The organism is Bradyrhizobium sp. SZCCHNRI3043, assembly GCF_032377735.1.
Taxonomy (GTDB): domain Bacteria; phylum Pseudomonadota; class Alphaproteobacteria; order Rhizobiales; family Xanthobacteraceae; genus Bradyrhizobium.
Genome location: NZ_JAUHID010000004.1, coordinates 1 through 114,639 on the forward strand (window position 1 = coordinate 1; position 114,639 = coordinate 114,639).

The window sequence follows — 114,639 nt, forward strand, 5'->3', positions numbered from 1 at the left end:
GGAGACAACACAGCAGTGATCGAATAGTGTCAGGGATCAGCCCGGTCCAAAATGTCAGGGATCAACCCGGTCGGTCACCACGGATGCTGAATTTGTTGGTTTACTCGGACCGGCAGCTGACAGCCGCCGGCGGTCATGATTGCCGCTGATGGCGAGAGGTCTGCGCTCGTCACTTTGAGTCTCGCCCGGAGACCCCCACCCCGACCCCTCCCCGCAAGGGGGAGGGGAGCGCACCGTCGGTGCCGTGAGAGGGTGCCTCAAGCTACGCCAGCCGGTGGCGGCACATTCGCCGCGTACCAATCGCGTAGCGGCTCCAGCGCCGCGTGCGCCAGCGCGCGGTGGAGATAGTCCCAGATGCGAGGCTGGTGCTTGAGGTAGTGCGGCTTGCCGTCACGGCGGTTGAGGCGGGCGAAGGTGCCGAGCAGGCGGGTGTTGCGCTGGGCCGACATGATCGCGTAGTGCGTGCCGAATTCGTCGGCGTCGAAGTCCGTCGACGCAGCTTGGCGCGCGGCGATGTAGCGCTCTCGGAGCGCCCGCTCGATCTCCGCCGACACGTCGATCCGGGCGTCCTGCGCCAGGGAGACCACGTCGTAAGCCGGCGGTCCCATCAGCGCGTCCTGGAAGTCGATCACGCCCACGCGGGCGATGCCGTCGCGCGCGGGCAGCCAGAGCAGGTTCGGCGAGTGGTAGTCGCGGATCACCCAGGTCGGCTTAGATGCGAGCGGCGCCTCCAGCAACTCGCGCCATATTTCCAGGAATTCGGCGCGCAGCACCTGCGACAGCTCCACGCCACGGTCGGGCAGGTACCATTCGAGCATCAGGCCGATCTCGATCAGCATAGCGTCGACGTCGAAGGTCGGGACCTTGTAGGTCACCTGCGGTGCCAGCGGCAGCACGGCGGGCACGTCCTGCCCATGCAGCGACGCCAGAACATCGACTGCGGCCTCGTAGCGCTCCACGACCGGCCGTGGCGGGTCGCCCTCGATCACGCCCTCGCGTCCGAGATCCTCGGTGATGAGAAAGCCGTGGCCGAGATCGGCGTCGTTGATCTTCGGCGCCGAGATGCCGCGTCCGCGCAAGGCGGCGGCGATCGCGACGAACGGGCGGACGTCCTCGGCGAGATGCACGGCGCCGCTATAGGGCTTGCCGTTGTAGATCGCCGGGCCGTCGGGCCGCTTCGGCGAGTTCATCAGGATGTAGACGCGCTCGCCCTTGTGGAGCCGCGCATAGGAGCGGGTCGAGGCGTCGCCGGCCATGTGCTCGCGGCGCGATCTGGCGTGCCCGGCCTCGGCGAGGAATTCGCGCAAGGCTTTCAGCCGTGCAACCACCGCGGCCGCCTTGCCGCTGCCGGTGATCTCGGCGCTGCGCGCGGTGTCGCCCTGCGATGGATCGTGGCGCAGCGCGATGTCGACGCGGTCCAGCGGGAGAGTGCCGCCGGCGCGCTCCGGCCATTCGATCAGCACGACGGTCGCCTCCGGCAGCGGCGACAGGCCGATCTCCTCGAGCTCCGATGCATCGCTGATGCGATAGAGATCGGCATGCACCAGCGGGAAGCTCGGCAGGTCGTAGCTCTGCGCCAGAGTGAAGGTCGGACTCGGCACCTCCAGCTCGTCGTCGCCGGCGAGGTACCGGATCATCGCCCGCGCCGCCGCGGTCTTGCCGGCGCCGAGATCGCCGGTGAGCGTGATCAGTGCACCCGGGCCGATCAGCAGCGCGAGATCGGCCATCAGGGCGGCGGTGGCGGTCTCGTCCGCCAGCGCGGTGGTGAATGTCAGCTGGTCCGTCATTCCGCGGCGTTGCGTTGCGCGACGTGGTCGGTCGGGAAGTCACAGGTGACCGTGGTGCCCTTGCCGACCACCGAATCCATCCGCACCCTGCCGCCATGCAGCTCGACGAAGGAGCGCACCAGCGACAGTCCGAGGCCGGCGCCGCGATGGCGCGAGCCCTGCGAATGGCTCTCGAACCATTCGAACACCTTGTCCTTCACCTCGGGCGGAATGCCGGGGCCGGAATCGGTGACCGCGAAGATGACGCTGTGGTCGGTGCGGCGGGCGCTGACGACGACGCTCGAATCCGGCGGCGAGAAGCCGACGGCATTGGCGAGCAGATTGTAGAGCACCTGCACGACGCGGCGCTCGTCGCCGACGAAGGAGCCGACGTCGGGGTCCACCGCGATCGTCAATCGGATGCGATCCGTGGCAAGCCGGTCCTGCACGCCCTCGGCGGCGGCCTCGATCGCCTTGGCGGCGTCGACCGGCCCGAGCTCGAGCTTCATGGCGCCGGCATCGATGGTGGCGAGGTCGAGAATGTTGTTGGTCAGCGCCAGCAGCGCGTTGGTGGATTTGGTGACGTAGTCGAGATACTCGGCCTGCTTCGGCGTCAGCGGCCCGGTCGACGGATCGGACAGGAAATGCGCGAAGCCGATGATCGTCGTCAGCGGCGCGCGCAGCTCGTAGGACACGTGGTGGACGAAGTCGATTTTCATCTGGCCGGCGGCTTCGAGCGCCTCATTGCTCTCGCGCAGCGCTCGCTCGACATTCTCGGTGTCGGTGATGTCCTGGAAGGTCAGCATGGTCGCGCCGTCGGGCAGCGGGCGGCTCATGCAGTCGAGCACGCTGCCGTCCTTGCGCTCGAGCTTCAGCGCAACGTCGAGCCGGTTCTCGATCGACGTGATCGCCTCGCGGATGGTGCGCCAGGCGACCGCGTCGTCGTAGAGCTGATGGCACCAGGATTCCACGGTGTCGATATGCGGATGCTCGCGCAACTGATCCGGCGACAGCCGCCACATCTTGGCGAAGGCCGGATTGAACAGCTCGACCCGGCCGTTCGAGCCGAACACCGCGACGCCCTCGGCAAGGCTGTCGAGGGTCTCGCGCTGGACCCGGATCAAGCCGTCGAAGCGGCGGGCAAGCGCGAAGCTCTCGGTGACGTCGTCGAACAGATAGGTGACGCCGCCTTCCGGGTTCGGCGTGGTGACGACCGACAGCGCGCGGCCGTCGGGCAGGAACCAGGTGTCCTTGGCGGCCTCGACGGCGCGATAGGCCTCGTGCAGCTTGGCCTTCCAGGCCCGGAAGTCGGCCTGCTCGGGCAGCTTGCGCGCGGCGCGCAGACGGTCGAGCACCGACGAGTCGTCCGGCTGGCTGTCCAGGAAGGTGGGATCGAGACCCCACAGCCGGCGATAGGAGTCGTTGTAGAAGGCGAGCCGGCGCTGGCCGTCGAACACGGCTACGCCCGAGGACAACTGATCGAGCGTGCGCCGGTGTGCTTCCCGCATCCGCACCACGGCCGCATCCAGCGCCGCCGCCTCGCTGGCGTCGATGGCGACGCCGGCGCTGCCGTGGCCCAGCATGAAGGCGCGCACGTCATACATGCGGCGCTCGCCGCCGGTCACGATCGGCAGCCGGCCCTCGAAACGGCCGTTGGCGCCGAGTGCGCGCTGCAGGTCGGTACGGTCGGCGGAGTCGAGCAGCTCGATGTTGCGGCTGATCGCGTCCGGCACGTCGCGGGCATCGGCGGCACGGGCATAGGCGGCGTTGACGTAAGCGAGGGCGCCATTGGCCTGCCGTGCCCAGATCGGCCACGGCAGCGCCGATGCCAGCGCGCGCAGCGACTCCGTCTCCTCGCCGAGCGCCTTGAAGCGGAGCTGCGTCTCGGCGAGCTCGCGGCGCAGACCGGACAATTCACGGATGCGCACGATGGCCTGGCCGCCGATGGCGCGGCCCATCGCCTCGATCGCATGGCCGTGCGAGGTGGTGAGATTGAGCATGAAGCCCTCGCCCGCCTCGCGCAGCGCGTCGACGGCGCGGTCGAGCTGCAGCGCGGGCTCCGGCGGCAGCCAGGTTCCGAAGGCGAGAATGCGCTGCGGCTGATCCTGCGGGACCAGCATCGCGGTGTCGCCGGAGATCTGCGGGCGGTGGCCGCCGGCCGGCCAGGCGATCAGGATCTGCGGCTCGGCGAACAGCAGCGCGCGGTAGCGATCGGCCTGCAATTGCAGCTCGGCGATGTCGGCGCGCAGCCGCGCTTCCTTCCGGCCGGCCGCCAGACGCGTGCGCACCAGCGCGACCGCGGCGACGACGGAGAAGCCGAGCAGCGCCAGCATCGCCGTCACCTCGGCGACATCAGGACGGCTCAGCTCGAACAGCGTTGTGATCGCATCCGCCGGCACGCCACCGCCTGCGAAGCCCGGTGTCGCCGGCGCAAGCGCAGTCGCAGCGAGACCCATCAGGCCCTTACGCGCGAGTGACGTGCACGACAGCAGCGTCTGACGCATCACCACGATCACGCCCGACATATTTGCCCCAAACCGCACGAAGTTTCGGGCGGCGCCGATCGCGTCGCCCGCGCCGTCTCACGAATCAATCAACCATAACCGCTTCGGGACTCCAGCGGTAAGAGTCCAGACCGTGAACGATGGTTGCGCCTGAGGAAAATGCGTCCGCCGATCGACTCTTTCGAGTCGGAACAGTGGCAAGCCCGTAGTTCAACGGCCCGTCGAGCCGAAGCCGCCGCTGCCGCGCGCGGTGGTCGGCAAGGTTGTCGCGAGGCTGAGCTCGGCGCGTACCACGGAGGCGATCACCATCTGTGCGACGCGCTCGCCGCGGCGAATCGTAAACGGTTCGTTGCCGTGGTTGATCAGCAGCACGCAGATCTCGCCGCGGTAGTCCGCGTCCACCGTGCCCGGTGCGTTCAGCACCGTGACGCCATGCCGCGCAGCGAGCCCCGAACGCGGCCGCACCTGGGCCTCGTAGCCGTCGGGCAGCGCGATCGACAGTCCCGTCGGCACCATCGCGTGGCTGCCTGACCCAAGGACGAGCGGTGCATCGGCCGGAACCGCGGCGAGCAGATCGAGCCCCGCGGCATGTGCAGTCTGATAGGCCGGCAGCGGCAGGCCCTCGCCATGCGGCAGGATCTGCACGTCGATCGCGATGGTCTGTGTCACGCAATGGGTCCCATGGTTCTGGCGATCTCGGCGACGAGCGCCGTCGCGACCTCGTCCTTGGTCATGATCGGCCAGGACGCGACATGGACGCCATCGGCATCCCTCGTCAAGAGATGCACGGTGTTGCGGTCGCCGCCCATCACGCCGGTCGAAGGCGAGACGTCGTTGGCGACGATCCAGTCGCAGCCCTTGCGCGCGAACTTGGCTTTGGCGTTGTCGATCAGATGTTCCGTCTCGGCGGCGAAGCCGATCACGAGTCCCGGCCGCTTCTCCTTCAGCTTCGAGATCGTGGCGAGGATGTCGGGATTCTCGACCAGCGTCAGCGGCGGGATCGCCTTGTCGGTCTTCTTCAGCTTCTGGCCGCCCTCATTGGCGACGCGCCAGTCGGCCACCGCCGCGGCGAAGATCGCGACGTCGGCGGGCAGCTCGGCTTCGACGGCCTCCAGCATCTGCCGCGCCGACTCGACGTGGGTGACGCTGACGCCCTTGGGGTCGGCAAGCTCCACCGGTCCTGCGATCAGCCGCACGTCGGCGCCGGCGGCCTGCGCGGCGGCGGCGATCGCAAAGCCCTGCTTGCCGGAGGAGCGGTTGGCGATGTAGCGCACCGGGTCGATCGGCTCGTGGGTGGGGCCCGCGGTGATCAGCACGCGGCGGCCGGCGAGCGGGCGCGGCGTCGGCGGCTTGAGCATGGCGACGACGGCGTCCGCAATCTCGGTCGGCTCGGCCATGCGGCCGACACCGGCCTCGCCCTTCTCCGCCATCTCGCCGGCGTTGGGGCCGATCATCTGGACGCCGTCGCGCTGCAAGGTCGCGGCGTTGCGGCGCGTCGCCGGGTTGCTCCACATCATCGGGTTCATCGCCGGCGCCAGCAGGATCGGCCGGCTCGCAGCGAGCAGGATGGCGCTGGCGAGGTCGTCGGCGGCGCCGTGCGCCATCTTCGACATCAGGTCGGCGGTCGCCGGTGCCACCACGATGAGATCGCAGTCGCGCGCGAGCCGGATGTGGCCGACGTCGAACTCGCTGCGCGCGTCGAACAGATCGGTGAAGACACGATCTCCCGACAGCGCCGATGCGGCGAGCTCGGTCACGAATTGCGTCGCCGCCTTGGTCAGCACGCAGCGGACTTGGATGTGGCGCTCCTTCAGCCGCCGGATCAGGTCGAGCGATTTGTAGGCGGCGATGCCGCCGCCGATGATCAGGGTGACGCGGGCCTCGCGCGCCTGGCCGGGCTGGGGGACGAGCGGGGCGGAGAGGTTGGCTGGAGCTGGCGGCGCCATTGGCGGCTCGGACGGATCGACAGGCTCGATCAGCGCGCGCAGGATGACCCGGACTTCCTCCTCGACCGAGCGCCCGTTCTGCGCCGAGCGCAGGCGCAGATAAGTTTTGAGAGAGTCGTCCAGCTTGCGGATGGTCAGGCTCGCCATGACCGCCTCCCCAGCATTGTCGTTGTGAGTGCAATGCTAGCAGAAAATGACAGCAGTGCAATCAAGCCGTAGGGTGGGCAAAGCAGCAGCCGCAGGCGGCAGCGTGCCCACCGTCGATGCGCATGCATCGGTGGGACGGTTGGCACGGCGCCACTGCGATCTCGCACGCGGAAACGGTACGGCTGCGCCTTTGCCCACCCTACATCTTCGTCACAACCTGAGCACCGCGAACAGGATGCCGATGAAGGTCAGCGCGATGACCCACAGCGCGATGGCGCGCCAGCGGCTCTTCTTGCCTTCGGTGCGGCCCATGGCGGCGATGGTTTCGGGCGACAAACGGAGGCCGTCGCGGGTCATGCTCTCCATGTGCTCGAGCACGGCGGCGGCGCGGGCGGCGAGCACCGGCAGGGTGGCGGTCAACCGCACCAGCTCGCCGACGCCGGTGACGGCGCCCTCGATCCGGCCGATCGGCCCGAGATTGCGCTCGATCCATTCGCGCACCACGGGGTCGGCGACCTTCCAGATGTCGAGCTTGGGATCGAAGCCGCGCGCGACGCCCTCGACCACCACCATGGTCTTCTGCAGCAGGATCAGCTCGGGCCGGGTGCGCATGTCGAACAGGCCGGTGACCTCGAGCAGCAGGGTCAGCAGCTTGGCCATCGAGATCTCTTCGGCCGTGCGGTTGTGGATCGGCTCGCCGATGGCGCGGATGGCTTGCGCGAAATTCTCCACCGAATGATGCGGCGGCACGTAGCCGGCCTCGAAATGCACTTCGGCGACGCGGCGATAGTCGCGGGTGATGAAGCCGAGCAGGATCTCGGCCAGGAAGCGCCGCTCCTTCATGCCGAGCCGGCCCATGATGCCGAAATCCACCGCGACCAGCCGTCCCTGCTGGTCCAGGAACAGGTTGCCCGGGTGCATGTCGGCGTGGAAGAAGCCGTCGCGCAGCGCGTGGCGGAGAAAGCTCTGGATCACCTTGCGACCGACGTCGGGCAGATCGACATTCGCCTCCGCGAGCCGGGCGTGATCGTTCAGCGCGATGCCGTCGATCCACTCCATCGTCAGCACGGTGTTGGCGGTGCGATCCCAGTCGACCGTGGGTACGCGGAAGTCCGGATCGTCCTTGATGTTCTCCGCCATCTCGGAGAGCGCAGCGGCCTCCAGGCGAAGGTCCATCTCCATCGCGACCGAGCGCGACATCGTGTTGATGACCTCGACCAGCCGCAGCCGCCGCGCCTCCGACGAATGCGCCTCGGCCTTTTCGGCGACGAAGAAGAAGTCGGACAGGTCGCGGCGGAAGCGCGAGGCGACGTTGGGCCGAAGCACCTTCACCGCGACTGGACGACGAATGCCGTCGCGCTCGACCTCGCCGCGATGCACCTGCGCGATCGAGGCGGCGGCGACCGGAGGACCGAGATGCGTGAACAGCTGGCTGATCGGACGTTCGAGGGCGGTGGCGATGACCGCCTCGGCCTCGGCCTGCGGGAATGGCGGCAGCCGGTCCTGCAGCGATTCGAGATCGCGCGCCATGATGACGCCGACGACATCGGGCCGGGTCGCCAGGAACTGGCCGAGCTTGAGATAGGCCGGGCCCATCCGCTCCAGCGCGCGCGACAATCTTGGTCCGGACTTGGCGCCGGGGCGCTCGACCAGCCGCGCCAGCTTGAGCGCGAGCTGACCCGGCGGCGGCGCCAGGCTCGGATCGACAGCGCCGAACACGCCCTCGCGCGCGAACACGAAGGCGGCCCGGGCGAGCCGCGCAATATGAGTGAGTGCGGAGATCACAAACGCCAGCCGGAATGAAGCGCGACGATGCCGCCGGAGAGAGTCTGCCAGGACACGCGGGAGAAGCCGGCGGCCGAGATCATCTCGGCGAAGGCGCTGGGGCGCGGAAACTGGCGGATCGATTCGACGAGGTAGCGGTAGGACTCGGCATCGCCGGTGACGGCGCGGCCGAGCTGCGGGATCACGTTGAAGGAGAACAGGTCGTAGAGCTTGTCGAGCCCGGGCACCTCGACGGTCGAGAACTCCAGGCACAGGAAGCGGCCGCCATGCTTGAGCACGCGATGGGCTTCTGCGAGCGCCAACTCGATCTGCGGCACGTTGCGGATGCCGAACGCGATCGTATAGGCGTCGAAGGAGCGGTCGGGGAAGGCGAGCTTCTCGGCATTGCCCTCGACGAACGAGACCTTGTCCTCGAGAGCCTGCTTCAGCGCGCGCTGGCGGCCGACCTCGAGCATGTCGCCATTGATGTCGCAGACCGTCGCATGGAAGCCTGCGCCGGCCTTCCTGGCGGCGCGGAAGGAGATGTCGCCGGTGCCGCCGGCGACATCGAGCAGCGCGAACGGCGCATCGCTCTTCGGCGGGTTGAGCGTGTTGATCATGATGTCCTTCCAGACGCGGTGCAGTCCGCCCGACATCAGGTCGTTCATCACGTCATAGCGCGAGGCCACGCTGTGAAACACGTCGTTCACCAGCGTCTGCTTCTCGCCCAGAGGCACATCCCTGAAGCCGAAATGAGTGGTTTGGTCCGGCTGATCCATCACCCTTACTCCGATACAGCACCATAGCGCCGATGCGGCCAAGGCGCTATCACGTCAGCCGGACAAGGTGAATGGTCGCGGATGCAAAAGGTGAAATGAACAGGAATGCCTGAGCTGCCCGAAGTCGAGACCGTCCGGCGCGGGCTGCAGCCGGTCATGGAAGGCGCCGTCATCGTCAAGGCCGAGGCCCGGCGTGGTGACCTGCGGTTTCCGTTCCAGCCCGATTTTGCGAAGCGCCTGCAGGGCCAGACCGTCAGGGGTCTCGGCCGGCGCGCCAAATATCTGCTGGCCGATCTCGGCTCCGGCGACGTGCTCCTGATGCATCTCGGCATGTCCGGCTCGTTCCGGGTGATCAAGCCGGAGCATGAGGAGACGCCCGGCGAGTTTCACACTCCGCGCGGCAAGGACAGCGTGCACGACCATGTCGTGTTTCACATGTCGTCAGGCGCCGACATCGTGTTCAACGATCCGCGCCGCTTCGGCTTCATGAAGATCATCGCGCGCGGCGAGCTCGAGGCCGAGCCGCATCTCAAGGGTCTAGGGCCCGAGCCGCTCGGCAACGAATTCGATGCCGCCATGCTGGCGCGCGCCTGCGCCAACAAGAAGACTAGCCTCAAGGCGGCGCTGCTCGACCAGCGCGTCGTCGCCGGGCTCGGCAACATCTATGTCTGCGAGGCGCTGTTCCGTTCGCATCTGTCGCCGCGGCGTCTGGCCGCGACGCTGGCCACGAAGAAGGGTGAGCCCACCGACCACGCCAGGCGTCTGGTTGAAGCGATCCACACCGTGCTCAACGAGGCCATCAGCGCCGGCGGCTCGTCGCTGCGCGATCACCGCCAGACATCAGGCGAGCTCGGCTATTTCCAGCATTCGTTCCAAGTCTATGACCGCGAAGGCGAGTCGTGCCGGACGGATGGCTGCAGCGGCGTGGTGAAGCGTTTCGTGCAAAACGGACGCTCGACCTTCTGGTGTCCGAAGTGCCAGAAGTGATGTCGCAGCCGACGCGCCGGCACGGCCGGCTGCGCGGGTCCGCTTGTGACGGACGAGGGTGGGCGTATACTGCGGCCATGGCTGTCAGCTCGCCCGATCTGAAAGCATTCCTGCTCGCGACGCCGTTCTTTGGCGGCCTGCCCGACGCGAGCCTCGATCTGCTGGTCTCGATGCTGGTGGAGCGCCGCTTCGACAGGGGCGCCGTGGTCGTCGCCGAAGGCGAGGCGGGCCGCTCGATGTTCGTCGTGCACAGCGGCACGCTGGAGGTGAGCGAGCGCTTGGAGACGGGCATTGCGATCCGCATGTCGTCTCTCGCGCCCGGCGATTTCTTTGGCGAGATGACCTTGCTCGAAATGCAGAACAGGTCGGCCACGGTGGTCGCGGAGACGCCGACCATCTTGTATGAGCTGACGGCACAGAATCTCTACGCGTTCTACAAGGCCGACATCCAGGCCTATGTGATCGTGATGCAAAACATCAATCGCGAGCTGTGCCGCCGACTGCGTCGCGCCGATGCGCGGATCAAGGCGCTGGAGACGGGCGCGCGGTCGTCGGGTTTCTGAACCTCTCCCAGCCTTGCGGGGAGAGGGAGCGCACCGCCCGCGCCGTGAAAGCTCAGAGCAAATTCCAACTACAACCCAGCCTTCCAGTTGATGCCGCTGTCGGCCCAGGTCGGATAGGCCCGCGCCACCGGCACCTTGGCCTCCTCGACCTGCGGCGTCAGCATGATCGGGAATTCGACCTCAGCGTGCTCGCTCGCGTCCTTCAGCTCGCCCGCGTCGTGCATGACGTGGTCGCCGGCGAGCTTGCCCGCGGTCCAGCGCCACAGGCTGCGAATCTCCTGCGCCGACTTGCCGGCCGCGTCGAACTCGCTGACGCCGAGACCGGCGGCGAGCGCGTCCTGGTGGTCGTTGCGCATCATGATGAAGGGTTGCGCCAGCACCTCGGCGATGTCGCGCGGCGCGTCGGCGTCGAGTGCGGTCGTCGCGTCGGTGATGCGGTGGCCGCTGCGGATCGGGGCCTGGTTGAGCACGAAGGCGAACGGCTTGCGCCAGGCTTTGACGACGCTGAGCGTCGGCGCGGTGGCCTCGATGTCGGCGACGCTCGGACGCGCCGGGATCAGGCACAGGTCGCAGTGGCGGATCGCGGCGGTCGTGGACGCCGTAATGCCGGCCCCGGTGTCGATCACGCAGAGGGTGACGCCATCGCGCTCCAGCGCTTCGAGCCGCGGCTCGATCGTCTTGGCATCGTAGACGGCTTCGACGATCGGCTCGCCCGCGGCGCGGCGCGCCTGCCATTTCGTGAGCGTGCCCTGACGGTCGGTTTCGATCACGCGCACCTTGTGGCCGGCCTGCTGGGCCGCCACGGCCAGACCAATCGCCAGCGTGCTCTTGCCGCTGCCGCCCTTCTGCGTGGCCAAAACGATCGTGTACATCGGGAGACAGTCCTTCGGATGTTGACGGAACTTATGAGAACGCCAAAGCTGAGTGCATCGCGATCGCGGTGCAGAGCTATTCTCGCTCAGGACAGTCCCGGCCCGATCCAACTCATGAAGAGCGATCGCGGTGGTCCGAATCAGCACGCCGACAAAACTGTTCGAACCATCTCACGCTCGGCCTGTGCCTGCACAGACCGGTTGACTACGGCGGGAGCCGTTCCGAGTTGATAGCAAGGTGCTAGGAAGTTGAGTGGCAGCGAGCCGCGGGCAAGCGATCGGCATCGCCGAGCATCATCCCATGCAGTCGCGATGCTGCACGTCCGATCCCCGCCGGCCGCCGTTGGGCCCTTAATTTTTTCTAAAACGACATGCTTAACATTGCGTAAACGCTGCCGCGCCGCAGTGCGCAGCGGCATGATCGCGATGCCGAACCGGTTTGGCGCAGGCTTTACTTCCGCACGCAGATCACGCGCACCGTCGCCGCCTTGGCGTCGAGCGAGGTTCCGTCGGGCTTGACGCCCTGCGCCGTGAGAAAGGCGCGCGTCGCCTCGGCGTTGACCATCACGACTTGCGTGGACGGGATGAGCGCCGTGCCGGCCATGATTCCTGGCTTGAGCAGGGTGACGCCGGCGAACTTGCCGTCGCCGTCGAGCGCCGCCGCGCCGGAGAAGCCGACGCCCGGCGCCGGAGCCAGCGAGGCGTCCCCCGCGCCGTTGGCGGCGAGCTGGGCCTTGACGGTGCTGATCGCGGCACCGCCGCCCTGGCTCTGCGGATCGGCGATGCCGACGATGTCGACCGACGATTTCGCATGGCCGCCCGACAGCGCCAGCGGCTTCAGGCCGCGCGCGCCGTAGATGCGCAGTAGCGCGAGCCCGCGCTCCTTGTCCTCGGCGACGCGCTCGGCATGGCCGAAGCCGGGAACGGTGATCGCGACGCAGCTGTCGGTGACCTCGCGATCGGCGATGATGGCGCCGTCCTGGCTCGCGATGATGCCGGTGCCGTAATCGACGCTGCGCCGTGGCGCGGGCTGCGCGGCCAATGTCGACGGAAACGCGGTGAACGCGCTCGACATCGCGATCACCACCGGGTCGACCGTGTTCTCGGTGGCCTGATCGTAGAGGATGGTCAGGATACGCACCTCGTCGCCCCGAAAGGTGCCGCGAATGTAGAACTTCTTCAGGTTCTGTAGCCCGGACAGCACGAAGAAGTCGGGCTTCACCACACTGTAATCGACGGTGCGGCCGGGCTCCTTCTTCTCGCGGTCGGCGAGCGTCGCGGTAACCGGGTTGGCCTCCTTGCGGCGTGACAGCGCCACCTGCACGGTGCCGGTGGGCGAGGTCCATTTCGAGCCGGTGCCGTCGCTGGTCTGTTGCGGCACCAGCTTGGTGGGAATGCCGAGCCGTGCGCCGCTGACCGGTTCGGTCACGAGCTTCCAGCCGACGCCTTCCTGCTTGCGGCGCGCGGTGTCGGCGAGGACGGCGCGCTCCTGCGGGTTCAACACGCCAGTCGGCTTGCCGCCGGCGAGCTTCTGGTACTCCTTGATCGCGTTGACCATGCGCTCGCTGACGTCACCGGTGATCGCGCCATTGTACTGGCCGACCCAGGCGAGATCGGATTGCAGCGCGAGCCGCTCGGCCTGGCTCATCGCATTGGCGGTGTCGGCGGGAGCCTGCACGCCCGGGCGCACCGGCTGGGTCGCGACGGGCTTGGGCTTGGCGCCCGGCAACGCGCCCTGCGGCGTCTGTGCCTGCGCCGATGCGCACGCGGCGATGGCGCAGATGAAGGTTGCCGAGGCCAGCCGTCTCATGACAAATCCCGATGCTCTTGCCGCTGACATAAATAAGCACATCTGCTTGGTCGGTCACAATCCGGCGAGGGTTCAGTGCGGAGATCCGCCGTCTTCGCTACGGGCCGACAATGGGCTGACAGCGGTGCGGCAGCGGAAGGACGGTGCAACGATGCTGAGCGACGAAGAACTGGAGCGCTATGCCCGTCACATCGTGCTGCGCGACGTCGGCGGTCCCGGTCAGGCGGCGCTGAAGCGCGCCGCGGTGCTGGTGATCGGCGCAGGCGGCCTCGGCGCACCGGCGCTGATGTATCTCGCCGCTGCCGGCGTCGGCACGATAGGCGTGGTCGACGATGACGTGGTGTCGCTGTCGAATTTGCAGCGCCAGGTCATCCATGCGACCCCCGACATCGGCAGACCCAAAGTCGAGAGCGCCGCCGAGCGCATCAACGCGCTCAATCCGCATGTGAGCGTCATGGCGCATCGGAGCTGGCTCAATGCCGACAACGCCCTCGATCTGATCGGCGCTTATGATCTCGTGCTCGACGGCTCCGACAATTTCGACACCCGCTATCTTGTCTCCGATGCCTGCTTCCTGGCCGAGAAGCCGCTGATCACCGGCGCGCTCGGCACCTTCGATGCGTCGCTGACGACGATCCGGGCGCACGAGCGGAACGAAAAGGGCCAGTTTAATCCGACCTATCGCTGCCTGTTCCCCGAGCCGCCGCCGCCCGGCACGGTGCCCGCCTGCGCCGAGGCTGGCGTGATGGGGGCGCTCGCCGGCATGCTGGGGTCGATGATGGCCCTGGAGGCGATCCGCGAGATCGTCGGCTTCGGCGAGGGCCTGGTCGGCCGGTTGCTGATGCTGGACGCGCGGACGATGCGCTTCGAGACCCTGCGCTATGGCCGCGATCCGACGAATCCGCTGAACGGGGATGGGCCGGTGATTGCGGATTTGGGTGCGCATCAGAAGCCGTAATGCGGTGAGAACCGCGCCAAGTCCTCCGTTGTCGTCCCGGACAAGCCCGGCGACGCGAGAGCGTCGGCGGGCGCCGATCCGGAACCCATAGCCACCGCATTCGGTGATATGCGCGGAACGTGCGGCCTGCCTGTTTCAGATATCACGCGGTATGGGTCCCCGCGTTCGCGGGGACGACACATGTGATGAGGTGCCGGGCTTGACACCCACTCCGCTGCCGTCGTGGACAAGGTGCAGCGCGATCGCGTCGGGGACACCGACTAAGAGGCTGGCGGATCGATCGGCCTACAACATGCTCGGCAGCACGCGGTCCGGCGGGCGGTGGTTGTCGAGGAAGGTCTTGATGTTGATGATGACCTTCTCGCCCATCTCGACGCGGCCCTCGATGGTGGCCGAGCCCATGTGCGGCAGCAGCGTCACCTTGCCGGCCTTGGCGAGGCGGACCAGGCGCGGATTGACCGCGGGCTCGTGCTCGAACACGTCGAGACCGGCGCCGGCGATGTCGCCGGCCTCGATCTGCCGCGTCAGCGTCTCCTCGTCGATCACCTCGCCGCGCGCGGTGTTGACGATGTAGGCGTCCTTGCGGATCAGCTTCAGCCGACGCGCCGATAAGAGATGGAACGTCGCCGGCGTGTGCGGGCAGTTGACCGAGATGATGTCCATCCGCGCCAGCATCTGGTCGAGGCTTTCCCAGTAGGTGGCGCCGAGCTCGTCGGCGATCACGGGAGCGACCGGGCGGCGGTTGTGATAGTGGATCTGCAGGCCGAAGGCGCGGGCGCGCCGTGCCACGGCCTGGCCGATGCGGCCCATGCCGATGATGCCCAAGCGCTTGCCGCCGATGCGGTGGCCGAGCATCCAGGTCGGCGACCAGCCCGCCCAGTTCTTGCCCTCGGTCAGGATCGAGGCGCCCTCGATCAGCCGCCGCGGCACCGCGAGGATCAGCGCCATGGTCATGTCGGCGGTGTCCTCGGTGAGGACCTTCGGCGTGTTGGTGACGGTGATGCCGCGCGCCACCGCCGCCGCAACGTCGATATTGTCGACGCCGTTGCCGAAGTTGGCGATCATGCGCAGCTTGCAATCGGGCTGATTGAGAATGTCGGCGCTGATGTGGTCGGTGACGGTCGGAACCAGCACCTCGGCGGTGCGCACGGCGTCGGCGAGCTGTTCCTGGCTCAACGGCTCGTCGTCGAGATTGAGCCTGGCGTCGAACAGCTCGCGCATGCGGGTCTCGACCGAGTCCGGCAGCTTGCGTGTCACCACGACGAGGGGCTTTTTCCTACCTGACATGTGCTGCTCTCATGAGATCCTTCAGACCTCATTAACCGGGTTCGCCGAAACTACCGTCGTCGCCTGAGAGCGGCGCTTCCCTGGACTGGTCGTGTCGGATCTCGCAGGTGGGCCGATCCGTTCCTGACAGGGCTTCGCGAGCGATTCTCAGGCGCTTCCTGGCCGCTTGTGTTCGGTCCTGTCTAGCAGAAGGCCGGGCCAAGACAAGAAGCCAACGGCGGGTCGGGACTGGCGCTTTCGGCAAGCCCTCTCTGTGCACGAAGGGGGGCAGCCGGGCAGTTCGATGGGGATCGGGCGAAGGATCGCAACGCAATCCGCTTTGATCGGAGCGCGCGTCGGTCCTTTCGAGGGAGAGTGAGTTGAGTAATTTGACGTTGTGGCGTTTCGGTGCAGTCGTGGTGCTGCTGGTCTGTCTGTTCGACGTTGCCGTCGGCAGAGGGGGCGTTGCGGCGAAGGACTCCGTTCTCACCACCAGCGGCCTGCCGGTGCCGCGCTATGTCAGCCTGAAGTCGGATCATGTGAACGTTCGCGCCGGTCCGACCAAGGACAACGACGTGGCCTGGGTCTATACGCGCTCCGGCCTGCCGGTCGAGATCACCGCGGAATATGAGAACTGGCGCCGCGTGCGCGATTCCGAGGGCTCGGAGGGGTGGGTCTATCATTCGTTGCTGTCGGGGCGCCGCACGGCGGTGGTCACGATGAAGAACAAGGACGATCTCGCCCCGATCTATGAGAGCGCCGACGCGGCGAGCGCGGTCACGGCGCGGCTGCAGGCCGGCGTCGTCGCGCAGGTGAAGAAATGCGGCAATGGCTGGTGCCGCGTGCTCGGCAATGGTTTCGAAGGCTGGATCCAGCAGCAGCGGCTGTGGGGCGTCTACGCCGACGAACAGGTCAATTGAAGGCCCAGGTCAGCGCAATGCGCCGACCTCCATCCTGACGCGCTCCCGACACAAAAATGCCCGCAGCGGGTACGGGCATGATGCCTCGATGAAGATGTTCTGGAGGCTCAGCGCTTCTTGCGCAGCCGGACGACCATATCGATCCGGGCGATCTCGTAACCTTCGGGCGCCTCCGGCAGCTTCGACAACGCCAGATGCTGGTCAGGGATATCGACCAGCTCGTGGTTGTTCTCGAGATAGAAGTGATGGTGGGCCGTGACGTTGGTATCGAAATAGGTCTTGGTGCCGTCGACGCTGACCTGACGCAACAGGCCGGCATCGGTCAGCTGGTTCAACGTATTATAGACCGTGGCGAGCGAGACCGGAACCTTGGCCAGCGTCGCTTCCTCGTAGAGCATTTCCGCCGTCAGATGCCGCGCACCCTTGCCGAACAACAGCCAGCCAAGGGCCATGCGCTGGCGGGTCGGACGCAGCCCGGCCGCCTGCAGCATCTCGTTGACGTCGTGCCATGGGCAGCCGTTGAGCGCTGGCTGCCGGCCGTTCCCGAGATCCGGGCTGCCGCGGTCATGACCACTCATCGAGGCGTTGTTGCTGACATCCACTTCAAGCACCGCACAATTCGCTCTCATCTGTAACCGATATAGGAAGAAACCCATTCAGATGCAAGCTTATCGCAACTAACGTATCTAGAACGCCCCTAAACTGCATTTACCGCCCGGTTCGGGCGTGGGCCCCGCGTCGATTTACCTGGATACGCGCATTGACGCCGCAATCCTCTATGTTAGAGAGCGCCCGGACCCGATTTGCCCTGCCATGGTGAGCGCCGGCGGCCGTGATGGCCATGTGCGCGAATCCAGGCGTCGTTAGGCCCGCCGCTGACAGCGGTCATGTTCGCCAGGTGCGATGGCCCAGCCTTCGTGCCGACGCGATGACCGGCCAGCGCGGCGCGGAAGGGGGCGGCGCGCGGGAAGGGTCCATGTCGCGCGGCACAAATTCCACCGGGGATCGTTGAGAAAGGCCACCAAGCATGCTGGATCGGCGCAGCGCATATGAATACGAGGACCTGCTGGCCTGCGGCCGCGGGGAGCTGTTCGGCCCCGGCAATGCGCAACTGCCGTTGCCGCCGATGCTGATGTTCGATCGGATCGTCGAGATCTCCGAGACCGGCGGCGAGTTCGGCAAGGGTGTCGTCCGCGCCGAGCTCGACGTGAAGCCGGATCTCTGGTTCTTCGGCTGCCACTTCAAGAATGATCCGGTGATGCCGGGCTGTCTCGGCCTCGATGCGATGTGGCAGATGGTGGGCTTCTACCTCGGCTGGACCGGCGGCGCCGGGCGCGGCCGTGCGCTGGGCCTCGGCGATCTCAAGTTCTCCGGCCAGGTTCTGCCGACCGCGCGCAAGGTTGTGTACAATGTCGACATCAAGCGCGTGATGCGCTCAAAGCTGGTGCTCGGTATTGCCGACGGGTGGCTTTCGATGGATGGCGAGATTATCTATCGCGCCAAGGACCTGAAGGTCGGCCTGTTCAAGCAGGACGCCGCGCCGACTTGAACCAGCGGGCTGCGACCACAGACAGTGCAGCAGGCACGGCTGCAACAGAACACACGAGCAAAGTGAGGCGGACATCATGAGGCGGGTTGTCATCACGGGCATGGGCATCGTCTCATCGATCGGCAACAACACCCAGGAGGTGCTCGCCAGCCTGTACGAGGCGAAGTCCGGCATCTCCCGTGCTGAGAAATATGCCGAGCTTGGTTTTCGTTCGCAGGTGCAAGGTGCGCCGACGCTGAATCCCGCCGACGTGGTCGACCGCCGCGCCATGCGCTTCCTCGGCGAGGGGGCGGCTTGGAATCATGTCGCCATGGAGCAGGCGATCCTCGATTCCGGGCTGGAGCCGACCGACGTCTCCAACGTCCGCACCGGCATCATCATGGGCTCAGGCGGGCCATCGACGCGCACGCTGGTGGAAGCGGCCGACATCACCCGCACCAAGGGCCCGAAGCGCGTCGGTCCGTTCGCCGTGCCGAAGGCGATGTCGTCGACGGCCTCGGCGACGCTGGCGACCTGGTTCAAGATCAAGGGCGTCAACTACTCGATCTCCTCGGCCTGCGCGACCTCCAATCATTGCATCGGCAATTCCTACGAGATGATCCAGTACGGCAAGCAGGACGTGATGTTCGCCGGCGGCTGCGAGGAGCTCGACTGGACGCTGTCGGTGCTGTTCGACGCGATGGGCGCGATGTCGTCGAAGCACAACGACACGCCCGCGACCGCGTCGCGGCCCTATGACGTGACGCGCGACGGCTTCGTGATCGCAGGCGGCGCCGGCGTCCTCGTGCTGGAAGAGCTCGAGCATGCCAAGGCGCGCGGCGCCAAGATCTACGGCGAGATCGTGGGCTACGGCGCGACGTCCGACGGCTACGACATGGTTGCGCCTTCCGGCGAGGGCGCCGAGCGCTGCATGCAGCTCGCGCTGTCGACCGTCAAGACCAAGATCGACTACATCAATCCGCATGCGACCTCGACACCCGCCGGAGATCCGCCGGAGATCGAGGCGATCCGGAAGGTGTTCGGCCGCGGCGAGAAATGTCCGCCAATCTCGGCGACCAAGGCGCTGACCGGCCACTCGCTCGGCGCCACCGGCGTCCAGGAAGCGATCTATTCGCTGCTGATGATGAAGAACGGCTTCATCTGCGAGAGCGCCAACATCACCGAGCTCGACCCTGCCTTCGCCGACATGCCGATCGTGCGCAAGCGCATCGATAACGCCAAGCTCGGCACCGTGCTGTCGAACTCGTTCGGCTTCGGCGGCACCAACGCGACACTGGTGTTCAAGCAGCTCGACGCTTAAGATTTCCAACAGCACTGGTTTCGTCGGCATCATGGCCGGGCAGCAGCGCGAAGCTCATTCTTCGCACCGATGTCCGGCCATCGGCGTCTCGAAGGCGGAACGATCATCCTGGCTGGGCCGATCCCGGCATGACGAAGGAGAGACATCATGCAGGGTCTGATGGCAGGCAAGCGCGGCCTGGTCATGGGCATCGCCAACGACCATTCGATCGCCTGGGGCATCGCCAAGACGCTGGCGGCGCATGGCGCCGAGATGGCCTTCACCTATCAGGGCGACGCGCTCGGCAAGCGCGTCCGTCCGCTGGCCGACGAACTCGGCGTCAAGCACGTGCTGTCCTGCGACGTCGAGGACATTGCCAGCGTCGACAGTGTATTCACGGCGCTCCGCGAGGCCTGGGGCGGGCTCGACTTCATCGTCCACGCCGTCGCCTTCTCCGACAAGAACGAGCTCAAGGGTCGCTATGCCGACACCTCGCGCGAGAATTTTGCGCGCACGATGCTGATCTCCTGCTTCTCCTTCACCGAGATCGCCAAGCGCGCCGCCGAGCTGATGCCGGAGAGCGGCGGCAGCATGATCACCTTGACCTTCGACGGCTCCAACCGGGTGATGCCGAACTACAACGTGATGGGCGTTGCCAAGGCCGCGTTGGAAGCCTCGGTGCGCTATCTCGCCGCCGACTACGGCCGCCGCAGCATCCGTGTCAACGCGATCTCGGCGGGTCCGGTGCGCACGCTGGCGGGCTCGGGCATCGGCGATGCCCGCTTCATGTTCGCGTTCCAGCAGAAGCACTCGCCGCTCGGTCGCGGCGTGACTCTGGAGGAGCTTGGCGGCTCGGCGCTCTATCTGCTGTCGGAGCTGTCCGGTGGCGTCACCGGCGAGATCCACTACGTCGATTCCGGCTACAACGTGATCTCGATGCCGCGCCCCGAGGATCTCAAGGCGGACTGACCTCCGCGCGCATCGGCGGTATCAGGGGAACGCGAGACTCCGTCCCCCGATCGACCCAAATTTTCCCAGTTGAAGACAATGTTCCTGAACGGCTAATCAGGAAGCATTGGCGCAACTCTTGTTGGTTGTTGCGACGACGCTGCGATGCATCATGACCGGTGCATCGGCCGCGGCCGGCAGCCAGCCGCTCGCGCCGGCAGCAAGACAAGTCGTGGGGGCGATTGATGCTGCGTTCGAAGGCCCGCGTCATCGCTCTCTGCGCGATGACCGGCATTGTGCTTGCGGCGGGGAACGCCGGGCCGGCGCAGGCGCAATCGAGCGTCTGGGACTCCACGATCTCCAACACGAACTGGTATGTGCCGACGGCGCAACTGCTCGCTTACATGTCGCCGAAGACCGGCTTCTCCAATCCGGTCCCGATCGGTGACCAGACGTTGTGGACCTTGGGCACCGCGAGCAACGGCGCCTTCACCGGGACCAGCGTCGCGCAGCTCAGGATCGGCCTGGCGCTGCTGACGGACACCTCGACCATCCAGGGCTTCGTCACCACCAGCGGCCAGATCACCATGCTGTTCACGCCGACCGGCGGCGGCACCGTGACGGTCGGACTTGGCTATATGCGCAACGTCAACGGCGTGACCAGCATGGAAATGCAGATGATCACCGGCGACAGCCTGCTGGTGACGCATTGGGCCTACATGCTGCCCTATGATCCCGCGACCTTCACGCCGCCGCCGTCGGCACCGGTGCCGGCCAATTCCGTGCCGCAATGGGCGTGGACCGCCGGCACGCCCTGGCGGATCGTCAGTCCGACATTGTTCGGCACGCAGGCGCCGGGCCGTTTCGTCATCACGAGCTATCAGAACGGCTATTTCTGGGGTGCGGGCGTCGCACCGCCCGGCAGCGCCGCGGCGGGCTTCACGCTGCTCGGCTCGGTGACGCCCGAGGGCAGCGTGCTGTTCAACACCCTCTCGCGCGGCACCCTGACCAGCCTCTATGGCACGGCGAGCGGCAACGCCGCGGGCGCGCAGATGCTGGTGTCGACCTACGATCTTACCGGGAGTTTGACTGGAGGACTGGCGACGATGTCGCTGATCCAGCCTTACGCGGAAACGCTGCGGTCTGCAGGCGGCCGCGTCGGCCTGGAAGCGGCTGACGTGTTGTACCGGCTGTCGATGACCTCGGCCGGCTGGACTGGATCGATGGTCTCGGGCTTTGCCGCGCTTGATAATCTCAGCGGTCCATCTCTCAGCGCCGCCGTGAAGCAGACGTTGCCGGTGCTGACCGGGGCGGCCTCGCAGGCGACCCATGTCAGCCAGCAGGTGTTCCGGCAGACGATGACCAACAGGCTCGATGATGTCAGCAGCATCGGCTGGGCCGCTGGTCGCAATGTCTGGATGCAGCCCCTCGGCGGCACCGCGCAGCAGGCGGGGCGCGATGGCGTTCCCGGCTATGACGCCTCCGGCGGCGGTCTGGCGTTGGGCGCCGACGTCGCAGTCTCGTCCCGCGCCATCATTGGCGGCGTTCTCGGTTATTCTCATCACACGATCACCGGAAGCGACGCCGCCGTGCCGAATCGTCTCGGTCTCGCTTCCTATCAGCTCGGTCTCTATGGGGCCTACGCGATCACCCGTGATGTCACCTTCGACTATCAGCTCGATGGCGGATTGAGCGATAACGGCGAAAACCGGTCGCTGAGCTTCATGGGTGCATCCGCCGGCGGCAGCTATCGTTCCTACAGCGGCCATGCCGGCGCAGGCATCAAGACGCGCATTCCGCTGCAAGATGGCTTCGCCCTCGTTCCAGCACTGCGCCTGGACTACGGCACGGTTCGCAGCAATTCCTACGGCGAGAACGGTGCCGGCGGTTTCAGCCTCAACGTCGATCCTCAGATCTATCAGGAGCTCGTGACGACGGCGCAGCTGAAAGCTGTCTACGCGCCCACCAGGCAGATTCGTCTGACCAGCGATATCGGCGTCGGCTACAACGCGCTGAATCAGCCGCTGCAGATCAGCGCGGCGTTCTCGGGCGGCGGCGAGAGCTTTGTCACCCATGGCCTCGGCCTGTCGCCATGGATCTATTCGGCGGGCCTTGGTCTTGTGGCCGCCGGCAACGACCGGCTCGACCTCAGCATCCGCTACGGCATCAACGCGACATCGTCGGGTCTCGTCCAGCAGTCGGGCCACGCGGTGCTGAAGATCAGGCTGTGACGCGCCTGAGCTCGTCGTTCTATTCGCGCCCGAAATAGGCCGGCAAGCGCTGGTCGAGCCGGAACTTGAGCATCGAACGCGCCATGTCACGCAGCACATTGTTGTTCGCAGCCTCTGGCGGCGAGGCGGGGAATGCGGAGTTGTCGACGTCTCCGGCGTGAGACGGCGGGCCGACGCCGGAGGTCAGCCGTGAGAGCAGCGACTTCGAGCTCATGCCAGGCTCGCGCGTCTCGAACGTCGCCCCGTCGTAGAGCTGGATATCGAGCATGATGAAGACGTGGCTGATCCGGCCAAATCCCTCGCCCCTGTTGATGACACCGACGCCGGTGACCTCGTCGTTTGTCGACGGTTCGCTGTCGGTCCGGCGCGTGATCACGAGGTAACGAGCACACCCCGCCGAGCCGGCCACCTTCCTGACGATGGGCGTGAGCTTCCCGTTCTCAGCCTTGATTGGGGGCGACTGATAGAACGGATCGAATGCTCCCTTGGGGACGCCGATGCGGCGGATTCCGGCATCACCCGCGGCTGCCTTCACACGGGCGTAGACGACGTCGTCGAAGCCCCAGGGCACCGGCACTTCGGCGTACTCGTTGCCCAGGCGGGTCATGCCGTTCTTCTGCACCGTGAAGACATCGCCGAGCGCGGCGATCACCCCGACCTCGCACGGTCCGCCCTCGCGGTGGGCCGTCGTCGGCTTGGCGGCCTTGGCATTGCTGCCTGCTGGCTTCGCGGGCTTGGCATTCAGCGGCGCCGGGGCCGATTGCGCCAGGGCATTGGTGGAGGACCAGAGCATGGCAATGATGAGCGCAGCAAATCGGCGAGAGATGGTCACTGGGAGAACTCGTCGCAGGGAGGAAAAGGATCAAGCCAAGGGAGCTCGAAGAGAATTCGTTCGAGTCGTCCGAAGTCTGCGCCCGCATCATTCGATCTTCAGATAGCTTGGCAGGTCGCGATCGAGCTTCGCCGCGACCAGGGTGCGCAGCCGCTCGCGCAGGACGGTGCTGGAGGCCGCAGCCGCGAGAGGCTCGGGGAAGTCGCCATTGTCGAGCTTGTTGAGAGGGTCTTCGGTGAGCCTCATGGTCTCGGCAAGCCTGGCGCCGGTGTCGGCCGAGAACGAGCTGATCTTCTCGTAGGACTGGCCGTCGATGAGCGTGATGTTGACGTTCGCAAACAGATGCGAGTGCCTGAGGATCGATCCGACCCCCTGATTGTAGGCGCCGATGCCTCTGAGCCTCAGGGTGGTGTTGGGAATGGTCGTCTCGAACCTGGTGACGACGAGATAGCGCGCGCAGCCCGCATTCGTCGTGACGTTGCGCACGATCGCGGTCAGGCTCTCCTTCGGATCGGGCAGGAAGCGCGATGTCGGGTGGTAGTAGACCTCGAACGCGCCTTTCGGATAGCCGATCCTGCGCACGGTCGGATCGCCGCCGGTAGCCGCGCGCACGCGCGCCATGGCGAGGTCGTCCAGTCCCCATCCCGGCAACGTGACTTCGTCCTCTTCGGTTTCAAACACGGTGAGACCGAACTTGCTGACGGCGAGCTGGTCGCCGAGTGCGGAAATGACGCCAAGACGGCACGGACCGCTTTCGATGGCGCCTGGTTTCGCCATCGCCTTTGTCTTTCCGGAGGGTTTCTTGACCGCGGGCGCGGCCTTGGGCGCCGTTGTTGACGGAGCCTGGGCCCAAGCCCCGGTTGCGAAGGCAGCGGCGAGGGCGACGAGCGCAAGGCGGCGGATCGACAGGAGCGGCACGGACATGGGTACGGTTCGAGAATGCGAGGTCGTCGCGAACTCGAACTTAGTTCGCCTGCGAAGGCGCACGCAATGGTTTCCGGTCGCCACGCGTAAGATCTGCACTTGCACGCCCTGCGATCAGGAGCCCGCCGCCTGACCGTCACGCTTCCATCGATAATATTTCATGATCCGGCCGTGCAGCGGGTCGGCTTCCTCCTTTTCCAGCACGAAGCCCTCGCGCTCATACCAGCGCCAAGCCTTGTCATTGCCCTTTGCGCAGCGCAGCCACACTTCGTCCGGCAGCAGCTCGCGGGTGAAGGTGAGCAGCCGGCGGCCGAGCGAGCGGCCCTGATGGGACGGGGCGATCATCAGCTGGTCGAGATAGAGCGTGGGGACGTTGATCGCGAGCATCGCGGCGAGGCGGCCGCCGTCGTCGGCGACATACAGGCTCCAGCCGCCAGCAATTTCACGCGGCACGCGCTCCCTGAGGAGCGCGAGCAGCCTCTCGCTCGGGGTCTCCAATCCGGTCGAGCACCAGCTCTCCATCCAGAGCCTGGCGACGGCGTCGTATTCGTCCGGGCGGGCAGGGCGGATGATAGGATGGAGCATGTGTGGTGACCTGAAGCGAGGTGACGGCTTGGCCTCTGCATCCGCAGCCGTGACCTGGGACGCGTGCGGGTGCGCGACCAATAGGACAACAAAAAAGGGCGGCCCGAAAGCCGCCCTTTGTATTTCATTCGAAGGGTGCGCCGGCTTTACTCGCCGGCGGCTTCGCGCGCCTCGGCGGGCGCGTCCTTCTGCTTGGCCTCGAGATCCTCGCCGGTGGTCTGGTCGACCGCCTTCATCGACAGCCTGGTCTTGCCGCGGTCGTCGAAGCCGAGCAGCTTGACCTTGACCTTGTCGCCTTCCTTGACGACGTCGGAGGTCTTCTGCACGCGCTTGTCGGCGAGCTGCGAGATGTGCACGAGGCCGTCGCGGGTGCCGAAGAAGTTCACGAAGGCACCGAACTCCATCACCTTGACGACGGTGCCGTCATAGACCTGGCCGACCTCCGGATCGGAGGCGATCGACTTGATCCACTTGATGGCGGCCTTCATCGCCTCGCCGTCGTTGGAGGCGACCTTGACGGTGCCGTCGTCCTCGATGTTGACCTTGGCGCCGGTCTTCTCGACGATCTCGCGGATCACCTTGCCGCCGGTGCCGATCACTTCGCGGATCTTGTCGGTCGGGATCTTGAAGGTCTCGATGCGCGGCGCGTATTCGCCGAGCTCGGCACGCGCGGCGGTCAGCGCCTTGGACATCTCGCCCAGGATGTGGATGCGGCCGTCGCGGGCCTGGCCCAGCGCAACCCGCATGATCTCCTCGGTGATGCCCTCGATCTTGATATCCATCTGCAGCGAGGTGATGCCGCTCTCGGTGCCCGCGACCTTGAAGTCCATGTCGCCGAGATGGTCCTCGTCGCCGAGGATGTCGGAGAGAACCGCATAGCGGCTGCCTTCGAGGATCAGGCCCATCGCGATGCCCGCGGTCGGCCGCTTCAGCGGCACACCGGCATCCATCAGCGCCAGCGACGAGCCGCAGACGGTGGCCATCGACGACGAGCCATTCGACTCCGTCACCTCCGACACCACGCGCGTGGTGTAGGGGAACTCGTGGTGCGGCGGCAGCACCGGGTGGATGGCGCGCCAGGCGAGCTTGCCGTGGCCGATCTCGCGACGCTTGGTGCCGCCGAGACGGCCGGTCTCACCGACGGAGTAGGGAGGGAAGTTGTAGTGCAGCAGGAACGTCTCTTTGTACGTTCCCGACAGCGCGTCGATGTACTGCTCGTCCTCGCCGGTGCCGAGCGTGGTCACGACCAGCGCCTGGGTCTCACCGCGGGTGAACAGCGCCGAGCCGTGAGCGCGCGGCAGCACGCCGACTTCGCAGACGATGTTGCGCACGGTCTTGGCGTCGCGGCCGTCGATGCGCTTGCCGGTGTCCAGGATGTTCCAGCGAACGATCTTGGCTTCCAGCTCCTTGAACACGCCGGAGAGGCGGAGCTTGTCGTATTTCGGCTCCTGCCCTTCCGGGAAGAAGTGCGCCATCACCTTTTCCTTGACGGCGCCGACGGCGGCGTAGCGCTCCTGCTTCACGGGAATCGCATAGGCCTTGCGCAGGTCCTGCTCGGCGATCCCAAGCATCTCCTTCTCGATCGCGCCGTTGTCGATGATCGCGACGTCGCGCGGCTCCTTGGCGGCCTTCTCGGCGAGCTCGATGATCGCATTGATCACCGGCTGGAAGTGACGGTGACCGAACATCACCGCGCCGAGCATGATGTCCTCGTTGAGCTCCTTGGCCTCCGATTCCACCATCAGCACGGCGTCCGAGGTGCCGGCGACGACCAGGTCGAGCTGGGTGTCGGCCATCTCGTCGAGGGTGGGATTGAGGATGTATTCGTCATTGGCGAAGCCGACGCGGGCGGCGCCGATCGGGCCCTTGAACGGCACGCCCGACAGCGTCAGCGCGGCCGACGCGCCGACCAGCGCCACGATGTCCGGATCGTTCTCCATGTCGTGCGACAGCACGGTCACGATGACCTGGGTCTCGTTGCGCCAGGCGTCGACGAACAGCGGGCGGATCGGGCGGTCGATCAGGCGGGAGACCAGCGTCTCCTTCTCGGTCGGACGGCCCTCGCGCTTGAAATAGCCGCCGGGAATGCGCCCCGCAGCGTACGTCTTTTCCTGGTAGTCGACCGTCAGCGGCAGGAAGTCGACGCCTTCGCGCGGCGCCTTGGCGGCGACGACGGTGGCGAGCACGACGGTCTCGCCATAGGTGGCGACGACGGCGCCGTCCGCCTGGCGGGCGATCTTGCCGGTTTCAAGCTTGAGCGGACGCCCGCCCCAGTCGATCTCGACGGAATGCTTGGTAAACATGGGTATCTTCTTTCATGAGATGATCGAAGGCGGACCCCGCAGAAACAAAAAAACCATGCGCAAGATTGCAGGGCGCTGGATTGCGATCAGCGCCCTGCGATCCTGCCATGGTTTTCTTATTTCGGATGGCGTCCATCCTTCTCGTAAGTAACGGGCACCTTGCCCGTCACGCCCAGCGGCCGGATTGCTGCTGAGGCGTACCGCACGGTCCGGGCAGGATCAGTCGAAGAGCGTATCTGCCTCTCTCCAGATCCAGCCAGACCGCATGATCCCGGATTCGCGAACGCCGCGATCGAAGCGGCGTCCTCGGCATCATGCCATCAACGCGCGCAACACCGCGCGCGCTCATTCCCAGTCGAAGCTCAACGGCGAATGTTGTGCTTCTCGAGCAGCGCCTTGTAGCGCGCCTCGTCGTTCTTCTTCAGATAGTCCAGCAGCGAACGGCGGGTCGAGACCAGCTTCAGGAGGCCGCGGCGGGAGTGGTTGTCCTTGCCATGGGTCTTGAAGTGGCTGGTCAGGTTGTTGATGCGTTCCGAGAGGATCGCAACCTGCACCTCGGGAGAACCGGTATCACCGGCCTTGGTGGCATTCGCCTTGATGATTTCCGCCTTGCGCTCTGCGGTCACCGACATCGTCAGTCTCTTTCGTTGCGACCGGAGCTGGCAGTCAGTCCGGTCAGGTTGAACACGCGCTTGGGGATGAGTTCGCCATTGCCAATTTCGGCAAGCGCCAGAAGGCGGCCTGCGACCGTGACATAGACTGTGCCGCTACTATTGGGCGCATCCCGTCCGCGCAACAAGACGGCCTGGCCCCTGTGGAGCCTTGCCGCATCAGCCCGAGTGACGGCCAGTGCCGGGATGTCGTCCAGCGCGGTCTCAACGGGCAAGAGTGCGTCGGCGAGGCTTCCCTCACCGGACGCGGCTCTATTGCACAAAGCCTCCAACTGTTCCAGCGGAATCATGTCGTTCTCGGTAAACGGACCCACCAGGGTCCGCCGGAGCGCGCTGATATGGCCGTAACAGCCGAGGAGGCGGCCCATGTCGCGGGCCAGCGCCCGGACATAGGTTCCCTTGCCGCATTCCGCCTCGAACACCGAATGGTCCGGGTCGGGCTGGTCGACGAGGGTCAGTTCATGGATCTCGACCGGGCGCGGCTGGAGCTCGACGACCTCGCCGTCGCGGGCGAGATCATACGCGCGCTCGCCCTGGACCTTGATCGCGGAATAGCGCGGCGGCGTCTGCTCGATCCGGCCGGTAAATTGCGGCAGCAGCGCCCGGATCGCCGCGGCATCCGGCCGGCTGTGGCTGGTCTCGACGACCCGTCCTTCGGTGTCGTCGGTATCGCGCTCCTCGCCCCAGGTCACGGTGAAGCGGTAGCGCTTGCGGCCGTCCATCACGAACGGGACGGTCTTGGTGGCTTCGCCGAGCGCGATCGGCAGGCCGCCGGAGGCGAGCGGATCGAGCGTGCCGGCATGGCCGGCGCGCTTGGCCTGGAACAGGCGCTTCACCACCGCCACGGCCTGGGTCGAGGTCATGCCGATCGGCTTGTCGAGCACGACCCAGCCATGGACGTCGCGGCGATCGCGGCGTGGCTGGTTGCCCTGACCGTTTCCTTGGCGCTGCTTGTTGCGCGGATCGTTGTTGTCGCGCGGCGGGCGTCCGTCGGCAGAATGGATCGTCTTGGCGGCGGTCGGTTCGGCGCTCGGCGCGTCGACAGTGCCGGTTTCGGGGGGAATGGTCATCAGCTCTCTTCCGAATCCGAATTGAGGTCTCTCTGCACCGCGGGTGTTCGCAGTAATTTCTCGATCCGTTCCGCTTCGTCGAATCGCTCGTCGACGCGGAAGCGGATGTCAGGTGCAAATTTCAGGTTAACGCGCCGCGCGATGTCGCCGCGCAGGAACTTCTTGTTGCGCTCCAGCGCAGCGAGCACGACGTCCGTATCCTGTCCGCCGAGCGGCATGATGTAGATCGTGGCGAGCTTCAGGTCGGGCGACATGCGGACTTCGGGCACCGTAATGATGTGTCCCTCCAGGTCCGGGTCGTGCACGTCACCGTGGCTGAGAATGTCGGCGACAGCGTGACGCACGGTCTCGGCCACGCGCAACTGACGCTGCGAGCCGCCGGAAGCGGCGCTTCCCCTCTGGTGATGGCGAGGCATTTTTCAAAAATCCAATGGATCGTCGCCCGGCGTGAGCACGGGCGAGAGGATCATTCTGATTGAGTTCAACGACGCTTCGTTAAGTTCAAGGGACGCAGCGATTCCGCATGCGCACGGAATCGCTGCTCACTCGAATTGCAGCGCGCTCTGTAGGATTCGGACTTACAGCGAGCGCTGGATGGTCTCCACGCGATAACACTCGATGACGTCGCCGACACGCATGTCGCCGTAGCTCTCGAAGGCCATGCCGCATTCCTGGCCGGCCTGCACTTCCTTCACTTCGTCCTTGAAGCGCTTCAGGGTCGACAGCTTGCCCTCGTGAACCACGACGTTGTCGCGGATCAGGCGGACATTGGCGCCGCGCTCCACGGTGCCGTCGGTGACGCGGCAGCCGGCGACCTTGCCGACCTTGGAGATGTTGAACACCTCCAGGATCTGCGCATTGCCGAGCATGGTTTCCCGAAGCGTGGGGGCCAGGAGACCGCTCATCGCCTTCTTCACGTCATCCACGAGGTCGTAGATGATGTTGTAGTAACGGATCTCGATGCCGTTGCGCTTGGCGAGCGCGGCCGCTTCCTTGTTGGCTCGTACCGAGAAGCCGATGATCGCGGCGTTGAAGCCTTCGGCCAGCGTCACGTCGGACTCGCTGATGCCGCCGACGCCGGCATGCAGGATGCGGGCGGCGACCTCCTCGGTGCCGAGCTTCTCCAGCGAGCCGAGAATGGCTTCCAGCGAGCCCTGCACGTCGGCCTTGATGACCAGCGGGAATTCCTTGCGGCCCGCAGTCTTCAATTGCGACATCATCTGTTCGAGCGAACCGCGCATGCCGGAGATCGAGGCTGCCGCGTTCTCGCGCTTCTGGTGCGCGCGATAGCTGGTGACCTGGCGGGCACGGGCTTCGTTCTCGACGACGGCGAGACGATCGCCGGCTTCCGGCGGACCGTTGAAGCCGAGCACCTCGACCGGCACCGACGGACCGGCCTCCTGCAGGGTCTCGCCCTGGTCGGAGATCAGCGCGCGGACACGGCCCATCTCGGCGCCGGCGACGATGATGTCGCCGACCCGCAATGTGCCGCGCTGAACCAGCACGGTGGCGACCGGGCCGCGGCCGCGATCGAGCTTGGCTTCGATCACGGTGCCTTCGGCCGGACGGTCCGAATTGGTCTTGAGGTCGAGGATGTCGGCCTGCAGCGCGATCATCTCGAGCAGACGATCGAGATTGGTCTTGTTCTTGGCGGACACCTCGACGTCGACGACCTCGCCGCCGAGCGATTCGACCTGCACCTCGTGCTGGAGCAGCTCGGTGCGGACGCGCTCGGGACGGGCGTCGGGCTTGTCGATCTTGTTGATCGCGACGATCATCGGCACCTTCGCCGCCTTGGCGTGGTTGATGGCCTCGATCGTCTGCGGCATCACGCCGTCATCGGCCGCGACCACCAGCACCACGATGTCGGTGACCTTGGCGCCGCGGGCGCGCATCGCGGTGAACGCGGCGTGGCCGGGCGTGTCGATGAAGGTGATCTTCTTGCCGGAATCCGGCGCGGTCACCTGATAGGCGCCGATGTGCTGGGTGATGCCGCCGGCTTCGCCGGAGACCACGTTGGCGTGGCGCAGCGCGTCGAGCAGCGAGGTCTTGCCGTGGTCGACGTGGCCCATCACGGTCACGACCGGCGAGCGCGGCTCGGTGTCGGTCGAATCGTCGACGACGTCGAACAAACCCTCTTCGACGTCGGACGCCGCGACGCGCTTGACGCTGTGGCCGAGCTCCTCGGCGATCAGCTGCGCGGTGTCGGCATCGATCACGTCGGTGATCTTGTGCATCGCGCCCTGGCGCATCAGCAGACGGATCACGTCGACCGCGCGCTCCGACATGCGGTTCGCCAGCTCCTGGATGGTGATGGCTTCCGGAATCGTCACCTCGCGGACGAGCTTCTCCTTCTGCTCGTTGGCGGCATGGCCCTTCAGGCGCTGCGTGCGGCGGCGGAACGAGGCGATCGAGCGCTCGCGCACATCGTCGGCCGTCAGTGCCGTGACCACCGTCAGGCGGCCGCGCTGCTTCTGCGGACCCGGCTTGTGCGTGGTCTTCGGCGGCGGTGCAGGACGTGCGGCTCCGCCGGGACCCCTGCGGATCTGGCGCGGACCCTCATCCTCGTCCGGACCGGCGGCAACTGCCGCCGGCGCGCGGCCGAGCGGACCGCCGGCGGCAGGACGGGCGCCGGCCGGGCGTGCGCCCGCCGGCTGAGCGCCGCCGGGCCGCGAGCTCGGACCACCAATCTGCTGCGGCCGGCTGCCCGGTGCGCCGACGGGCCTGCCGGGGGCGGGCGTCGAGCGGGCCGGTGCGGTCGCCGCGGGCTGCGGCGCGGATGTCGCCGGACGGGGCGCCTCGCCTTCGCCGAACCGCTTCTTGGCCTCGAGCTCGGCCTTGCGCTTGGCTTCCTCTTCGTGGCGGTGCCGCTCTTCCTCGGCCTTGCGGCGCGCCTCGGCAGCCTCGCGCTCGGCGCGTTCGGCGGCTTCGCGCTCGGCACGGCGGCGCGCTTCCTCTTCGGCCTGGCGGCGTTCCTCGATGTCGCGCACGCGGGCATCGGCCAACGCGCTGGCGCGGGCCGACCGCTCGTCCTCCGTCAGGGTGCGCAACACGACCCCGGATCCGCCGCGCTGCGACGAGCCGGATGGGCGCGGTCCGGATGAGCGCGGCGATGGCGGGGGCGGCGGCGCCTTGGCGACGGTCGGCTCCGGCGCATGCGGAGCATCGGGCCCCCCATCGCCGACGCGGCGCTTGCCGCGCTTCTCGACCACCACCTGCTTGCTCCGGCCATGTGGGAAGCTCTGGCGTACCGTGCCGGTCTCGACGCGCGGCTTCAGCGTCAAGGTCTTGCTCGGGACACTCAGTTTCTTGTCGCCCGGAGTGTTGTTGTCGGCCATTCAGTCGTCCTAATCTCGTTACCAGCGTGCGGGCTACCGCACCGTCTCATTCGTGCAATCGTCGCGATGTCTTCGTAGCTATGGCTTCAAAGTGCTATGTCTTCGAAGTCGAAGCAGATTTCGTGGCCGCGGTTCCGGCAATCTTGTCAGCGTCGGCCGACCGGTATCGGACCAGTGTCTGGCTGCGCGACAGGAATGTCCTGCTCGCCGGGCCTGCGAGCACGGCAGCATGTATCACATTTGAGCGCCCAAGTGCCAAATCCAATTCTGCCGAAGTGAGACAGCAGATGATCGGAATTGTCGGGGCTTGACCCTGGTCCCCGTCGTTCGGCCGCACCAGCGCGTCGAGCTTGCGGATCCCGTCGGCTGCGCCATCCGCGGCATGGACGAGGGCAGCCAATGTCGACCGCGATTGCCGCTGCGACAGCGCCGCTTCCACCTTGGAGAAACCGGAGACGACCTGGCCGGCCTTGGCGGCAATCCCCAGCGCTTCGATCGCGCTGCGGGCCAGCAAGGCTTCCAGGTCTTCGGCAAGGGTCGGCGGGACGCGGACGTTGGTCTTGAAGCCTCGGCTGAAATGGTGACGCCGCACCGCCTCCGCAACCGCCTGGCGCGAGGCGGTGATCCACAATCCCCGACCGGGCAGCTTGCGCTTGATGTCGGGCACGACCTCGCCCGACGGGCCGACGACGAAGCGGATCAGCTCGCCGATCGGCCGCACGTCGCGGCTGACCGCGCACATGCGCATGGTCGCGGACTTCTCGGTCCGCGGTCCATTGTCCAGCTCGGGGTCGGCCAAAGCGAGCATGCGGTGATGCGGCTCCTCATCTCAAGCGAGCTGGGTCAGGGTGGGGGTCATCGTGCCGTCCATGGGGCGAGCCAAACGGGTCAGGCGGGCTGTCCTTCGGTTGCTTCGTCCTCATGCTCGGGTTCGGCTTCGGCCTTGGCGAGGTCAGCCTCACTGATCCAGCCGGCCTTGACGCGGGCCTGCATCACCATGGCTTCGGCGTCGTCGCGGGAGACATCGAGACCGTCGAGAATGCCGGCGAATTTGGTGGCTTCGCCGCCCTCCTTGCGCTCGGTCCAGCCGACCAGATCGTCGGTGGCGCAGCCCGCGAGGTCCTCGACCGTCTTGATGTCGTTCTCGCCGAACTTGACCAGCATCTTGGTGGTCACGCCGGGCACGTCCTTCACCGCGTCCTCGACGCCGAGCTCCTTGCGCTTGGCCTCGAGCTCCGCTTCCTGCTGCTCGAGGAATTCGCGGGCGCGGGTCTGCAGCTCGGTCGCGGTCTCCTCGTCGAAGCCCTCGATGCCGGCGAGATCCTTGAGGTCGACCAAAGCGAGCTCCTCGACCGAGGTGAAGCCTTCGGACGCCAGCAGCTGGCCGACGACCTCGTCGACGTTCAGCGATTCCATGAATACGCGCGTGGAATTCTCGAAGTCGGCCTGACGGCGCTCCGATTCCTCCTGCTCGGTCAGAATGTCGATGTCCCAGCCGGTCAGCTGCGAGGCGAGGCGGACGTTCTGGCCGCGGCGGCCGATGGCGAGCGAGAGCTGGTTGTTGGTGTCGGGCACCACGACCTCGATGCGCTCGCGGTCCTCGTCGATGACGACCTTGGCGACTTCAGCCGGCGCCAGCGCGTTGACCACGAAGGTCGCGATGTCGGGCGACCACGGGATGATGTCGATCTTCTCGCCCTGCAGCTCGTTCACCACGGCCTGCACGCGCGAGCCGCGCATGCCGACGCAGGCGCCGACCGGATCGACCGAGGAATCGCGCGACACGACGCCGATCTTGGCGCGCGAGCCGGGGTCGCGAGCGACCGCCTTGATCTCGACGATGCCGTCATAGATTTCCGGCACTTCCTGCGCGAAGAGCTTGGCCATGAACTGCGGATGGGTGCGCGACAGGAAGATCTGCGGGCCGCGGGTCTCGCGGCGGACGTCGAACACATAGGCGCGGACGCGGTCGCCGTTGCGGAACACCTCGCGCGGCAACATCTCGTCGCGGCGGATGATGGCCTCGCCGCGGCCGAGGTCGAGGATCACGCTGCCATATTCGACACGCTTGACGACGCCGTTGACGATGTCGCCGATGCGGTCCTTGAACTCCTGATACTGCCGGTCGCGCTCGGCCTCGCGCACCTTCTGCACGATGACCTGCTTGGCCGACTGCGCGGCGATGCGGCCATATTCCAGTGGCGGCAGGGTGTCGGCGATGGTGTCGCCGATCTGCGCGCCCGGATTGGCGCGGCGGGCATCATCCAGCGAGATCTGGTTGGAGGGGTTCTCGACCTTCTCGACCACCAGCATGTGGCGCGACAGCCGCAGCTCACCCTTCTTCGGATCGATCTCGGCGTGAACGTCGGTCTCGCTGCCATAACGAGCGCGGGCGGCCTTGGCGATCGCGTCTTCCATGGCAGCGATCACGATGCCGCGGTCGATCGACTTCTCGCGTGCGACGGCGTCGGCGATCTGCAGCAGTTCCAACCGGTTGGCGCTGACGGCCATGGCTCAAATCTCCTCTAATCAGGATCGATCTCGCCTCTGCGCGCGCGGTCGGCGGCGAGGCGATGTTTCTTGGTGTTGGTCGGCAGCGGCTTCTTGACCGGCTGCTTGTCCTTGGATTTCGGTTTTGGCTTGGCCTGGGCCGCCGGCTTGGCGTGCGGCGCCAACGGTGGCGCCAGCCCGAGGTCGCGCTTCTTCTCGCGCTCGGCGGCCTTGCCGCGGCGCATGGATTCGGCGATCAGCTCGTCGGTCAGCACCAGCTTGGCGTCGCCGATGTCGGCCATCGGCAGCACGACGTCCGGCTCCTGGTCCTTGGCCACGTCATCGCGGGTGATGCGCACGCCGTCGCCTTCCACGCCGGCGATGATGCCGCGGAAGCGCTTGCGGTTCTGATGCGCCACCGCCATCTCGATCTTGACGAGATGACCGATGTGACGCTCGAAATCGGAACGGCGGACCAGCGGCCGGTCGATGCCCGGCGAGGAGATCTCGAGCCGGTAGGCGCGGTCGATCGGGTCGGCGATGTCGAGCACCGGCGACAGCGCCCGCGACACCGCCTCGCAATCCTCGATCTGCATCGTGCCGTCGGGACGCTCGGCCATCACCTGGACCGTGCAACCACCTTCGCCCGAAATGCGGATCCGCACCAGGCGGTACCCCATTCCCTGCAGCACCGGGTCGGCCACCGCCGCCACGCGCGCCGCAACGCCCGGCTCGACGACGAGACGGGGCTCGGTCAGGAGGTCGGTGTCAGCGGCTGCGAACGTAGGTTCCGTCATCGAGGCGTCGATCGCGTGTCTTGCTTGGATGGGCCGTGGGGCCTGTTCGATCGCGCTCACCGGACCGATCCCGCCCACGGCGGAGCGATCCAGGTAACAAAAAAGAGCGGGTCCGGAAGGGCCCACCCTCACTACGCGATCGTATATGAGATGATGTTTGATGGCGCTCATATAGCCGCTTTGCCGCCTGACGGCAAGGGTCGTGTCGGCTCAAACGGGGCCTGGAACCGGGAATTCACTCCGCGCCGAGACCGCGGATCGGATCGTTTTCCCCGACCGGCAACGGGTGAATGCCGCAGGGTCTAACCCTTCATTCACCAAGATCGCTTAAAAATGAGCTGAGTTCGCGCTTTTCGCCCCGTCGTCATGCCGCAAGGAGCGGAGCGGACGGAAACGTGTCGTGTTGCGTATCGAGTAGACGTCATGACCCCCGCTACCGCGCTGATCCCCGGCCTCGGCGGGATCGTCAGGCATGGCAATGCTGAACGCGGCCTCGAGGCCACGCGCCGCATCGCCGACCTGTTCTTCGAGGATGCGACGAAGCTGCGTCCCGAGCACATCAATCTGTTCGACGGTCTCCTGATCGATCTGGTCCCGTTCGCGGATCTGCCGACGCGGATCGATCTGGCGGAGCGGTTGTCGCGGCTCCTCAGGGCGCCACGTGCCGTCGTCGGCCGGCTCGCGCGCGACGACGAGGTTGCGGTGGCGGGTCCGCTGTTGCGCCGCTCGCTCGTGCTCGACGATCCCGCGCTCATCACTATTGCGCGCGACAAGAGCCAGGGTCATCTGCTCGCGATGGCGGAGCGGCCGCGCCTGTCGGCTGATATGACGGACGTGCTGGTGCGCCGTGGTGATCGCGACGTGGTGCGGCGGACCGCTGCCAATGATGGCGCAGCGTTTTCCCCGCGCGGCTACGCCGCGCTGATCCACCGCGCGAGTTCCGACGGCGTGCTGACCCTCACGGTCGGTCGGCGCGACGATGTTTCCGACGATCATCTGAAACAACTGCTGGTCGGCTCGCTCGATGTCGTCAGGCGGCGGCTGTTCGATGTCGTGCGGCCGGACAAGCAGGCGAGGATCAAGCAGGCTCTCGCCGAGCTTGCCGATGCGGCGCGCGTAACGAACAGCACGCGCAATTTCGTGCCCGCGCAGCGGACCATCCTGTCGCTGTATGAAGCCGACGCCTTGGACCAGTCGGCGCTGTTCCGCTTCGCATCCGAGCACAAATACGAAGAGGTCATCGCGGCGCTCGCCGCAATGACCGGACTTAAGATCGCGACGCTCGACCGGCTGGTGTCGGGCGATCGTCACGATCCGCTTCTGATCCTGGGGCGCACGATCGGGCTCGACTGGCGCACCGTGCATGCACTGATCCTGCTGCGCCTCGGACCGAAACGCGCGCCAGCGCAGCGCGACATCGATGCGATCAGGGTCAACTACGCGCGCCTGCTGCCATCGACCGCCGAGCGTATCGTCGCGTTCTGGAAGACACGACATTGAACGACGTCGCCGGCATAGCGGTCAGCGCCGGCGGAAGATCAGATAGCTGGCGACGCGGCCTTCGCGCGTCGCCTTCCGTCCGTAGCGCGTCATGGTGTAGCCCGGCCAGGGCAGGCGCCAGTCGTCGGCGCGCTCGGCCGTCCAGGCGAAGTCGGGCGAACGCAGCAGATGCCACAGCGTCCAGGCGCAATAGTCGGCGATGTCGCTGACGAAGCGGAACTCGCCGCCGGGCTTCAGGACGCGCGCCATCGCGGCGACCGTTGCATCCTGCACGAAACGCCGCTTCCAGTGCCGCCGCTTCGGCCAGGGATCGGGATGGATCAGGTCGATCCGCTGCAGCGACTGCGGCGGCAGCCAGGCCAGCAGCTCGGCGGCGTCGCCCGCCAGCAGCCTGATATTGCCGATGTTGTCGGCCTCGATGGCCGACAGGATCTTGGCCATGCCGTTGACATAGGGCTCGCAGCCGATGAAGCCGGTGGTCGGAAACGCCTTTGCTTCGGCGGCAAGATGCTCGCCGCCGCCAAACCCGATCTCCAGCCGCAGCGCGTCGACCGGCGGATGGTACAGCGTGGGCAGCACGGCTTCCGCGGGCGCGGCGAGATCGAGCGCGAGGTGCGGCAGCAGGTTGTCGACCAGGCCGGCCTGATGCGCCCGCAGCTTGTGGCCCTTGCGCCGGCCGAAGAACGAGCCCTGACCATGCAAGGCCTCGGTGCTGGCGTGATCGTCGTCGACAGGCATGTTGATCGCGGTGCTCATCGCAGGGTTTGATAGAGACGGTAGAGCAGCCTTGTCCGCGGCTCGATCGAGGAGATGTACATCTGCTCGTAATGCGTATGCGCGCCCTTGCCGTCGACGCCGAGCCCATCGAGCGTCGCCGTGAACGGTGCGGTGAAATTGCCGTCGGAACCGCCGCCCGTGTGGGTGTCGACGAGCTCGAATCCGATCTCTTCGGCCAGTGATTTCGCATGCTCGAACAAGGCCGCGCCGGCGTTGCCCTTGACGTAAGGCGGCCGGTTCACCTCGCCGCTGACTTCAACCGTGACGCCATCGCTGCGCGAGGTCAGCCCCAGGATCTTGGGCAGGATTTCCTCTGCATCGGCTGGCGTCGGTAGCCGCGCATCCACCTCCGCATGGGCTTCCTCTGCGATGACGTTGGGACGTGTGCCGCCGCGCACCACGCCGACATTCACGGTAATGCCGCGCGCGGGGTCGTTGAGCGCTTCGAGCGCATGGATGACGTTGGCGAGTTCGCGGATCGCACTGCGTCCATCCTGTGGACGCGCGCCGGCATGCGCGGGCACGCCGCGGATGGCCACGTCGAACCGCGCCACGCCCTTGCGTCCGGTCACGATCTTGCCGCCGTCACGCGCCGGCTCGGTGACGAGGACGTATTTGGCCTTGCGGCCCTCCTCCTCGATCAGCGCGCGCGAGGTCGGGCTGCCGATCTCTTCATCCGAGACGAACAAATGAGTAATGCCGAGCGGCGATTTTTCACCGCCTGCGCAGAGCTGACGAAAGGCGTGAAAGGCGAGATACGCGCCGCCCTTCATGTCGTAGATCCCCGGACCGTACGCGACGTCACCGTCGACCGAAAACGGCAGCCGCGCGATGAACCCGATCGGGTGCACCGTATCGAGATGGCTGAGGACCAGAATTCCGGGCTCGGCCTGTCCCCATGACGACCGCGCGATGAGATGGTCGCCGCAGCCGTCGCGTCCGGCGATCCGTTCGATCGTGGCATCAAGCCCGCGATAGCCATCCGCGACAAGGGAAGCCAGCTTGTTGACCTGATCAGGCGCCTCGGTTGGGGTCTCGATCTCGACCCATTGGCGGATGCCTTCGAGAATTGTGCGACTATCGAACGGGCTGCTGCTGGTGGTCATAGCTGTAAATCGTTCTCGATGGTTACGAAGTGGTAGCAGGCGGTGGACGCGTTGGCGCGTCGCAGGGCGGGTTGGCGGCTGGGACGCCGGAGTTCCAGGCCACATGTGCATAAAACGATTTAGAGCGCGATAGCGTTTCCCGAAGGGGAGCCATCGCGCTCTATTGGTCGCAATCGAAGTTGTCTATCGGCCCATTCGTCCTGCGAAGCGTTGCATGCCCAGCGCGACGCTCGCAAAACGCGTTCTGCTAATGGCCCCCCGAGGCGCTGACATTCATATGAGAGGAAATCGCGATAGGAATGTCAGCGCCGGCGCATAAGCTAGCCTTCTTCCGGAGCTTCGCGATCAGCGATCTGCTCGACCAGGTCGACGATGCTGCGACGAAGCTTTGAATCGTGGATCCGCGTGAATGCGCGGGTCAACGCCAGTCCTTCTGAGGTTGCCAGGAAATCAGACACATAGGCGGGCGAAGCGCCTTCGCCGAAAGCTTCACCGTTGGTCCCGCCACTCGGGACCCCTTCGAACAGGAAGGAGACCGGGACCTGCAGAACCTCCGAGATCTGCTGAATCCGGCTGGCGCCGACTCGATTGGTGCCTTTTTCGTACTTCTGTATCTGCTGGAACGTGAGTCCGAGAGCCTCACCAAGTTTTTCCTGGCTCATGCCCAACATGATACGGCGCATCCGCACCCGGCTGCCGACATGCTTGTCAACAGGGTTGGGCGCTTTCGTCGACATCTCTCAACTCCTTAGAATGGGCCTCGGAACGAGGCGGTCGCAGTATGCCTCAGGCGCTCACACCGTCAATTTCTGTTCGCATGCGTACTAACGAAGACGGCCGAGCAACGATCTGGACGGCTCATGCTGCCGCGCGAGAATGCGAATTGCAGCAGCTATCTGTCAACACTTGGGGTTTTGCTTGTCAAAAAAAATCTTACGGACCCGGAAAGAATCGAGATCTTGCTGTCGTCAGGGAAGCTTTTGAGCAACACGTCTGCGAACGACGGTGCTCAGGGCGATCACTAACAGAATCGCAACCGGAATGTCGCCGAGCTTTGCATAGACTGTCGGCTGCAACGCAACAGGCAGCGCGGAATCCAGCACGCCCTCTGCACCGAGTGGCAATTGCTTAACGATACGGCCGACAGGATCGATCACTGCAGAGATGCCGGTGTTCGCAGATCGAACTAATGGAAGTCCTTGCTCGATCGCGCGCCACTGCGCCTGCTGCAGATGCTGATGAGGACCGGTCGAAATGCCGAACCAGCCGTCGTTGGTCAAGTTGACGATCCAGCCCGGGCGTTCTTCGCTCGGCACGCTGTCACTCGGAAAGATCGCCTCGTAGCAGATCAAAGGAAGAACACGCGGAGCGTGTGGCACGTCCAGATTGCGTCGCGCCGTGCCCGGGATGAAACCGCCCTGCACCCGCGTCAGCTGCTCGAGCCCGATCCGCTCCAGCAGAGTCTGGAACGGCAGGAACTCGCCGAACGGGACCAGATGGAGCTTGTCGTAGACCGACAGCACGGTGCCGTCGTGGTCGATCACGTAGATCGAATTGTAGGCCCGGGTGATGGGAACGTTCCGAGGCACGTCGGGGGCGCGGACCGAACCGGTGATCAGCACCGCGCCCGGCGACAGCAGGTCGGCGATCTGGCCCATCGCGTCCGCCTCGCGGGTCAGGAAGAACGGGAACGCCGATTCCGGCCAGATCAGGACATTGGTGTCGCGGACACCGGTGGCTGTCGGACCGGAGGCGCGATCCGACAGCGCCAGATAGCGGCGCATGACGTCGGCCTTGGCGCCATAGTTGAATTTGACGTCCTGCTGCAGGTTCGGCTGCATGATCCGCAGCTTGAGATCGGCGACGAAGGCGGTCGGATGCAGGCCGATCCGGATGACGCCGAACACGCCCATCACCACCAGCAAGGCGGCCGCTGCGGCCGGCACCCGCCAGCACTCGCGCCAGGTCTTGCCGTCGATCAGCACCGCAGGGCTGGCAAAGATCGCGATCGCCAGGAACGTCATGCCCCAGATCCCGATCAGCGACGTCGCCTGCGCCAGCGCGAGCGGCTGCGACAGGGCATAGCCGAACGTGTTCCAGGGGAAGCCGGTCAGCGCGTGGCCGCGGAGCCATTCGCTCGCGGTCAGGCAGACGGCGAGCGCCAGGATACGGGTTGCACCACGCGTCCAGATCAACCGCGCCAATGCGAAGCCCAGTGCCGGAAACAGCGCGAGATAGGCCGGCAGGCCCAGCACGGCGAACGGCATCAGCCAGGCGAAGGTGTCGGCATCGACCAGGAACGCGTTGCCGATCCAGTACAGGCCGGGCACGAAATAGCCCATGCCGAAGCAGAAGCCAGTGAAGGCGGCAGCCGGGATGCCGCGCCGCCGTCCCGCCGCCGCACCATCGATCAGCCAGACCAGCACCGGGAAGGTGATCGCAAGCACCGGCCAGGCGTTAAACGGGGCCATCGCAAGCGAGGAGAGCGCGCCGGCGGCGAGCGCGATCCCCGCGCGCTTCCAGCCCCAGGCCAGGACAACGCCGATGGCGAGGCCGCGAATCGTCGATGGGCGGATCACTGTGAGCTGGCTCCGTCGCCGCGTGGCGGGCTGCTATCGTCATGGCCCGGCGCCGGGCCGGCCTCCGCCGGCGGCGGCTCGGCCGGGACGTCCGTGTCCGGCGGGGCCGCTTCCGGCGCCATTTCGCGGCGCCGGCTCTCGCGCGGCGGGCGGGGTGTGGGACGCTCCTTGCGCGGCGCGATGCGCAGCCGCTTGACCCGGCGCGGATCGGCATCGAGCACCTCGACCTCGAAATTGCCGGGGCCGGAGATCAACTCGCCGCGCACCGGCAGCCGGCCGACATGATTGACGAGATATCCGCCAAGGGTCTCGACGCCCTCGCCGGCTTCCCCGGTCACGAACTCCTCGCCGATCACCCGGCGCACGTCGTCGAGGCTGGCGCGGGCGTCCGCGATGAAGGCGTTGTCGGCCTGCCGCACGATCGCCGGCGGCTCGTCGCTGTCGTGCTCGTCGTCGATCTCGCCGACGATCTGCTCGACGATGTCCTCGATCGAGACCAGCCCGTCGGTGCCGCCATATTCGTCGACGACCAGCGCCAGATGGATGCGCGAGGCCTGCATCTGCGCCAGCAGGTCGATCGCGCGCATCGACGGCGGCACGTAGAGCAGCTTGCGGATGATGTTGGCCTCGAACAGCGGCATCGACAGGTCGACGGCCTTCAGGTCGAGACCGGCCGGCAGCGGCTTCTTGCGCCGCGCCTTCACCTCGTCCGAGACGCGCGCCTGCGCGGTGGTGAAGGCGAGCAGGTCGCGGATGTGCACCATGCCCTCGGGATCATCGAGCGTGTCGTTGTAGACCACGAGCCGTGAATGCGAGGCGCTCTCGAACAGGCTCATCAGCTCGCCGAGCGTGATGTCGCGCCTGACCGCGACGATGTCGGCGCGATGCACCATGACGTCGGCGATCCGCCGCTCGTGCAGATCGAGGATGTTGCGCAGGAGCGTGCGCTCGACCGCGGAGAAGCCGATGTCGTCGGGTGTCGAGGCGTCGAGCACGACCTGCAGATCGTCGCGCACCGATCCGCCGCCCTTCCATCCGAACAGATTACGCAGCGCGCGCAGGAGCCAATTCTCGCTCGGCGAGCGGCCGAGCTCGGATGCCGGCACCACGGCCGGAAGATTGCGCGTGTTGCGCGGATTGTCGTGAATGGGTTCGGAGTCGGCCATGATCAATTCGTCCGCTCCCGGTCGGCATAGGGATCGGGGATGCCGAGATGGGCGAGGATCTCGCGCTCGAGCGCTTCCATCTCCTCGGCCTCGTCATCGGTCTCGTGATCGTAGCCGACGAGATGCAGGAATCCGTGTACGGTCAGATGGCTCAAATGGTGCGCGAACGGCTTCTGCTCCTCGTCGGCCTCGCGCCGCATCGTCTCGTAGGCGATGGCGATGTCGCCGAGCATGCGCGGTGCGTCGTCCTCGCCGCGCGGCCCGGTCGGCTGCAGCGCCGGAAACGACAGCACGTTGGTCGGCTTGTCGATGCCGCGCCAATTGCTGTTCAGGGTGCGGATGCCGTCGTCGTCCGTCAGCATCACCGCGATCTCGGCGTCTCCGACGTCCGCGTCGACCGTCTCAGCGGCGGCGACGATGGCGCGATGTATGACCTCCTCGGCGTCGGGCTGGTCCTGCCAGCAGTCGGCTGCGACGATCACCTCGGTGGTTGGAATGGGACTTTGTGGCATCCTGGTCGTTCTGTGCGGATGGCGCTCGGATCATGCGCCGATCGGCGGGCTTGCTCCGGGGGTCAGCGCGCCTTTGGGCTCTCATAGGCGGCGACGATACGCGCCACCAATTCGTGGCGAATGACATCCTCGCCGGTGAACCTGACCTGTGCGATCCCTTCGACGCCGTCGAGCAGCCGCGCGGCCTCGGCAAGGCCCGACGTCTGGCCGTTGGGCAGATCGATCTGGGACGGATCGCCGGTGATGATCATGCGGCTGTTCTCGCCCAGACGCGTGAGGAACATCTTCATCTGCATCGACGTCGTGTTCTGCGCCTCGTCGAGAATGATCGCGGCATTGGTCAAGGTGCGCCCGCGCATGAAGGCGAGCGGCGCGATCTCGATCTCGCCGGCCTGCAGCGCGCGTTCGACGATGCGCGCATCCATCAGATCGTACAGCGCGTCGTAGATCGGACGCAGATAGGGATCGACCTTCTCGCGGAGGTCACCAGGCAGGAAGCCGAGCCGCTCGCCAGCTTCGACCGCCGGGCGCGAGAGGATGATGCGGTCGACTTCCTTGCGCTCGAACAGCTGCGCCGCATGCGCGACCGCAAGCCAGGTCTTGCCGGTGCCGGCCGGGCCGATGCCGAACACGAGCTCGTGGCGCTTCAGCGCGCGGATGTAGGAATCCTGCGCGGCGGTGCGGGCGCGCACCGGGCGCTTGCGCAGGTTGATGCTCTCGAACGCGTTCTTGGCGTTCTTGGCGTCGAACTCGAACAGCGAGCCTTGCGCCACCACGGCGCGGATCGCGCCCTCGACGTCGCCCTGCGCCAGATCCTGGCCCTTGACGGCCTGCGCATAGAGCGATTCGAGCACGCGCCGCGCGGCATCGCAGCCGTCGCGGCTGCCGCCGATGGTGATGTGGTTGCCGCGGGAATCGACGACGACGCCGAGCCTTCGCTCGACCAGGGCCAGATTCTGGCCGTAGGGACCGACCAGGGCGGAAGCGGCGCGGTTGTCGTCGAAATCGATGACGACCTGGGTCTCGGGAGGCATGGACATGTCGCGGTCGAACTTGCGGCTGGGAGCGAGGGAAGACGAATCCGATGCGCTCTTGGGCAAGTGCTCAGCCTCCGATGGATACAAGGGGCGTGGGGGAGATCGCTGCCGGCGCGGCCGTGATGAGCTCGCCGAGCAGGCTGTAGCGTTCGAGGCTGTCGATCCGCACCGGCAGAACCTGACCGATGATGTCGTCGGAGGCCATGACGTGGGCCGGCTGCAGATACGCGGTCCGTCCGACCAGCTGTCCGGGCTTGCGCGCCGCGCGCTCAAACAGCACGTCGACAACCTGGCCGATCGCGGCCTTGTTGAAGGCTGCTTGCTGGCTGTCGATCAAGCTCTGGAGGCGCTCCAATCGCTCGTCCATCTCGGTCGCTGACACCATCTCCTGCATGTCCGCTGCCGGAGTTCCCGGACGCGGCGAATACTTGAATGAATAGGCTGCAGCGTATCCGATTTGATCGATCAGCGCGAGGGTGGCGCGAAAATCTTCCTCGGTCTCGCCCGGGAACCCGACGATGAAATCCGAAGAGAATGCAATGTCGTGACGGGCGGCGCGAAAACGGTCGACGACATCCCGGTAATCGGACGCAGTGTGTTTGCGGTTCATGGCATTCAGGATTCGGTCGGATCCCGACTGAACCGGAAGATGCACGAACGGCATCACCGCTCCGAGATCGCGATGCGCCGCGATCAGGCTGTCGTCGACGTCGTTGGGATGGCTGGTCGAGTAGCGAAGCCGCGCCACGCCCGGAATCTCGGCGATCCTGTAGAGCAGCCGCCCCAGCGTCCAGGGCCGGCCGTCAGGGCCTTCGCCGTGATAGGCGTTGACGTTCTGGCCGATCAGGGTGATCTCGCGAACGCCGTTCTCGGCGAGCTGCGTCACGTCGTCGACAATGCGCGCCACTGCGCGCGACATCTCGCTGCCGCGTGTATACGGCACCACGCAGAAGGTGCAGAACTTGTCGCAGCCCTCCTGCACGGTGACGAAGGCCGAGACGCCGCGGGCGCGGATCGCCTCGCGGCTGGGCTTCGCCAGGAAGCCAAACTTGTCCTGGGCCGGGAATTCGGTCTCGATGGCGCGCTCGCCGCGGCGGGCCTGGGCCAGGAGCTGCGGCAGATGGTGGTAGCTCTGTGGGCCGACCACGACGTCGACGGTGGGGGCGCGGGCGATGATCTCCTCGCCTTCCGCCTGAGCCACGCAGCCGGCCACGGCGATCTGCATCGTCCGGCCAGCCCTTGCGGCGTCCTCCTTCGCGACCCGCAGCCGCCCGAGCTCCGAATAGACCTTCTCGGAGGCCTTCTCGCGGATGTGGCAGGTGTTGAGGATCACGAGATCGGCGTCGCCGGCCTCGGCGGTCTCGACGAAGCCCTCGGAGCCCAGCGTGTCCACCATGCGCTGGGCATCGTAGACATTCATCTGGCAGCCATAGGACTTGATGTGCAGCTTGCGCGGCGGCGTCATGAACCCTTGCATGCAGTCGGAGGCGCGCCAATGCGGCGCCGCGCTCAAATATAGGCTAGGGGGCCGAAAATCCAGCGACCGCGGGCTTTTTCTCGGACAGCCGGCCCAGAATCGCCGGCAGCTGCCGCATGTCGTCGAAAACCAGGGTGGCGCCGGCCGCGCGCAGATTGTCGGCGTGCCCAGGCCGGCAGTGGCTGCCGCCATGGAACCCGAGCACCGTCATGCCGGCGGCGACACCGCCCCGGATGCCGGCCAAGCTATCCTCGACCACCACGCAGGCCCCGGGACGCGCCCTCATCTGCGCTGCGGCGAACAGGAACAGATCGGGCGCGGGCTTGCCGTTCTCGACCTGGGAGGACGAGAAGATGTGCGGGGCGAGGCGATCGTAGAGCCGGGTGGCGCCAAGGCTGACGCGCATGCGTTGGTGCGATCCGGAGGAGGCGACGCAGACCGGCACGTCGATGGTGTCGAGCGCCTCCGTGATCCCGTCGATCGCCGCGAGGTCCTGCTCGAAGGCGCGGAACAGGCGGTCCTGCAGTTTCGGGTTGAAATCGTCGGGCAGGCTGTGGCCGAGCTCGGCCTCGACCTCGAGCTTCGCCTGTTTCAGGGAGCGGCCCAGGAACCGCGCGAACACCTGCTCGGTCGTGATCGGATAGCCGCACAGGCTGAGCACGTCGGCGTGGGTCTGACAGGAGATCACCTCGCTGTCGACCAGCACGCCATCGCAATCGAAAATGACGAGATCGAAGCTGGAAGCCGGCGCTGCGTCAGCCATTCGTCTCTTCGTCGAGGGGCACGCAATACAGCTCCAGCCGGTGGTCGACCAGCTTGTAGCCGAGCTTGCGGGCGATCTCGGCCTGCAGCTTCTCGATTTCCTCGGAGGTGAACTCGATCACCTTGCCGTCGCGCAGATTGATCAGATGATCATGATGGCTGTCGCGCATCTGCTCGTAGCGGGCGCGGCCCTCGCGGAAATCGTGGCGCTCGATGATGCCGGCATCCTCGAACAGCTTCACGGTGCGATAGACCGTGGAGATCGAGATCTTGTCGTCGACGGCGACGCAGCGCCGGTACAACTCCTCGACGTCGGGATGGTCGCAGGCTTCCGCGAGCACGCGGGCAATGACGCGGCGCTGCTCGGTCATGCGCATGCCGGTGGCGGCACAGCGGGCCTCGATTCCCGTGGAATTGAGCGCTGGCGTGGTTTTCAAGGAGGTCATCGTGTCTCGCCTCAAGGATGCGCTTTCTGCCACCAAGCGCAGGTTACGACAAGTCCCGGCGCATCAGAAGCGCATTCAACTGTTCCCCGCCGGGCTGAAGGTAATAGCGTTCCCGACGGCCCACGGTCGCAAATCCGGCGCGTTCATAGAGTCGGCGGGCCGGCTGGTTGTTTTCCTCCACTTCGAGAAAGACCGTCCGGACCCCGCGCCCCGCGAGGTGCCCGAGATGCTGCAGCAGCAGATCACGAGAAAATCCGCGGCCGCGCTGATTTGGGTCAAGTGCAACCGACAATATTTCCGCTTCGTCCGCGCCGATTCGCGAGACGATGAGGCCGACGAGTTTCCGCCCGAGCCGCAGCCGATGGATCATGGTGTTGCGCTCGGCCAGCATGGCCTCGAACTCGCCTTCGCCCCAGCCGCGGTGAAACGAGGCGGCGTGGATCTGGGCGAGCCTGGCGGCGTCGCGCGGCGCGGCCGCTTCGATCAACGGTTTGGGGCTGCCGAGCCAGCGGAAGAACATGTTCATGACGAGAGGGCCGTCCGCGCCGGCGCGCGCGCCGCGCCGGCAGGCGGCTTGACGTCGGGCGCGCGCAGATAGAACGGCCGCGCCGGCGCGTGCGCCGGGTCCGCGGCCGCGCCGAGCCAGGCAACCCAGGCGATGTCGGGTCCGTTTTGCGAGTCGACCGCAACTGGCGCGGCGGCTTCCGGAGGCCACCGTTCGGCCAGCAGCGCCGCGGCGTTGCCGATGAGGTGTGGGGCGCCGAGCCGCGCGACCGCCAAGACGTCGTCGATCGCAGCGACCTGAGGCGCGACCAGCTCTTCGCCGCTGCCGCTCACGACTTGGTAGTAGACATGGTCGTGCCGGGCATCGATCGCCGAGATCACCGGGTTGGTGCGGTCTTCGCTGACGATGGGTGCGGCGTAGGCCGAGAGCGTGGTGACGCCGACGACCGGCTTGTGCGCCGCCAATGCAATGCCGCGCGCGGCGGAGAGGCCGACGCGCAGCCCGGTGAAACTACCAGGACCCGTCGTTACCGCGATGCGGTCGAGCTCGTGGAAGCCGACGCCCGACTGGCGCATTACGCGCGCGATCAGCGGCATCAGCGCCTCGGCGTGGCCGCGCTTCATCGGCAGCGTTTCCTCGGCGCGCATCGCGGCCGAATCAGTGTCCAGAACGGCAGCCGCGCAATGGTCGAGGGCAGTATCGATGGCGAGGATCAACATCCGGTCAGATTCGCATTGAAGGGAGCGCCGAATACCTTTTTGGGGCTTTGAGAAAGTCGGTTGCCGCTTTCTTACATCCTGATCGGGAAAAACGCATCAAGACGCACGACCGAGAACGCAAACTACTGAATTGGCGCTCATTTAAGCAAATCTTTCCGGGCTATTGGAATGATCGTCCCGTTCGACGTTCAGGCCGCCGCGCCATCCGGTCGCAAAGGCCATGCCCGACGGTCCAGGTCGAGGCGATCAATCGCTCGCAAGCCCGTGCTCGGGATCGGCACCGACGGCATGGCGCGCAGAGCGCGGCAACCAGCGAGGTATCGTGGAGCATTCGGCGGGCGGCGGCCGTGGCCGCCACCGTCGGCAACGCAGCGTGAGCAGAGGCAGATGGCGATTGGCGCGCAGATCTATTCGCCAACCCCATTCGCCATTGGCTTGCTACATCGGCCGGACTTCGACCACCTCGGGCACGAAGTGCTTCAGCAGGTTCTGGATGCCGTGCTGCAGGGTCGCGGTCGATGACGGGCAGCCGGAGCAGGCGCCCTTCATGTTGAGATAGACGATGCCGTCCTTGAAGCCGCGGAAGGTGATGTCGCCGCCGTCATTGGCTACGGCCGGGCGGACGCGGCTCTCGATCAGGTCCTTGATCATGCCGACCGTCTCGGTGTCGGCCTCGTCGTAGAACTCGTCGTCCTCGTCGGCGGATTCGTCATTGGCGGCGCTGCCATCGGCGAGCAGCGGCGCTCCCGACATGTAGTGCTCCATGATCGCGCCGAGGATCGCCGGCTTGAGGTGTTGCCACTCACCGTCGCTCTTGGTGACGGTGATGAAATCGGCGCCGTAGAACACGCCGGTGACGCCGTCGACGGCGAACAGGCGCTCGGCCAGCGGGGAGCGCGCGGCGGCGTCGCGGCTGCCGAACTCCATCGTGCCAGCAGGCAGCACGACGCGGCCCGGGATGAACTTCAAGGTGGCGGGATTGGGGGTGGCTTCGGTCTGGATGAACATGGTTTTCTCCGGCAGCGCCGGTTCAAGGTCGGCCTGTGGTGTCCTCATATCAGATGGCGCGAGCGCGCGCACGATCAAGGGGGCATGGCCGGCGTTTCCGATCTAAGCCTATGAAAGAGCGTCGAGATCGGCGTCACCGAGATCGCCCGGCACGATCACCAGCGGGATCGGGAAGGCACCGCTCGTCTTGGTGACATGGGTGACCAGCGGGCCGGGGCCCTCGGGGCCGGAATGGGCGGCGAGCACCAGCAGCGCGATGTCGCTGTCGTGCTCGATCGTCTCCAGGATCTGCGCCGTCGGCTCACCCTCGCGGATCACCCGTTCCGGCGCGGTCACGCCGATCGCCGACAGCAGCGCCGCGGCCTGGTCGAGCTCGGCATGCGCCTGCTCCTGCGCCTCGGCCCGCATCAGGTCGGCGACCCCCAGCCATTGCTGGTTCTGGTCCTCCGTCTCGATGACGTGCAGCATGACGATACGGCCGCCGGAACGGACCGCCCAGCGGCCGGCATAGCGGACCGCGCGGTCCCACTCCTCGCTGTCGTCGACCACGACCAGGCATTTCGGCGCATGGCCGGTCTGGTAGCTCTGCCGCTGCGCCGCCATCGCGTTCCCGCCTGCTGCTGCAAGTCGATCCGGCTGCGATGCTGCCACAGCCCGCCTCCGTTGGGGAGAGGGCTGCGGGTTCCATTGCGCCCGCAATGACAGCGGTGGTGCGGCTCCTAGTAGCCCGGATGAGCGGAGCGACATCCGGGTTCAAGCACCCAGCTCGTGCGATCCCGGATGTCGCTTCGCTCATCCGGGCTACGGCAGCAAGGCCGACTTCGGAGCTCGCGCCGTGCTGCTCCGGTCAGGGCTTGCGGATGAAGCCGACGATGTCCTTGGCGGTCTTCATCGTCTCCGCGGCGATGGCCTGGGCGCGGTCGGCGCCGTCGACCAGGACGGACTCGACGTAGCCGGGATCGGCGGTCAGGCGCTTCATCTCGGCGGCGATCGGCCCGAGCTTGGTGACGCACAGCTCGACCAGCGCGTTCTTGAAGCTGGAGAACTGGCCGCCGCCGAAATCCCTGAGCACGTCGGCCTTGCTGCGGTCCGATAGCGCGGCGTAGATGCCGACGAGGTTGTCGGCCTCGGGACGTGCGTCCAGCCCCTTTTCCTCGGTCGGCAGCGGCTCCGGATCGGTCTTGGCCTTGCGGACCTTCTGCGCGATCGTATCGGCATCGTCGGTCAGGTTGATGCGCGAATAGTCCGAGGCATCGGACTTCGACATCTTCTTGGTCCCATCGCGCAGCGACATCACGCGCGTCGCGGGACCGGTGATGAAGGGTTCCGGAAGCGGGAAGAACAGGCCGTCGCCGAAGCCGTGGCTGCGGATCGAGTCGCCGTAGTCATTGTTGAACTTCTGCGCGATGTCGCGCGAGAGCTCGAGATGCTGCTTCTGGTCCTCGCCGACCGGAACATGGGTGGCGCGGTAGAGCAGGATGTCGGCGGCCATCAGCACCGGATAGTCGTAGAGGCCGACCGATGCGTTCTCGCGATCCTTGCCGGCCTTCTCCTTGAACTGCGTCATGCGGTTCAGCCAGCCGATGCGCGCGACGCAGTTGAAGATCCAGGCGAGCTCGGCATGCCCGGAGACCTGGCTCTGGTTGAACACGATGTGCTTCTTCGGATCGATGCCGGCGGCGATGAAGGCGGCGGTGACCTCGCGGGTGTTGCGCGCGAGCTCGGCCGGGCCGCCCCAGACCTCGATCGGCATGGTGATCGCGTGCATGTCGACGACGCAATAGATGCAGTTGTGCGTCTCCTGCATCTTCACGAAGTTGACGATCGCGCCGAGGTAGTTGCCGAGATGGAGGTTGCCGGTCGGCTGGACGCCCGAGAAAACCCGTTCCACGAAAGCCATGGTCACTGTTCCGGATGATGATTTTGGGGGGTCGTTTGGCACGTGCGCCTCAAAGGTGCAAGTCGCCGGCAGGCTTTTGCCGGATCGCCCGGACGGTTTCGCGCCAGCTTACGGCGCCCAGGGACAATAGAAGCACTCCGTAGAGGATGATGGCGCCGCTGATCAGGGCGGCGAGCAGCACGGCCGCGCCGAGATGGCTGCTGCTCCACGTGCCGGCGAAGCGTCCGGCGACGGTCCAGAGGACGGTGCCCATGATCGCGGCGGCCAGGGTGATGCGCGGCAGCCGGCGCCGCGAGGCGGGAGGAAGCGCGAAGCCGAAGCTCGTGGCGCCACGCCGGATCAGGACCGCCGCATTGGCCCAGGCACCGAGCGCGAGCCCTGCCGCGATGCCACTTGCCGCAAACAATTGTGCGAGCAGGAACGCCAGCGCGATCGCGACACCGCATCCGATCAGCGTCGCGCGCAGCGGTGTCTGCGTGTCCTCGCGCGCGAAGAAGGCAGGCTGCAGCGCCTTGGTCAGTACTTGCGCCGGCAATGCCGCCGCGAGCCATGTCAGCACCTTCGCCGTCGCGGCGGCATCGTCCGAGCTGAACGCGCCATGTTCGAACAGCAAACGAATGATCGGCTCGTTCAGGATCATCAGTCCGAGCGCCGCAGGCAGCGCGAGCCCGATCGTCAGTTCGAGGCCGCGCGATTGCACTTCCGCCAGCGCCTGCTTGTTACCCTCGTGCAGCGCGCGCGTCAGCTCCGGCACCAGCACCGTGCCCATGGCAACGCCGACGAGCCCGAGTGGTAGCTCGATGAGGCGGTTGGCGAAATACAGCCACGAGACCGCGGAAGGCGAGGCGGAGGCGATGATCGCGCCGCCGACCGCGATCAGTTGCGGGCCGGCGCTGGCGACCATGCCGGGCAGCGCTTTGGCGAAGAAGCCGCGCATTTCCGCATGGAAGGTGACGCGCACCGGCGAGGCGAGGGGGCTATCGCGGCCTCGCCGCGCGAGGACGGCGAGCTGCAGCAGCCCGGCGACGCCGATCGTTGCGGCGAGCAGCAGCGCGGCGTTCGCAGGATCCGGATGTTGCATCAGCAGCACGATGGTCACGACGATCAGCGCGACGTTGAAGAGCAGCGGCGCAAACGCGGCCAGCGCGAAGCGGCCTCGTGCACTGGAGAGTGCGAGCAGCACGGTCGCGGGGCCGGCGAAGGCGAGATAGGGCAGCATCAGCCTGGCATCATTGACGGCCAGGGTGAGCGTCTCTTCACCGGCGAAGCCTGGTGCGAGCACCGTCATCGCGAACGGCATCAGCAGCGCCAGCACGAGCGTTGCCGCGAGCAGGCCGGCGCTGACCGTGCCGAGCACGCGCCCGGCAAAGGCTGCCGCCTGCATTGTGCCACCGTGCTGGTATATTCGCAGCCAGGCCGGCACCAAAGCTGCATTGAGCGCGCCCTCCGTCAGCAATCGCCTGATGACGTTGACGAGCTGAAACGCCGCGAGAAATGCGTCCGCGACCGGACCGGCGCCGAGCAGCGCGGCCATCAGCGCATCCCGGACGAAGCCGAGCAGGCGCGAGGCCAGTGTTCCTGACAACACAGTCACGAATGAGCGGATCATCAGGCTTCTATAGCAGCGCCGCTTGTGATAGGCCGCAGCGTTTGCAAAACGCCGTAAACGGGGCCAGTGGATGACTGACGCGAAATACGATGTTCTCGGGATCGGCAACGCGATCTTCGACGTGCTGGTGCATGCCGATGAAGCCTTTCTCACCCGGCACGGCATGACCAAGGGCAGCATGGCGCTGATCGACGAGGCCCGCGCGGCCGCGATCTATGCCGATATGGGCCCGGCCACCGAGATGTCCGGCGGTTCGGGGGCCAACACCATCGCTGGCCTCGCCAGCCTGGGCGCGCGTGCCGCTTACGTGGGCAAGGTCAAGGACGACCAGATCGGCAGGATGTACAGGCATGATATCCGCGCCGCTGGCGTGACCTTCGATACCGCGCCCGCTGCCGACGGCCCGGCGACCGGCTGCTGCTACATCCTGGTGACCCCCGACGGCGAGCGCACCATGAACACCTATCTGGGCGCCGCGCAAAATCTCACCGCCGCGGACATCGATCCCGCGCAGATTGCGGCGGCGCGCTTCATCTATCTCGAAGGTTATCTGTGGGACCCGAAGGACGCCAAGGATGCGTTCGTGAAGGCGGCGGCGATCGCGCATGACGCCGGACGCGAGGTCGCGCTGACCTTGTCGGATTCGTTCTGCGTCGATCGCTATCGCGAGGAGTTTCTCGACCTGATGCGCGGCGGCACCGTCGATCTCGTCTTCGCCAACGAGGCCGAGCTGCATTCGCTGTACCAGACCTCGGATTTCGACGGCGCCCTGAAGCAGCTGCGTGAGGACGCCACGCTCGGCATCGTCACCCGCAGCGAAAAGGGCTGCGTCGTGGTGTCGAACGACGGCGTGATCTCGGTGCCGGCGCATCCGATCGAGAGCCTGGTCGATACCACCGGCGCGGGCGATCTGTTCGCCGCCGGCTTCCTGTTCGGGCTGGTGCGCAAGACCGGCTATGAGATGGCCGGCCGCCTCGGCGGCCTCGCCGCCGCCGAGGTGATCCAGCACATCGGCGCAAGGCCGCAGGTGTCGCTGAAGGAATTGGCGGCCCAGAACGGACTGAAGGTGTAGGTCGAAGCTGTGGTCACGCGTTCTTTTTCACCGGAGACACAACTCTCTCCACCGTCATGGCCGGGCTTGACCCGGCCATCCACGTTTTATTGAGCTGCGGGACCGAAGACGTGGATGCCCGGGCCAAGCCCGGGCATGACGCCAACTAACTCATTCCGAGCTCACTCCAATCAGTTGGCAGTCTGCTCACGCCGCCTTCTGTCCGCCCGCGGCATCGAGTCCGGCATAGACCCCGCGCTCGAAGCCTGCAAACGTCTCCAGGCACAGCCGGTCTGCGAACGGCAGGAGCTGCATCAGGATCACGCCGGTGACGTCGCGCGCGGGATCGATCCAGTAGTAGGTGTTGGCGAGGCCGGCCCAGGCGAGGCTGCCGGCACTGCGGCCTTCCGGCGTCTGCGCCGTCGTGATCATGAAGCTCAAGCCCCATTTCTTGACGATGTCGGGATAGAGATCGACGTCGTTGGTCACACCGGGCACCGCCGCGGCCATCTTCGTCATCTCCAGCTCGCCGATATGGTTGTCGCGCATCGCCGCGACCGTCTCAGGCTTGAGCACCTGGTTGCCGTTGCCGCGGCCGTTGTTGAGGATCATCCGGGTGAAGCGGACGTAGTCGCCGGCGGTGCCGTAGAGCCCGCCGCCACCCATGTGGAATTCCGGCTCCTGCTCGAGCTCGAACGGGATCGGCGCCAGGGTGCCGTCCTCACCGCGGGCATGCATGCCGACCAGGCGGGCGCGCTGCGATGGACCGAGCTTGAAGCCGGTATCGTCCATGCCGAGCGGCGCGAACAGATGGTCGCGCAGATAGGCGTCGAGCGTCTGGCCGCTCGCGGCCTCGATCGCCTTGCCGACGAAATCGATGTTGATGCCGTATTCCCAGCGCGTGCCGGGATCGGAGGCGAGCGGCAATTTGAGAGCGTCGTTCTTGCAGGTGATGATGCCGGGCGTGCCGGCCTTCTGCACATAGGTGGCCATGTCGCCGTTCCACATGTCGTAGCAGAAGCCGGCAGTGTGGGTCATCAGATGGCGCAGCGTGATCGCGGTCTTGGCCGGCCGCAGGATCGGCTCGCCATTGGCGTCGAAACCGTCGAGCACCTTGGGCGCGGCGAGGTCGGGCAGCACCGCGCCGATCGGGGCATCCAGCGACAACCGGCCCTGCTCGACCAGCTGCATCCCGGCCGCGCAGGTGATGGCCTTGGTCATCGAGGCGATCCAGAACACGCTGTCGGCGGTCATCGGATCGTCGCGGCCGAGGTCGCGCTTGCCGAAGGCGCCTTCATAGATGATGCCGTTGCTGTCAGCGGCGACGGCGACGACGCCGGGAATCTCTCCCGCCTCCGCCTTCTGCCGCAGCACGCCGTCGATGTCGGTCTTGTTCTGCATGGTCTCCTCCGTTCCGTTCTTGATGACGGTAGGCGATTGTTCCTCGGGCCGGCCCGGCCAGCAAGGACCGTCGGTCGAACGGCCGGTCGCGATCTCGTGATGATGCGGCGCGGACGAAGCAGGCGGGGACAACAGCGCCACGGCAAGGCCACAGCGCTTCAATTTTTCGCCAGAATCATGATTAGTTCCACCTAGCCGCGAGGCCGACACATGGGGGCCATGTTCCCACCATGGGCTTGCGACTGTTGTGAGTTGCAACCATTTTTGCATTAAAGGGTTGAAGGACCGGCCTTTTCGAGCCGATGACGTGTTTTTGGCGGCAATGTCCGCCGTTGGGGGCGATATGATTTCGACGTGGAGCGAGTGGAAGCGGTATCCCCGCCCGGGGCGCGGTGACAATATCGAGGCACCGATCACGCCCGGCATCTATGAGGTGCGCATCGCTGCGACCGGTGCGCTGTATTCGTTCGGAGCGGTCGACAATGTGGCGCAGGCGCTGGCGCTCTTGCCCGTCGGCCACAAATCGTGGTTCGGGCGCCGCGATCCCGCCTCCTTGCCCGATCTCGAATACCGCACCTGCGCGACCTCGACCAAGGCCGACGCCAAGGCGGCGGCGGAGCGCATGATCGGCCGCCGCGAGACCTACATGAGCGGCGCGGCCTGATCCTGGTCGACTCCTCGTCATTCAGCATTTGGTGCCGTACAGGCACGGATCGCCGGATCGAATGTACCGTTGAGGAGGGGCACGAGCCGTGCGCCTCGGCCGGCGCGTGGCTATATTCGGGGGAAAGCTCGCTCGCTTTCGAGGAGGAACCCGATGACACCGCCCGCCGCCGCCCGCGCCTCCACTGCCGCTCCGAGCCTGCGTGACCGCCTGAAGGATCCGTCGCTGCTGCGCGAGCAGTGCTACATCGATGGTGCCTGGGTCGGCTCGCCGGTGTTCCCCGTCGTCAACCCAGCCACCGGCGCCGAGCTCGCCAAGGTGGCGCAGCTCGGTGCTGAGGAGACGACGCGGGCCGTCGAAGCTGCCGCGCGCGCGTTCCCGGCTTGGGCCAGGCTGACCGCCAAGCAGCGCTCCAATACCTTGCGCAAATGGTTCGAGCTGATCACGGCCAACCGCGAGGATCTCGCGCTGATCCTCACCTCCGAGCAGGGCAAGCCGCTGACGGAGGCGCTCGGCGAGGTCGACATCGGCGCCGCCTATATCGAGTTCTTCGCCGAGGAGGCGCGCCGCGTCTATGGTGAGACCATCCCAACCCAGAAGCCGGATGCGCGCCTGTTGGCGCTGAAGCAGCCGATCGGCGTCTGCGGCGCCATCACGCCGTGGAATTTCCCGAACTCGATGATCACCCGCAAGGTGTCTCCCGCGCTCGCCGCCGGCTGCACCGTGGTGCTGAAGCCGGCCAACGAGACGCCGCTGTCAGCGCTGGCGCTCGCCGTGCTGGCCGAACGCGCCGGCTTGCCGAAGGGCGCGCTCAACATCATCACCGGCGATGCACCTGCGATCGGCAAGGTGCTGTGCGAGCATCCGTCCGTGCGCTTCATAGGCTTCACTGGCTCGACCGAGGTTGGCAAGATCCTGTATCGCCAGTCGGCCGGAACGGTGAAGAAGCTCGGTCTCGAGCTCGGCGGCAACGCGCCGTTCGTGGTGTTCGACGATGCCGACGTCGATGCGGCTGTCGAAGGCGCCATGGTCTCGAAATATCGCAACATGGGCCAGACCTGCGTCTGCGCCAACCGCCTCTATGCGCAGGACGGCATCTACGACCAGTTCGTCGAGAGGCTCGCCGCCAAGGTCGCGGCGATGAAGATCGGCGACGGCACCGAGGCCGGCGTGACGCAGGGCCCGCTGATCAACGAGGAAGCGGTCGAGAAGGTCGAGCGCCACATCGCCGATGCGGTCAAGGGCGGTGCCAGGATCGTCACCGGCGGCAAACGCCATGCGCTCGGCCGCACCTTCTTCGAGCCGACCGTGTTGTCGGACGTGAAGTCGGACGCGCTGGTCGCGCAGGAGGAGACGTTCGGCCCGCTCGCGCCGGTGATCCGGTTCAAGGACGAGGCCGACGTCATCGCGATGTGCAACGCCTCGCCGTTCGGTCTCGCCTCCTACTTCTACGCCCGCGATCTCGGCCGGGTCTGGCGGGTCGCGGAGGCGCTGGAGTCCGGCATGGTCGGCGTCAACACCGGCCTGATCACGACAGAGGTGGCGCCGTTCGGCGGCGTCAAAGAGAGCGGCCTCGGACGCGAGGGCTCGCACCACGGCATCGAGGAATATCTCGAGATCAAATATGTGATGATGGCGGGGGTGTGAACTTTGGACGCCTGCGCTCAGGCCGTCTTGGGCAGCTTGTCCACCGGCACCATGTAGGACTTGTTGCCGACCTGGTAGATGACCTTGCCGGTCTTGCCGTCGTCGGTCGAGATCTGCGTCTGGCCGAACATGATGACGTTCTTGTAGACGATGCCGGTGCCCTGGCGCGTCACGCCATTGGCGGTGACGCTGACCTGCGCCTCCTTGCCGGTGACGGACAGCACGCGAAAGCTCGCGCTCATGCCGTTCTCGCCGGAATAGCCGGCCCAGCTCCCGGTCAGGTTGCTCTGTTCGGCGGGAGGCGCCTGCTTTTCCAGCATCGCCGTGGCCTTGCCGCCGCCGGCCGAGAACAGCAGCACCGCGTTCTTGCCGTTCTTGGTGCCGAGCGTGACGGACCCGAAGTCGATGGTCGAGCCGTTGACCTGGCCGATGCCGCGCTCGGTCCGTCCATTGTGGGTGTATTCCACCGTCGCCGCGGCGCCGCGAATGTTGACGACCTTGAAGCTCACCGCCTGGCCACTGGCCGTCCAGCTGCCTTTCCATTCGCCGAGCAGGTTGCTCTGGTGATAGACCCGCTCCATCGCGGGAGAGATCTGGCTGGTGCTTTGGACGATCGCCATGTGCTCTTCCGAAAAGTCTGAACGCTCTCTTCTCTATGTTTCTGATCGTTGCCGTCTGTTGCAAGAAGACGTAGGTCGATGAGGTTAACGGGTGATTAATGGCGCCTTGCCGGGCCGATGCGCCGCGCGCGACCTATCGCCTCAGTGCGGGATCTCCTTCGGGCTCAGCCGTCGCGCCGTCGTGTCACGGCCGTAGCCGGATGAACGCAAGCGCGCGCCGCCGCGCGCCGTGCCCATCCAGGACAGCCGCTTGCCGAGAGCCGTCTGATCATCGACCATGCCGAATGTTGCCACTGACCTCGAGATTGCGAGCTCAACCATGACCGCGGCACCCGCGCGCACCGGCGTCGGCCGGCTTTCTGAAGCCGATGCGCATCGGCTGGGGGAGGACGGTTATCTGCTGCTGCGCGGTGCGATCCCGGCGGACTGGATCGCGCCACTGCGCGATGCGTTCGAGTCCGGCACGCTGCCCTCGGAGCAATGGCCGGTGCCGCGCGGCCGCGACTGGCGGCACGCCATGGTCGATCTCGATGCGACGGTGCAACAGGTCTGCCGCCTGCCGGTGATGCTTGCCGCCGTGCATCATGTCCTGAAGGCGCCGTTCTTCCTCGGCCAGGTCGAAGGGCGCGAGCCGTGTGCCGATGGCGGCGCGCAGCCGCTGCATCGCGACAGCGTCGAGCGCCGGCGCACCGATTCCGTCTCCGCGCTGGCCTTTCTCGATTCCTTCGGCCCCGACAATGGTGCCACGCAAGTGGCGCCAGGCTCGCATCGCCCCGACACGGACGATGCGCAGGCCGCGTCCTCGGCGTTCGTCACGGCGGGCGAGGCCGGCGACATCCTGCTGTTCGACGTCAACATGCTGCACGGTGCGACGCGCAACCGCAGCGGCGCGCGCCGCCGCTCACTGCTGATCACCTACGCCACATGGGTGCAGCTGGAGGAGTGGCGCCGGACCCGCGCCTTGCGTGCGGTGCGCATGGATCAGGACGAGATCTTCGGCGCCGAGTAGCGGCACCATCCCGCTGCTTCCAGCCAAAATCCCGCAGAGAGGACGCTCATGAGGCTCTACGATTCCGCCACCGCGCCAAGCCCGCGCCGCGTGCGCATCTTCCTTGCGGAGAAGGGCCTCACGATTCCCACCGTCCAGCTCGACCTGCGCGCCGGGGAGCAGTTTCGGCCGGAATTTCGCGCGCTGAACCCGCAATGCACGGTTCCGGTCTTGAAGCTCGACAGCGGCGCTGCGATCACCGACATCATCGCGATTTGCCGCTACATCGAGGAGCAGCATCCCAAGCCGGCTCTGATGGGACGCAATGCGGAGGAGCGCGCCGTGATCGAATGCTGGGTCCGGCGGATCGAGTGGGACGGCATCTATGCCATTCAGGAAGCGTTCCGAAACAGTGCGCCGGGGCTGGAGAGCCGCGCACTGCCCGGCGCGCTGCCGCTCGAGCAGATCCCGGCGCTCGCCGAGCGGGGGCGTCTGCGCGTCGCGCACTACTTCGCCTGGCTCGACGCGCGGCTGGCCGATCACGCCTTCGTCTGCGGGCCGGACTTCACCATTGCCGACATCAGCGCCATGGTGACGGTCGATTTCGCGGCCCGCGCTAAGCTCGACCCGCCGGATCATCTCCGCCATCTCAAGCGATGGTACGGCGAGGTGTCGAGCCGTCCGAGCGCAAAGGCTTAGGCCGGCTGTGCGGCGCGCGAGACCGCAGCGGCAGGTTCGCGCGCCGGGCCTTGAGGTTCCACAGCGCGATGTCGAGCGCCGACAGCGCCAGCACGGTCGGTCCGCCGCGTCCGCCAAAATGCAGGCCCCACCACACCCGGTGCCAGATCGCCTCGGTGTCGTCGGCCTCGTGACGCGTGATCAGATTCGGGAATCTCCCGTCCGAGGATATCGGCGACGGCGCCGCCATTGCGGCCGACCGTGTAGGTGTAGCCCACGCCCTCCGCGCCGTCGGCATCGCGCACACGGCAGGTGTTCAGCTCGAATTCCGTCATCTCGCCATGCGTGCTGTCGGACAGCGTCACGCCGAGCGGAATGCGTTAGAGCCCGGTTTCGATCGTCGCGATCTGCGCCATCGGCGTGGGTCCTTCCCTGGAGTTACCTGACAGGGTAGGCCTGCGGCGGACCGCGGGCAGTTGTTCATGCCATCGGCCTGATGCATCCGTTCGAGCGGCGGAGCCGATGCCTGCGTGAGCGCGGGGCGGAGCGGTCGTTTACGCTTCTCGCGGCCGCCGCTATGATTGGACATGTCTTCGGTTCACTCTGTCCTGCTCGACCTCGACGGCACCCTCATCGACTCCCAGCCCGGCATCGCCGCGAGCACCCTGGCCGCGTTGCGCACGCTCGGGCATGCGCCGGACGAGACGCTCGATATCCGCAGTGTCATCGGGCCGCCGCTGCAGGACATGTTGCGGACGCTGCTGCTGGCCTATGACGACAACCGGGTCGACGAAGCGGTGACCGCCTATCGCCAGCATTACGGCGAGAGCGGGCTGTTCGGCAGCGAACTCTATCCCGGCATTCGCGACGCGCTGCACGAGATGCATGGCGCGGGCTTGCGGCTCTATCTCGCGACATCCAAACGGGAGGTGTTTGCGCGCCGCATCCTCGAGCATCTCGATCTTGCGTCGCTGTTCGACGCCATCCACGGCTCGGTGCCGTCAGGCATGCTGGACCACAAGCCGGAGCTGCTCACGCATATTCTCACTGAGCGGAATATCGCGCCGTCCCAGGGGATCATGGTCGGCGACCGCCGCCATGACATTGCTGGCGCCCACGCTGTCAGGATGCGCAGCCTGGGTGTGCTCTGGGGCTATGGCAGTCGCGACGAGCTCGAGACGGCCGGCGCCGACCGCCTCGTGGAAAGTCCCGCCGATCTCGCGCGCGTGGTTCTGGCGATACTGAAGGGATAGTTCGATCACAACCTCCTGTGTTCGCGACACCCCGATCGGTTCGCGCGTCAACCTTGCACCGGAACCGGAAAGCCGCGAATATTCGCGGCAGATCAGTTGTCATCACGGGACTATCACACACATGCAGTTCGACGACGTCATCCTCGGCCGCCGCAGCATCCGCGGCTACAAGCCAGATCCGGTGCCGCGGGCGCTGATCGAGGAAATCATTGCTCTGGCGATGCGCGCGCCGTCGTCGATGAACACCCAGCCGTGGAATTTCTACGTCATCACCGGCGAGCCGCTCAACCGCATCCGCGCCGGCAACACCGAGCGGATGCTGGCCGGCGTGCCGCAGTCGCGCGAGTTTCGCATCGGCCAGCCGTTCGACGGCGCGCACCGCGAGCGCCAGATCGGCGTCGCCAAGCAATTGTTCTCCGCGATGGGGATCGCGCGGGACGACAAGGAGAAGCGCCAGGACTGGGTGCTGCGCGGCTTCCGCCAGTTCGATGCGCCGGTCTGCATCATCGTCACCTATGACCGCGTGCTCGACGGCAGCGACGACACGCCGTTCGATTGCGGCGCCGTGACCACGGCGCTCGTCAACGCCGCCTGGTCGCGCGGCCTCGGCGCCGTCATCAACAGCCAGGGCATCATGCAATCGCCCGTGGTCCGCGAGCACGCCGGCATCGCCGACGATCAGGTCATCATGAAGAGCGTCGCGCTCGGCTGGCCCGATCATGATTTCCCGGCCAATGCCGTCGTGTCGGAGCGGAAGTCGGTGAAGGACGCGACGGTGTTCGTAGGGTTCGAGGACTAGACGGACATTTCGGGGACCGCAGGGGACAACAGACGCCGTGGCTTCGATAGCTCGAAAAATCACAGATGCCTTATTGGATCAGACGGATACTTCTCAAGTCTGGAGAGCTCGTTACCGAGAAGGAGCTCCGCCGGGATGAAAATTATTGCGAAGGTATCGCGCCGATCGTCGGAGAGGTTCTGACCGTGCACTGTCGCGGGCGGACGTTCCGCGCGGAAGTCGTCTGGGGAAACTGGCCCGGACGAGGTCATTCGGCCGATATGGTCGTGCCGCTCCGCGTCAAAGAGATCTAGCAGAAGAAACTCCGGCCAAAAAAGAACCTAGTCAGGGCGTCATTCGGCGCTGCCGATCGAGGCGAGGAGCACACGTCTTGCGTCAGCTATCGAAAAATTTGACGTCGAATTCCTCTTGCAGGATTTTGTTGTTGCTATTTTTCCGAAGTCGTGCTCTTGTCCGCGCATCCCGTCCTCATGCAGAGGGGCGTACGCGTCGTCACGATACGTAGAGGCGGGGAGCGGTGGCCGCGTGCCTGTCGGGCGCTCTTGCGCTGACGAATGGCAGCTCGCGGACGGTCAAGCCGTGTGGTCCTGGCGCCCCGATGCTGGCGTCAAGCTCGCGATGACGTTCGTGCGGTGACGCTCGTTCGGTCGTTGCGGGCGACGGGGGCAAACAAGCCGGTCCCCGGGGAGAGTACGGAGCAGCCGTTAAACCCATCGCGCAGGGAGGGCCGGGATGTCTCGGCTGAACCTGTGGTACCTGCCGCCTGCATTTTTTTGAGCAGGCGGGCCATGGGGGCAGCCAGCTCCCGGCCTTCCCTGCACCCTCGGCAATTTCGAGGGGCTTGATGCGATCAACTCGGGCGCGATGGCGCCGCGGGACGTGTTGATGCGTCTGTGCGCATCATGATGGTCTCGTCGAGTGGTCCCCCACCCCCGACCCCTCCCTGCAAGGGGGAGGGGAGAAGGAGAGCGAGCCTCTCGCCAAATTCACTCGCAGAAGAGCGGAGAAGTTTCGTGTCAGCGAAGAACGCGGCCGCGGATTGGCCCCTCCCCCTTGCGGGGAGGGGTCGGGGGTGGGGGTCCCCGAAGCACTCTGTTAGTTATGAGCTCCTACGAGATAGCTCAACCCCAAGTGCGAACGTCGACGCGTGAACCTGCGATCCTCAGATCTTCAGCTCACTCCCCGTCACCCGCTTGAACGCTTCGAGATAGCGCTGGCTGGTGGCATCCACCACGCTCTGCGGCAGAGGCGGCGGCGGGGCGTCGCCGTTCCAGCGGCCGGCGCGGCGCTCGGCGTCGAGATAGTCGCGCAGCGGCTGCTTGTCGAAGCTCGGCTGCGGCTGGCCCGGTTGATAGGCGTCGACGGCCCAGAAGCGCGAGCTGTCAGGCGTCATCACCTCGTCGATCAGGATGATGTGGCCGTCCTTGTCGCGGCCGAACTCGAATTTTGTGTCGGCGATGATGATGCCCTGTTCGCGGGCGAGCGCCTCGCCGAGCGTATAGACCGCGCGCGTCATGCTCTCCAGCGTGTAGGCCGTCTCGTCGCCGACCACCTCGCGCATCCGCGCGATCGTGATGTTCTCGTCATGGCCGGTCTCGGCCTTGGTCGCCGGGCTGAAGATCGCGGGCTCCAGCTTCTGACTCTCGACCAGGCCTGCAGGCAGCTGCTCGCCGGCGAGCGTGCCGCTCGCTGCGTATTCCTTCCACGCCGAGCCGGAGAGATAGCCGCGGATCACGCATTCGATCGGGAACACAGTGGTGCGCTTGCACAGCATCGCGCGGCCCAGGATCTCCTGGCGATGCGGCGCGAGTTCCGGAACCTCGGCGATGATCGCGTCGGTGTCGGCCGAGATCATGTGGTGATGCACGACGCCTTCGAGCGCATTGAACCAGTACGCCGAGATCTGCGTCAGCACCGCGCCCTTCATCGGGATGGTTTCGTTCATCACCACGTCGAAGGCGGAGATCCGGTCGGTGGTGAGCAGCAGCACGCGGTCGTCGCCGACGGCATAGATGTCGCGGACCTTGCCGCGGCCGATCTTCGGGAGCGGCAGATTGCTGGTGAGGAGCGTGGTCATCGTGCGGGGCTTTCGAAACGGGAGCGTTGCGCTCTCAATAGCCTATTCCGGCAGCGGAATGAACTCGTGCTCCTGGGGAACGGCGGCGAAGCGGCCGGTTTTCCAATCCTGCTTGGCCTGCTCGATGCGCTCCTTGCTGGAGGAGACGAAATTCCACCACACGTGGCGCGGCCCTTCCAGCGCGTCGCCGCCGAGGAACATCATCCGGGTCGGCTTGACCGTGCGCACGCTGATGGCGTCTCCAGGGCGGAAGACCAGCAGCCGCGGCCCCTCGTGGCGCTCGCGCGCGATCTCGACCTCGCCGTCGACGATATAGATGGCGCGCTCCTCGTGGTCGGGATCGAGCGGCACGACCGTGCCGGCCTGCGCGGTGACCTCGACGTAGAACCAGGGCGAGACCATCGTCACCGGCGAGACCGCGCCGAACGCTCGGCCGGCGATGATGCGCGCGGAGAAGCCGGTGTCGCTGACCGTCGGCAGCGCGTCGGCCGCGTAATGCTGGAAGCTCGGCGCGATCTCTTCGGATTCGACCGGCAGCGCGATCCAGCTCTGCAGGCCCAGCATCTTCTGCCCGTTCTGCCGCTGCAGGTCGGGCGTGCGCTCGGAATGGGCGATGCCGCGGCCCGCCGTCATCAGGTTCATCGCGCCGGGCTGGATCTCCCGCACGTTGCCCTCGCTGTCGCGATGCATGATGGCGCCGTCGAACAGATAGGTGACGGTGGCAAGCCCGATATGCGGATGCGGCCGCACGTCCATGCCCTTACCGGACATGAACTGCACCGGGCCGAAATGATCGAAGAAGATGAACGGCCCGACCATCTGCCGGCGGCCATGCGGCAGCGCGCGACGCACCGCAAAGCCGTCGCCGAGATCGCGGGTGCGCGGCACGATGACGTGCTCCAGCGCATCGCACGAGGTGGGATCGCCGAACTCGGGATCGATCGATGGCTGCCAGCTCATGGGGCGCTCCTGCAATGTGGTCGCGCCAGCTTAGCAGCTTTGCTGAGGCGACGGCAGGGCAGGAGGTCGCCGCGTTTGCTTGATTTGAACGGAGCGAAGCTGCGGCCTAGAGTTCCGCCGCTGACAATGGACTTGTGACGATGACGCTCGAAAGCCTCGATCTCGCGCTTCGCGCCGCCGCTATCGCGCTGCTGGCCGTGCTCGCCGTCGCGCTGGGACGCGATCTCGGCAGGCAATGGCGCGGCCGGCTCGCGATCGCGCTGGCGCTGGGCTCGGCCGCGCATGCGGCGACCTTCAACATCGGCGGCACGGCTGCGCCATCGCTCGCTTCCGCGCCGCTGATTGCGCTGGCGACCGCCGATATCGTCGTGCTCTGGCTGTTCTGCCGCGCGCTGTTCGACGACGGCTTTGCGTTGCGTTGGCTGCACGGCCTGATCTGGCTCGCGGTGTTCGGCTTCAGCCTGCTGAGCTGTCTCGTGCTGGGGCCTGCCGGACATGGACGGCTCGTGATCGTCGCCAATAATGTGCTGGCTCTCGGCTTCCTTGGCCTGACCTTGGCGCAGACCATCCGTTCCTGGGCGGCGGATCTCGTCGAGGGGCGGCGGCGCATCCGCGCCTTCGTCGTCATCGCGGCGATGGCCTACGGCGGCGTCAACGCGCTGCTGCAGATCGCGTCCGCCGGCAGCGGGCCGTCGGAGCTCGCCAATGTCATCAATGCGGCGATGTTCTTGGGCGTGGTCGGCGCCGTTGCGTTGATGCTGCTCAAGGTCGGTGCCGGCGACGTGCTCGCGCCGGAGGCGCCACCGGCTGCGGTGCCCGAAGAGGTGGCTCCGAAAGCCGCCGACCGCAGGCTGGTCGACACGCTGATGCGACTGATGGCGGACGAGCGGATCTATCGCCAGGAGAACGTCACGATCGGCGTGCTGGCGACGAAGCTCTCCATTCCTGAATACCGGCTGCGGCGGCTGATCAATGGCGAGCTCGGCTACCGCAATTTCAATACCTTCCTCAACGCCCACCGCATCGAGGAGGCCAAGGCCGCGCTGGCCGATCCGGCCCAGGCCGAGGTGCCCGTGATCACCATCGCGATGGACGCCGGGTTCCAGTCGCTTGGGCCCTTCAACCGCGCCTTCAAGGCGGTGACCGGGGTGACGCCGACCGAATACCGGCGCATGAGGCTGTCGGCGGCGTGATCTGTTCGGCCTTGAAACTGCAGAGGAATTCCAAAATCGGCGAGATCCCGGCGATTCTCGGCTGGGATGATTTCCGAAATCGGCGAGCGCCTGGGCCGCAGCCGCAGTCTGGTCCGGCAGATCCAACTGCCGGAGCTCCTCATGACTCGCCGCCTGCTGCTCGCTCTCGTCGCCACCACCGCGCTGGCCGCCCTGGCTGTCGGCAGCGCCCGAGCCCGCGACGTGCCGAAAATCGCGACAGGCTTCATCGCCAGCGTGCTGTGCTCGGAGACCTTCGTCTCCGGTCTCGACCCGGACCGCACGCTCTCCGAGACACGGGCCGCGATGCCCGGCGCCGGCCTGCTGAGGCGGGCGATGGACGTCCGCGTCGATCGCGCCGCCAAGGACGTCACCGTGACGCTGCTCGGGCTCGGCCGCAGCCGTGCAGTGTTTCGCGACGGGCTCGGCTGCCATATGGATCATGGCGAGAGCCCGGACTGGCCGGCCATCCGGCCGTCCCAGCCGGCCTTGCTGCCCGGCACCGCTCCGCCGCACGGCGTGGCGCCAGTGACACCGGCGCTGACTGCGGCGCTCGATCGCGCCTTTGCCGAGCCGGAGGTGCCGCCGTTCCGGCGCACCCATGCCGTCGTGGTGATGAAGGACGGCAAGGTCATCGCCGAACGCTACGCGCCGGGCTTTGCGGTCGACACGCCGCTGCTCGGCTTCTCCGCAACCAAGTCGATGACCGCGACCTTGATCGGCATTCTCGTCCGCCAGGGCAAGCTCGCGCTGCGTGCGCCCGCGCCGGTCGCGGCGTGGCAGAACGAGAGCGATCCGCGCCATGCCATCACCGTCGATCACCTCCTGCGCCACACCGCCGGGCTCGCGCTCGGCAGCTCGCTGCAGGCCTCGTTGGTGTCGGCGCTCGAGCCGGTCAACCGCATGAAGTTCGTCGAGCCCGATCGCGCCGCCTATGCCGAGTCCATCCAGCTCGAAACTACGCCGGGCGCGGCCTGGAACTATCACGATGGCAACACCATCATCCTTTCCCATCTCATCCGCGATGCCGCCGGCGGCAGCGCCGCGGACGTGCTGCGCTTTGCGTATCGCGAGCTGTTCGATCCGCTCGGCATGACCAGCGTCACGATCGAGTTCGACGCCGCCGGCACGCCGGACGGATCGAGCCAGATGCTGGCGTCGGCGCGCGACTGGGCGCGGCTCGGCCAGCTCTATCTCGACGACGGCGTCGTTGCCGGCCGCCGTGTTCTGCCTGCGGGCTGGGTCGACTATGTCGGCACGCCCACACCGAACGCCTTCGTCGGCATCGGCGCCGGCTTCTGGACCAACAGCGGCGACAGCTTTGGCGCCAACTACCGCAGCTCCCATGGCTGGCCGCGCGACGCGTTCTTCGCCAAGGGCACGCTCGGCCAATATGTCATCGTCGTCCCGTCGGAGCGTCTCGTCATTGCGCGTTTCGGGCGCACCGTGAACTGGCCGCCGGAGGCCGACGGCGTGGCGCAGCTCGTGAGCGACGTGATCGCGGCGACCCATGGGGAATGACGCATGCGCTACGCTCTCCCCAGCGCGGTGGCCTGCGCGACACGTTCGAACCGCTCCAGCGACAGGATCGCATCGGCGAAGCTCTGCGCGCGGTTGCTCAGCACCGGCCGGGCGAGCGTCAGAAACTTGTCGCTCATCGCCTGCGCCGAGGGGAACGAGGTCGGCTCGCCCGAGGGATCGTCGTGCAGCCGCTCGTGCACGCCGTCTTCCGTGGTGATGGTGACGCGCGCGCCGAACGGATGGCTGCGGCCGACCTCCAGCCTGTCGTCCTGCACCACGTCGAACTTGTCGGCGAGCGCATTGATCGCGATGTCACCCAGCCTGACGTAGTCGTCCCAGCCGAAGCGGCCCTGGTCGAGCGCCAGCGCGCCGGTGAAGAACATCGAGAACTGGCCGCCGACGATCGAGGTCGGATGCCGCTTGGTCGCGGCGTCACCGGTCAGGGTGATGCCGTTGCGATGCAGGCCGACCTCGACGCGCTTGACCTGGTCCGGCGTCAGATTGTGCTCGCGGCGCAAGGCGATGATGGCGTCGATCGCTGCATGGGTATAGCGGCAGCTCGGATACGGCTTCACGCCGATCTTCATCGTCTCATAGGTGGAGCCGAGCCCGGCGACGGCCTTGTCGTGATGCGGCGCGTCGGTGTAGCCGACCAGAAGACCGTGCTTGCCCTCGACGGATTCGATCGCGCCGACGAAGTCGTTCTTGGCGAGCGTCGCCGCGATCACGCCGTTCATTGCCGACGCGCCGACCTGATAGCGCTTGTTCCAGGCGCCGTTGACGAGAAACTGCAGCGAGCCCGCGGCCTGGCTGCCGGACACGCCGAAGGCGTAGATCAACTGCTGCTCCGACAGGCCGAACAGCTTGCCGGCCGCGGCGGCCGCGCCATAGGTGCCGGCGGTCGCCGTCGGGTGGAAGCCGCGGGCATAATGCGAGGTCGGATCGAGCGCGTTGCCGAGCCGGCAGCACACCTCGTAGCCGGCGACGATGGCGGTCAGCACCTCGCGGCCGGACGCGCCGACCAGCTCGCCGACGGCGAACGCGGCCGGCACCACCGGCGCGCTCGGATGCAGCGAGGAATCGGCGTGGGTATCGTCGAAATCGAGCGAATGGCCCATCGTTCCGTTGAGCAGCGCCGCCACCGCCGGCGTCCAGGTTCTGTCGTCGCCGAATACGGTCGCCTCGCCCGCCGCATCGAGCTTCAGCGCCGCCAGCATCTTGACGATGGACGGCGTCGATTCCGCCTCGCGCCGGGCCCGGATGGCGCTGCCGAGGAAGTCGAGCGTCAGCACCTTGGCGCGGTCGAGCACCTCGGGCGGGATATCGTCATATTTCAGCTCCGCGACATAGGCGGCGAGCGTTGCGGTTTCCTGGGCCATCGTGTTTCCTCGCATCGTTGCAATGACCGTAGGCAAGCCGATTCCGCCTTTCAAGCCGGTTCGGCCGGGTGGGGAGCTGCCATGCCGGGATCGCGCTGGTGCTGTTCGAGGTGAGCGACTGATGATGTCCTTGAAGCGGCTGTTTGGCCGGTTGCGCGCCCGCAAGGCGCCGATGTCGCTGGCGGTTCGCGGCACGGTGGCGGCGACGCTTGCCTTCGCCATCGCCACGGCTTTTCAATTGAAGCTGCCGCTGTGGGCGGTGCTGACGTCGTTGATCGTGACGCAAGGCAGCGTGGGGCGCTCGCTGAAGGCAACGCGCGACTACATGTTCGGTACCATCGGCGGTGCCATCTATGGCGGCGCCATCACGGTCTTCATCCCGCATTCGGGCGAGCTGCAACTGCTCGGCATGCTGATCCTGGCGGTGACGCCGCTCGCTTTCGTCGCCGCGATCAATCCCAGCCTCAACGCCGCCACCGTGACGGCGGTCATCGTGCTGCTGGTGCCGACGATGGGCCATCTCGATCCGCTCGGCTCGGCGATCGACCGCGTGTTCGAGGTCGCGGTCGGCGCGCTGACCGGCCTCGCCGTATCGTTCATCGTGTTGCCGTCGCGCGCGCATGTGCAGATGCGTGCCGCGGCGGGGCGTCTGCTCGAACTGATCGCAGCCGCCTTCACCGAGCTGCTGGCCGGCCTGTCGCGCGGCCGCGACAACGACGCGCTGCATCGGATCCAGGACGGCATTGGTACCGCGCTCACCGAATTGAATGCGACCGGAGCGGAGGCCGAGCGGGAGCGCTCGGCGCGGCTCTCCTCCGGCGCCGATACCGGCCCGCTGCTGCGGACGATCCTGCGCCTGCGCCACGACGTCGTGATGATCGGCCGTGCCAGCGTGGTGCCGCTGCCATCCGAGCTGCAGGCGCGCTTGTCGGGACCGGTGTCGCGCGTCAGCGATGCCATCGCGAGCTATCTGCGCGGCTGTGCCGCGGCCATCCGCAACGGCTCCGGTCCGCCGCCGATCTGGCCGATCCACGTCGCGGTGAAGGCCTATGCGGAAGAGGTCGCCGCCGTCCGCAGCGACGGTCTCACGCGGGGCCTGCCGGGTGACGCCGCCGAGCGCTTCTTCGCACTCGGCTTCTCGCTGGAGCAGATGCGTCAGAACCTGATCGACCTCGAGCGCGTCGTTGCCGAATGGGCGGGCGCGTCGACCGGGAAGCCGCATCGACCGGAGCGCGACGAGACGCCGGATACAGCGGGGGCCTGATCTCCTCATCGCGACAACCGCAGGAAGCGCAGCACCAGCAGGGCCGCATAGATGGCGGTGCCGATCGACAGCCCGATCCAGATTCCGATCGCGCCGAGCTTGGTGTGCAGGCCAAGCACGTAGGATGCGGGAAAGCCGATCAGCCAATAGCCGAGCACGGCGAGCAGCAGCGGCACGCGCGTGTCCTTGATGCCGCGCAGCGCGCCGACCGCGATGGTTTGCAGCGCATCGGTGATGAAGAAGGTCGTGCCGACCAGGAGCAGCGTGGCGGCGAGTGCCGCAGTCGCCGCGGCATCGGCGAGGCCGGCGCCAAGAAACAGCTGCACGATCTCGAACCGCGCAAGGATGATGCCGAGCGTGAACAGCATGGCAAGGACGAGGCCGAGCAGCATCGCCATCAGGCCGGCGCGGCGCACACCGTGCGCATCGTTGCGGCCGGCCGCATGGCCGACGCGCACGGTCGCGGCCATGCTGATGCCGAACGGCACCATGAACAGGATCGCCGTGATCTGCAGTGCAATCTGATGCGCGGCGAGAGCGGCCGTGCTGATCAGTCCCATCAGGATCGCCGCCGCCGAGAACAAGCCATATTCGAGCAGGAACGACAGCGAGATCGGCGCGCCGATGATCAGGAGCTGCCGCATCAGCCGCCAGTCGATGCGCCCGAGCCGGGCCAGGACATGATAGTCGCGGAACGGCGGGCGCAACGCGGCGAACCACAGACCGGCAAGAAACGTTCCCAGGTTGACGGTCGAGGTGGCGAGGCCGACGCCGGTCAGGCCGAGCTGCGGAAAACCCCAGTGGCCGTAGAGCAGCGGATAGACCAGCAGCGCGTTGAGCGGGATCGCGGCCAAGGTGATCCAAAGCACGGGCTCGGGGCGGTTGACGGCGCCCATGAAGCTGCGCAGCGCCAGGAACCACAGCATCGGCGCAATGCCCCAGGCGAGACCGGCGAGATAGTCCTGCGCGAGATGCGCCACGACCGGCGCCTGTCCGAGTGCGAGCAGGATGACCTCGCCGTTCAGCGCGATCAGCATGATCGGCAACGCGATGAACAGCCCGGCCCACAGCCCGACGCGCAGCGCGCGCCGGACCAGCCCGGCATCGGCCGCGCCGAACGCCTGCGCGGCGAGCGGCGACACCGCGGACATCAGACCCATGCCGAAGGTGGAGCCGACGAAGTAGACGGTGCCCGCTAACGCGGCCGCTGCAACGGCATCGCCGCCGAGACGGCCGATGAAGGCGAGGTCGGTCGACATCATCGCAATCTGCGACAGTTGCGTCAGCGCCATCGGCGCGGCGAGGCGGACCGTCTCCCAGAGTTCGAGCGCGAGAGAACGTGTCGGCGCCGCCGGCGGCGGCGCGTGGTCGGTTCCGGCTGTGGAGGTCATGATCGAGGCTATAGCAGTCCCCGCAGTGTCGTGCATATCACGCCGTCGTCGTCATGGGCGGTACGAGATGCGAGCGACGCGGCAACATCATCGTTAGAGCTTGGGTTCGCGACGTCGGCCATCGCGGACTGCTCTCGTGCCGAACCAGATCGGATCGGACGGCCACATACGTTCCCGCGGCACGGCATGCCCGGGTGATGCTCGATTTGCTCCCCTCGAACAGGAAGAGGGGCAGGGAAGGCCGGGTGCTTGACCACACCCATGGCCCGCCTGCAAAAGAAGTAGCAGGCGGCAGTCACCACAGGTGGGCCGCACATCCGGCCTTCCCTGCGCCATGGTTGGAACGGCTTATACGTACTCTCCCCGGGGACCGAGCTTGTTTGCCCCCGTCACCTTGCGGATCGCCCGCCGGCTTGACCTCAGCATCGGGAGGCCAGGACCATACGATTTCGCCGTACACGGCCGCTCCTTCGTCCACGCGCCAGCCTCGAGGAAACCTCAAGTGCGCGCTGTGAGCCGCCGCATCCATCGCATCCCACCCTCAACGTCCGTGACGATCGCGAAGCGCCCCTCTCATGAGGACGGGATGGCCGCAGTATTTCTGACTTTCGGAATAAAAGCAAGCGTAAAATTCGGAAAGGCGTGAATAGTGAAATCGCGGCTTGGCTGATAGCTCCGCAGTTCGATGTGTTCACCGTCATTGCGAGCGCAGCGAGGCCAGTCAGATTGCCTCCGCGGAGCTCCGGATTGCTTCGCTGTGCCCTCGCAATGGCGGCGGGAAGTGAGTGAAACGCTTGCGCGGAATCAGGCGGCCGTTGCGACCTGCCGGAGCATCGCTTTCACGACGAGGCGGTGAAACGGCTTGATGACGGTGAGATAGACGCGGCCGAGAACGTTGTGGGTCTGCACCAAAGTGGTCGCTGTCACCTGCGACGTTGCGCGATGAGAGGAGACGTCGACCAGGACGCGAAAGTCCAGATGCTTGTCGTCGAAGCCGAGCACGAGCCGTGCCGGCGTTTCGTCGACGACCGGAAACATCCCGATCAGAGGACGTGGGTTGTCTGGGTCCGCGCCCGAGGTCTTCAGACCGAAGGGCCTGACCAGCAGGTTGCGGAGCTTCAGGAGCGCCGCCATCCACCAGGGCGCGTGGCCGAGCATGCGCTCGGCCGCCGTGCGGGCATCGATGTCCGGCTCGTCAATCGTGATGCGAAAGGCATCGGCGAACTCCGCGCCCGCGAGCCATCTGGTACGGTCGATGTTGGGAGTGATCTCGCTGATGGCCATGTGCAGTGAGCCTCACATGTCACGGTTGTGCCCGCGCTGTGCGCGATGCGGAGCATCATCGCACGCTCATGTTCGCGAAGCCAGCGCGCGAATGGCATAGCGCTACGGCCGGTCATTCGTCATTGCTTCGCTTCGCGCCTCGCTCGCAACGACGTCGGAGAAATGCTGCGTGAATGGCGCTACCGCCCGCGTTCCGGCACGCGCGTGATCTTGGCGCCGAGCGCGTTCAGTCGCTCGTCGATGCGCTCGTAGCCGCGCTCGATCTGGTCGGCATTGTCGATATACGAGGTACCCTCGGCGCACAGCGCGGCCAGCAGCATGGCCATGCCGGCGCGGATGTCGGGGGAGACGACGCGGGCGCCGCGCAGGCGGCTCGGGCCGGCGACGATGGCGCGGTGCGGGTCGCACAGCACGATGCGCGCGCCCATCGAGATCAGCTTGTCGACGAAGAACATCCGCGACTCGAACATCTTCTCGAACATCAGGATCACGCCCTCGCATTGCGTGGCGGTGACGAGTGCGATCGACATCAGGTCGGCGGGAAAGGCCGGCCAGGGCTGGTCCTCCAGCTTCGGCACGTGGCCGCCGAAATCGTCCTTGATCCGCAGCGTCTGCTCCGAGGGCACGATGAGATCGTCGCCGGCAACCTCGCAGACGATGCCGAGCCGCTCGAAACCCATGCGGATCGAGCGCAGATGCTCGGTGCCGGCGCGCACGATGCGTAAGGGAGAGCGCGTCACGGCGGCAAGGCCGATCAGCGAGCCGACCTCGATGTGATCGGGCTGGATCGAGTAGCTCGCCTGGCCGAGCGTGCTGGCGCCATGAATCACCATCGTGTTGGTGCCGATGCCCTCGATGTTGGCCCCGAGCGCCACCAGGAAATGCGCAAGGTCCTGCACGTGCGGCTCGGAGGCGGCGTTGCGCAAGTAAGTCGTGCCGTGGGCGGCCACCGCGGCCACCAGCGCGTTCTCGGTCGCGGTGACACTGGGCTCGTCGAGGAAGACGTCGGCGCCCTTCAGGCCGGCGGCGCGCAGCTCGATCTTGTCGGTCGCGGTGACGGTGGCGCCGAGCTGCTCGAAGGCGAGGAAATGGGTGTCGAGGCGGCGCCGGCCGATGACGTCGCCGCCTGGCGGCGGCAGCGCCACTTCGCCGCAGCGGGCGAGCAGGGGCCCTGCCAGCAGGATCGAGGCGCGGATGCGCGCACAGAGGTCCGGATCGAGGTCCGCGGCGCGGATCTCCTTGGCATGGATCGTGAGCCTGTTCCGGCCGCGCCATTCGGCGGAGGCGCCGACCGAGCGCACCAGCTCGACCAGCGTCTCGGTGTCGCGGATGCGCGGCACGTTGTCGAGCGTGACCGGATGCTCGGTCAGCAACGCGGCGGCGATGATAGGCAGGGCGGCGTTCTTGTTGCCGGACGGCTCGATCGCGCCCTTGAGCCGGTGACCCCCCTCGACGATGTATTGAATGGGCGCCATGCGCGAAAAGTCCGTTCTGAGATGGTGATTCGCCCGGGGACCGGCGAAAGCGGAACATCGATCTTCAACGGAATTAACACGGAAGGGACGGGCAGGCCACTGCTCCGCAGACTCAGGGTACGCCTGGTCGTCTATCGCGCCAGTGCGCGGTATCCTCGGGCTGGACGTCGCGACTACACGTCCACGTTCGCCGAAAGCGAGTTGTCCTGGATGAACTCGCGGCGCGGCTCGACCACGTCGCCCATCAGCTTGGTGAAGATGTCGTCGGCCTCGTCGACCTCCTTGACCTTCACCTGCAGCAGGGTGCGCGCGTCGGTGTCGAGCGTGGTCTCCCAGAGCTGTTGCGGGTTCATCTCGCCGAGGCCTTTGTAACGCTGCATGTTGATGCCCTTGCGGCCGGCATCGGTGACCGCCTCGAACAAATCGACCGGGCCATGGATCACGGTCTGGACGTCGCCACGGCGCAAGGCGCCGGGCTTCGCATAGGCCTCCTGCAGGCGGGCCGCATATTCGTCCAGCTTGCGGGCATCGACGGACGCGAGCAATGCGTCGTCGATGACTGCGATGTCCTTGACGCCCCGCACTGTGCGCTCGAAGGTGAAGCCCTGGCCCTCGACGAAGTGGCCGATCCAGCCGCGCTCGACCTCGTCGGCCAGCACGTCGAGCCGTTTTGCGATGTAGGCGGCCGCGGCGTCCGCCGTCGGGATGTCGCGGGTGATGTCGGGGCGCAGCACGCCGGCGATCGCGGCCTGCTCGACGACCTTGCGGTCGTAGCGCGTGTGCAGGTTGCGCAGGATGTTGCGGACGAGACGCGCTTCCTCGACCAGCGCCAGGAGGTCGCGGCCCTTGCGCTCCTCGCCTTCCGCCGTCTTGAACACGCAATCGTCAAGGCCGGTGCCGATCAAATAGTCCTCGAGCGCGCGCTCGTCCTTCAGGTACTGCTCGGACTTGCCGCGCGTCACTTTGTAGAGCGGCGGCTGGGCGATGTAGAGGTGGCCGCGATCGATGATCTCGCGCATCTGGCGGTAGAAGAAGGTCAGCAGCAGCGTGCGGATGTGGGCGCCGTCGACGTCGGCGTCCGTCATCACGATGATCTTGTGATAGCGCAGCTTATCGATCGAGAACTCGTCGCTGATTCCGGTGCCGAGCGCGGTGATCAGGGTGCCGATCTGCTCGCTCGACAGCATCTTGTCCGGGCGCACGCGCTCGACATTGAGGATCTTGCCGCGCAGCGGCAGCACCGCCTGGAACTCGCGGTTGCGGCCCTGCTTGGCGCTGCCGCCGGCCGAGTCGCCCTCGACGATGAACAGCTCCGACTTGGCCGGATCCTTCTCCTGGCAGTCGGCGAGCTTGCCGGGCAGCGAGGAGACGCTGAGCGGGCTCTTGCGGGTCAGCTCGCGCGCCTTGCGCGCGGCCTCGCGTGCCGCCGCGGCCTGGATCACCTTGCCGACGATGGTCTTGGCCTCGCCCGGATGCTCCTCGAACCAGGCGGCGAGCGCCTCGTTCAACACGTTCTCGACCACGGGCCGCACCTCCGAGGACACCAGCTTGTCCTTGGTCTGCGACGAGAATTTCGGATCCGGCACCTTCACGGAAAGAACGGCGGTGAGACCCTCGCGACAGTCGTCGCCGGTCAGCGCGATCTTTTCCTTCTTCGCATTGGCCTCGGCGTAGCCGTTGACCTGGCGCGTCAGCGCGCCGCGGAAACCGGCGAGATGCGTGCCGCCGTCACGCTGCGGAATGTTGTTGGTGAAGCACAGCACGTTCTCATGATAGCTGTCGTTCCACCACAGCGCCGCTTCCACGGTGATGCCGTTGACCTCCGAGCGCACCATGATCGGTGCCGGGACGATCGCCTTCTTGTTGCGGTCGAGATATTTGACGAACTCCTCCACGCCGCCGTCGTAGCGCATCTCTTCGCGCTTCTCGACCGCGTGGCGCATGTCGGAGAGCACGATGTTGACGCCGGAATTCAGGAAGGCGAGCTCGCGCAGGCGATGCTCGAGCGTGGCGTAGTCGTATTCGACGTTCTTGAACGTCTCCGTCGAGGCGAGGAACGTCACCTCGGTGCCGCGCTTGCCCTTGGCCTCGCCGACCACCTTCAGCGGCGCAATCGCGTCGCCATGGGCGAACTCGATGAGATGCTCCTTGTTGTCGCGCCAGACCCGCAGCTGCAGCTTGCTCGACAGCGCGTTGACCACGGAGACGCCGACGCCGTGCAGACCGCCGGACACCTTGTAGGAGTTCTGGTCGAACTTTCCGCCGGCATGCAGCTGGGTCATGATGACCTCGGCGGCGGACACGCCTTCGCCCTTGTGGATGTCGACCGGAATGCCGCGGCCGTCGTCGCGCACGGTGACCGAATTGTCCGGATTGAGCACCACCTCGACCGCAGTGGCGTGACCGGCCAGCGCCTCGTCGATCGCGTTGTCGACGACCTCGTAGACCATGTGATGCAGGCCGGAGCCGTCATCGGTGTCGCCGATATACATGCCCGGGCGCTTGCGCACGGCATCCAGGCCCTTCAACACCCGGATCGATTCTGCGCCGTACTCGTTCGCGGTTGCAGGCTCGTTGTCGGCGATGGTTTGCCGGGCGGGTTCGGTCATGTGGGGCCTTCGGAAGGGGTGGTCGAATCGGCATTGCAGATCGCATGCCGAGAGCGCTCTTTCTCTCACGAAAGAAGCCACGCGCCTAGCGCAAAGTGGCCCGTCGTAAGACATTGAAGAGATAGCGCTTTTTAACGGTTTTTCAAGGCCTGGCGAGGGTCGTTTTCGTCCCCTCCGAAAGCCGGATTCTGGCCCTTCTCGCGGCTGGTTTTGAGGCGTGCAGCGGGGCGCTTTCGCGTGCGATTCAAGGCACGAGTCACGCGTGACGCGGCAGGCGCCTCCTCAGTAGAGCGGGAGCGGCAGGGCGGTGCCACCCGGGCCAACCATCAGGCCCGAGGCACGCCGGCGGCGAGCTCCAGCGTGTCGCTCACGGCGGGCCGCCGGGCGATCTTCAGTCGCCGACCTTGCCGAGCACGGGCATCGCTCTGGCTCTCGGCAGGGATGTGGGGCTCGTCGCCGAGCGCTTGGGCGCCGGCAGGTGCCTGCCGTCCAACGACAGCTCCTTGAACCGGCGAACTGACAGGTTCAGCGGCGGAGCGAGTTACCGCCGCGCGCTGATCCGCCCCGCCTCGACGTCGAAGATCTCGCCGAGCTCGCGTAGTTCGGCAAACGCCGCGGGATCGGCGCCGGTCAGCCATACCTGGGCACCGAGCGTGCCCAGCTCGGCGAACAAAGCGGTGCGGCGGCCGGGATCGAGATGGGCGACGATCTCGTCGAGCAGCAGCATCGGCACGATGCCGGTGGTCTCGGCCACCAGCGTCGCATGCGCAAGGATGAGGCCGATCAGCAGCGCCTTCTGCTCGCCGGTCGACGCGTCGCGCGCCGGCATGTTCTTCGGCGCATAGACGACATGGAGATCGGTCAGATGCGGGCCGTCGAGCGTGCGGCCGGCGGCGGCATCGCGCGCGCGATTGTCGCGCAGGACAGCGCGATAGCGGTCCTCCACCGCGAGCGCGGGTTCGGTCAGCAGCGCATTCTCCATCCAGCCGTCGAGCGCAATCTCGGCGGACGGGAACGCGGAGGCAGCACCGCGCTGACGCAGCATCGCAGCGAGCTTCACCGCGGTCTGGCCGCGGCTGGCAGCGACGGCGACCGCGAGCTCCGCAGTCTCGCGCTCGATGGCGTCACACCAATGGTCGTCGAAATTGCGCACCTCGAGCAGCCGGTTGCGCGAGCGCAACGAGCGCTCCAGCGCCGACACCCGGCTCGAATGCGCGCTATCGATCGCGAGCACCAGGCGGTCGAAGAAGCGTCGCCGCTCCGATGCCGCGCCCATGAACAGGCCGTCCATCGAAGGCGTCAGCCACACCATGCGGATGTGATCGCCGAAGGCGGCCGCCGAGCCGACCGGCTCGCGGTCGATGCGGCAGCGGCGCGTGGTGTTCGCATCGCTGCGCGGCGGCTCGATGCCGGTGCCGAAGGTCGTCAGCCCCAGCGCGCCCTCGACCTCCGCCGAGACCGCCCACGACCCGTCGCCCTGGTTGTCGGCGACGTCCTCCAGGGTGGCACGGCGCAGGCCGCGGCCCGGCGCGAAGAACGAGATCGCCTCCAGGCAATTGGTCTTGCCGGCGCCGTTGGCCCCGACCAGCGCGACCATGTCCGCCTGCACGCTGACGCTGGCAGCGCGATAGCTGCGGAAATGCGTCAGCGCGAGGCGGTTGATGCGGGAGGGGGTCATGGGGTGGAGTTGCAGGCCCAGTTCTGTCATTGCCGGGCTTGACCCGGCAATCCATCGTCCGCGTCAGCGGACGATTTCATGATAGAGATCGCGCCAGTCCGGATTGTTTGCGACGATCAAGTCGACCTTCCATTCGCGTGACCAGTGCTTGATGTTCTTCTCACGCTGCAATGCTGCGGCGATCGTCTCATGCGCTTCGAAATACACCAGGCGCTTGATGCCGTAGCGTCTGGTGAAGCTCTCGGCGAGTCCTTCGCGATGCTCATAGACGCGACGAACAAGATCGTTGGTCACGCCGACATACAGCGTGCCGCCGGGCTTGCTGGCGAGGATGTACACCCAGTAGGCCATTTGTCGAGATGGATGGCCGGGTCAAGCCCGGCCATGACGAGTTAACTTAAGAGCTCGCAGCGGATCACTTGTCACACCCGCATCGGCATCAGCACATACAGCGCGTTGCGGTTGTCGCGGTCCTGGATCAATGTCGGCGAGCCTGGATCGGCGAGCCGGAGCACGGCGACCTCGCCCTCGATCTGCGCGGCGATGTCGAGCAGATAGCGCGAGTTGAAGCCGATATCGAGCGCGTCCGAGGCGTACTCGACCTCGAGCTCTTCGGTCGCGCTGCCGGAATCCGGGTTGGTGACGGAGAGCACCAGCTTGCCGGGGGAGAGGGCGAGCTTCACGGCGCGGCCGCGCTCGGAGGAAATGGTGGAGACGCGGTCGACGGCGGCGGCGAAATCGGCCTTGTCGACGACCAGCTCCTTGTCGTTGTTCTGCGGAATGACCCGGCCATAGTCCGGGAAGGTGCCGTCGATCAGCTTCGAGGTCAGCACCACCTGTCCCAGCGTGAAGCGGATCTTGCCTTGCGACAGCTCGATCCTGATCTCGCTGTCATTGTCCTCGATCAGCCGCTGCACTTCGCCGACGGTCTTGCGCGGCACGATCACGCCCGGCATCTCGGCGGCGCCGGCAGGCTGGGGCAGGTCGACCTGGGCGAGGCGGTGGCCGTCGGTTGCAACCGCGCGCAGGGTCGGCTGCTTGGCGGTGCCGCCGGCGTGCAGATAGATGCCGTTCAGGTAATAGCGCGTCTCCTCGGTGGAGATCGCGAACTGCGTGCGGTCGATCAGGCTCTTGACGTCCTTGGCGGGAACCCCGAACGCATGCGTCATTTCGCCCGCGGCGAGATCCGGGAAGTCGCTCTCCGGCAGGGTCTGCAAGGTGAACTTGGAGCGGCCGGCGCGGATCGCGAGCACTGCGCGCTCGCCGTCGCTCTCCAGCACGATCTGCGAGCCGTCCGGCAGCTTGCGGACGATGTCGTAGAACATGTGCGCCGGAACGGTGGTTGAGCCCGCGGTGGCGGTCTCGGCGGCCAGGGTTTCCGTCACTTCGAGATCGAGATCGGTCGCGCGCAGCGACAGCCGGGCATTCTCGGCGCGGACCAGCACGTTACCCAGGATCGGGATGGTGTTGCGCCGCTCGACCACACGATGGACGTGGCCCAGCGACTTCAGGAGCTGTGCGCGTTCGACGGTCACCTTCATTGCACTATACCCGCCCGTTCCAACTGAGCTTGTCCTGGAATGCCGGCGGGCTGAGCAGCGCCGCGGCCGATGGCACCTCGCGCCCGAACGGCGCTTGGCCAGCGTCCAGGAGCGTGAGGGGGAGGCGTAAAGTGGCGCGGATGAGGCCCGAGCGCAAGGGATGGCGGGCCGATTTCCCACGTTTCGGCAGGTGCTTCCGCGATCCGCAGGCCGGGTCCGAGAACGACGTCCGAGCATGACGTCCGAGGACAGCGTCGACGGGCCGGGACAACGGCCCGGCTGGGGGCGAACCTTCTGTCCGCTCCCCTGGCCGTGCGTGCCGTCTAGTCCTGCAACTGGCGCTTGAGCGACTCAACCTCGTCGTTCAGCGCGATGTCCTTGCCGACCAGCGCTTCGATCTTGCGCACCGCATGCAGCACGGTGGTGTGATCGCGTCCACCGAAGCGGCGGCCGATCTCGGGCAGCGAGCGCAGGGTCAGCGTCTTGGCGAGGTACATCGCGACCTGGCGCGGACGCACCACGTTGGCGGTGCGGCGCGACGACAACAGGTCGGAGCGGCTGACGTTGTATTGCCGCGCCACGACGCGCTGGATGTCCTCGATCTTGATGCGCTTCGGTTCCTGCGGCCGCACCAGGTCGCGCACCTCGCGCTCGGCCATGTCGAGCGTGACCGGCTGGTTGTTGAGCTTGGAATGCGCCAGCAGGCGGTTGATCGCGCCTTCGAGATCGCGGCCGTTATGGGTGATGGAGCGGGCGAGATAGTCGAGCACCGGCTCCGGCACGTCGAAGCTCGCATGATGCGCGCGGGCCGCGGCGACGCGCGACTTGAGAATGCCGAGGCGCAGATCCTCGCCGAGCGAGCCCATCTCCACGACGAGGCCGCCGGCAAGCCGCGAGCGGACGCGATCATCGAGGCTTTCGAGGTCTGACGGCGGCCGATCGGCTGCGATGACGACCTGTCGTCCCGCATCGATCAGCGCGTTCAGCGTATGGCAGAACTCGGCCTGGGTCGATTTGCCCTGCAGGAACTGCAGGTCGTCGATCACGAGCACGTCGATGCCGCGCAGCGCTTCCTTGAAGGCCAGCGCGGTCTGCGATTTCAGCGCCGCGACGAAGCCGTACATGAATTTCTCGGCGGTGAGGTACAGCACCTTGCGCTCGCCGCCGGCATTGCCGGCCCAGGTGACGGCCTGCAGCAGATGCGTCTTGCCCAGCCCGACGCCGGCATGAATGTAGAGCGGGTTGAACATCACGGGATCGCCGCGGCGGCCGTCGGCGACCTGGCGCGCTGCGGCATGGGCCAGCGTGTTGGCGCGGCCGACGACGAAGCTGGCGAACGTCAGCCGCGGATCGAGCGGCGAGCCGCCGAGCGCGTCATGGCTCGTGGCGAGCGAAGCCGCAGCCGACGCAGTTCGCGTGTCGGCGCTCGTCGCCGGCCGGTTGTCGTTGCGCTCGGCCCGGCGGGCTTCGACGGCGACGGGGGCTTCCTTGACCGGCGTCGCGCAGCGCATTGCGGTGCGAACGGACAGATCGATGCGGTGCACCTCCGGCATCTCGGCCTGCCAGCACGACAGCACGCGCTCGGCATAATGCGCCTGGATCCAGCTCTTCAGGAAACGCGTCGGCACCGACAGATGGACGCTTTCGTTCTGAACGGCCTCGAGGTCCATGCGGGCAAACCAGCTCGTATAGACGTCCTCGCCGACGGTCGAGCGCAGCCGCCCCTTCACGCGAGACCAGCGATCCTGTTCCGAATTTGTCATGGCAGTCGCAACTTTTCGAATTGAGTGGTGGTGTCGTGTGATCGCCGGGCAGACGTCCCGTGAAAGGACACGTGTGCCGCAGCGAGACCTCGAGCGGAGGCTCAACTCCAGACATGGCTCGCCGTTCGGCGCGGACGCCGTCGGGCCATCAATGCTGGTGGAAGAAGCTTCTCCGCGAGGTCAGCGCATACTCAGATGCGCGATGGACGCGGGAGGGCCGATTGCCGTGCTGGCAATGGCCGGGCTGGAGATGTCGATCACTTCAGTGTTGACCGCCAAGGGTGCGTTATCCGGAACCAGCCTATGGTGTGTGCCCGCAATGTGTCCGTAAAACATGCAACCTCCCCGCCCTGCCGTGATTGCTCACGGCAAGTTGTCATCCCAATGCCGCCGCGCCTGAACCCCAAGATTCAGCCGCACCGCCGTACATCCCGTCCAACTTGTCCACTCGGTGAGCGAAGCCGCCACGAGCTTCAGCCGGGTCGACCGATGTCGTATTTCTCTTGTTCAAAGCGGCGCAACGATGATGCTGCGCCCGAGAAATTTCGACAAAGTTCAGTCGCTCCCCATATTGCTATGGGTACAGATCCGGCCATCGCTTTGGAAAGCGTCGCCAACGCGCACACCGCCGCCGATTTGCACGTCCGCCCCGTTTCTAAAACCGCGCTGGTCTCAAGATCGTGGGCGCCGCGAGTGATTAAAGAAATACACGATGCGTCGGGACTCGCAATCCATAAGATCGGAGCACGCGTTACGAGTCTTCGCGGCGGTTGCGACGCGGTGTTGCGCGTTAAGAAAGCAACGTTTTGAATCATCGCGAGGAATCTCGGATGTGACAAACAACATCGTCTGCCCAAAATTTCTTCATAATTTTTTTATGTTTCGACCGGCCTCACCCGCTTTTCCAATCACTTGGTCGCGCTATGCACTTAAGTCATTTTCGAAACGATGTTTTTCGCGATTGCTCGAAGCGGGTAACTCCCGCGATGCGCGGTGCGCAAAGTGAGCGGCGCATCGCGCGCTCTTGACAGCGATGCGCAAGCGCGGCGCGCAGATTCGCAGCTGTTTCAGATGAGACAATATTGTCACTGCGTAAAAATACGGAACTTCACGTAGTTCCGACGGAACCTGTGTCAGGCGCGCACGACATCGCGCGGGTTCCACCACGCGCGAAGATCGTATTCGCGATGCGATATCACCATCAAGATGTGACCATCAAATGGAGAAGGCGCGGCGAGCGATGGAGGGATGCGCGACAGCGGAACGCGCAATTGAAGATGGCACAAAAGAAAAGCCCGGCGCGAGCCGGGCTGTTTGCATCTTGATAGTTCGTCAGCCGCGCGATCGCGTCACTTCGCGAGCTTGGCGATCTGATGCGTGAGGCGCGACACTTTGCGGCTCGCGTTGTTCTTGTGAATGATGTTGCGCTGTGCGGCGCGCATCAGCTGCGGCTCGGCATTGGCCATCGCCTTCAGCGCGGCGTCGCGATCGCCCTTCTTGATCGCGTCCTCGACGGAGCGAACCGCGCCGCGCATCTGGGTGCGGCGCGACTTGTTGATGATGGTGCGGCGGGCAATCTTGCGCGTCGCTTTCTTCGCGGAAGTCGTGTTGGCCATGCTCTCAAATATCCTTCGGCGGCGAGCAGTCGCCGCTCTTGCGGGTACGCGCGCGGCCCGCTTGACGCGGCCCCATCGACGCGGTGGGTTGTTCGGACGCCTCTCTGAGAATGCCATGACCGGAGCAGTTGCTCGGCGGATCGGCGCTGCTCAAAGAATAGCGGCGGCGGGATTGCGCCCACCGCCATTGGCGACCTTATAGGGGCAGGCCTGGCGAGCGTCAACGGTCTCGGAGCGCCCCGCCGCGGCTGGAATCGGCCAAAACCCGGTTCTAAGCCCCTGACGAGGTTGAATTTCTGCGGGGCCCCCGCTATGGCCTTGCTGCCCGAGAGGGCGTGCGAGAGAGGGCAGGTGAGGCATGATCCGCGGTTTTTTCCGTCTGGTGGGGCTGTTGCTGCTGGCCGGAAGCTTCATCTTCCTGGTCTATGACGGCGCGCGCTGGGTGGCCGACCAGACCCTGCAGTTCACCCGGTTCGGCCAGCTCTGGAACGACGTCCACCAGGCGAGCCAAGCCGCCTTCAAGGCCTGGATCGAGGCCAAGGCCCCGTTCTTGTGGGAGTGGATCGTCAAGGTGTTTTTGGACCAGCCGGTGTTTGCGGTGCTTGGCCTGCTCGGAATCCTGCTGATGCTGCTGTTCCGGCCGCGCAAGCCGCTGATCGGCTATGGGCGCGACTGAGCGCGGCGGTTCGTCTCGCCGCGCCGGCAGCAGTACTGGATTCCGCTCGGAGCGCGACGCGGGAACCGCTGGCGCGGCGTAACGGCGCTACTGCTCGTCCCGTAGAGCCCTATATATTCCCCTGACAAGAGGTCATCGCGCCGTGGGCCGTCCCGCGGGCGCTGGCCATGAGCGGAGACATCCCATGTTCTTCATGCGCAAAGCCCCTGCCATGCCGTCTGCCGCCGAGGCGCTGCCCGGCCGCGCCCTGCCGATCCCGACCGCCGCGACGCATTTCGTCAACGGTCGCCGCCTGTTGCCGCCCTATCCGGACGGCCTCGAGCAGGCCGTGTTCGGGCTCGGCTGCTTCTGGGGCGCGGAGCGCAAGTTCTGGCAGCTCGGTGACGGCATCCACGTCACCGCCGTCGGCTATGCCGGAGGCCATACGCCGAACCCGACCTACGAGGAGGTGTGCTCGGGGCAGACGGCGCATACGGAGGTCGTGCTGGTGGTGTTCGATCCCAAGATCATGTCCTACGAGCGCCTCTTGAAGACGTTCTGGGAGAGCCACGACCCGACCCAGGGCATGCGTCAGGGCAACGACGTCGGCACGCAATATCGCTCGGCGATCTACACGTTCAGCGATGCGCAGCGCGACGCGGCCGAGGCGTCGAAGGCGGCCTACGAGTCGGCGCTGCGCGCCAAGGGGCTCGGAGCGATTACGACCGAGATCGTCCCGGCGGGGCCGTTCTATTTCGCCGAGGATTATCACCAGCAGTACCTGGCCAAGAATCCGGCCGGATATTGCGGCCTCGGCGGCACTGGCGTCGCGTGCCCGATCGGTGTCGGCGTGAGCGCATAGGTCCGGCCGAGCGCGCCCGATCACCGTGACCATCGGATCCCTCTCCCACGCCGTGGGAGGGGGATTTTTTTCCGGGCCGCTTTCACCGCGGCCCGTTTGCGACGGGGGGACCACACGCGCCAACGGTTTGTTAACCTTAACCGCGCATGACTAGCGCACATCCTCATTCAAGGATTGTTCGAGTGCGCGCGTTGTTTGTTCCGGTCATTACCGTCCTGTCCGCGATCCTGTTGTCGGGCTGCATGCAGACGATCTCCCCCGTCGCTGCCGTCCAGCCGCAGAGCGATCTCGACGCGATGGCCTATGGAACGCCTTCCACCGGCCCGGTTGCCGCCACCGGGCAGGGTGGAGCGATTCCTACGTTGCGCAACTCGTTCGCTGCCGCCACCCGCGCAGACGCCCATGTCGTTCCCGCCGGCTATGCGCCGGCGCGCCGCGACTCCGCCTATCATCTCGATGCCGGCGACAAGCTGCGCGTCGTCGTCTACGGCCAGGAGGGCCTGACCAACACCTATGCGATCGATGCGTCCGGATCGATCACGATGCCGCTGATCGGCAGCGTGCCGGCGCGCGGCCGCACCACCGCCGGCCTCGCCGCCGAGATCACCGCCAAGCTGCGCAACGGCTACATCCGCGAGCCCTCGGTGGCGGTCGAGATCGAAGCCTATCGCCCGTTCTTCATCCTCGGCGAGGTGCAGGCGCCCGGCCAATACCCCTACGTGCCCAACATGACGGTGGAGAGCGCGATCGCGATCGCCGGCGGCTTCTCGCCTCGGGCGCGGCGCGACGTCGTCACCCTGACCCACACCGATGCATCCGGCGCCGCGCGCTATGAGGTGCCGCTCGGCACCTCGCTCAAGCCGGGCGACACCATCCAGGTCGGCGAGCGCTGGTTCTGACCTCCATAGGAATCGCTGCACGCTCGCGATGACGCGCGGCGCAGAACGATGCGCCCCCCTCTTCTTTCGTCGTTGCGAGCGAGGCGAAGCAATCCAGAGTCGCACGCGACGCTCTGGATTGCTTCGTCGCTTCGCTCCTCGCAATGACGGTGGTGCGGTGATCAGCGCAGATGCTGGGCAAAGAACGCCAGGCTGCGCGTCCAGGCGAGGTCAGCGCTCGGCTGGTCATAGCTGGCACGCTCGTCGCAGCCGAAGCCGTGCTGGGCGCCGGGGTAGATGAAGATCTCGACGTCCGGCCGCTTGGCCTTGATGGTTTCGACGTCGCTCAAGGGAATGCCCGCGTCCTTCTCGCCGAAATGTAGCTGGGTCGGCACCGTCGGCTTGTCGTCGGCGAACCGCGCGACAGCGCCGCCATAATAGCCGACGGCGGCGCGGAGGCCCGACAGCTTGGTCGCAGCCGCATAGGCGATGCTGCCGCCGAGGCAGAAGCCGATGATGCCGACCGGCCCGACATTCTTCACGACGTCGATTGCGGCCTGGGTGTCGCGCAAAAAGGCCGCCCAATCCGGATTGGCGACGAACTTGCGCGCGACCGCGATCTCGTCGGGCGAATAGCCTGAGGTGAAGCCGGGCTCGACGCGGTCGAAGATCGCCGGCGCGATCGCAACGTAACCCTCGGCGGCGAGGCGGTCGCAGACGTTGCGGATGTGATGGTTGACACCGAAGATCTCCTGGATGACGACCAGCGCGCCCTTTGCAGTTCCGGTCGGATCGGCGCGGTAGGCGCCGAGCTGGAAGCCATCAGATGCCGTCAGCTTGATGTCTTGTCCCACGTTCTGTCCTCTTTGCGGTCGTCAGGCGCGTGTCAGCGCCACATCCAATTGGTGCCGTAGTCCTCTTTCCAGCCGGTCAGCCGTCCCCTGCGGAACTTCAGGTAGAGGCGGTGATGGTGCGAGACCAGTCCGCTGCCGCCGAGATTGCGCAGTGCCAGAAAGGTCTCGTTGCCGGGCGTGCCGTTCAGATAGATCAACGGCTGCTCCAGCACGCGCGATGTCTCACCGACATCCATGCCGAAGGCAAGCGGCGTGACGTTGGATGACGTCGCTGTGAAAGGCGCGTCGGCGACGCCCAGCGTCTGCCCTGCCGCGGCAGGGGGAACGGCCGACAGGCTCGGCAGCATGGCCGCAGCCAGGCACAGCGTCATACGTGCGGATGGTCTCATGGGCTGAAATCTCCTTTCGCTGTCGGCGTTGGCTGCACCTCTTCCTAGCGTGCCCGGCGCCATCAGCCCAGCATCGTTCGCGCTGCACAACGTAAAATGCCAATTCAATTCGCAAGCCGGCGGTCAAATCCCGTTGCGTCGTCGTGGCAACGCGATCATTCTTATGATGGCTGGCATCTATCCGGTGGGTCCCAGCGAATCGATAAAACCGAACTTCGCCCTAAGCGAAGTCGCACGCCGGGCGGGGAAGAAACCAAATGCCCAATCTCACCATCAACGGGCGGACCATGTCCGTCGACGCGGCGCATGACACGCCGCTGCTATGGGTCATCCGCGAGCAGTTGCAGATGACCGGCACCAAGTTCGGCTGCGGCGCCGGGCTGTGCGGCGCCTGCACCGTGCATGTCAACGGCGAGGCGGTGCGCTCGTGCCAGACCATGGTCGGCGACGTCGCGAACAAGAAGATCACCACCATCGAGGGGCTGTCGCAGAAGGGCGATCATCCGTTGCAGAAGGCGTGGATCGCCGAGCAGGTGCCGCAATGCGGCTACTGCCAGTCCGGCCAGATCATGCAGGCGGCCTCGCTGCTCGCCAAGACCACGAGCCCGACCAAGGAGGAGATCGTCGCGCATATGGACGGCAATCTCTGCCGCTGCATGACCTATTCGCGGATTCAGAAGGCGATCCAGCGCGCCGCGTCCGAGATGCGCACCGCGTCCAACACGAGCGACCGGAGGGCGACATGAACCAGCATGTGAAAGCATCGCCGACGATGGCCACCGATCTCAGCCGCCGCTCCTTCCTGGTCGGCACCGCCGCCACCGGCCTCGTGCTCGGCTATGCCGGGCTGCCTGGTCACGCGCTCGCAGCAGCGGCACCTGCGAACTTCGAGCCCAGCGTGTGGTACGCGATTGCGCCGGATGGCATCGTGACCGTGACCTGCGGCAAGGCCGACATGGGCCAGCACATTGCGTCGACCATGGCGCAGATCGTCTGCGAGGAGCTCGGCGCCGCCTGGAAGGACATGCGGGTCCAACTCGCCTCCAACGATCCGAAGTACAACGATCCCGTGCTCGGCGCCCAGATCACCGGCGGCAGCTGGAGCACGATGATGAACTTCGACGCCATGAGCCGCGCCGGCGCCGCCGGCCGCATCGCGCTCACCGAGGCGGCCGCGACCGCGATGGGCGTGCCGGCAAAGGAGCTCGTGGTGCGCGACAGCGTTGTCATGCATCCGAAATCGAAGAAGCAGATGACCTATGCCGAGATCGTCAAGAGCGGCAAGATCACCAAGAGCTTCTCAGCCGACGAGTTGAAGGCGCTGACGCTCAAGACGCCCGATCAGTACACGATGATCGGCGTCTCGGTGCCACAGCTCGACATCCCCTCCAAGACCAACGGCACGGCGAAATATGGCATCGATACGATGCTGCCGGGCATGGTCTACGGCAAGGTCGTCACGCCGCCGGTGCGCTTCGGCGCGACGGTCACGGCGGTCGACGACTCCGAGGCCAAGAAGGTGCCGGGCTTCATCAAGGCAGTGACGCTCGACGACAAGACCGGCTCGACCTCGGGCTGGGTGGTCGCGGTCGCCAATACCTATGCCAACGCCAGAAAGGCGGCGGACGCGCTCAAGATCAGCTACGACAAGGGCCCGTATGCCAATGTCAGCACCGACACCATCATCACCGAGGCGATGCGGCTGCAGGCGCAGGACGACGCCGGGCAGTTCTTCGTCAAGGACGGCGATGCCACGGCGGCTTTGTCGGGCGCGGCCAAGGTGCTGGAGGCGGAGTACACCACCAGCATCAACATCCATGCGCCGCTGGAGCCGATGAACGCGACCGCCGAGTTCAAGGGCGACATCCTGCACATCTACACCGGCAATCAGTTCGCGACCCGCTCCGGCGCGATCGCGGCGGCTGCGGCCGGGATCGATCCGAAATACGTCGTGATGCACCAGGCCTGGCTCGGCGGCGGCTTCGGCCGCAGGCTCGATGCCGACATGATGGTACCGGCGGTGCAGGCGGCCAAGGCGGTCGGCAAGCCGGTCAAGGTGATCTACTCCCGCGAGAACGACATGACGATGGACTACTCGCGGCCGCTCACCTACCAGAAGGTCAAGGCGGGCCTCGACAGCAATGGCAAGCTCATCGCCCTGAGCCATGACGTCGTCTCGGCGTGGCCGACGGCGCGCTGGGGCATCCCCGACTTCCTGTCGCCCTCGGTCGACAAGAAGGGGCCGCTCGACTCCTTCACGGTCAACGGTGCCGACTTCTTCTACACGGTGCCCAACCACCATGTGCGCGCGATCAAGAACGAGCTCGCCCACAATGCGACGCCGTCCGGGCAATTGCGCTCGGTGGCGCCGGGTTGGACGTTCTGGGCGGTCGAGAGCATGATCGACGAGATCGCGGTGGCCTCGGGGCAGGACCCGGCGCAGTTCCGCATCGCGCTGCTCGACGGCAAGGGCAAGAACGACGGCGGCGCGCAGCGGCTGCGCAACACGCTGCTGGCGGCGATGGGCCTGTCCGGCTACGGCGCCAAGAAGCTGCCGCCGGGCGAAGGCATGGGCGTGTCCTGCGTGTCGTCGCAGGAGCGCGCCACCGCGAGCTGGACGGCGTGCGTCGCCCATGTCGCGGTTGCCCCTTCGGGGGCGGTCACGGTGAAGAAGCTCACGGTGGCGACCGACGTCGGCACGCAGGTCCATCCCGACAACATCCGCGCCCAGGTCGAGGGCGCGGCGCTGTGGGGCTTGTCGCTCGCGATGTACGAGAAGGCGACCTTGAAGGACGGCGGCATCGAGCAGACCAACTTCGACAGCTACACGCCGCTGAGGATGAGCCAGGTGCCGGAGGTCGCGATCGCCGTGATCGCCAATGGGGAGAAGGCGACCGGCGTCGGCGAGCCCGCGGTGACCGTGGTCGCGCCGGCGCTCGGCAACGCCATCTACAACGCCTGCGGCGCGCGGCTGCGCTCGCTGCCGATCACCGCCGCAGCGGTCAAGGCGGCGATGAAGGCGTAGCGTCGTCGCGAGACCATCGCCGTATCTGGGAACCGCCGGAGCTCGTCTCCGGCGGTTGCTTTTTGCGCCGCAGTCACATCCCCGCGCCGCACGATTTGAACGATTCCCTTAACGTCTCGCTCACCTGAAACGATACAGCTTGAATGATCGGCTTAAGCCGCGACGAACCCGTATGCCGGTAACTTGCATGGGCAGCAAACCGCAGGGGGCGAGCACGTATGAGCGCGACAGCCAAGCAGACCGTGACCCAGACCGCGACCAGGCGCCATCTCCTGCTCGCGTCGGATCGCGGTGACCAGAGCAGCGAGCTGGCGCGCATCCTGCGCTCGGTCGGCGATGTCGACATGATGCCGACCACCGAGATCCCCGAGAACCCCGGCAACCGCTTCTCCGGCGTCATCGTCGACATCAACCTGCGCTCGCCGGAGAGCGTGCAGCGGGTGCGCAAGAAGCTCTCGTCGCGCGCCTATAGCGAGGTGCCCCGCCTGTTCGTGCTCGCCGAGGCGCTGCACCATGCCACCATGCAGGCATGGGCGCTGGGCGCCACCGACACCATCGCGCGTCCGTTCAGCCCCGCGGACGTGCTGCAGCGCATCCGCTCGGCGCTTCCCGCCGACGACGGCTATGACGAGACCGATCGCGGCAAGCTGCTCAATCGCGGCGTCGAGGCGGCGCAGGCCGTCATGGTCAAGATCTTCGAGAAGCTGCCCGCCGGCGTCCAGTTGACGATGGAGGACATCGTCGCGGCCGAGAACAAGATCCTGAAGGCGATCAAGCACTCCTCGCTGCGCGAGTGGATGACCGTGGTCGGCTGCCATCACAACGACACCTATCGGCATTGCCTGTTCGTGACCGGCCTCGCGGTCGGCTTCTCGATTCATCTGGGCATGCGCGACGACGATCAGCGCCGGCTGGTCCGCGCGGCGCTGCTGCACGACGTCGGCAAGGCGTTCATTCCGGTCGCCGTCCTCGACAAGCAGGGCAAGCTGACGGCGGAGGAGATCGCGCTGCTGCGCCAGCATCCGCGCCGCGGCTACGAGGCGCTGTGGCGGCAGGGCGGCTTCCCGCCGGAGATGCTCGACGTGATCCTGCATCACCACGAGTTCCTCGACGGCTCCGGCTATCCCGACGCGCTGCACAACGAGCAGATCAGCGACATCGTGCGCCTCACCACGATCGTCGACATCTACGCCGCGCTGATCGAGCACCGCGCCTATCGACCGGCCTTCACGCATGCGCGCGCGTTTCAGATCATGGAGAACATGGGCCCGAAGCTCGACCAGCAGCTGCTGCAGGCGTTTCGCCCGGTCGCGATGGGCGCGCATTAGGACCGCGTGTCGTAACCTCGGTTCAATCCAGCAACTTGCGCAGCTCGGCCTTTGCGACCTTCTCCAGGGTCGAGCGCGGCATCTCGTCAACCAGCTTCACCTCGCGCGGCACCTTGAAGTCGGCGAGGCCGGCGCGGCAGGCGGCCAGCACCTTCTCGGGCAGCTCCTCGCGCGCGACCCCGACCTGCGGGATGACGAACGCAACCGGCACCTCGTCCAGCATCGGATGCTTCTTGGCGACGACGGCGGTCTCGCGCACGCCGGGCACGGTGATGATCACCTGCTCGATCTCGGACGCCGCGACGTTCTCGCCACCGACCTTGAGCATGTCCTTGGTGCGGTCGCCGAACTTGATGAAGCCGTCGGGCAGGCGCGTGACGCGATCGCCGGTCAGGAAGAAGCCGTCGGCATCGAAGCTCGTGCACGTCGCTTCGGCGTTGTAGAGATATTCAGCGAACAGCGACAGGCCGGGCACGCCCTTGATGGCGAGATTGCCGGTGGCGCCGACCTCGGTCGGCCGGCCGTCATCGTCGGTGATGCGGATGGTGTATTCCGGCGCGGCGCGACCGATCGACATCGGCGCGTTCGGCTGGTCGACCTCGCCGACGATGCCGTGGGTGATGGTCTCGGTCATGCCCCACCAGCCGATGATCTTGATGCCGAACTTGGCGAAGGCGGGCGGCTCGGACACCGCCGTGCCCCACAGCCGGAATTTGTGATGCTTCGGCACCTCCTGGTCGAGCAGCGCCTTCATGCAGAACGGGATGGTCGAGGTCCAGGTGCAGCCGTGCTCGAGCGCCACGCTCCAGAACCGGCTCGCCGAGAAGCGCGGCTGGATCACGCAGGTCGCGCCGACCCAGAGTGTGGCAAGCATCGAATAGGCCAGCGCGTTGGTGTGGAACAGCGGCAAATAGGTCTGGTGCACGTCGCCCTGATGCAGGTCTTCATGAGCGGCGTTGACCTTGGCGCCCCATAGCGCGTTGGCATGCGTCCACAGCACCGCCTTCGGCCGAGACGTCGTGCCCGACGTGTACTGCACGCTGCACGGCGCGAGCGGATCGACCGCGCGCCGCGGCCGGTCGGCGCTGTCGGCAAACAGCGATTCGAAGCGCTCGCCTCGCCCGACGTCCGACGCCTCCGCCTGACCCGGATCGTGCGAGATCACGGCCATCCACTTGAGATCGCGGCAATGCGCCGAGATCATCTCGGCATCGGCCGGCTGGGTGATCGCGGCCACCGCACGGCAATGGTCGGCGAAGTAGCTCATCTCGGCGGCCGCCGAGCGCGTGTTGGTGGTGACGGCGAGCGCGCCGAGCTCGACGCAGGCAAACCAGGCAAGCATCGCCTCGACGCAATTGTCGAGATGGATCAGCACGGCATCGCCGGGCTGGACGCCGCGCTTGACCAATCCTGCAGCCAAAGCACCGACACGTTCGTGAAACGCGCCGTAGGTCCAGCGGCGCGCCGGTGCATCGAACGGCGCGGAGATCAGGAACGGATGGTCGCGCCGGGTCTCGCTGCGCAGCTTCAACAGCCAGGGCACGTCCATGCCGTCGAACGGCGTCACGGTGCCCGCTGCCATCGTCGTTCCCTTCATCTTCGCTCCCGTCGTTCTTGAGTACGGCCTGTCTCCGGCCGCTTCGTTCTCGTCGTCATCTTCTGCCACCTTGCGTCGCTGCGATCAAATCGGGATTGAACCCGTCTCCGTTCGCGGGCGACCAATGGCGCGGCAAGACACGCCCGGAGGTTTGCATGCAGGCCGAGCCACGACCATGGCGGCTGCCCGATGCCCGCTATTTCCAGATCGCGGCATTGGCGACGCTGCTCACGATCAACTTCGCCGTGATCGATTTCGGTGCGCGTCCCGCAGCGAGCGTGATCGCGGTCGCGGCGGCGCTGCTCACGCAGGCGGCCTGCTGCCGCATCTCCGGCGCGCCGCTCGATCTCAAGTCACCATTGATTACCGGCCTGTCGCTCAGCCTGCTGTTGCGCGCCGATGCGCTGTGGCTGCATGCGGCGGCGGCAATGATCGCGATCGGCTCGAAATTCGTGCTGCGCATCGACGGCAAGCACGTGTTCAACCCGGCGGGGCTGGCGATCGTGGTGCTGCTGTTCAGCTCCAAGGGCGTGTGGATCTCGCCCGGCCAATGGGGGACGGAGATCTGGTTCGCGAGCCTCGCCGGCTTCTTCGCGATCCTGGTGCTCAGCGCCTCCCGGCGCGCCGACATCGCAGTCTATTTCTTCGCCAGCCATGCCGCACTGCTGCTGCTGCGCGCCGCCTGGCTCGGCGATCCCCTGGCGATCCCCGTGCATCAGCTGCAGAGCGGCTCGCTGCTGATCTTCACTTTCTTCATGATCTCCGACCCGCGCACCTCGCCGGACTCGCGCGTCGGCCGGCTGCTGTTCGCGCTGAGCGTTGCGGTCGCTGCGTACTACCTCACCTTCGTCCTGCAGATGCGGCCGGCGCTCTACGTGTCGCTGATCGCGCTGTCGCCGCTCACGCTGCTGCTCGACCGACTCGTCCCTGAGACCCGCTTTTCCTGGCGTTCGTCCGTTCCCGAAGGAGTGTCGACATGACCCTGCGTTACAGCAAGCTCTTCCGCACCGGCGTCGCGGCCATCGCGATCCTGGCGAACGCGGCGATGGCGCCGGCGAATGCGTTCTGCGGCTTCTATGTCGCCCAGGCCGACGCGAAGCTGTTCAACCAGTCATCGAAGGTCGTGCTCGCCCGCGATGGCGAGCAGACTGCGATCACGATGGCCAGCGACTTCGAGGGCGACGTGAAGGAGTTCGCGGTGGTCGTCCCCGTGCCGACCTTCATCGAGCGCAAGCAGATCGGCGTGGTCGAGCCGAAGACGATCGACCATCTCGACAAATACACCGCGCCGCGGCTGGTCGAATATCATGATGCCGATCCATGCGCGCCGGTCGTCGTTGCGGCGCGGGCGATGCCGGCGGCGCCGATGATGGCAGGCGCTGTCTATGAGATGGCCCGGCGGAACTATGGCGTCACCGTCGAGGCCAGCTACGACGTCGCCGAATACGACGTGCTGATCCTGTCGGCGCAGGAGAGCGACGGGCTGACGCGCTGGCTGACCGACAACAATTATCGCATTCCGCAGGGCGCGGACGCGGTGCTCGGCAGCTATATCAGGCAGGGCATGCGATTCTTCGTCGCCAAGGTCAATGTCGAGCGGATGAAGAACATCGGCAACGGCACCCTGCGGCCGTTGCAGGTGCGGTACCAGAGTCCCAAGTTCATGGTGCCGCTGCGGCTCGGCACGGTCAACGCCAGGGGACCGCAGGACCTGATCATCTATGCACTCACCAGGAGTGGCCGCATCGAGGCGGCCAATTATCGCACGGTGAAGATCCCATCCGATATCGATGTCCCGCTCTATGTGAAGGACGAGTTCGGGCCGTTCTACAAGGCGCTGTTCGAGCGGGCCGTCGCGCGCGAGAACATGCAGGCGGTGTTCGTCGAATATGCCTGGGATATGGCCTGGTGCGATCCCTGCGCCGCCGACCCCATGAGCAACAAGGAGCTGGTCGAGCTCGGCGCGCGCTGGATCGGCAGCGACGATGACACCGCCTTCAGCCTCCGCCGGGGCGCGGCCGGAGCCAACGCCTTCGTGACCCGGCTGCACGTGCGCTACGATGCGAAGTCCTTCCCCGAGGACATCGTCTTCGCCGAGACCAAGGACCGCAGCAATTTCCAGGGCCGCTATGTCCAGCGCCATCCCTGGCGCGGCGAGGCGTCCTGTGCCGCGGCGAAGACCTACCGGGACAGTCTCGCCGCACGTTTCGCCACGCAGGCGACGGATCTCGCGCAACTGACCGGATGGTCGCGCAGCGAGATCGTCGCGAAAATGGACAAGAGCGGCGAGACCGTGACGAAATGACCTCAGGGCGGCCTCGGCTCAATCCTGATACGAGGAGATCTCGATCAGGCTGCCGTCGGGGTCGCGGCAATATACCGAGCGCAGGGTGCCGCGTGCGCCCTGCTTGGCGACCGGACCTTCCTCGACAGCGATGCCGAGCGCCGTGAGATGCGCCACCACCTCGTCTGGGGTGCTGGCGGTGAGGAAACAGAGGTCGTCGCTGCCGGCCGCTACATGGTCAGCCGTGAACCAGTCGACCTTGTCCGCGTCCTTCGGTCGCACGTTGATCTTCTGGTTCCCGAACAGCAACGACGTGCGCCTCACCTTGCCTTGTCCGGGATCGAACACCTGGACCGTCATGCCCAGCACCTGTTGGTACCACGCCGTCGTGCGGTCGACGTCGGCGACATTGATGACCAGATGATCGAGCGCATCGACCTTGATCGGCATGGGGCTCTTCCCTCCTGATTGGATATCGATCTCGCCGCCATCGCGGCACTCTGTTACAGTCGATCCCGGCGGCTCGTTAGCCGCCGCTCAACGATAATGCCTGAGGAAACGCATGATTTCACGTCGTACCGCGCTTGGTCTGATCGCCTCCGCCGTTCCGTCCATCGCTGCCGTTGGCAAAGCGTCCGCGGCCGACTATCCCACCCGTCCGGTCCGCTTCGTGGTGGGTTATCCTCCGGGTGGCGCGACCGACATCCTGGCGCGGCTGATCGGCCAGCGGCTGTCCGAGGCGCTCGGTCAGCAGTTCATCGTCGAGAACAAGCCGGGCGCCGGCAATAATATCGGCACCGATGCCGTCGTGAACGCGGCGGCCGACGGCCACACCGTGCTGCTGGTCAATCCGGCCAACTACATCAATGCGAGCCTCTACACCAACCTGAAGTTCAATTTCGTTCGCGATATCGCGCCGGTGGCCTCGCTCAACCGCGTCCCCAACGTGATGACCGTCAACAAGGACATCGGGGCCAAGAACGTCGCCGAGTTCATCGCTTACCTGAAGGAGAACCCCGGCAAGGTGAACATGGCCTCGTCCGGCAACGGCACCTCGGTGCATCTGTCGGGCGAGATGTTCATGGCGATGACCGGCACCAAGATGCAGCACGTGCCCTATCGCGGCGCGGCGCCCGCAATCACCGACATGCTCGGCGGCCAGGTGCAGGTCATCTTCGACAACATGCCCTCCATCATCCAGCACATCCGCTCCGGCTCGTTGCGGGCGCTCGGCGTCACCACCCAGCAGCGTTCGCCGCAATTGCCGGACGTCCAGGCCGTCGCCGAGACCGTGCCCGGCTACGAGGCGAGCGCGCTGTTCGGCATCGGCGCGCCGAAGAACACGCCCAAGGAGATCATCGAGAAGCTCAACAAGCAGGTCAACGTCATCCTGGCCGAGCCAGAGATCAAGGCGCGTCTGGTCGACCTCGGCGGCGAGCCGCTGATCCAGTCGCCGGAGCAGTTTGGCGCCCAGATCGTCGCCGAGACCGAGAAGTGGAAGAAGGTCGTCGAGTTCGCCGGCCTGAAGGTCGAATAGGACGAAGCGACGCAATCGCTGGTCGGCCGCCGCAACATGTTCTCGATGCGGCGCCGGCCCGCCAGACGGGAGTCGAGGGCTGAAGGTGACGCGCCGCGCATGCGACACGTCACTGCCTTGGTTGGTGATCCGTTCCGCCGATTTGTCGTTTTTTGACCATGCCGGTGTGGTGCAACCCTCCGGCCAGAAGAGGAACAGATCATGCGCAAGGTGATGATGATGGCAGCCGGCCTCGTCGGCGTTGCACTTGGCGGCGCCGCCGCGCCGGCCTCCGCAGGCGGTTACGACTATCCCTGGTGTGTGCAGGGCCGGGGCGTCGGCTATCCCGGCGACTGCTCCTATCACACCTTCGAGCAGTGCCGGGCGAGCGCCTCTGGGCGCAATGCAGGCTGTGGCATCAATCCGCGCGTCGCGTTCGATCCTGCCCGCCGCGGCCCCTCGGTCTATGTCGACATGCCGCCGCCGCGCCGCGTGCACCGCTATTCGTATTACTGACACCCTCGACCGAACTCGGCACGCGCGGCCGATCGGCTGACGCAGGCGCGCTCCGGGTTCGCGCGGGCTTGCATCGACTTTGCGTTCGTATATACTTTGTATTGCAAAGTTGAATGAGCCGGTCCCGGCTTCAGGTGAGACATGCGCGACCTCGACAAGGCGCTGGCGGACATCATTGCGATCCGCAGCCAGCTTGCGGCGGGCACGGCATTTCGCGGCTACGGGCCGGCGACGATGGCCGCGACCTCGGCCGTTGCGCTGGTCACGGCACTGCTTCAGCAGCTGTTTCTGCGCGACCCGACGGCGGACGCGTGGACGTTCCTGCTCGGATGGGCGGCGGCAGCCTGTGTCTCGCTGACGATGATCTGGTTCGAGATGCGGGCGCGGTCGCGCCGGCATCATTCCGGCCTTGCGGACGCGATGATCCACCAGGCGGTCGAGCAGTTCCTGCCGGCGGGCATCGCTGGCGTGCTGCTCGCGGTGCTCTTGTGGAAGTTCGCGCCGGAGGCGCTGTGGATGCTGCCGGGCCTGTGGCAGATCCTGATGTCGCTCGGCGTGTTTGCGTCGGTGCGCTCGCTGCCGCGCACGGTGGCGCTGGCCGGGGCGTTCTATTTCCTGGCCGGCTTCGCGGTGCTGCTGGTGGGCAGCGCCACGCATGCGCTGTCGCCATGGACGATGGGGCTTCCGTTCGCGATCGGACAGGGGCTGATGGCGGGCATTCTGTATTTTGCGACCGGAGAGTCCGATGTCGAAGACTGACGGCAGCGCGCCGTTCTCCTATGACGGCCTCGATCGCGTCATCCACGAGAAGGCCCGGCTCGGCCTGCTCACCTCGCTGATGGCGCACCCCAAGGGTCTCGCTTTTGCCGACCTCAAGCAGCTCTGCGGGCTGACCGACGGCAATCTGTCGCGGCACCTGCAGGTGCTGCAGGAGGCCGGCCTCGTCGAGGTCACCAAGGGCTATGAGGGCAATCGCCCTCACACCACTTGTCGGCTGACCAAGGCGGGACGCCGCCGCTTCCTCGATTATCTCGCCGTGCTCGAGCGCCTCGTCCGCGACGCCGCGGCCGCGGCCGGCAAGGAGCATACGCCATCGTCGGTCGGCCTGATCCCCGGCCGCGTCTGAATCGCGCATCGCATTTTTTTGACCTGGAGCTTTGCAATGCAAAGTAGTCTGCAACCGAAATCGCCTGCTGTGTCGGATGGCCTGCATGTCGGCATCATCATGGACGGCAACGGCCGCTGGGCGACGCGCAAGGGCTTGTCGCGGCTGCGCGGGCACGAGGCGGGCGTCGACGCGATCCGTCGCGTCGTCGAAGCCGCGCCCGACCAGGGCATCGGGACGCTGACGCTGTATGCGTTCTCCAGCGACAATTGGCGACGCCCGCGTGCCGAGGTCGCCGCCTTGATGGCGCTGTTGCGGGTCTATCTCGCCAGCGAGGTGGAGTCGCTGGTGCGCAACGGCGTCCGCCTCTCCGTGATCGGCCGCCGCGACCGGCTGCCCGGCGGCATCGCCGACGCCATCGGCCGGGCCGAAGCGGCAACCCGCAATGGCAGCACCCTGCACCTGCGCATCGCCGTCGACTACTCGGCGCGCGACGCGATCCTCGAGGCCGCAGCGAAGGCCCGCGAGATCGACGGCCTGACGCGTGCGGCGTTCTCCGACCTCGTGACGGGCGAAGCCGGCTTGCGCGACGTCGACCTGATCATCCGCACCTCCGGCGAGCAGCGCCTATCCGATTTCCTGCTCTGGGAAGGCGCCTATGCCGAGCTGCATTTCACCCAGCGGATGTGGCCCGATTTCGATGCCGCAGATCTGGCGCAGGCGCTCGCCTCGTTCCGCGGCCGCGAGCGTCGCTTCGGCGGCCTCGAGGCGGTGCCGCTGGCGCCGGCACCGGTCTCCTGACGCCCACGCAATCTTTCCGCGCATCGGGGAATCATCTACCGCTTGCAGCACGAGCGCAGAGATCCCCTGATGAAGCACAAGCCGCGCCGGCCCGCCGGCAAGCCCCCGGTCAAATCCGGATCGATGGGCCACAGCGATACGCCTGATGCGCTGTGTGCCGCCGCCTTGCGGCTGCTGCGCGCCGGACAGCTCGAGCAGGCCGAGGATGCGTGCCGCCGCGCCCTGACGCTGGATGCGGCTTCCATCGACGCGCTACGTGCGATGGGCCGGGTCTGCCTGGCGCTCAGGCGCGCCGATGATGCGATCGAGTGGTTTGCCCGCGCCGTTCGGCAGGACGTTTCCGCAGCGGAGTCCTTCGTCGGCTTGGCGCAGGCGCTGCGGGACTCCGGCCGCGTCGATGAAGCGATCAAGGCCTATGATCGCGCGCTGCAGCTGCAGCCGGATGCGGTGGAGAGCTGGGATGCGCTTGGCGAACTGCTGCAACTGAGGGAGCGGCACGCCGAGGCGGCGCTGGCCTGCGATCGGCTGCTGCAGCTCGCGCCCGATCGTGCCGCGACGTGGTTTCGTCTCGGCGAGGTGCTCGAAGCCCAGGGCCGGCGTGACGAGGCGGCGCTGGCCTTCGATCAGATGGCACAGCTCAAGCCAGATCATGTCGAGGCGGCCAACAAGGCCGGAGCGCTTCATTTCGATGCTGGCCACTACGAGCAGGCCATCTCGCGCTTCGGGCAGTCGCTGGCGGTGATGCCGGATCAGGCGGGCGTGCTGTACCTGAAGGGCATCGCGCTGCGGCGGCTGCGCCGCTACCAGGAAGCCGAGACTCTCGGCCATCGCGCGCAGGTGCTGGCGCCTGACAATCCCGACTTCGCCAATGGCTATGGATGCATCCTGCAGAACCTCGGCCGTCATGATGACGCCGTCGCCATGTTCGACAAGGCGATCGCGCTGCGGCCGCAGACCGCGGATTTCCACAATCATCGCGGCACGTCGCTGGCCGAGCTGCATCGCTTCGCAGAGGCGTTCGAAAGCTTCGATCGCGCCGTCGCGCTGCGGCCTGATCTGGCCGATGCGCATTGGAACGCGGCGCTGTTCCGGCTGTTGACCGGCGACTTCGCCCGTGGCTGGGCGGCGCGGGAATGGGGACGCAAATGCCGTGCCGTCGGGTTTGTCGAGCGCAGCTTCGAGGCGCCGCTGTGGCTTGCCGACGCGCCCCTCGCCGGCAAGACGATCCTGCTCCATAGCGACGAGGGGCTCGGCGACACGATCCAGTTTTCGCGCTACGCCACCCTGGTGGCCGCGCGGGGCGCGCGCGTCGTGCTCGAGGTCGACGCGCCGCTGCAGCCGCTTCTGTCCGGCCTGGACGGCGTGGCGCAGTGTCTTGCCCGCGGCATCGATGCGCTGCCTGCCATTGACTATCACTGTCCGCTGTCGAGCCTGCCGCTCGCGTTTGACACTCGGCTCGACACGATCCCTGCCGCGCCGTGCTATCTGCCGCGCCCTCCCGAGGCGCGCCGGGCGATCTGGGAACAGCGACTCGGTCCGCATGACCGCTTGCGGGTGGGCCTGGTCTGGTCGGGCAACCCCGCGCATCTCAACGATCACAACCGTTCGATGCCGTTGCCGACGCTCGCGCCGCTGTTCGAGATCGGCGCGCGGTTCGTCAGTCTGCAGAAGGAGCCTCGGCCGTCCGACAAGGCCGCGCTCGCCGCGCGCGACGATATTCTCGATCTCACCGCCGACATCGGTGACTTCGTCGATACCGCGGCGCTGATCGATAATCTCGACCTCGTCATCACCGTCGATACCAGCGTGGCGCATCTGGCCGGCGCGCTGGGCAAGCCGACCTGGATCATGCTGCCCTTCACGCCGGACTATCGCTGGCTGCTCGGCCGTGACGACAGTCCGTGGTATCCGAGCGTGCGGCTGTTCCGCCAGGATGCGCGACGTGACTATGCCGACGTCGTCCCGCGCGTTCGCGAGGCGCTCGCCGCACAGCTCGCGACGTTCAGCCCCTGATGAACGCTTGAGCATCAACCAACGCCATAACTGAAATGTGATTGGCTGGCTGAGCCGCCGGCGCGTGCCGCCTGATGGCGATTGAGCTGCGTCAACGGATTTCTGCGTGCGTATGGCAAACGGAACGCCTGCTTCAGCGACGAAGGCGTTTTTGGAATGAATCAGCAGGAATCCGAGCTCGTCAGCGACATCCGGCCCGTTCAGGACGTGCGTGCTGAGCCCGGCGCTGTCGTTCCCGCGTCGGCGGTGCCTGTTCCCGTGTCCCATCAGCCGCGGCGCAGGTGGGCGTTGTGGCCGCTTCTGCTGCTCGTGCTCGCCGGCGGAGTCGCCGGCGGTGGCGGTTATGTCTGGTGGCAGCGGCTGCATCCGCCGCTGCCGCTCGGCATCAGCGTCAGCAACGGTCGCATCGAGGCTGACCAGATCGACATCGCGACCAAATTTGCCGGGCGCGTCGCCGAGCTGCGCGCCGATATCGGTGATCGCGTCGAGGCCGGGCAGATCGTGGCGCGGATGGACACGAAGGAGCTGCAGCAGTCGCTGTCGAAGGCGCAGGCCCAGGCCGAGCAGGCGCAGCACGTCGTCGATCAGGCCCGCGCCAATCTCGCGCAATTGCAGGCGCACAAGACGCTCGCCGAGCAGGAGATGGAGCGCACGCGCAGCCTGCTGCAGAACGGCTGGACCACACGCGAGCTGGCCGATCAGCGTCAGCAGGCGCTCGACAATGCCACCGCCGGTCTCGCCGGCGCGCAGGCGCGAATTTTCGAAGCCGAACGCGGGCTCGAAGCGGTTCGTCACGACGTCGCGCTCTACACCGTCCAGATCGCCGACAACTCCCTGATCGCGCCGAAGCCCGGCCGCATTCAATATCGTCTCGCCAATGTCGGCGAAGTCCTCGCCGTCGGAGGCAAGATCTTCACCATGCTCGACATCGGTTATGTCTACATGGACGTGTTCCTGCCGACCGAGGAGGTCGGCAAGGTCAAGATCGGCACCGAGGCGCGCATCGTGCTCGACGCCTATCCGGATCGTCCGATCCCGGCGAAAGTGTCGTTCGTGGCGAGCCAGGCGCAGTTCACGCCGAAGACGGTCGAGACCCGGAGCGAGCGCGACAAGCTGATGTTTCGCATCCGTGTGCGCGTCGATCAGGATAGATTGGCCGCGCACGCCGATGCCGTGAGGAGCGGGTTGCCGGGCGTGGCGTATGTCCGGTGGAATCCGGACGTCGCATGGCCGGCGCGTCTGCACGTGTCGCCATGACGGCTGACACGATCGGCGATGCGCCTCCGGTCGCGATCGTCAGGAACGTCTCGCAGCGCTATCGAGACGTCGTCGCGCTCGACGATGTCTCGATCGATATTCCCACCGGCCGCGTTGTCGGGCTCATCGGTCCCGATGGCGTCGGCAAGTCGTCGCTGCTGTCGATCCTGGCCGGCGCGCGCGCGATCCAGGACGGCCAAGCGCGCGTGCTCGGCGTCGACATGGCGGACCGGCGCGCCCGCACCCAGGTGTGTCCGCGGATCGCCTACATGCCGCAGGGCCTCGGCAAGAATCTCTATCCCGATCTCAGCGTGCGCGAGAACATCGCGTTCTTTGCCCGGCTGTTCGGCCAGTCGAGGTCCGAGCGCGAGTGGCGCATCGCCGAGCTGATGGAAGCGACGGCGCTGTCCGATTTCGCCGACCGGCCGGCGAAAAAGCTGTCCGGCGGCATGAAGCAGAAGCTCGGCCTGTGCTGCTCGCTGATCCATGATCCCGATCTTCTCATCCTTGACGAGCCGACCACCGGCGTCGATCCGCTGTCGCGCCGGCAATTCTGGGACCTGATCGACCGCCTGCGCGCGCGCAGCACGGCGGGCATGAGCGTCATCGTCGCGACCGCCTATATGGAGGAGGCCGAGCGTTTCGACTGGCTGATCGCGATGAACGACGGGCGCATCCTCGCGACCGGCACGCCAGCGGAGCTCAAGGCGCAGACCAAGGCGGCGTCGATCGAGGACGCGTTCGTCGCGCTGCTGCCCGACCGCCCGGCGCGCGACCGGGCCGAGATGCCGGCGAAGTCCGAGCTCGACGGCAGCCACGAGACCGTGATCGTCGCGCGCGACCTGACCTGCCGCTTCGGCGATTTCACCGCGGTCGACCGCGTGAATTTCCAGATCCGCAAGGGCGAGATCTTCGGCTTCGTCGGCTCGAACGGCTGCGGCAAGACCACGACGATGAAGATGCTGACGGGGCTGCTGCCGCCCACCGAAGGCGAGGCGCTGATCTTCGGCCGCTCCATGGAGGCCGGCAATCATGAATCGCGCAGCCGCGTTGGCTACATGTCACAGGCCTTCTCGCTCTATGGCGAGCTCACGGTGCGGCAGAACCTGGTGCTGCATGCGCGGCTGTTCCATCTGCCGCTGGCCGCTGCCGGGAAGCGGATTGCCGAACTGGTCGAGCGCTGCGACCTCACCGACCATATCGACAGCCTCGCGGCCGATCTTCCGCTCGGCATCCGCCAGCGCCTGTCGCTCGCGGTGGCGATCGTCCACGGACCCGATCTGCTGATCCTGGACGAGCCGACGTCGGGCGTCGATCCGGTCGCGCGCAATCAGTTCTGGCGCCTGCTGATCGAACTTTCGCGTCAGGATGAGATGACGATCTTCGTCTCCACGCATTTCATGAACGAGGCGGCGCGGTGCGACCGGCTGTCGCTGATGCATGAGGGGCGGGTGCTGGCGACCGATACGCCGGACGGGCTGATCCGCGCCAAGGGCGCGCAGACGCTGGAGCAGGCGTTCATCGCCTTCCTCGAGCAGGATGCCGGCGTCGCCGATCCGCCGGTCACGCTGACCCAGGCGAAGCCCGATCCGCGTCTCGTCGATCGGCCGCAGGACGACCGGGGGCAGGCCGCCTTCAGTCTGCGGCGGCTGCTCGCCTATACGATCCGCGAAGGTCTCGAGCTGATCCGGGACCCGATCCGGCTGATGTTCGCGCTGTTCGGAACGGCGTTCCTGATGATCGTGATCGGCTTCGGCATCTCCACGGACGTCAACAACCTGACCTTCGCCGCGCTCGATCGCGATCAGTCGCCGGAGAGCCGTGCCTATCTGTCGGAGCTCAGAGGCTCGCGCTATTTCGTCGAAAGGCCACCGCTCGCGGACTATGCCGAGCTCGAACGGCGGATGAAGAGCGGCGACATCAAGGCCTCGATCGAAATCCCGCCGAACTTCGGTGTCGACATCAAGCGCGGCCGGCCGGCCTTCGTGTCGGCCTGGATCGACGGCGCGATGCCGTTCCGCGCCGAAACCATTCGCGGATATCTCGAGGGCACGCATCAGCTCTATCTCTCCGATCCCGCCGTCAAGACGACGCAGCCGTTGCCGGCCTCGTCGGTCAATGTCGAGATCAGGTTCAAATACAACCAATCCTTCGACAGCATCTACGCGATGGCCCCAAGCACGATCGCGCTGCTGCTCGCGCTGTTTCCGGCCATCCTGATGGCGCTCGCGGTCGTGCGCGAAAAAGAGCTGGGGTCGATCACCAATCTCTATGTCACGCCGGTGACGCGGCTCGAATTCCTGCTCGGCAAGCAGCTGCCTTACATCGCCGTCGCGCTGGTGAACTTCGTGCTGATGTATGTGATGGCGACGGTCCTGTTCCGCGTGCCCCTCAAGGGGGCCCTTCTGCCGCTGATGGTCGGTACGTTCGTCTATGTCGTCACCACCACCGGCTTCGGCATGCTGATCTCGACCTTCTGCCGCACCCAGATTGCGGCTCTGTTCGGGACCGCCATCCTCACCGTGCTGCCCGCCACGCAGTTCTCGGGCATGCTGGTCCCGGTGTCGTCGCTGTCCGGTGTGGCCAAGCTGATCGGCATGGTCTTCCCGATGACGTACTACCGCCCGATCGCGGTCGGCACCTTCACCAAGGGGCTGGGCTTTGCCGATGTCGGCGCCGACATCCTGATCCTTTTGATCTTCATTCCCGTCCTGACCGGGTTCAGCCTGGCGATGCTGCCAAAGCAGGAGGCGTGAGCCATGATGCGCTCGCTCTCCAACGTGTTCTGGCTCGGAACCAAGGAGCTGCGCAGCCTGTTCGGCGACGTCGTGCTGATCGGGCTCGTGATCTATTCGTTCACGGTGGCGGTGATCAGCCAGGCGCAGAGCAGCTCGCAGGAGCTGCATCGCGCCTCGATCGCCGTCGTCGATGAGGACAGCTCCGAGCTGTCGCGTCGGATCGCCAGCGTATTCCAGCTGCCTTACTTCCAGCCGCCTGTCTACATCAGCCAGGGCGAGGTGGAGCGGCTCATGAACAGCGGCCGCTTCACGTTCGTGCTCGACATCCCGCCGAACTTCCAGCGCGACGTCCTTGCCGGGCGGAGGCCGTCGGTGCAGCTGAACGTCGATGCGACCGCGATGATCCAGGCGGGAATCGGATCCGGCTATGCGCTGCAGATCATCAACACCGAGGTCGCCTGGTTCGTGGCCCGCTCCGAGACATCCTCGCCCTCCCCGGTCAATCTGGTGACGCGGATCGCGTTCAATCCCAATGTCACGACCGCCTGGTTCGAAGGCGTGATGGGCATCATCAACAGCGTCACCATGCTTGCGATCATCCTGGCCGGCGCGGCGCTGGTGCGCGAGCGCGAGCATGGCACCATGGATCATCTGCTGGTCATGCCGCTGTCGCCATTCGAGATCGCGATGTCGAAGATCTGGGCCAACGCGCTGGTGATCGCGGTCGCCGTCGCCATCGCGCTCTATGCCGTCGTGCGGTGGTATCTGCACGTGCCCATCATGGGCTCGATCCCGCTGTTCATGGTGGGCACCGTGCTCTATCTGTTCTTCGCGACCGCCGTCGGGTTGTTTCTCGGCACCATCGCGCGATCGATGCCCCAGCTGGGCCTGCTCTATATCCTCGTCGCCGTGCCGATGAACCTGCTGTCTGGCGGGATGACGCCAGTGGAAAGCCAGCCGGTGTGGCTCGCCACGATCATGAAGGCGTCGCCGTCGACGCATTTCGTGTCGTTCGCCCAGTCGATCCTCTATCGCGGCGCCGGCATCGATGTGGTGTGGCCGCAATTCGCTGCGGTCGCCGCCATCGGCGCCGTGGTCCTGGCGCTGACCTTGCGGCGCTTCCGGGCGGCGATCGCGGCGGCCTGACCTGCCCTCGACCCCAACAAAAAAGCCTCGGCACTGGGCCGAGGTTTTTCCTTGAATGGCGTCGCTATGGATGACGGCGATCAGTAACGCGCGGCCACCGGGCCACCAAACTTGTAGTTCACGCCGACCCGGACCGTGTGGAATGAGAAGTCCTGGGACAGGCGCTCGACGTAGTTCGAGCCGGGCGGGGCGAAGGTGCTGCCCGGGACGTAGGCCGAGGTGTAGTTGATGCTGCCGAGGTCGGTGTAGAGATACTCAGCCTTGACGGTCCAGTTCGGCGCAAACGCATGCTCGACACCGGCGCCGACCGTCCAGCCGACCCGCGTCTCGTTGGCCGAGGCGGTCTTGGTGTAGCCGTTTGCCGAGGTCAGATCCCAGCTGCCCTTGACATTGCCGACCGCGAGACCGCCGGTGACGTAGAACAGCGTCGTATCGACCGCGTAACCGGCGCGGCCGCGCAGGGTCATGAACCAGTCGTTCCGGATGCTCTCGTTGAAGGTGCGGGTCGTGGGCGGGTTGGCCGCCGTGTAGACTGTCCGTTTGTTGAGGTCCGATCCGTTGATGTCGGCCTCGATGCCGAAGACGCCGGCGCCGCTCTGCCAGTTGTAGCCGGCCTGCAGACCGCCGAGCACGCCGGCTGGATTGAGCCGGTTGTTGCTGATGTTGACGAACTGATTCTGGAAGGCGGCGCCTTCGACCGCCCAGCTGCTGGTCTGGTCCAGCGTCGTGTTCAAGTTCGACCGGCCCCAGCCGTAGCCTACGCTGCCGCCGAAGTAGAAGCCGGTCCAATTGTAGATCACGGCCGGGGGAGGAGCCTTGGTGTAGCGGGCCGGCAGATCCGCGGCGAATGCGCCGAGCGAGCTGGCGAGGAGCAAAGAGACGGCTGAGGCAAGGGTCTTCATCGGTCACAATCCTCAATTAAAATGTGCAACATTGAGACAAGCTTTTCTCACAATTTGGCCTGTTAGGCTGTAGTCCAACTACAACACTCGTGATCGTAGGTGTCTGTGACGGCGTCACTTTCTGCGCGTACGGTCTTAACCTTAAGTCATTGTAAATCCGGATGGGCGGTCAACTGATACCGACCTCTTTCCACGAACCGGACAATCCGCCGCAGTGCGTTAGGCAACGATTCGCCAACCATCCGGACACGCTGTCCCGCCCGCTAACGATTTCGCAAAGCGCGCACGTGCACCTTCGGCGCGTCCTGGAGGACGGAGAGGGGAGTGCATCATGAACGGGGAAGCGGTTCTCGAGAACGTAAGGCGCTATCGGACCATCGCCTCCTTGTACCGCCAGACCGCGGCATTTCGCCCGCATCAGCGCGACTCGCTGCTGATGCAGGCCGTCGAATGGGAAAGCCGTGCGGTCGCCGAGCTCGAGGATTATTTCGTCGCTCGCCAGGCGCCGTCGCAACCGCCGGCGAACATCAACTACAATATGAGCCATCACGGAGCCTCCTCCCGGCCGTCGCACCTGCAGATGGCGGCCGCGTAGTTCTTCGGACACAGCGCGTCATTCCCGCGGCGCGATCGGCGCCCGAACTACAGCGAGGGAGTTGTCACAGCGCGTCTCCATTTCATCTGCCGACCGGGGTCTGGCGCAGGACTTGCTGGGTCTGATTTCAGCCTCCGCCATGGATGGACCTGAATGAGATCGCTCGGGCGCGACCGCGGCATGTGTGCCTGGGATGATTTCGCCCGGTCGTCGACCGATGTCCGGCTGTCGCTGGCGCAGGCGCGATCGGGGCAGATTCCGCCGTTCCTGCTGCTCTCGGTGCCCGGCATGAGCGCCGGCGAGCATCGCCTTTGCTCCGAGTTGTGGACCCGCGACCGGATCGCCGCCAGCGGCGCCGAGCGGGCGCGGCTGGATTTTCGCTTCGATCTGACATTCCGCGACAAGCTTCGTGTCGGATACCTTTCAAACGACTTCCACGACCACGCCACGGCGCATCTGCTGATCGAAGCGCTCGAGGCGCATGACCGCGATCGCTGCGAGCTGCACGCCTTCTCATTCGGCGCCGACGATCGCGGCGCCATGCGGGGCCGGCTGCACGCCGTCTTCGACGGCTTTCATGACGTGACCGCGCTGAGCGACAGCGCCGCCGCAGCCGCGGTGCATGCCGCGCAGATCGATATTCTGGTCGACCTCAAGGGCTATACGCGCGGTGCCCGAACCGGAATCCTGATGCTGCATCCGGCGCCGGTCCAAGTGAATTTCCTCGGCTATCCCGGGACGCTGGGCGGCGGCATCTGCGACTACATGATCACCGATCCGTTCATGACACCGCTGGCCGTTGCGGCCGACTATTCGGAGAGTTTTGCCTACATGCCGCATTCGTACCAGCCGCACGGCCGGGCAGCGCTGGGCCCGGCGCCGACCCGTGCGGAGGTCGGCCTGCCGGACGCCGGCATCGTGTTCTGCTGCTTCAACCAGGCCTACAAGTTCACGCCCGCGGTGTTCGACCTGTGGTGCCGCCTGCTCGACGCGACGCCGGACAGCGTGCTGTGGCTGCTGGCGTCCGATCGGGCCGAGGGTAATCTGCGCGGCGAGGCGCTTCGGCGCGGCGTGGCGCCCGGTCGCCTGCTGTTCGCGCCGGAAACGACGCAAGGCGAGCATCTGCGCCGGCTCCAGCTCGCCGATCTCGTGCTCGACACCGCACCCTATGGCGCCCACACCACGGCGAGCGACGCGCTGTGGGCTGGCGTGCCGATCGTGAGCTGCGCCGGGGACACGTTTGCCTCGCGGGTCGCCGGCAGCCTGTTACATGCGGTCGGATGTCCCGAGCTCATTGCATCGGACGAGGCCGACTATCTGGCGGTGGCGCTGACGCTCGCCGCCGAGCCGGATCTGCTGCAGGCGGCCAAGGCCAGGCTCTGGCGCAACCGGCTGGCCGCGCCGCTGTTCGACGCTGCCGCCTATGCCCGGTCGCTGCAGGATCTCTACGACCAGATGTGGCGCCGCCGCCGCAGCGGCGGCGCGCCAGGGCCGATCTGGGCGTCGAAGTCTTGAGCAGGGACGAGGCGGGCTTGCTGCGCCTTACTGCGTCGCCATGCGTGCGGCAGCGAGGATCCCGATCAGGGCCGTCAGTGCGCCGACGCTGGTCGCGTTGATCGCGACGAGCGACGCGAAATTGGAGTCGGCGACCTTCATCAGCGGCTCGCCAAGGCGGGGATCGATCAGCAGATAGGACACGAATGGCAGTCCCAACAAAGGCAACGACATCAGGCGCTCCGCTGGCCGGAACAGCAGCGCGCCGAGCAGGGCGCAAGGCAGCAAGAACAGCTCGACGCCGCTCTGCGCGCCGAACAGCTTGACGGAGAACACCGTGTTGACCGTGCCGGTCAGGACCATCAGGGCGCGGCCGGCGAACGGATTGCGCCGCGCGAGCATAGGCGCGCTGGCGAACAATGGCGCCGTGAGCAACGTCAGCCAGGCCGGCCACGCCGCCGTGCCCACGATGGCATGGAGATAGAGCGGATAGAACGGCTGGTTGGAGACGATGACCAGCGCGACCTTGGCGGCGATGTCGGACTGCGGGTCATCGGCCGACGCATAGGCCTGCACGGCGGCCAGCCCGCGTGAAAACATCTCAGCCATTCAAGTCCCTCAGCTCCGCAAGAAGGTGCGCATCACCGCCCGGAAACGCGCGTGCCCAAGCCGGATCATGCGTCGCGCATCGCACGGTCAAGAGTTCAGTGCGGTCCGCAGCATGCGTGCGAGATCGGCGCTCTGATACGGCTTGGTGAGCAGCAGCAGGCCGGCATCGAGGCGGCCGTGGTGGACGATCGCGTTCTCCGTATAGCCGGACGTGTACAGCACCTTGAGGCTGGGACGCCGCTTCAGCGCCTCGATCGCGAGCTGGCGGCCGTTCATGCCGCCGGGCATGATGATGTCGGTGAACAAAAGATCGATCCGCGCCGCGCTATCGATGAGCGCCAGCGCCTCGTCGGCCTTGCTGGCCGCGAGCGTGGTGTAGCCGAGCCGCTTGATCTGGGCGATGACATATTCGCGCACCAGCGAATCGTCCTCGACGATCAGGATCGTCTCGTCGCCGCGCTCCATGCCCTCGGCGCTGACGGTTGATAGTGCCGCATCCGCATCGGTATTGGCCTGCGGCAGGTACAGCTTGACCGAGGTGCCGTGCCCCGGCTCGCTGTAGATCTTGATGTGTCCGTTGGACTGCTTGACGAAGCCGTAGACCATGCTCAGCCCGAGGCCGACGCCCTTGCCGACATCCTTGGTGGTGAAGAACGGCTCGAACACCTTGTCGAGCAGGTTGGCGGGGATGCCCTCCCCGGTGTCGCTGACCGCGATCATGACGTAGTTGCCGGGGATCACCTCCGGGTTCATGCGCGCATAGGCGGCGTCGAGCAGGACGTTCTTGGTTTCCAGGGTCAGCTTGCCGCCGTCCGGCATGGCATCACGCGCGTTGAGCGCGAGGTTCAGGATCGCGGTCGACAGCTGGCTGGGGTCGATCATGGCCGGCGCCGAATCGTGCGCCAGCATGGATTCGATCTCGATCTGCTCGCCGAGCGTCCGGCGCAGCAGGCGGGCGGTGTCGACCACCATGCCGTTGATGTCGACGCTGCGCGGCTGCAGCGGTTGGCGCCGGGCGAAGGCGAGCAGATGGCGGGTGAGATCGGCGCCGCGGGCGGCCGCCGAGTTGATCAGGCTGGTGATCTGCACCAGCTGCGGACGGTCCTTCACCGCGTCGGCCAGGATCTCGATGGTGCCGGTGATCACGGTCAGGATGTTGTTGAAGTCGTGGGCGACGCCGCCGGTGAGCTGACCGATCGCTTCCATCTTCTGTGCCTGCCGCACCTGCGCCTCGGTGGCCTCGATCTCCTGGAAGCGCTTGACCATGGCTTCGGCGGTGCGCCGCTGCCGCGTCTCCTCCTCAAGCTGCGCATAGGCGTTCCGCAGATCGGCGCGGGACGGCATCGTCAGCACCCGCGGCAGCATCAGCAGCAGCGCCGAGGCGATGCCGATCGACATGAAGGCCAGGAAGCCCTTGGTGGCCGCCTCCAGGCTGTAGGCCGGAACCCAGATCGTGAGCACCTCGATCAGTCGTGTCATCCCGCAGACGGACACCCACAGCGCGAAGGCCCAGAAGATGTAGCTGAACTGAAAGTCGCGGCGGCGATAGACGATGAAGGCGAGCACAAACGCGATGGTGAAGAAGGCGAACGAGATGAGGATGTCGGACACCGTGTTCACCCAGATCAGCTCAGGTGTCCACAGCAGGCACTCGCCATGCGGCGTGAGCATCGACATGTCCGATATCCTCAAAAGTGTAGCCGGCGGACCGTGTCGCCCCCGCGGCGCGGTCGGTTCCCTTAGCAGAACATCGAATTTCCGCTGAGCACACAAGGGTTCTGACTGTCGCGGCGCGCGCATTCGGTAGAGGGGCACCGCCGGCATAGGCCTTCGCACGTCCACCGGATTGCATGCGGCCGAGCTTGTGCCGGGAGCTCCGCTCGACATAAGCGGCTTGACGATCTGTACCAATCAGTACAGAGTATGCGAGATGGTACACAAGGAGATGTCCCGTGAGCACTCTCGCTCCGCCGTTTACGCTGCAGACCGCGACCCAGAAGGTGCGCATGGCCGAGGATGGCTGGAACAGCCGCGACCCCGAGCGCGTGTCGCTGGTCTACACGCCCGACAGCCGGTGGCGGAATCGCGCCGAGTTCATCACCGGCCGTGCCGAGATCGTCGCCTTCCTCACCCGCAAATGGGCCAAGGAGCTCGACTACCGCCTGATCAAGGAGATCTGGGCCCACAGCGACGACCGGATCGCGGTGCGCTTCGCCTATGAGTGGCACGACGACAGCGGCAACTGGTTTCGCTCCTATGGCAATGAGAACTGGGAGTTCGATGCGCAGGGGCTGATGCAGCGCCGCTACGCCTGCATCAATGACCTGCCGATCAAGGCGGACGATCGCAAATTCCACTGGTCTCTCGGGCGCCGGCCGGACGATCATCCCGGCCTGACCGAATTGGGACTTTGAAGCAGGCAGAGCCATGCGGACGCTCAACGAGCGCGCTGACGTCATCCCGCTGATCGCCGAGGTGTTCCGCGAGTTCGGCTTCGAGGGCACCTCGCTCAGCCGGATCACCGAGACGACGGGACTGGGCAAAGGCAGCCTCTATCACTTCTTTCCAGGCGGGAAGGACGAGATGGGGCGCGCGGTGCTGGCGCATGTCGATGCCTGGTTCGAGCGCGAGATCTATGCGCCGCTGCGCGATGATCCGCCGGAGCAGTCGATCCCGCGGATGTGGCGCGGCGTCGACGACTACTTCCGCTCCGGCCGCCGCGTCTGCCTGGTCGGGGCGTTTGCGCTCGACGAGACGCGGGATCGTTTCGCGGCCGCCATCGCCAGCTACTTCACGCGCTGGATCGAGGCCTTGCGCGAGGCGCTGGTCCGCGGCGGCTGGCCGGCGGCGCGGGCCGCCGATAGCGCCGAGGAGGTGGTGCTCGGCATCCAGGGCGCACTGGTGCTGGCGCGCGCGACCGGTGATGCGGCCGTTTTCGGCCGCGCGCTGACGCGGTTCCAAGCGCGCCTGCAACGATCATCTGTCATCTGACTCCCGAAACGCCGGCGGCGTCTGCCTCCGCAAGCGGCAAATGGCGGGCTGAAATATCGGCGCGCGGCTCTCGTGAAATCGTGGTTGTCTTGGGCAACGTCTCGCGCAGCGGCGACATTCTGGGAGGTCCGGCATGAACGGCTTAGGTGGTCTCAACAAATCCGACAACGGCGTGGTCATCGGGCTGGTGCAGCTTCAGCTTCCCGTGGTCGCGACAAAAGAGGACCTCGCGCGGCAGACCGAGAAGATCGTCTGGATGGTCGGCAAGGCCCGGCGCAATCTCGGCACCATGGATCTCGTCGTCTTCCCCGAGTACTCGCTGCACGGCCTGTCGATGGACACCAATCCGGAGATCATGTGCCGGCGCGACGGGCCTGAGGTCGCAGCCTTCAGGCAGGCCTGCATCGACAACAGGATCTGGGGCTGCTTCTCCATCATGGAGCACAACCCCGACGGCAACCCCTACAATTCGGGTCTGATCATCGACGACCACGGCGACATCAAGCTGTATTACCGCAAGCTCCATCCGTGGATTCCGGTCGAGCCATGGGAGCCCGGCGATCTCGGCATCCCCGTGATCGAGGGACCGCGTGGCGCCAAGATCGCACTCATCATCTGCCATGACGGCATGTTCCCGGAGATGGCGCGGGAATGCGCCTACAAGGGCGCCGAGATCATGATCCGCACCGCCGGCTACACCGCGCCGATCCGCGACAGCTGGCGCTTCACCAACCAGGCCAACGCGTTCCAGAACCTGATGGTCACCGCCAATGTCTGCATGTGCGGCTCCGATGGCTCGTTCGATTCCATGGGCGAGGGCATGATCGTCAATTTCGACGGCAGCATTCTCGCGCACGGCACGACGGGGCGGCCCGACGAGATCATCACCGCCGAGGTGCGCCCCGATCTCGTGCGCGAGGCCCGCATCAACTGGGGCGTCGAGAACAACATCTATCAGCTCTGGCACCGCGGCTATGTCGCGGTGAAAGGCGGCGCGATGGACTGCCCTTACACCTTCATGCACGACATGGTCGCCGGCACCTATCGATTGCCGTGGGAGGATCAGGTCAAGATCACCGACGGCACGTCCTGCGGCTTCCCGGCGCCGACGCGCGTGTTCGGCAAGCTCGGCAAGGCGGCGGAGTGAAGCGCACCGGATGCGGCGGGTCGCGGATGACGCTGCCGGAACCTTGACAAGCCGATCGATCGCCAATTATTTTATACTTAAAATAATCTGGCGGACAGGTCCATCATGAGTGCATCGGCCAAGGTGATCCCGCGCGACTGGCTCGACTGGCCGTTCTTCGAGCCGCGGCATCATCGGCTGTGCGAGGCGCTCGATCGCTTCGTCGGCTCGGGCAGCCTCGACGATGTCGATCACAGTGACGTCGATTCCGCCTGCCGCAAGATCGTGCGTGCGCTCGGCCTAGCCGGGCTGCTCGACAGCGCGGTCGTCGCGCCGGACGCGGACGCTACCGCGATCGACTCGCGCGCAATCTGCCTGTCGCGCGAAACCCTCGCTTATGCCGACGGCCTCGCCGATTTCGCCTTCGCCATGCAGGGCCTCGGCTCCGGCGCGATCGCGCTCGGCGGCTCGCCGGAGCTGCGTGCCAGCGTGCTGCCCAAGGTGCGCTCCGGCGAATGGCTCGCGGCCTTCGCGCTGTCCGAGAAGGAGGCGGGCTCCGACGTCGCCGCGATGGCCTGCGCGGCGCGGCTGGACGGCGATACTTACGTGCTCGATGGCGAGAAAACCTGGATCTCCAATGGCGGCATCGCCGACGTCTACACGCTGTTCGCCCGCACCGGCGAGGC

General features: G+C 66.2%; 101 protein-coding genes and 1 pseudogene (1 of these 102 only partly in view). 42 read left to right on the plus strand and 60 right to left on the minus strand.

Annotated features, from left to right (window positions below; all coding sequences use genetic code 11):
* Positions 1–257 precede the first annotated feature (257 nt).
* The 6 genes from tsaE to ubiE form a co-directional block, all read right to left on the minus strand.
* Entirely contained in the window at positions 258–1,787 is a 1,530-nt protein-coding gene (gene tsaE / locus QX124_RS11080) for a tRNA (adenosine(37)-N6)-threonylcarbamoyltransferase complex ATPase subunit type 1 TsaE (RefSeq protein WP_315797168.1), read from the minus strand.
* Positions 1,784–4,291 carry a sensor histidine kinase gene (locus QX124_RS11085; RefSeq protein WP_315797169.1) on the minus strand — a complete coding sequence of 836 codons (2,508 nt, stop codon included), beginning with the start codon at positions 4,289–4,291 and terminating at the stop codon, positions 1,784–1,786. Before QX124_RS11085 ends, tsaE begins: the two co-directional genes overlap by 4 nt.
* Positions 4,292–4,480: 189 nt before the next feature.
* Positions 4,481–4,939, minus strand: coding sequence for a dUTP diphosphatase (gene dut / locus QX124_RS11090; protein ID WP_315797170.1), 459 nt, complete (start codon positions 4,937–4,939; stop codon positions 4,481–4,483).
* The gene (coaBC, locus tag QX124_RS11095) at positions 4,936–6,363 is read right to left on the minus strand and encodes a bifunctional phosphopantothenoylcysteine decarboxylase/phosphopantothenate--cysteine ligase CoaBC (protein ID WP_315797171.1); all 1,428 of its coding nucleotides are present in this window, start codon (positions 6,361–6,363) and stop codon (positions 4,936–4,938) included. Before coaBC ends, dut begins: the two co-directional genes overlap by 4 nt.
* Positions 6,364–6,573: 210 nt before the next feature.
* The gene (ubiB, locus tag QX124_RS11100; RefSeq protein ID WP_315797172.1) at positions 6,574–8,148 is read right to left on the minus strand and encodes a 2-polyprenylphenol 6-hydroxylase; all 1,575 of its coding nucleotides are present in this window, start codon (positions 8,146–8,148) and stop codon (positions 6,574–6,576) included.
* Positions 8,145–8,906 carry a bifunctional demethylmenaquinone methyltransferase/2-methoxy-6-polyprenyl-1,4-benzoquinol methylase UbiE gene (gene ubiE, locus QX124_RS11105; protein WP_315797173.1) on the minus strand — a complete coding sequence of 254 codons (762 nt, stop codon included), beginning with the start codon at positions 8,904–8,906 and terminating at the stop codon, positions 8,145–8,147. The genes ubiB and ubiE overlap by 4 nt, the downstream gene beginning before the upstream one ends.
* Positions 8,907–9,011: 105 nt before the next feature.
* Between ubiE and mutM the strand changes: the two genes are divergently transcribed.
* Positions 9,012–9,893 (plus strand): bifunctional DNA-formamidopyrimidine glycosylase/DNA-(apurinic or apyrimidinic site) lyase, encoded by an 882-nt coding sequence (gene mutM, locus QX124_RS11110; RefSeq protein ID WP_315797174.1) that lies wholly within the window; start codon positions 9,012–9,014, stop codon positions 9,891–9,893.
* A gap of 77 nt (positions 9,894–9,970) precedes the next feature.
* Complete coding sequence (locus tag QX124_RS11115) at positions 9,971–10,456, plus strand: cyclic nucleotide-binding domain-containing protein (protein WP_315775824.1); 486 nt, start codon at positions 9,971–9,973, stop codon at positions 10,454–10,456.
* Between the two features lie 68 nt (positions 10,457–10,524).
* Here QX124_RS11115 and QX124_RS11120 read toward each other — a convergent pair whose 3' ends face one another.
* Together QX124_RS11120 and QX124_RS11125 are read right to left on the minus strand one after the other, a co-directional pair.
* Positions 10,525–11,328: a ParA family protein gene (locus tag QX124_RS11120; RefSeq protein ID WP_315797175.1), complete on the minus strand. Its 804-nt coding sequence runs from the start codon at positions 11,326–11,328 to the stop codon at positions 10,525–10,527.
* A gap of 451 nt (positions 11,329–11,779) precedes the next feature.
* Positions 11,780–13,138 (minus strand): peptidoglycan-binding protein, encoded by a 1,359-nt coding sequence (locus QX124_RS11125; protein WP_315797176.1) that lies wholly within the window; start codon positions 13,136–13,138, stop codon positions 11,780–11,782.
* A gap of 151 nt (positions 13,139–13,289) precedes the next feature.
* On the opposite strand from QX124_RS11125, the gene QX124_RS11130 reads away from it, so the two are divergent.
* Positions 13,290–14,096, plus strand: coding sequence for a molybdopterin-synthase adenylyltransferase MoeB (locus tag QX124_RS11130; protein ID WP_315797177.1), 807 nt, complete (start codon positions 13,290–13,292; stop codon positions 14,094–14,096).
* Between the two features lie 285 nt (positions 14,097–14,381).
* Here the strand turns inward: QX124_RS11130 and QX124_RS11135 are convergent, their stop codons facing one another.
* Positions 14,382–15,383 carry a D-glycerate dehydrogenase gene (locus tag QX124_RS11135; protein WP_315735614.1) on the minus strand — a complete coding sequence of 334 codons (1,002 nt, stop codon included), beginning with the start codon at positions 15,381–15,383 and terminating at the stop codon, positions 14,382–14,384.
* Between the two features lie 413 nt (positions 15,384–15,796).
* On the opposite strand from QX124_RS11135, the gene QX124_RS11140 reads away from it, so the two are divergent.
* Positions 15,797–16,282, plus strand: a complete 486-nt coding sequence (locus QX124_RS11140) for an SH3 domain-containing protein (protein WP_409997689.1) — start codon at positions 15,797–15,799, stop codon at positions 16,280–16,282.
* A 107-nt stretch (positions 16,283–16,389) separates the two neighbouring features.
* Here the strand turns inward: QX124_RS11140 and irrA are convergent, their stop codons facing one another.
* Positions 16,390–16,860: an iron response transcriptional regulator IrrA gene (irrA, locus tag QX124_RS11145; RefSeq protein ID WP_315758200.1), complete on the minus strand. Its 471-nt coding sequence runs from the start codon at positions 16,858–16,860 to the stop codon at positions 16,390–16,392.
* Positions 16,861–17,309: 449 nt separating this feature from the next.
* Between irrA and fabA the strand changes: the two genes are divergently transcribed.
* The 4 genes from fabA to QX124_RS11165 all read left to right on the plus strand — a co-directional run bounded on the left by fabA (position 17,310) and on the right by QX124_RS11165 (position 22,289).
* Entirely contained in the window at positions 17,310–17,831 is a 522-nt protein-coding gene (gene fabA / locus QX124_RS11150) for a 3-hydroxyacyl-[acyl-carrier-protein] dehydratase FabA (RefSeq protein ID WP_315735612.1), read from the plus strand.
* Between the two features lie 76 nt (positions 17,832–17,907).
* Positions 17,908–19,131 (plus strand): beta-ketoacyl-ACP synthase I, encoded by a 1,224-nt coding sequence (gene fabB / locus QX124_RS11155; protein WP_315716915.1) that lies wholly within the window; start codon positions 17,908–17,910, stop codon positions 19,129–19,131.
* 147 nt (positions 19,132–19,278) lie between these two features.
* Positions 19,279–20,079: an enoyl-ACP reductase FabI gene (gene fabI / locus QX124_RS11160; protein WP_315797178.1), complete on the plus strand. Its 801-nt coding sequence runs from the start codon at positions 19,279–19,281 to the stop codon at positions 20,077–20,079.
* Positions 20,080–20,303: 224 nt separating this feature from the next.
* A complete protein-coding gene (locus tag QX124_RS11165; protein ID WP_315797179.1) occupies positions 20,304–22,289 on the plus strand; it encodes an autotransporter domain-containing protein in 1,986 nt (661 codons plus the stop codon).
* Between the two features lie 19 nt (positions 22,290–22,308).
* On the opposite strand, the gene QX124_RS11170 is transcribed toward QX124_RS11165, so the two are convergent.
* From QX124_RS11170 to rimP, 11 genes are all read right to left on the minus strand, one after another.
* Positions 22,309–22,941: a hypothetical protein gene (locus tag QX124_RS11170; protein ID WP_315797180.1), complete on the minus strand. Its 633-nt coding sequence runs from the start codon at positions 22,939–22,941 to the stop codon at positions 22,309–22,311.
* Between the two features lie 267 nt (positions 22,942–23,208).
* Positions 23,209–24,045 carry a hypothetical protein gene (locus QX124_RS11175; protein ID WP_315797181.1) on the minus strand — a complete coding sequence of 279 codons (837 nt, stop codon included), beginning with the start codon at positions 24,043–24,045 and terminating at the stop codon, positions 23,209–23,211.
* Between the two features lie 114 nt (positions 24,046–24,159).
* Positions 24,160–24,630 carry a GNAT family N-acetyltransferase gene (locus QX124_RS11180; RefSeq protein ID WP_315784415.1) on the minus strand — a complete coding sequence of 157 codons (471 nt, stop codon included), beginning with the start codon at positions 24,628–24,630 and terminating at the stop codon, positions 24,160–24,162.
* A gap of 146 nt (positions 24,631–24,776) precedes the next feature.
* Positions 24,777–26,933, minus strand: coding sequence for a polyribonucleotide nucleotidyltransferase (gene pnp, locus QX124_RS11185; RefSeq protein ID WP_315758130.1), 2,157 nt, complete (start codon positions 26,931–26,933; stop codon positions 24,777–24,779).
* A gap of 362 nt (positions 26,934–27,295) precedes the next feature.
* Positions 27,296–27,565 carry a 30S ribosomal protein S15 gene (gene rpsO, locus QX124_RS11190; protein ID WP_009025947.1) on the minus strand — a complete coding sequence of 90 codons (270 nt, stop codon included), beginning with the start codon at positions 27,563–27,565 and terminating at the stop codon, positions 27,296–27,298.
* A 2-nt stretch (positions 27,566–27,567) separates the two neighbouring features.
* Positions 27,568–28,674 carry a tRNA pseudouridine(55) synthase TruB gene (truB, locus tag QX124_RS11195; protein ID WP_315758129.1) on the minus strand — a complete coding sequence of 369 codons (1,107 nt, stop codon included), beginning with the start codon at positions 28,672–28,674 and terminating at the stop codon, positions 27,568–27,570.
* Positions 28,674–29,090 (minus strand): 30S ribosome-binding factor RbfA, encoded by a 417-nt coding sequence (gene rbfA / locus QX124_RS11200; protein ID WP_315735600.1) that lies wholly within the window; start codon positions 29,088–29,090, stop codon positions 28,674–28,676. The genes truB and rbfA overlap by 1 nt, the downstream gene beginning before the upstream one ends.
* A gap of 162 nt (positions 29,091–29,252) precedes the next feature.
* On the minus strand, positions 29,253–32,012 hold the full coding sequence (infB, locus tag QX124_RS11205; RefSeq protein WP_315735598.1) for a translation initiation factor IF-2: 2,760 nt from the start codon (positions 32,010–32,012) through the stop codon (positions 29,253–29,255).
* A gap of 94 nt (positions 32,013–32,106) precedes the next feature.
* Positions 32,107–32,820 carry an RNA-binding protein gene (locus QX124_RS11210; RefSeq protein WP_315735596.1) on the minus strand — a complete coding sequence of 238 codons (714 nt, stop codon included), beginning with the start codon at positions 32,818–32,820 and terminating at the stop codon, positions 32,107–32,109.
* An 80-nt stretch (positions 32,821–32,900) separates the two neighbouring features.
* Entirely contained in the window at positions 32,901–34,523 is a 1,623-nt protein-coding gene (nusA, locus tag QX124_RS11215) for a transcription termination factor NusA (RefSeq protein WP_315797182.1), read from the minus strand.
* Positions 34,524–34,537: 14 nt separating this feature from the next.
* Positions 34,538–35,299 (minus strand): ribosome maturation factor RimP, encoded by a 762-nt coding sequence (gene rimP, locus QX124_RS11220; protein ID WP_315797183.1) that lies wholly within the window; start codon positions 35,297–35,299, stop codon positions 34,538–34,540.
* Positions 35,300–35,722: 423 nt separating this feature from the next.
* Here rimP and QX124_RS11225 point away from each other — a divergent pair, with 423 nt between their 5' ends.
* On the plus strand, positions 35,723–36,799 hold the full coding sequence (locus QX124_RS11225) for a DUF2336 domain-containing protein (RefSeq protein ID WP_315797184.1): 1,077 nt from the start codon (positions 35,723–35,725) through the stop codon (positions 36,797–36,799).
* Positions 36,800–36,820: 21 nt separating this feature from the next.
* Here the strand turns inward: QX124_RS11225 and QX124_RS11230 are convergent, their stop codons facing one another.
* From QX124_RS11230 to murJ, 16 genes are all read right to left on the minus strand, one after another.
* Positions 36,821–37,555, minus strand: a complete 735-nt coding sequence (locus QX124_RS11230; RefSeq protein WP_315775815.1) for a tRNA (guanine(46)-N(7))-methyltransferase TrmB — start codon at positions 37,553–37,555, stop codon at positions 36,821–36,823.
* Entirely contained in the window at positions 37,552–38,682 is a 1,131-nt protein-coding gene (locus QX124_RS11235) for a M20 family metallopeptidase (RefSeq protein WP_315797185.1), read from the minus strand. Before QX124_RS11235 ends, QX124_RS11230 begins: the two co-directional genes overlap by 4 nt.
* Positions 38,683–39,002: 320 nt before the next feature.
* Complete coding sequence (locus tag QX124_RS11240) at positions 39,003–39,419, minus strand: helix-turn-helix domain-containing protein (RefSeq protein ID WP_006615449.1); 417 nt, start codon at positions 39,417–39,419, stop codon at positions 39,003–39,005.
* Between the two features lie 231 nt (positions 39,420–39,650).
* Positions 39,651–41,261: an apolipoprotein N-acyltransferase gene (gene lnt / locus QX124_RS11245; RefSeq protein ID WP_315797186.1), complete on the minus strand. Its 1,611-nt coding sequence runs from the start codon at positions 41,259–41,261 to the stop codon at positions 39,651–39,653.
* Positions 41,258–42,427, minus strand: a complete 1,170-nt coding sequence (locus QX124_RS11250) for a hemolysin family protein (RefSeq protein ID WP_315775812.1) — start codon at positions 42,425–42,427, stop codon at positions 41,258–41,260. Before QX124_RS11250 ends, lnt begins: the two co-directional genes overlap by 4 nt.
* A gap of 2 nt (positions 42,428–42,429) precedes the next feature.
* On the minus strand, positions 42,430–42,939 hold the full coding sequence (ybeY, locus tag QX124_RS11255; protein WP_315735580.1) for an rRNA maturation RNase YbeY: 510 nt from the start codon (positions 42,937–42,939) through the stop codon (positions 42,430–42,432).
* Positions 42,940–43,001: 62 nt separating this feature from the next.
* Entirely contained in the window at positions 43,002–43,979 is a 978-nt protein-coding gene (locus QX124_RS11260; RefSeq protein ID WP_315735578.1) for a PhoH family protein, read from the minus strand.
* 64 nt (positions 43,980–44,043) lie between these two features.
* Positions 44,044–45,441: a tRNA (N6-isopentenyl adenosine(37)-C2)-methylthiotransferase MiaB gene (gene miaB / locus QX124_RS11265; protein ID WP_315775810.1), complete on the minus strand. Its 1,398-nt coding sequence runs from the start codon at positions 45,439–45,441 to the stop codon at positions 44,044–44,046.
* A 55-nt stretch (positions 45,442–45,496) separates the two neighbouring features.
* Positions 45,497–46,216: an HAD family hydrolase gene (locus tag QX124_RS11270; protein ID WP_315775809.1), complete on the minus strand. Its 720-nt coding sequence runs from the start codon at positions 46,214–46,216 to the stop codon at positions 45,497–45,499.
* Positions 46,209–46,661 (minus strand): Fur family transcriptional regulator, encoded by a 453-nt coding sequence (locus tag QX124_RS11275; protein WP_315716937.1) that lies wholly within the window; start codon positions 46,659–46,661, stop codon positions 46,209–46,211. The genes QX124_RS11270 and QX124_RS11275 overlap by 8 nt, the downstream gene beginning before the upstream one ends.
* 43 nt (positions 46,662–46,704) lie before the next feature.
* Positions 46,705–47,187 carry a ribosomal protein S18-alanine N-acetyltransferase gene (gene rimI, locus QX124_RS11280; protein ID WP_315735571.1) on the minus strand — a complete coding sequence of 161 codons (483 nt, stop codon included), beginning with the start codon at positions 47,185–47,187 and terminating at the stop codon, positions 46,705–46,707.
* Complete coding sequence (gene tsaB, locus QX124_RS11285; protein WP_315797187.1) at positions 47,184–47,885, minus strand: tRNA (adenosine(37)-N6)-threonylcarbamoyltransferase complex dimerization subunit type 1 TsaB; 702 nt, start codon at positions 47,883–47,885, stop codon at positions 47,184–47,186. Before tsaB ends, rimI begins: the two co-directional genes overlap by 4 nt.
* Before the next feature lie 438 nt (positions 47,886–48,323).
* Complete coding sequence (locus QX124_RS11290; protein ID WP_315784395.1) at positions 48,324–48,893, minus strand: NifU family protein; 570 nt, start codon at positions 48,891–48,893, stop codon at positions 48,324–48,326.
* A gap of 108 nt (positions 48,894–49,001) precedes the next feature.
* Positions 49,002–49,496 carry a universal stress protein gene (locus QX124_RS11295; protein WP_315716941.1) on the minus strand — a complete coding sequence of 165 codons (495 nt, stop codon included), beginning with the start codon at positions 49,494–49,496 and terminating at the stop codon, positions 49,002–49,004.
* Between the two features lie 244 nt (positions 49,497–49,740).
* Positions 49,741–50,793 carry a tryptophan--tRNA ligase gene (gene trpS, locus QX124_RS11300; protein ID WP_315797188.1) on the minus strand — a complete coding sequence of 351 codons (1,053 nt, stop codon included), beginning with the start codon at positions 50,791–50,793 and terminating at the stop codon, positions 49,741–49,743.
* Between the two features lie 49 nt (positions 50,794–50,842).
* Positions 50,843–52,402 (minus strand): murein biosynthesis integral membrane protein MurJ, encoded by a 1,560-nt coding sequence (gene murJ / locus QX124_RS11305; RefSeq protein ID WP_315797189.1) that lies wholly within the window; start codon positions 52,400–52,402, stop codon positions 50,843–50,845.
* A gap of 70 nt (positions 52,403–52,472) precedes the next feature.
* Here murJ and QX124_RS11310 point away from each other — a divergent pair, with 70 nt between their 5' ends.
* On the plus strand, positions 52,473–53,474 hold the full coding sequence (locus QX124_RS11310; protein ID WP_315775805.1) for an adenosine kinase: 1,002 nt from the start codon (positions 52,473–52,475) through the stop codon (positions 53,472–53,474).
* Positions 53,475–53,660: 186 nt separating this feature from the next.
* Here QX124_RS11310 and QX124_RS11315 read toward each other — a convergent pair whose 3' ends face one another.
* Positions 53,661–54,854 carry a serine hydrolase domain-containing protein gene (locus QX124_RS11315; protein ID WP_315797190.1) on the minus strand — a complete coding sequence of 398 codons (1,194 nt, stop codon included), beginning with the start codon at positions 54,852–54,854 and terminating at the stop codon, positions 53,661–53,663.
* A 343-nt stretch (positions 54,855–55,197) separates the two neighbouring features.
* On the opposite strand from QX124_RS11315, the gene QX124_RS11320 reads away from it, so the two are divergent.
* Positions 55,198–55,518, plus strand: coding sequence for a hypothetical protein (locus tag QX124_RS11320; protein ID WP_042338461.1), 321 nt, complete (start codon positions 55,198–55,200; stop codon positions 55,516–55,518).
* Positions 55,519–55,671: 153 nt separating this feature from the next.
* Positions 55,672–57,165, plus strand: a complete 1,494-nt coding sequence (locus QX124_RS11325) for an NAD-dependent succinate-semialdehyde dehydrogenase (protein ID WP_315797191.1) — start codon at positions 55,672–55,674, stop codon at positions 57,163–57,165.
* A 17-nt stretch (positions 57,166–57,182) separates the two neighbouring features.
* On the opposite strand, the gene QX124_RS11330 is transcribed toward QX124_RS11325, so the two are convergent.
* Positions 57,183–57,785 (minus strand): hypothetical protein, encoded by a 603-nt coding sequence (locus tag QX124_RS11330; RefSeq protein ID WP_315797192.1) that lies wholly within the window; start codon positions 57,783–57,785, stop codon positions 57,183–57,185.
* Positions 57,786–57,926: 141 nt separating this feature from the next.
* Positions 57,927–58,106 carry a hypothetical protein gene (locus tag QX124_RS11335; protein WP_315797193.1) on the minus strand — a complete coding sequence of 60 codons (180 nt, stop codon included), beginning with the start codon at positions 58,104–58,106 and terminating at the stop codon, positions 57,927–57,929.
* Here QX124_RS11335 and QX124_RS11340 point away from each other — a divergent pair.
* Both QX124_RS11340 and QX124_RS11345 read left to right on the plus strand, forming a co-directional pair.
* Positions 58,105–58,794: a phytanoyl-CoA dioxygenase family protein gene (locus QX124_RS11340; RefSeq protein ID WP_315797194.1), complete on the plus strand. Its 690-nt coding sequence runs from the start codon at positions 58,105–58,107 to the stop codon at positions 58,792–58,794. The two genes, QX124_RS11335 and QX124_RS11340, sit on opposite strands and share 2 nt — an antisense overlap.
* 48 nt (positions 58,795–58,842) lie before the next feature.
* The gene (locus tag QX124_RS11345; protein ID WP_315797195.1) at positions 58,843–59,472 is read left to right on the plus strand and encodes a glutathione S-transferase; all 630 of its coding nucleotides are present in this window, start codon (positions 58,843–58,845) and stop codon (positions 59,470–59,472) included.
* A gap of 25 nt (positions 59,473–59,497) precedes the next feature.
* Here QX124_RS11345 and QX124_RS11350 read toward each other — a convergent pair.
* Positions 59,498–59,828, minus strand: a pseudogene (locus QX124_RS11350) (uroporphyrinogen decarboxylase); the annotation flags it as partial.
* A 210-nt stretch (positions 59,829–60,038) separates the two neighbouring features.
* Between QX124_RS11350 and QX124_RS11355 the strand changes: the two are divergent.
* Together QX124_RS11355 and QX124_RS11360 are read left to right on the plus strand one after the other, a co-directional pair.
* Positions 60,039–60,704, plus strand: coding sequence for an HAD hydrolase-like protein (locus QX124_RS11355; RefSeq protein ID WP_315797196.1), 666 nt, complete (start codon positions 60,039–60,041; stop codon positions 60,702–60,704).
* Positions 60,705–60,825: 121 nt separating this feature from the next.
* The gene (locus QX124_RS11360) at positions 60,826–61,503 is read left to right on the plus strand and encodes a nitroreductase (protein WP_315735543.1); all 678 of its coding nucleotides are present in this window, start codon (positions 60,826–60,828) and stop codon (positions 61,501–61,503) included.
* Positions 61,504–62,665: 1,162 nt separating this feature from the next.
* Here the strand turns inward: QX124_RS11360 and QX124_RS11365 are convergent.
* Together QX124_RS11365 and QX124_RS11370 are read right to left on the minus strand one after the other, a co-directional pair.
* A complete protein-coding gene (locus QX124_RS11365) occupies positions 62,666–63,580 on the minus strand; it encodes a phosphoribosylaminoimidazolesuccinocarboxamide synthase (protein ID WP_315797197.1) in 915 nt (304 codons plus the stop codon).
* 42 nt (positions 63,581–63,622) lie between these two features.
* Positions 63,623–64,540 (minus strand): pirin family protein, encoded by a 918-nt coding sequence (locus QX124_RS11370; protein WP_315735540.1) that lies wholly within the window; start codon positions 64,538–64,540, stop codon positions 63,623–63,625.
* Positions 64,541–64,680: 140 nt separating this feature from the next.
* Here QX124_RS11370 and QX124_RS11375 point away from each other — a divergent pair, with 140 nt between their 5' ends.
* Positions 64,681–65,733 carry a helix-turn-helix domain-containing protein gene (locus tag QX124_RS11375; RefSeq protein WP_315797198.1) on the plus strand — a complete coding sequence of 351 codons (1,053 nt, stop codon included), beginning with the start codon at positions 64,681–64,683 and terminating at the stop codon, positions 65,731–65,733.
* A gap of 141 nt (positions 65,734–65,874) precedes the next feature.
* A complete protein-coding gene (locus QX124_RS11380) occupies positions 65,875–67,272 on the plus strand; it encodes a serine hydrolase (protein ID WP_315797199.1) in 1,398 nt (465 codons plus the stop codon).
* An 8-nt stretch (positions 67,273–67,280) separates the two neighbouring features.
* Here the strand turns inward: QX124_RS11380 and QX124_RS11385 are convergent, their stop codons facing one another.
* Positions 67,281–68,651: an MmgE/PrpD family protein gene (locus QX124_RS11385; RefSeq protein ID WP_315797200.1), complete on the minus strand. Its 1,371-nt coding sequence runs from the start codon at positions 68,649–68,651 to the stop codon at positions 67,281–67,283.
* A gap of 121 nt (positions 68,652–68,772) precedes the next feature.
* Here QX124_RS11385 and QX124_RS11390 point away from each other — a divergent pair, with 121 nt between their 5' ends.
* Entirely contained in the window at positions 68,773–69,915 is a 1,143-nt protein-coding gene (locus tag QX124_RS11390; protein WP_315775792.1) for an FUSC family protein, read from the plus strand.
* Positions 69,916–69,920: 5 nt separating this feature from the next.
* Here the strand turns inward: QX124_RS11390 and QX124_RS11395 are convergent, their stop codons facing one another.
* The 9 genes from QX124_RS11395 to rpsT form a co-directional block, all read right to left on the minus strand.
* Complete coding sequence (locus tag QX124_RS11395; RefSeq protein ID WP_315797201.1) at positions 69,921–71,306, minus strand: MATE family efflux transporter; 1,386 nt, start codon at positions 71,304–71,306, stop codon at positions 69,921–69,923.
* A gap of 804 nt (positions 71,307–72,110) precedes the next feature.
* Positions 72,111–72,590 carry a DUF2867 domain-containing protein gene (locus tag QX124_RS11400; protein ID WP_315775790.1) on the minus strand — a complete coding sequence of 160 codons (480 nt, stop codon included), beginning with the start codon at positions 72,588–72,590 and terminating at the stop codon, positions 72,111–72,113.
* 179 nt (positions 72,591–72,769) lie between these two features.
* Positions 72,770–74,065 carry a UDP-N-acetylglucosamine 1-carboxyvinyltransferase gene (gene murA, locus QX124_RS11405; protein ID WP_315797202.1) on the minus strand — a complete coding sequence of 432 codons (1,296 nt, stop codon included), beginning with the start codon at positions 74,063–74,065 and terminating at the stop codon, positions 72,770–72,772.
* A gap of 173 nt (positions 74,066–74,238) precedes the next feature.
* Positions 74,239–76,674 carry a DNA topoisomerase (ATP-hydrolyzing) subunit B gene (gyrB, locus tag QX124_RS11410; RefSeq protein WP_315797203.1) on the minus strand — a complete coding sequence of 812 codons (2,436 nt, stop codon included), beginning with the start codon at positions 76,672–76,674 and terminating at the stop codon, positions 74,239–74,241.
* A gap of 541 nt (positions 76,675–77,215) precedes the next feature.
* Positions 77,216–78,352 carry a DNA replication/repair protein RecF gene (recF, locus tag QX124_RS11415; RefSeq protein ID WP_315784361.1) on the minus strand — a complete coding sequence of 379 codons (1,137 nt, stop codon included), beginning with the start codon at positions 78,350–78,352 and terminating at the stop codon, positions 77,216–77,218.
* A 63-nt stretch (positions 78,353–78,415) separates the two neighbouring features.
* A complete protein-coding gene (locus QX124_RS11420) occupies positions 78,416–78,703 on the minus strand; it encodes a GIY-YIG nuclease family protein (RefSeq protein ID WP_315797204.1) in 288 nt (95 codons plus the stop codon).
* A gap of 71 nt (positions 78,704–78,774) precedes the next feature.
* Entirely contained in the window at positions 78,775–79,893 is a 1,119-nt protein-coding gene (gene dnaN / locus QX124_RS11425) for a DNA polymerase III subunit beta (RefSeq protein ID WP_315797205.1), read from the minus strand.
* 323 nt (positions 79,894–80,216) lie between these two features.
* Positions 80,217–81,656, minus strand: a complete 1,440-nt coding sequence (dnaA, locus tag QX124_RS11430) for a chromosomal replication initiator protein DnaA (RefSeq protein ID WP_315735520.1) — start codon at positions 81,654–81,656, stop codon at positions 80,217–80,219.
* 1,349 nt (positions 81,657–83,005) lie between these two features.
* Positions 83,006–83,272 carry a 30S ribosomal protein S20 gene (gene rpsT / locus QX124_RS11435; protein WP_315715026.1) on the minus strand — a complete coding sequence of 89 codons (267 nt, stop codon included), beginning with the start codon at positions 83,270–83,272 and terminating at the stop codon, positions 83,006–83,008.
* Between the two features lie 358 nt (positions 83,273–83,630).
* Between rpsT and QX124_RS11440 the strand changes: the two genes are divergently transcribed.
* The 3 genes from QX124_RS11440 (at position 83,631) to QX124_RS11450 (ending at position 85,688) form a co-directional block, all read left to right on the plus strand.
* Complete coding sequence (locus QX124_RS11440) at positions 83,631–83,948, plus strand: hypothetical protein (RefSeq protein ID WP_315715027.1); 318 nt, start codon at positions 83,631–83,633, stop codon at positions 83,946–83,948.
* Positions 83,949–84,132: 184 nt separating this feature from the next.
* The gene (msrA, locus tag QX124_RS11445; protein ID WP_315797206.1) at positions 84,133–84,789 is read left to right on the plus strand and encodes a peptide-methionine (S)-S-oxide reductase MsrA; all 657 of its coding nucleotides are present in this window, start codon (positions 84,133–84,135) and stop codon (positions 84,787–84,789) included.
* Positions 84,790–84,971: 182 nt separating this feature from the next.
* Positions 84,972–85,688, plus strand: a complete 717-nt coding sequence (locus tag QX124_RS11450) for a polysaccharide biosynthesis/export family protein (protein WP_315797207.1) — start codon at positions 84,972–84,974, stop codon at positions 85,686–85,688.
* Between the two features lie 161 nt (positions 85,689–85,849).
* Here the strand turns inward: QX124_RS11450 and QX124_RS11455 are convergent, their stop codons facing one another.
* Entirely contained in the window at positions 85,850–86,521 is a 672-nt protein-coding gene (locus tag QX124_RS11455) for a dienelactone hydrolase family protein (protein WP_315735508.1), read from the minus strand.
* Positions 86,522–86,553: 32 nt separating this feature from the next.
* Positions 86,554–86,868 carry a hypothetical protein gene (locus QX124_RS11460; RefSeq protein ID WP_409997690.1) on the minus strand — a complete coding sequence of 105 codons (315 nt, stop codon included), beginning with the start codon at positions 86,866–86,868 and terminating at the stop codon, positions 86,554–86,556.
* 299 nt (positions 86,869–87,167) lie between these two features.
* Between QX124_RS11460 and QX124_RS11465 the strand changes: the two genes are divergently transcribed.
* The 3 genes from QX124_RS11465 to QX124_RS11475 all read left to right on the plus strand — a co-directional run bounded on the left by QX124_RS11465 (position 87,168) and on the right by QX124_RS11475 (position 91,263).
* On the plus strand, positions 87,168–87,656 hold the full coding sequence (locus QX124_RS11465; RefSeq protein ID WP_315735504.1) for a (2Fe-2S)-binding protein: 489 nt from the start codon (positions 87,168–87,170) through the stop codon (positions 87,654–87,656).
* Entirely contained in the window at positions 87,653–89,935 is a 2,283-nt protein-coding gene (locus tag QX124_RS11470; protein ID WP_315797208.1) for a xanthine dehydrogenase family protein molybdopterin-binding subunit, read from the plus strand. Before QX124_RS11465 ends, QX124_RS11470 begins: the two co-directional genes overlap by 4 nt.
* Positions 89,936–90,153: 218 nt before the next feature.
* On the plus strand, positions 90,154–91,263 hold the full coding sequence (locus tag QX124_RS11475; RefSeq protein WP_315735500.1) for an HD-GYP domain-containing protein: 1,110 nt from the start codon (positions 90,154–90,156) through the stop codon (positions 91,261–91,263).
* Positions 91,264–91,285: 22 nt separating this feature from the next.
* On the opposite strand, the gene QX124_RS11480 is transcribed toward QX124_RS11475, so the two are convergent.
* Positions 91,286–92,860 carry an AMP-binding protein gene (locus QX124_RS11480; protein ID WP_315797209.1) on the minus strand — a complete coding sequence of 525 codons (1,575 nt, stop codon included), beginning with the start codon at positions 92,858–92,860 and terminating at the stop codon, positions 91,286–91,288.
* Between the two features lie 155 nt (positions 92,861–93,015).
* Here QX124_RS11480 and QX124_RS11485 point away from each other — a divergent pair, with 155 nt between their 5' ends.
* Positions 93,016–93,840, plus strand: a complete 825-nt coding sequence (locus QX124_RS11485) for an RnfABCDGE type electron transport complex subunit D (RefSeq protein WP_315797210.1) — start codon at positions 93,016–93,018, stop codon at positions 93,838–93,840.
* Positions 93,837–95,165, plus strand: a complete 1,329-nt coding sequence (locus tag QX124_RS11490) for a DUF2330 domain-containing protein (RefSeq protein WP_315797211.1) — start codon at positions 93,837–93,839, stop codon at positions 95,163–95,165. The genes QX124_RS11485 and QX124_RS11490 overlap by 4 nt, the downstream gene beginning before the upstream one ends.
* An 18-nt stretch (positions 95,166–95,183) precedes the next feature.
* Here the strand turns inward: QX124_RS11490 and QX124_RS11495 are convergent, their stop codons facing one another.
* Positions 95,184–95,594: a VOC family protein gene (locus tag QX124_RS11495; RefSeq protein ID WP_315775782.1), complete on the minus strand. Its 411-nt coding sequence runs from the start codon at positions 95,592–95,594 to the stop codon at positions 95,184–95,186.
* A gap of 112 nt (positions 95,595–95,706) precedes the next feature.
* Between QX124_RS11495 and QX124_RS11500 the strand changes: the two genes are divergently transcribed.
* The 9 genes from QX124_RS11500 to QX124_RS11540 all read left to right on the plus strand — a co-directional run bounded on the left by QX124_RS11500 (position 95,707) and on the right by QX124_RS11540 (position 106,236).
* Positions 95,707–96,681, plus strand: coding sequence for a tripartite tricarboxylate transporter substrate binding protein (locus QX124_RS11500; RefSeq protein WP_315773292.1), 975 nt, complete (start codon positions 95,707–95,709; stop codon positions 96,679–96,681).
* 201 nt (positions 96,682–96,882) lie between these two features.
* Positions 96,883–97,176, plus strand: a complete 294-nt coding sequence (locus tag QX124_RS11505; protein WP_315784342.1) for a DUF3551 domain-containing protein — start codon at positions 96,883–96,885, stop codon at positions 97,174–97,176.
* Between the two features lie 141 nt (positions 97,177–97,317).
* Complete coding sequence (locus QX124_RS11510; RefSeq protein ID WP_315735485.1) at positions 97,318–97,935, plus strand: hypothetical protein; 618 nt, start codon at positions 97,318–97,320, stop codon at positions 97,933–97,935.
* The gene (locus QX124_RS11515) at positions 97,922–98,302 is read left to right on the plus strand and encodes a transcriptional regulator (protein WP_315735483.1); all 381 of its coding nucleotides are present in this window, start codon (positions 97,922–97,924) and stop codon (positions 98,300–98,302) included. The genes QX124_RS11510 and QX124_RS11515 overlap by 14 nt, the downstream gene beginning before the upstream one ends.
* A gap of 36 nt (positions 98,303–98,338) precedes the next feature.
* Positions 98,339–99,082 (plus strand): di-trans,poly-cis-decaprenylcistransferase, encoded by a 744-nt coding sequence (locus QX124_RS11520; protein ID WP_315775781.1) that lies wholly within the window; start codon positions 98,339–98,341, stop codon positions 99,080–99,082.
* 69 nt (positions 99,083–99,151) lie between these two features.
* Positions 99,152–101,095: a tetratricopeptide repeat protein gene (locus QX124_RS11525; protein ID WP_315797212.1), complete on the plus strand. Its 1,944-nt coding sequence runs from the start codon at positions 99,152–99,154 to the stop codon at positions 101,093–101,095.
* A 156-nt stretch (positions 101,096–101,251) separates the two neighbouring features.
* Positions 101,252–102,352, plus strand: a complete 1,101-nt coding sequence (locus QX124_RS11530) for an HlyD family secretion protein (RefSeq protein ID WP_315773287.1) — start codon at positions 101,252–101,254, stop codon at positions 102,350–102,352.
* A complete protein-coding gene (rbbA, locus tag QX124_RS11535; RefSeq protein ID WP_315797213.1) occupies positions 102,349–105,108 on the plus strand; it encodes a ribosome-associated ATPase/putative transporter RbbA in 2,760 nt (919 codons plus the stop codon). The genes QX124_RS11530 and rbbA overlap by 4 nt, the downstream gene beginning before the upstream one ends.
* Before the next feature lie 3 nt (positions 105,109–105,111).
* Positions 105,112–106,236, plus strand: coding sequence for an ABC transporter permease (locus tag QX124_RS11540; RefSeq protein WP_315784333.1), 1,125 nt, complete (start codon positions 105,112–105,114; stop codon positions 106,234–106,236).
* An 80-nt stretch (positions 106,237–106,316) separates the two neighbouring features.
* On the opposite strand, the gene QX124_RS11545 is transcribed toward QX124_RS11540, so the two are convergent.
* Entirely contained in the window at positions 106,317–107,138 is an 822-nt protein-coding gene (locus tag QX124_RS11545; protein WP_315773282.1) for a porin family protein, read from the minus strand.
* A gap of 331 nt (positions 107,139–107,469) precedes the next feature.
* Here QX124_RS11545 and QX124_RS11550 point away from each other — a divergent pair, with 331 nt between their 5' ends.
* Both QX124_RS11550 and QX124_RS11555 read left to right on the plus strand, forming a co-directional pair.
* A complete protein-coding gene (locus QX124_RS11550; RefSeq protein WP_315797214.1) occupies positions 107,470–107,733 on the plus strand; it encodes a hypothetical protein in 264 nt (87 codons plus the stop codon).
* A gap of 153 nt (positions 107,734–107,886) precedes the next feature.
* Positions 107,887–109,248 (plus strand): UDP-N-acetylglucosamine-peptide N-acetylglucosaminyltransferase, encoded by a 1,362-nt coding sequence (locus QX124_RS11555; RefSeq protein ID WP_315797215.1) that lies wholly within the window; start codon positions 107,887–107,889, stop codon positions 109,246–109,248.
* A 27-nt stretch (positions 109,249–109,275) separates the two neighbouring features.
* Here the strand turns inward: QX124_RS11555 and QX124_RS11560 are convergent, their stop codons facing one another.
* Together QX124_RS11560 and QX124_RS11565 are read right to left on the minus strand one after the other, a co-directional pair.
* On the minus strand, positions 109,276–109,836 hold the full coding sequence (locus tag QX124_RS11560; RefSeq protein WP_315797216.1) for a hypothetical protein: 561 nt from the start codon (positions 109,834–109,836) through the stop codon (positions 109,276–109,278).
* Between the two features lie 87 nt (positions 109,837–109,923).
* Positions 109,924–111,513 (minus strand): ATP-binding protein, encoded by a 1,590-nt coding sequence (locus QX124_RS11565; protein ID WP_315797217.1) that lies wholly within the window; start codon positions 111,511–111,513, stop codon positions 109,924–109,926.
* Positions 111,514–111,788: 275 nt separating this feature from the next.
* On the opposite strand from QX124_RS11565, the gene QX124_RS11570 reads away from it, so the two are divergent.
* The 4 genes from QX124_RS11570 to QX124_RS11585 all read left to right on the plus strand — a co-directional run.
* Entirely contained in the window at positions 111,789–112,250 is a 462-nt protein-coding gene (locus QX124_RS11570; protein ID WP_315784325.1) for a nuclear transport factor 2 family protein, read from the plus strand.
* A 13-nt stretch (positions 112,251–112,263) separates the two neighbouring features.
* Entirely contained in the window at positions 112,264–112,827 is a 564-nt protein-coding gene (locus tag QX124_RS11575; RefSeq protein WP_315797218.1) for a TetR/AcrR family transcriptional regulator, read from the plus strand.
* Between the two features lie 133 nt (positions 112,828–112,960).
* Entirely contained in the window at positions 112,961–113,974 is a 1,014-nt protein-coding gene (locus QX124_RS11580) for a formamidase (protein WP_315735457.1), read from the plus strand.
* A gap of 105 nt (positions 113,975–114,079) precedes the next feature.
* Positions 114,080–114,639, plus strand: the 5' end (the start) of a protein-coding gene (locus QX124_RS11585; protein ID WP_315797219.1) for an acyl-CoA dehydrogenase family protein. Its footprint extends 637 nt past the window's final position; only the first 560 of its 1,197 coding nucleotides appear in the window; its start codon is at positions 114,080–114,082; the stop codon falls past the right edge of the window.

Coding starts and splice junctions, on each gene's coding strand:
- tsaE (WP_315797168.1), bottom strand. CDS start 1,787: ATGACGGACCAGCTGACATTCACCACCGCGCTGGCGGACGAGACCGCC.
- QX124_RS11085 (WP_315797169.1), bottom strand. CDS start 4,291: ATGTCGGGCGTGATCGTGGTGATGCGTCAGACGCTGCTGTCGTGCACG.
- coaBC (WP_315797171.1), bottom strand. CDS start 6,363: ATGGCGAGCCTGACCATCCGCAAGCTGGACGACTCTCTCAAAACTTAT.
- ubiE (WP_315797173.1), bottom strand. CDS start 8,906: ATGGATCAGCCGGACCAAACCACTCATTTCGGCTTCAGGGATGTGCCT.
- mutM (WP_315797174.1), top strand. CDS start 9,012: ATGCCTGAGCTGCCCGAAGTCGAGACCGTCCGGCGCGGGCTGCAGCCG.
- QX124_RS11115 (WP_315775824.1), top strand. CDS start 9,971: ATGGCTGTCAGCTCGCCCGATCTGAAAGCATTCCTGCTCGCGACGCCG.
- QX124_RS11120 (WP_315797175.1), bottom strand. CDS start 11,328: ATGTACACGATCGTTTTGGCCACGCAGAAGGGCGGCAGCGGCAAGAGC.
- QX124_RS11125 (WP_315797176.1), bottom strand. CDS start 13,138: ATGAGACGGCTGGCCTCGGCAACCTTCATCTGCGCCATCGCCGCGTGC.
- QX124_RS11130 (WP_315797177.1), top strand. CDS start 13,290: ATGCTGAGCGACGAAGAACTGGAGCGCTATGCCCGTCACATCGTGCTG.
- QX124_RS11135 (WP_315735614.1), bottom strand. CDS start 15,383: ATGTCAGGTAGGAAAAAGCCCCTCGTCGTGGTGACACGCAAGCTGCCG.
- irrA (WP_315758200.1), bottom strand. CDS start 16,860: ATGAGTGGTCATGACCGCGGCAGCCCGGATCTCGGGAACGGCCGGCAG.
- fabA (WP_315735612.1), top strand. CDS start 17,310: ATGCTGGATCGGCGCAGCGCATATGAATACGAGGACCTGCTGGCCTGC.
- fabB (WP_315716915.1), top strand. CDS start 17,908: ATGAGGCGGGTTGTCATCACGGGCATGGGCATCGTCTCATCGATCGGC.
- fabI (WP_315797178.1), top strand. CDS start 19,279: ATGCAGGGTCTGATGGCAGGCAAGCGCGGCCTGGTCATGGGCATCGCC.
- QX124_RS11165 (WP_315797179.1), top strand. CDS start 20,304: ATGCTGCGTTCGAAGGCCCGCGTCATCGCTCTCTGCGCGATGACCGGC.
- QX124_RS11175 (WP_315797181.1), bottom strand. CDS start 24,045: ATGTCCGTGCCGCTCCTGTCGATCCGCCGCCTTGCGCTCGTCGCCCTC.
- QX124_RS11180 (WP_315784415.1), bottom strand. CDS start 24,630: ATGCTCCATCCTATCATCCGCCCTGCCCGCCCGGACGAATACGACGCC.
- pnp (WP_315758130.1), bottom strand. CDS start 26,933: ATGTTTACCAAGCATTCCGTCGAGATCGACTGGGGCGGGCGTCCGCTC.
- rpsO (WP_009025947.1), bottom strand. CDS start 27,565: ATGTCGGTGACCGCAGAGCGCAAGGCGGAAATCATCAAGGCGAATGCC.
- truB (WP_315758129.1), bottom strand. CDS start 28,674: ATGACCATTCCCCCCGAAACCGGCACTGTCGACGCGCCGAGCGCCGAA.
- rbfA (WP_315735600.1), bottom strand. CDS start 29,090: ATGCCTCGCCATCACCAGAGGGGAAGCGCCGCTTCCGGCGGCTCGCAG.
- infB (WP_315735598.1), bottom strand. CDS start 32,012: ATGGCCGACAACAACACTCCGGGCGACAAGAAACTGAGTGTCCCGAGC.
- QX124_RS11210 (WP_315735596.1), bottom strand. CDS start 32,820: ATGCTCGCTTTGGCCGACCCCGAGCTGGACAATGGACCGCGGACCGAG.
- nusA (WP_315797182.1), bottom strand. CDS start 34,523: ATGGCCGTCAGCGCCAACCGGTTGGAACTGCTGCAGATCGCCGACGCC.
- rimP (WP_315797183.1), bottom strand. CDS start 35,299: ATGACGGAACCTACGTTCGCAGCCGCTGACACCGACCTCCTGACCGAG.
- QX124_RS11225 (WP_315797184.1), top strand. CDS start 35,723: ATGACCCCCGCTACCGCGCTGATCCCCGGCCTCGGCGGGATCGTCAGG.
- QX124_RS11230 (WP_315775815.1), bottom strand. CDS start 37,555: ATGAGCACCGCGATCAACATGCCTGTCGACGACGATCACGCCAGCACC.
- QX124_RS11235 (WP_315797185.1), bottom strand. CDS start 38,682: ATGACCACCAGCAGCAGCCCGTTCGATAGTCGCACAATTCTCGAAGGC.
- QX124_RS11240 (WP_006615449.1), bottom strand. CDS start 39,419: ATGTCGACGAAAGCGCCCAACCCTGTTGACAAGCATGTCGGCAGCCGG.
- QX124_RS11250 (WP_315775812.1), bottom strand. CDS start 42,427: ATGGCCGACTCCGAACCCATTCACGACAATCCGCGCAACACGCGCAAT.
- ybeY (WP_315735580.1), bottom strand. CDS start 42,939: ATGCCACAAAGTCCCATTCCAACCACCGAGGTGATCGTCGCAGCCGAC.
- QX124_RS11260 (WP_315735578.1), bottom strand. CDS start 43,979: ATGTCCATGCCTCCCGAGACCCAGGTCGTCATCGATTTCGACGACAAC.
- miaB (WP_315775810.1), bottom strand. CDS start 45,441: ATGACGCCGCCGCGCAAGCTGCACATCAAGTCCTATGGCTGCCAGATG.
- QX124_RS11270 (WP_315775809.1), bottom strand. CDS start 46,216: ATGGCTGACGCAGCGCCGGCTTCCAGCTTCGATCTCGTCATTTTCGAT.
- QX124_RS11275 (WP_315716937.1), bottom strand. CDS start 46,661: ATGACCTCCTTGAAAACCACGCCAGCGCTCAATTCCACGGGAATCGAG.
- rimI (WP_315735571.1), bottom strand. CDS start 47,187: ATGAACATGTTCTTCCGCTGGCTCGGCAGCCCCAAACCGTTGATCGAA.
- tsaB (WP_315797187.1), bottom strand. CDS start 47,885: ATGTTGATCCTCGCCATCGATACTGCCCTCGACCATTGCGCGGCTGCC.
- QX124_RS11290 (WP_315784395.1), bottom strand. CDS start 48,893: ATGTTCATCCAGACCGAAGCCACCCCCAATCCCGCCACCTTGAAGTTC.
- QX124_RS11295 (WP_315716941.1), bottom strand. CDS start 49,496: ATGGCGGCGCAGCGGCAGAGCTACCAGACCGGCCATGCGCCGAAATGC.
- trpS (WP_315797188.1), bottom strand. CDS start 50,793: ATGGCTTTCGTGGAACGGGTTTTCTCGGGCGTCCAGCCGACCGGCAAC.
- murJ (WP_315797189.1), bottom strand. CDS start 52,402: ATGATCCGCTCATTCGTGACTGTGTTGTCAGGAACACTGGCCTCGCGC.
- QX124_RS11310 (WP_315775805.1), top strand. CDS start 52,473: ATGACTGACGCGAAATACGATGTTCTCGGGATCGGCAACGCGATCTTC.
- QX124_RS11315 (WP_315797190.1), bottom strand. CDS start 54,854: ATGCAGAACAAGACCGACATCGACGGCGTGCTGCGGCAGAAGGCGGAG.
- QX124_RS11320 (WP_042338461.1), top strand. CDS start 55,198: ATGATTTCGACGTGGAGCGAGTGGAAGCGGTATCCCCGCCCGGGGCGC.
- QX124_RS11325 (WP_315797191.1), top strand. CDS start 55,672: ATGACACCGCCCGCCGCCGCCCGCGCCTCCACTGCCGCTCCGAGCCTG.
- QX124_RS11330 (WP_315797192.1), bottom strand. CDS start 57,785: ATGGCGATCGTCCAAAGCACCAGCCAGATCTCTCCCGCGATGGAGCGG.
- QX124_RS11340 (WP_315797194.1), top strand. CDS start 58,105: ATGACCGCGGCACCCGCGCGCACCGGCGTCGGCCGGCTTTCTGAAGCC.
- QX124_RS11335 (WP_315797193.1), bottom strand. CDS start 58,106: ATGGTTGAGCTCGCAATCTCGAGGTCAGTGGCAACATTCGGCATGGTC.
- QX124_RS11345 (WP_315797195.1), top strand. CDS start 58,843: ATGAGGCTCTACGATTCCGCCACCGCGCCAAGCCCGCGCCGCGTGCGC.
- QX124_RS11355 (WP_315797196.1), top strand. CDS start 60,039: ATGTCTTCGGTTCACTCTGTCCTGCTCGACCTCGACGGCACCCTCATC.
- QX124_RS11360 (WP_315735543.1), top strand. CDS start 60,826: ATGCAGTTCGACGACGTCATCCTCGGCCGCCGCAGCATCCGCGGCTAC.
- QX124_RS11365 (WP_315797197.1), bottom strand. CDS start 63,580: ATGACCACGCTCCTCACCAGCAATCTGCCGCTCCCGAAGATCGGCCGC.
- QX124_RS11370 (WP_315735540.1), bottom strand. CDS start 64,540: ATGAGCTGGCAGCCATCGATCGATCCCGAGTTCGGCGATCCCACCTCG.
- QX124_RS11375 (WP_315797198.1), top strand. CDS start 64,681: ATGACGCTCGAAAGCCTCGATCTCGCGCTTCGCGCCGCCGCTATCGCG.
- QX124_RS11380 (WP_315797199.1), top strand. CDS start 65,875: ATGACTCGCCGCCTGCTGCTCGCTCTCGTCGCCACCACCGCGCTGGCC.
- QX124_RS11385 (WP_315797200.1), bottom strand. CDS start 68,651: ATGGCCCAGGAAACCGCAACGCTCGCCGCCTATGTCGCGGAGCTGAAA.
- QX124_RS11390 (WP_315775792.1), top strand. CDS start 68,773: ATGATGTCCTTGAAGCGGCTGTTTGGCCGGTTGCGCGCCCGCAAGGCG.
- QX124_RS11395 (WP_315797201.1), bottom strand. CDS start 71,306: ATGACCTCCACAGCCGGAACCGACCACGCGCCGCCGCCGGCGGCGCCG.
- QX124_RS11400 (WP_315775790.1), bottom strand. CDS start 72,590: ATGGCCATCAGCGAGATCACTCCCAACATCGACCGTACCAGATGGCTC.
- murA (WP_315797202.1), bottom strand. CDS start 74,065: ATGGCGCCCATTCAATACATCGTCGAGGGGGGTCACCGGCTCAAGGGC.
- gyrB (WP_315797203.1), bottom strand. CDS start 76,674: ATGACCGAACCCGCCCGGCAAACCATCGCCGACAACGAGCCTGCAACC.
- recF (WP_315784361.1), bottom strand. CDS start 78,352: ATGACCCCCTCCCGCATCAACCGCCTCGCGCTGACGCATTTCCGCAGC.
- QX124_RS11420 (WP_315797204.1), bottom strand. CDS start 78,703: ATGGCCTACTGGGTGTACATCCTCGCCAGCAAGCCCGGCGGCACGCTG.
- dnaN (WP_315797205.1), bottom strand. CDS start 79,893: ATGAAGGTGACCGTCGAACGCGCACAGCTCCTGAAGTCGCTGGGCCAC.
- dnaA (WP_315735520.1), bottom strand. CDS start 81,656: ATGACAAATTCGGAACAGGATCGCTGGTCTCGCGTGAAGGGGCGGCTG.
- rpsT (WP_315715026.1), bottom strand. CDS start 83,272: ATGGCCAACACGACTTCCGCGAAGAAAGCGACGCGCAAGATTGCCCGC.
- QX124_RS11440 (WP_315715027.1), top strand. CDS start 83,631: ATGATCCGCGGTTTTTTCCGTCTGGTGGGGCTGTTGCTGCTGGCCGGA.
- msrA (WP_315797206.1), top strand. CDS start 84,133: ATGTTCTTCATGCGCAAAGCCCCTGCCATGCCGTCTGCCGCCGAGGCG.
- QX124_RS11460 (WP_409997690.1), bottom strand. CDS start 86,868: ATGCTGCCGAGCCTGTCGGCCGTTCCCCCTGCCGCGGCAGGGCAGACG.
- QX124_RS11465 (WP_315735504.1), top strand. CDS start 87,168: ATGCCCAATCTCACCATCAACGGGCGGACCATGTCCGTCGACGCGGCG.
- QX124_RS11470 (WP_315797208.1), top strand. CDS start 87,653: ATGAACCAGCATGTGAAAGCATCGCCGACGATGGCCACCGATCTCAGC.
- QX124_RS11475 (WP_315735500.1), top strand. CDS start 90,154: ATGAGCGCGACAGCCAAGCAGACCGTGACCCAGACCGCGACCAGGCGC.
- QX124_RS11480 (WP_315797209.1), bottom strand. CDS start 92,860: ATGAAGGGAACGACGATGGCAGCGGGCACCGTGACGCCGTTCGACGGC.
- QX124_RS11485 (WP_315797210.1), top strand. CDS start 93,016: ATGCAGGCCGAGCCACGACCATGGCGGCTGCCCGATGCCCGCTATTTC.
- QX124_RS11490 (WP_315797211.1), top strand. CDS start 93,837: ATGACCCTGCGTTACAGCAAGCTCTTCCGCACCGGCGTCGCGGCCATC.
- QX124_RS11495 (WP_315775782.1), bottom strand. CDS start 95,594: ATGCCGATCAAGGTCGATGCGCTCGATCATCTGGTCATCAATGTCGCC.
- QX124_RS11500 (WP_315773292.1), top strand. CDS start 95,707: ATGATTTCACGTCGTACCGCGCTTGGTCTGATCGCCTCCGCCGTTCCG.
- QX124_RS11505 (WP_315784342.1), top strand. CDS start 96,883: ATGCGCAAGGTGATGATGATGGCAGCCGGCCTCGTCGGCGTTGCACTT.
- QX124_RS11510 (WP_315735485.1), top strand. CDS start 97,318: ATGCGCGACCTCGACAAGGCGCTGGCGGACATCATTGCGATCCGCAGC.
- QX124_RS11515 (WP_315735483.1), top strand. CDS start 97,922: ATGTCGAAGACTGACGGCAGCGCGCCGTTCTCCTATGACGGCCTCGAT.
- QX124_RS11520 (WP_315775781.1), top strand. CDS start 98,339: ATGCAAAGTAGTCTGCAACCGAAATCGCCTGCTGTGTCGGATGGCCTG.
- QX124_RS11525 (WP_315797212.1), top strand. CDS start 99,152: ATGAAGCACAAGCCGCGCCGGCCCGCCGGCAAGCCCCCGGTCAAATCC.
- QX124_RS11530 (WP_315773287.1), top strand. CDS start 101,252: ATGAATCAGCAGGAATCCGAGCTCGTCAGCGACATCCGGCCCGTTCAG.
- rbbA (WP_315797213.1), top strand. CDS start 102,349: ATGACGGCTGACACGATCGGCGATGCGCCTCCGGTCGCGATCGTCAGG.
- QX124_RS11540 (WP_315784333.1), top strand. CDS start 105,112: ATGATGCGCTCGCTCTCCAACGTGTTCTGGCTCGGAACCAAGGAGCTG.
- QX124_RS11545 (WP_315773282.1), bottom strand. CDS start 107,138: ATGAAGACCCTTGCCTCAGCCGTCTCTTTGCTCCTCGCCAGCTCGCTC.
- QX124_RS11550 (WP_315797214.1), top strand. CDS start 107,470: ATGAACGGGGAAGCGGTTCTCGAGAACGTAAGGCGCTATCGGACCATC.
- QX124_RS11555 (WP_315797215.1), top strand. CDS start 107,887: ATGAGATCGCTCGGGCGCGACCGCGGCATGTGTGCCTGGGATGATTTC.
- QX124_RS11560 (WP_315797216.1), bottom strand. CDS start 109,836: ATGGCTGAGATGTTTTCACGCGGGCTGGCCGCCGTGCAGGCCTATGCG.
- QX124_RS11565 (WP_315797217.1), bottom strand. CDS start 111,513: ATGTCGATGCTCACGCCGCATGGCGAGTGCCTGCTGTGGACACCTGAG.
- QX124_RS11575 (WP_315797218.1), top strand. CDS start 112,264: ATGCGGACGCTCAACGAGCGCGCTGACGTCATCCCGCTGATCGCCGAG.
- QX124_RS11580 (WP_315735457.1), top strand. CDS start 112,961: ATGAACGGCTTAGGTGGTCTCAACAAATCCGACAACGGCGTGGTCATC.